The organism is Lacticaseibacillus suilingensis (assembly GCF_016861845.1).
GTDB lineage: Bacteria > Bacillota > Bacilli > Lactobacillales > Lactobacillaceae > Lacticaseibacillus > Lacticaseibacillus suilingensis.
The window spans coordinates 57,672-173,014 of sequence record NZ_BOLV01000004.1; the positions used below are offsets into that span (position 1 = coordinate 57,672).

Annotated in this window: 83 protein-coding genes (1 of these 83 only partly in view); 44 read left to right on the plus strand and 39 right to left on the minus strand. The window is 52.8% G+C overall.

The genetic code is table 11. The features are described 5' to 3' along the window. The 6 genes from JUF11_RS03575 to JUF11_RS03600 all read right to left on the minus strand — a co-directional run. Nucleotides 1-991, minus strand: the 5' portion of a protein-coding gene (locus JUF11_RS03575; RefSeq protein WP_204118362.1) for a glycosyltransferase-like membrane protein. It extends 944 nt beyond the left edge of the window; 991 of the gene's 1,935 nt are visible here — the first part of the coding sequence; it begins with the start codon at nucleotides 989-991; its stop codon lies beyond the left edge, outside the window. 8 nt (nucleotides 992-999) lie between these two features. Continuing rightward, nucleotides 1,000-1,947 carry a glycosyltransferase family 2 protein gene (locus JUF11_RS03580; protein WP_204118363.1) on the minus strand — a complete coding sequence of 316 codons (948 nt, stop codon included), beginning with the start codon at nucleotides 1,945-1,947 and terminating at the stop codon, nucleotides 1,000-1,002. Further along, nucleotides 1,929-2,600, minus strand: coding sequence for a phosphatase PAP2 family protein (locus JUF11_RS03585; RefSeq protein WP_204118364.1), 672 nt, complete (start codon nucleotides 2,598-2,600; stop codon nucleotides 1,929-1,931). The genes JUF11_RS03580 and JUF11_RS03585 overlap by 19 nt, the downstream gene beginning before the upstream one ends. Further along, nucleotides 2,590-3,240, minus strand: coding sequence for a VTT domain-containing protein (locus tag JUF11_RS03590; RefSeq protein WP_204118365.1), 651 nt, complete (start codon nucleotides 3,238-3,240; stop codon nucleotides 2,590-2,592). The genes JUF11_RS03585 and JUF11_RS03590 overlap by 11 nt, the downstream gene beginning before the upstream one ends. 216 nt (nucleotides 3,241-3,456) lie before the next feature. Next, entirely contained in the window at nucleotides 3,457-4,815 is a 1,359-nt protein-coding gene (locus JUF11_RS03595; protein WP_204118366.1) for a sensor histidine kinase, read from the minus strand. Between the two features lie 9 nt (nucleotides 4,816-4,824). Further along, on the minus strand, nucleotides 4,825-5,520 hold the full coding sequence (locus JUF11_RS03600) for a response regulator transcription factor (protein WP_204118367.1): 696 nt from the start codon (nucleotides 5,518-5,520) through the stop codon (nucleotides 4,825-4,827). Nucleotides 5,521-5,763: 243 nt separating this feature from the next. Here JUF11_RS03600 and JUF11_RS03605 point away from each other — a divergent pair, with 243 nt between their 5' ends. Beyond that, nucleotides 5,764-6,663 carry an aldo/keto reductase gene (locus JUF11_RS03605; protein WP_204118368.1) on the plus strand — a complete coding sequence of 300 codons (900 nt, stop codon included), beginning with the start codon at nucleotides 5,764-5,766 and terminating at the stop codon, nucleotides 6,661-6,663. Nucleotides 6,664-6,875: 212 nt separating this feature from the next. Here the strand turns inward: JUF11_RS03605 and JUF11_RS03610 are convergent, their stop codons facing one another. Further along, nucleotides 6,876-7,169 carry a Txe/YoeB family addiction module toxin gene (locus JUF11_RS03610; protein ID WP_204118369.1) on the minus strand — a complete coding sequence of 98 codons (294 nt, stop codon included), beginning with the start codon at nucleotides 7,167-7,169 and terminating at the stop codon, nucleotides 6,876-6,878. Continuing rightward, nucleotides 7,166-7,423, minus strand: a complete 258-nt coding sequence (locus JUF11_RS03615; protein ID WP_204118370.1) for a type II toxin-antitoxin system Phd/YefM family antitoxin — start codon at nucleotides 7,421-7,423, stop codon at nucleotides 7,166-7,168. The genes JUF11_RS03610 and JUF11_RS03615 overlap by 4 nt, the downstream gene beginning before the upstream one ends. Nucleotides 7,424-7,819: 396 nt before the next feature. Between JUF11_RS03615 and JUF11_RS03620 the strand changes: the two genes are divergently transcribed. From JUF11_RS03620 to JUF11_RS03665, 10 genes are all read left to right on the plus strand, one after another. Next, on the plus strand, nucleotides 7,820-8,629 hold the full coding sequence (locus tag JUF11_RS03620) for an aldo/keto reductase (protein ID WP_204118371.1): 810 nt from the start codon (nucleotides 7,820-7,822) through the stop codon (nucleotides 8,627-8,629). Between the two features lie 29 nt (nucleotides 8,630-8,658). Then, nucleotides 8,659-9,678, plus strand: coding sequence for an aldo/keto reductase (locus JUF11_RS03625; RefSeq protein WP_204118372.1), 1,020 nt, complete (start codon nucleotides 8,659-8,661; stop codon nucleotides 9,676-9,678). 240 nt (nucleotides 9,679-9,918) lie between these two features. Continuing rightward, nucleotides 9,919-10,668 (plus strand): aggregation-promoting factor, encoded by a 750-nt coding sequence (gene apf, locus JUF11_RS03630; RefSeq protein ID WP_236000408.1) that lies wholly within the window; start codon nucleotides 9,919-9,921, stop codon nucleotides 10,666-10,668. A gap of 177 nt (nucleotides 10,669-10,845) precedes the next feature. Beyond that, nucleotides 10,846-11,949: a DUF262 domain-containing protein gene (locus JUF11_RS03635; protein ID WP_204118373.1), complete on the plus strand. Its 1,104-nt coding sequence runs from the start codon at nucleotides 10,846-10,848 to the stop codon at nucleotides 11,947-11,949. Further along, nucleotides 11,864-12,694, plus strand: coding sequence for a hypothetical protein (locus JUF11_RS03640; RefSeq protein ID WP_204118374.1), 831 nt, complete (start codon nucleotides 11,864-11,866; stop codon nucleotides 12,692-12,694). The genes JUF11_RS03635 and JUF11_RS03640 overlap by 86 nt, the downstream gene beginning before the upstream one ends. 643 nt (nucleotides 12,695-13,337) lie before the next feature. Beyond that, the gene (gene apf / locus JUF11_RS03645) at nucleotides 13,338-14,078 is read left to right on the plus strand and encodes an aggregation-promoting factor (protein ID WP_204118375.1); all 741 of its coding nucleotides are present in this window, start codon (nucleotides 13,338-13,340) and stop codon (nucleotides 14,076-14,078) included. 214 nt (nucleotides 14,079-14,292) lie between these two features. Continuing rightward, the gene (locus tag JUF11_RS03650; protein ID WP_204118376.1) at nucleotides 14,293-14,847 is read left to right on the plus strand and encodes a restriction endonuclease subunit S domain-containing protein; all 555 of its coding nucleotides are present in this window, start codon (nucleotides 14,293-14,295) and stop codon (nucleotides 14,845-14,847) included. Beyond that, entirely contained in the window at nucleotides 14,840-17,905 is a 3,066-nt protein-coding gene (locus tag JUF11_RS03655) for a type I restriction endonuclease subunit R (protein ID WP_204118377.1), read from the plus strand. Before JUF11_RS03650 ends, JUF11_RS03655 begins: the two co-directional genes overlap by 8 nt. 12 nt (nucleotides 17,906-17,917) lie before the next feature. Continuing rightward, entirely contained in the window at nucleotides 17,918-19,528 is a 1,611-nt protein-coding gene (locus tag JUF11_RS03660) for a type I restriction-modification system subunit M (protein ID WP_204118378.1), read from the plus strand. Further along, a complete protein-coding gene (locus JUF11_RS03665) occupies nucleotides 19,518-20,735 on the plus strand; it encodes a restriction endonuclease subunit S (protein ID WP_204118379.1) in 1,218 nt (405 codons plus the stop codon). Before JUF11_RS03660 ends, JUF11_RS03665 begins: the two co-directional genes overlap by 11 nt. A gap of 60 nt (nucleotides 20,736-20,795) precedes the next feature. On the opposite strand, the gene JUF11_RS03670 is transcribed toward JUF11_RS03665, so the two are convergent. Both JUF11_RS03670 and JUF11_RS03675 read right to left on the minus strand, forming a co-directional pair. Then, entirely contained in the window at nucleotides 20,796-21,725 is a 930-nt protein-coding gene (locus JUF11_RS03670) for a site-specific integrase (protein ID WP_204118380.1), read from the minus strand. Nucleotides 21,726-21,813: 88 nt separating this feature from the next. Beyond that, nucleotides 21,814-22,347 carry a restriction endonuclease subunit S gene (locus tag JUF11_RS03675; RefSeq protein ID WP_204118381.1) on the minus strand — a complete coding sequence of 178 codons (534 nt, stop codon included), beginning with the start codon at nucleotides 22,345-22,347 and terminating at the stop codon, nucleotides 21,814-21,816. Nucleotides 22,348-22,732: 385 nt separating this feature from the next. On the opposite strand from JUF11_RS03675, the gene JUF11_RS03680 reads away from it, so the two are divergent. From JUF11_RS03680 to JUF11_RS03710, 7 genes are all read left to right on the plus strand, one after another. Then, entirely contained in the window at nucleotides 22,733-23,680 is a 948-nt protein-coding gene (locus tag JUF11_RS03680) for a restriction endonuclease (protein ID WP_204118382.1), read from the plus strand. A gap of 56 nt (nucleotides 23,681-23,736) precedes the next feature. Beyond that, nucleotides 23,737-24,759, plus strand: a complete 1,023-nt coding sequence (locus tag JUF11_RS03685) for a DUF262 domain-containing protein (RefSeq protein WP_204118383.1) — start codon at nucleotides 23,737-23,739, stop codon at nucleotides 24,757-24,759. 118 nt (nucleotides 24,760-24,877) lie between these two features. Continuing rightward, on the plus strand, nucleotides 24,878-26,287 hold the full coding sequence (locus JUF11_RS03690) for an HNH endonuclease family protein (protein ID WP_204118384.1): 1,410 nt from the start codon (nucleotides 24,878-24,880) through the stop codon (nucleotides 26,285-26,287). A 469-nt stretch (nucleotides 26,288-26,756) separates the two neighbouring features. Beyond that, entirely contained in the window at nucleotides 26,757-28,565 is a 1,809-nt protein-coding gene (locus JUF11_RS03695; protein WP_204118385.1) for a hypothetical protein, read from the plus strand. Between the two features lie 13 nt (nucleotides 28,566-28,578). Beyond that, nucleotides 28,579-30,282: a DUF262 domain-containing protein gene (locus tag JUF11_RS03700; RefSeq protein ID WP_204118386.1), complete on the plus strand. Its 1,704-nt coding sequence runs from the start codon at nucleotides 28,579-28,581 to the stop codon at nucleotides 30,280-30,282. Nucleotides 30,283-30,807: 525 nt separating this feature from the next. Further along, complete coding sequence (locus tag JUF11_RS03705) at nucleotides 30,808-36,516, plus strand: S8 family serine peptidase (RefSeq protein ID WP_204118387.1); 5,709 nt, start codon at nucleotides 30,808-30,810, stop codon at nucleotides 36,514-36,516. After that, nucleotides 36,503-40,957 carry a leucine-rich repeat domain-containing protein gene (locus tag JUF11_RS03710; protein WP_204118388.1) on the plus strand — a complete coding sequence of 1,485 codons (4,455 nt, stop codon included), beginning with the start codon at nucleotides 36,503-36,505 and terminating at the stop codon, nucleotides 40,955-40,957. Before JUF11_RS03705 ends, JUF11_RS03710 begins: the two co-directional genes overlap by 14 nt. An 87-nt stretch (nucleotides 40,958-41,044) precedes the next feature. Here the strand turns inward: JUF11_RS03710 and JUF11_RS03715 are convergent, their stop codons facing one another. After that, complete coding sequence (locus tag JUF11_RS03715; protein WP_204118389.1) at nucleotides 41,045-41,260, minus strand: DUF3955 domain-containing protein; 216 nt, start codon at nucleotides 41,258-41,260, stop codon at nucleotides 41,045-41,047. A 351-nt stretch (nucleotides 41,261-41,611) separates the two neighbouring features. On the opposite strand from JUF11_RS03715, the gene JUF11_RS03720 reads away from it, so the two are divergent. From JUF11_RS03720 to JUF11_RS03735, 4 genes are all read left to right on the plus strand, one after another. Next, a complete protein-coding gene (locus JUF11_RS03720) occupies nucleotides 41,612-42,871 on the plus strand; it encodes a substrate-binding domain-containing protein (protein WP_204118390.1) in 1,260 nt (419 codons plus the stop codon). Nucleotides 42,872-43,000: 129 nt separating this feature from the next. Further along, entirely contained in the window at nucleotides 43,001-44,539 is a 1,539-nt protein-coding gene (locus JUF11_RS03725; RefSeq protein WP_204118391.1) for a sugar ABC transporter ATP-binding protein, read from the plus strand. Between the two features lie 16 nt (nucleotides 44,540-44,555). Further along, nucleotides 44,556-46,208, plus strand: a complete 1,653-nt coding sequence (locus JUF11_RS03730; protein ID WP_204118392.1) for a galactose/methyl galactoside ABC transporter permease MglC — start codon at nucleotides 44,556-44,558, stop codon at nucleotides 46,206-46,208. A gap of 610 nt (nucleotides 46,209-46,818) precedes the next feature. Beyond that, nucleotides 46,819-48,426: a response regulator transcription factor gene (locus JUF11_RS03735; protein ID WP_204118393.1), complete on the plus strand. Its 1,608-nt coding sequence runs from the start codon at nucleotides 46,819-46,821 to the stop codon at nucleotides 48,424-48,426. Between the two features lie 43 nt (nucleotides 48,427-48,469). On the opposite strand, the gene JUF11_RS03740 is transcribed toward JUF11_RS03735, so the two are convergent. Beyond that, nucleotides 48,470-49,507, minus strand: a complete 1,038-nt coding sequence (locus JUF11_RS03740) for a zinc-binding dehydrogenase (protein WP_204118394.1) — start codon at nucleotides 49,505-49,507, stop codon at nucleotides 48,470-48,472. A 280-nt stretch (nucleotides 49,508-49,787) separates the two neighbouring features. Here JUF11_RS03740 and JUF11_RS03745 point away from each other — a divergent pair, with 280 nt between their 5' ends. Further along, on the plus strand, nucleotides 49,788-50,798 hold the full coding sequence (locus JUF11_RS03745; RefSeq protein WP_204118395.1) for a hypothetical protein: 1,011 nt from the start codon (nucleotides 49,788-49,790) through the stop codon (nucleotides 50,796-50,798). 49 nt (nucleotides 50,799-50,847) lie between these two features. On the opposite strand, the gene JUF11_RS03750 is transcribed toward JUF11_RS03745, so the two are convergent. Next, nucleotides 50,848-52,011: an MFS transporter gene (locus JUF11_RS03750; RefSeq protein ID WP_204118396.1), complete on the minus strand. Its 1,164-nt coding sequence runs from the start codon at nucleotides 52,009-52,011 to the stop codon at nucleotides 50,848-50,850. A 205-nt stretch (nucleotides 52,012-52,216) separates the two neighbouring features. Between JUF11_RS03750 and JUF11_RS03755 the strand changes: the two genes are divergently transcribed. The 5 genes from JUF11_RS03755 (at nucleotide 52,217) to JUF11_RS03775 (ending at nucleotide 65,787) form a co-directional block, all read left to right on the plus strand. Further along, a complete protein-coding gene (locus JUF11_RS03755) occupies nucleotides 52,217-54,001 on the plus strand; it encodes an AlwI family type II restriction endonuclease (RefSeq protein ID WP_204118397.1) in 1,785 nt (594 codons plus the stop codon). Nucleotides 54,002-54,076: 75 nt separating this feature from the next. Beyond that, on the plus strand, nucleotides 54,077-55,246 hold the full coding sequence (locus JUF11_RS03760) for a DNA adenine methylase (RefSeq protein ID WP_204118398.1): 1,170 nt from the start codon (nucleotides 54,077-54,079) through the stop codon (nucleotides 55,244-55,246). A gap of 165 nt (nucleotides 55,247-55,411) precedes the next feature. Continuing rightward, complete coding sequence (locus tag JUF11_RS03765) at nucleotides 55,412-56,845, plus strand: amino acid permease (RefSeq protein WP_204118399.1); 1,434 nt, start codon at nucleotides 55,412-55,414, stop codon at nucleotides 56,843-56,845. A gap of 442 nt (nucleotides 56,846-57,287) precedes the next feature. Beyond that, nucleotides 57,288-59,531: a family 20 glycosylhydrolase gene (locus JUF11_RS03770; RefSeq protein ID WP_204118400.1), complete on the plus strand. Its 2,244-nt coding sequence runs from the start codon at nucleotides 57,288-57,290 to the stop codon at nucleotides 59,529-59,531. Nucleotides 59,532-60,165: 634 nt separating this feature from the next. Beyond that, entirely contained in the window at nucleotides 60,166-65,787 is a 5,622-nt protein-coding gene (locus JUF11_RS03775) for a TIM-barrel domain-containing protein (protein ID WP_204118401.1), read from the plus strand. A gap of 77 nt (nucleotides 65,788-65,864) precedes the next feature. On the opposite strand, the gene JUF11_RS03780 is transcribed toward JUF11_RS03775, so the two are convergent. Next, nucleotides 65,865-66,794 carry a peptidylprolyl isomerase gene (locus JUF11_RS03780; protein WP_204118402.1) on the minus strand — a complete coding sequence of 310 codons (930 nt, stop codon included), beginning with the start codon at nucleotides 66,792-66,794 and terminating at the stop codon, nucleotides 65,865-65,867. A 316-nt stretch (nucleotides 66,795-67,110) separates the two neighbouring features. Between JUF11_RS03780 and JUF11_RS13350 the strand changes: the two genes are divergently transcribed. The 7 genes from JUF11_RS13350 (at nucleotide 67,111) to JUF11_RS03815 (ending at nucleotide 78,838) form a co-directional block, all read left to right on the plus strand. Beyond that, complete coding sequence (locus JUF11_RS13350; protein ID WP_204118403.1) at nucleotides 67,111-72,954, plus strand: S8 family serine peptidase; 5,844 nt, start codon at nucleotides 67,111-67,113, stop codon at nucleotides 72,952-72,954. A 254-nt stretch (nucleotides 72,955-73,208) separates the two neighbouring features. Next, the gene (locus tag JUF11_RS03790; RefSeq protein WP_204118404.1) at nucleotides 73,209-73,592 is read left to right on the plus strand and encodes a hypothetical protein; all 384 of its coding nucleotides are present in this window, start codon (nucleotides 73,209-73,211) and stop codon (nucleotides 73,590-73,592) included. A gap of 203 nt (nucleotides 73,593-73,795) precedes the next feature. Continuing rightward, nucleotides 73,796-74,710, plus strand: a complete 915-nt coding sequence (locus JUF11_RS03795) for an ABC transporter ATP-binding protein (protein WP_204118405.1) — start codon at nucleotides 73,796-73,798, stop codon at nucleotides 74,708-74,710. Then, entirely contained in the window at nucleotides 74,691-76,310 is a 1,620-nt protein-coding gene (locus JUF11_RS03800) for an ABC transporter permease (RefSeq protein WP_204118406.1), read from the plus strand. Before JUF11_RS03795 ends, JUF11_RS03800 begins: the two co-directional genes overlap by 20 nt. Before the next feature lie 10 nt (nucleotides 76,311-76,320). Beyond that, nucleotides 76,321-76,968 (plus strand): TetR/AcrR family transcriptional regulator, encoded by a 648-nt coding sequence (locus JUF11_RS03805; protein ID WP_204118407.1) that lies wholly within the window; start codon nucleotides 76,321-76,323, stop codon nucleotides 76,966-76,968. A 119-nt stretch (nucleotides 76,969-77,087) separates the two neighbouring features. After that, nucleotides 77,088-77,975 (plus strand): NAD(P)-dependent oxidoreductase, encoded by an 888-nt coding sequence (locus tag JUF11_RS03810; RefSeq protein WP_204118408.1) that lies wholly within the window; start codon nucleotides 77,088-77,090, stop codon nucleotides 77,973-77,975. Nucleotides 77,976-77,977: 2 nt separating this feature from the next. Further along, nucleotides 77,978-78,838, plus strand: coding sequence for an aldo/keto reductase (locus JUF11_RS03815; RefSeq protein ID WP_204118409.1), 861 nt, complete (start codon nucleotides 77,978-77,980; stop codon nucleotides 78,836-78,838). A gap of 82 nt (nucleotides 78,839-78,920) precedes the next feature. On the opposite strand, the gene JUF11_RS03820 is transcribed toward JUF11_RS03815, so the two are convergent. From JUF11_RS03820 to JUF11_RS03865, 10 genes are all read right to left on the minus strand, one after another. Next, nucleotides 78,921-80,264, minus strand: coding sequence for a metallophosphoesterase (locus tag JUF11_RS03820; protein ID WP_204118410.1), 1,344 nt, complete (start codon nucleotides 80,262-80,264; stop codon nucleotides 78,921-78,923). Nucleotides 80,265-80,435: 171 nt separating this feature from the next. Then, on the minus strand, nucleotides 80,436-81,236 hold the full coding sequence (gene phnE / locus JUF11_RS03825) for a phosphonate ABC transporter, permease protein PhnE (protein ID WP_125581925.1): 801 nt from the start codon (nucleotides 81,234-81,236) through the stop codon (nucleotides 80,436-80,438). Next, the gene (gene phnE / locus JUF11_RS03830) at nucleotides 81,233-82,012 is read right to left on the minus strand and encodes a phosphonate ABC transporter, permease protein PhnE (RefSeq protein ID WP_236000410.1); all 780 of its coding nucleotides are present in this window, start codon (nucleotides 82,010-82,012) and stop codon (nucleotides 81,233-81,235) included. Before phnE (JUF11_RS03830) ends, phnE (JUF11_RS03825) begins: the two co-directional genes overlap by 4 nt. A gap of 1 nt (nucleotide 82,013) precedes the next feature. Beyond that, nucleotides 82,014-82,784: a phosphonate ABC transporter ATP-binding protein gene (phnC, locus tag JUF11_RS03835; protein ID WP_204118412.1), complete on the minus strand. Its 771-nt coding sequence runs from the start codon at nucleotides 82,782-82,784 to the stop codon at nucleotides 82,014-82,016. Nucleotides 82,785-82,857: 73 nt separating this feature from the next. Beyond that, the gene (locus JUF11_RS03840) at nucleotides 82,858-83,799 is read right to left on the minus strand and encodes a phosphate/phosphite/phosphonate ABC transporter substrate-binding protein (RefSeq protein WP_204118413.1); all 942 of its coding nucleotides are present in this window, start codon (nucleotides 83,797-83,799) and stop codon (nucleotides 82,858-82,860) included. A 343-nt stretch (nucleotides 83,800-84,142) separates the two neighbouring features. After that, a complete protein-coding gene (locus JUF11_RS03845) occupies nucleotides 84,143-84,772 on the minus strand; it encodes a TetR/AcrR family transcriptional regulator (protein ID WP_204118414.1) in 630 nt (209 codons plus the stop codon). Nucleotides 84,773-84,806: 34 nt separating this feature from the next. Further along, the gene (locus JUF11_RS03850) at nucleotides 84,807-85,658 is read right to left on the minus strand and encodes a lysophospholipid acyltransferase family protein (RefSeq protein ID WP_204118415.1); all 852 of its coding nucleotides are present in this window, start codon (nucleotides 85,656-85,658) and stop codon (nucleotides 84,807-84,809) included. Then, nucleotides 85,655-86,602: a glycosyltransferase family 8 protein gene (locus JUF11_RS03855; protein WP_204118416.1), complete on the minus strand. Its 948-nt coding sequence runs from the start codon at nucleotides 86,600-86,602 to the stop codon at nucleotides 85,655-85,657. Before JUF11_RS03855 ends, JUF11_RS03850 begins: the two co-directional genes overlap by 4 nt. A gap of 5 nt (nucleotides 86,603-86,607) precedes the next feature. Continuing rightward, entirely contained in the window at nucleotides 86,608-87,429 is an 822-nt protein-coding gene (locus tag JUF11_RS03860; protein ID WP_204118417.1) for a glycosyltransferase, read from the minus strand. Continuing rightward, a complete protein-coding gene (locus JUF11_RS03865) occupies nucleotides 87,426-88,151 on the minus strand; it encodes a lysophospholipid acyltransferase family protein (RefSeq protein ID WP_204118418.1) in 726 nt (241 codons plus the stop codon). Before JUF11_RS03865 ends, JUF11_RS03860 begins: the two co-directional genes overlap by 4 nt. Nucleotides 88,152-88,407: 256 nt before the next feature. On the opposite strand from JUF11_RS03865, the gene JUF11_RS03870 reads away from it, so the two are divergent. Beyond that, nucleotides 88,408-89,217, plus strand: a complete 810-nt coding sequence (locus tag JUF11_RS03870) for an HAD family hydrolase (RefSeq protein WP_204118419.1) — start codon at nucleotides 88,408-88,410, stop codon at nucleotides 89,215-89,217. Nucleotides 89,218-89,275: 58 nt separating this feature from the next. Here the strand turns inward: JUF11_RS03870 and JUF11_RS03875 are convergent, their stop codons facing one another. The 8 genes from JUF11_RS03875 to JUF11_RS03910 form a co-directional block, all read right to left on the minus strand. After that, the gene (locus JUF11_RS03875; protein ID WP_204118442.1) at nucleotides 89,276-91,207 is read right to left on the minus strand and encodes an acyltransferase family protein; all 1,932 of its coding nucleotides are present in this window, start codon (nucleotides 91,205-91,207) and stop codon (nucleotides 89,276-89,278) included. Beyond that, entirely contained in the window at nucleotides 91,203-91,589 is a 387-nt protein-coding gene (locus JUF11_RS03880) for an MORN repeat-containing protein (RefSeq protein WP_236000414.1), read from the minus strand. The genes JUF11_RS03875 and JUF11_RS03880 overlap by 5 nt, the downstream gene beginning before the upstream one ends. 263 nt (nucleotides 91,590-91,852) lie before the next feature. Then, nucleotides 91,853-92,305: a threonine/serine exporter family protein gene (locus tag JUF11_RS03885; protein ID WP_204118420.1), complete on the minus strand. Its 453-nt coding sequence runs from the start codon at nucleotides 92,303-92,305 to the stop codon at nucleotides 91,853-91,855. Beyond that, nucleotides 92,302-93,066, minus strand: coding sequence for a threonine/serine exporter family protein (locus JUF11_RS03890; RefSeq protein WP_204118421.1), 765 nt, complete (start codon nucleotides 93,064-93,066; stop codon nucleotides 92,302-92,304). The genes JUF11_RS03885 and JUF11_RS03890 overlap by 4 nt, the downstream gene beginning before the upstream one ends. Before the next feature lie 99 nt (nucleotides 93,067-93,165). Further along, entirely contained in the window at nucleotides 93,166-94,626 is a 1,461-nt protein-coding gene (locus JUF11_RS03895; protein WP_204118422.1) for a UDP-glucose--hexose-1-phosphate uridylyltransferase, read from the minus strand. Next, nucleotides 94,623-95,618, minus strand: a complete 996-nt coding sequence (galE, locus tag JUF11_RS03900; protein WP_204118423.1) for a UDP-glucose 4-epimerase GalE — start codon at nucleotides 95,616-95,618, stop codon at nucleotides 94,623-94,625. Before galE ends, JUF11_RS03895 begins: the two co-directional genes overlap by 4 nt. Nucleotides 95,619-95,939: 321 nt before the next feature. Beyond that, entirely contained in the window at nucleotides 95,940-97,106 is a 1,167-nt protein-coding gene (locus JUF11_RS03905; RefSeq protein WP_204118424.1) for a galactokinase, read from the minus strand. Between the two features lie 29 nt (nucleotides 97,107-97,135). Beyond that, nucleotides 97,136-98,146, minus strand: a complete 1,011-nt coding sequence (locus JUF11_RS03910; protein ID WP_204118425.1) for a LacI family DNA-binding transcriptional regulator — start codon at nucleotides 98,144-98,146, stop codon at nucleotides 97,136-97,138. Between the two features lie 177 nt (nucleotides 98,147-98,323). On the opposite strand from JUF11_RS03910, the gene JUF11_RS03915 reads away from it, so the two are divergent. Further along, the gene (locus tag JUF11_RS03915) at nucleotides 98,324-100,345 is read left to right on the plus strand and encodes a hypothetical protein (protein ID WP_204118426.1); all 2,022 of its coding nucleotides are present in this window, start codon (nucleotides 98,324-98,326) and stop codon (nucleotides 100,343-100,345) included. Nucleotides 100,346-100,532: 187 nt separating this feature from the next. Here the strand turns inward: JUF11_RS03915 and JUF11_RS03920 are convergent, their stop codons facing one another. Together JUF11_RS03920 and JUF11_RS03925 are read right to left on the minus strand one after the other, a co-directional pair. Then, entirely contained in the window at nucleotides 100,533-100,826 is a 294-nt protein-coding gene (locus tag JUF11_RS03920; protein WP_204118427.1) for a hypothetical protein, read from the minus strand. 41 nt (nucleotides 100,827-100,867) lie between these two features. Then, nucleotides 100,868-101,281 carry a phage infection protein gene (locus tag JUF11_RS03925; protein ID WP_204118428.1) on the minus strand — a complete coding sequence of 138 codons (414 nt, stop codon included), beginning with the start codon at nucleotides 101,279-101,281 and terminating at the stop codon, nucleotides 100,868-100,870. Nucleotides 101,282-101,478: 197 nt separating this feature from the next. On the opposite strand from JUF11_RS03925, the gene JUF11_RS03930 reads away from it, so the two are divergent. Continuing rightward, entirely contained in the window at nucleotides 101,479-102,066 is a 588-nt protein-coding gene (locus JUF11_RS03930) for a hypothetical protein (RefSeq protein ID WP_204118429.1), read from the plus strand. 227 nt (nucleotides 102,067-102,293) lie between these two features. Here JUF11_RS03930 and JUF11_RS03935 read toward each other — a convergent pair whose 3' ends face one another. The 3 genes from JUF11_RS03935 to JUF11_RS03945 are packed head-to-tail and all read right to left on the minus strand — an operon-like array spanning nucleotide 102,294 to nucleotide 106,364. Next, on the minus strand, nucleotides 102,294-103,046 hold the full coding sequence (locus JUF11_RS03935; protein ID WP_204118430.1) for a flavodoxin family protein: 753 nt from the start codon (nucleotides 103,044-103,046) through the stop codon (nucleotides 102,294-102,296). Nucleotides 103,047-103,063: 17 nt separating this feature from the next. Beyond that, on the minus strand, nucleotides 103,064-103,843 hold the full coding sequence (locus JUF11_RS03940) for an alpha/beta hydrolase (RefSeq protein ID WP_204118431.1): 780 nt from the start codon (nucleotides 103,841-103,843) through the stop codon (nucleotides 103,064-103,066). A 58-nt stretch (nucleotides 103,844-103,901) separates the two neighbouring features. After that, a complete protein-coding gene (locus tag JUF11_RS03945) occupies nucleotides 103,902-106,364 on the minus strand; it encodes a glycoside hydrolase family 31 family protein (RefSeq protein ID WP_204118432.1) in 2,463 nt (820 codons plus the stop codon). A 365-nt stretch (nucleotides 106,365-106,729) separates the two neighbouring features. Between JUF11_RS03945 and JUF11_RS03950 the strand changes: the two genes are divergently transcribed. Beyond that, nucleotides 106,730-107,584 carry an RluA family pseudouridine synthase gene (locus tag JUF11_RS03950; RefSeq protein WP_204118433.1) on the plus strand — a complete coding sequence of 285 codons (855 nt, stop codon included), beginning with the start codon at nucleotides 106,730-106,732 and terminating at the stop codon, nucleotides 107,582-107,584. Between the two features lie 70 nt (nucleotides 107,585-107,654). On the opposite strand, the gene rpmG is transcribed toward JUF11_RS03950, so the two are convergent. Beyond that, nucleotides 107,655-107,807 (minus strand): 50S ribosomal protein L33, encoded by a 153-nt coding sequence (rpmG, locus tag JUF11_RS03955; protein WP_125581973.1) that lies wholly within the window; start codon nucleotides 107,805-107,807, stop codon nucleotides 107,655-107,657. A 122-nt stretch (nucleotides 107,808-107,929) separates the two neighbouring features. On the opposite strand from rpmG, the gene JUF11_RS03960 reads away from it, so the two are divergent. The 3 genes from JUF11_RS03960 (at nucleotide 107,930) to JUF11_RS03970 (ending at nucleotide 110,339) form a co-directional block, all read left to right on the plus strand. Then, the gene (locus JUF11_RS03960; protein ID WP_204118434.1) at nucleotides 107,930-108,463 is read left to right on the plus strand and encodes a GNAT family N-acetyltransferase; all 534 of its coding nucleotides are present in this window, start codon (nucleotides 107,930-107,932) and stop codon (nucleotides 108,461-108,463) included. 131 nt (nucleotides 108,464-108,594) lie between these two features. Further along, on the plus strand, nucleotides 108,595-109,143 hold the full coding sequence (locus JUF11_RS03965) for a hypothetical protein (protein WP_125581977.1): 549 nt from the start codon (nucleotides 108,595-108,597) through the stop codon (nucleotides 109,141-109,143). 413 nt (nucleotides 109,144-109,556) lie between these two features. Further along, nucleotides 109,557-110,339 (plus strand): hypothetical protein, encoded by a 783-nt coding sequence (locus JUF11_RS03970; RefSeq protein WP_204118435.1) that lies wholly within the window; start codon nucleotides 109,557-109,559, stop codon nucleotides 110,337-110,339. A gap of 58 nt (nucleotides 110,340-110,397) precedes the next feature. Here JUF11_RS03970 and JUF11_RS03975 read toward each other — a convergent pair whose 3' ends face one another. Continuing rightward, complete coding sequence (locus JUF11_RS03975) at nucleotides 110,398-111,909, minus strand: helix-turn-helix domain-containing protein (RefSeq protein ID WP_204118436.1); 1,512 nt, start codon at nucleotides 111,907-111,909, stop codon at nucleotides 110,398-110,400. A gap of 200 nt (nucleotides 111,910-112,109) precedes the next feature. On the opposite strand from JUF11_RS03975, the gene JUF11_RS03980 reads away from it, so the two are divergent. Next, nucleotides 112,110-113,696, plus strand: coding sequence for a helix-turn-helix domain-containing protein (locus JUF11_RS03980; protein WP_204118437.1), 1,587 nt, complete (start codon nucleotides 112,110-112,112; stop codon nucleotides 113,694-113,696). A 275-nt stretch (nucleotides 113,697-113,971) separates the two neighbouring features. Beyond that, on the plus strand, nucleotides 113,972-115,252 hold the full coding sequence (gene serS, locus JUF11_RS03985; RefSeq protein ID WP_204118438.1) for a serine--tRNA ligase: 1,281 nt from the start codon (nucleotides 113,972-113,974) through the stop codon (nucleotides 115,250-115,252). Nucleotides 115,253-115,343 lie beyond the last annotated feature (91 nt).

Consider the following 115,343-nt stretch of genomic DNA (forward strand, 5'->3'; position numbering starts at 1 on the left):
GCTGCTTGATCGAACGGCCGACATCCTTGCCGGAGTAGCCGCCGTTGCTGTGCTGGTTGTAACCCATCAAGATCCAGTTGGTGGCCGGGAACGAAAAGGCGGTGCGCGGTTGATAATTGGCCGCCGCATCGATGACTTTGGTCGCCGGCAGACTCAGCCCGAAGCCCAGCACGATCAAGGCGATGGGCAGGGTCAGGTTGGCTTGCCGCCACAAGTGCTGGCGGGCCAAAATCAGTCCGACAATCAGCAGGGCTGGCAACAGGACCACCAGATTAGGCTTGAGCATCGCGCCGAGGGTGACGGCGACCACCAGTCCGCCACCGGCCAGCCAGCGCTGGCGCGGTGTTTTTTGCGGCCAGTTGAGCAGACTCCGCATGATGATGAGCAGCACCAGCATCGTTGGCAAGTCGGAGTAGAAGACTTGCAGGTAGTAGGTGTAGGCAAATGGGGTCAAAGCGAAAAACCCGAAGGCCGCGACTAGCAGGCTGGCGCGATGACTGAGCTGCCAAATCGTGTGTAGGGCTAGGGCAATAAAGCTGTCCAACACCAAAATACTCAGCAGATGCACCGATAGATTGGTGCTGAAGCCAAATAGTTGCGTGAGCCGCAGCCACAGCGAGAGCAGGTAAGCCAGCGGGACATTATTGGCGTAGCGCCAGAAGTAGGTGATATCCCAAGTCATGTGGCCGGCCGCAAGCTGATCGGCTTGCGACAGCACCCGATACGGATCGTGGTAGACCGTGTTGGGCATCACGTGCAACACGACGATTTGGGCGACCAGCATCGCCAGCAAGCCGAGGCCAATGCCCCAGCGCAGTTGCTTTGCGGTCAGGCGGTCAAGGCGCGGCGCCCCGCAGTAAAGCCCGGCGCCCAGGAGTATCGCCACCACCAGCGCCGGCACTCCGAGCACGCTGGTCAGGTTCCCAATGCTGCCAATGAGCAGACAGATGATTAAAATTGCTGGCAGAAAAGCGGGTTTGATTTTTTTCATACCCTCACCTAATCCAGAATCGTTTGCACCGTGTAGCGTGGACGATGTTTAACTTCAGTGGTGAGCTTACCGATGTATTCGCCAATCACGCCGAGGCTAATCATCTGCACGCCGCCAACAAACCACAGTGACACCATCAACGACGACCAGCCATGCACGGTCAGCCCCAACGTCTTCATCACAATGGCATAAATCACCATGCCCACCGCCAGCAGGCAAGAGAGGGTGCCCAGAATGAGAATGAGCCGCACCGGCGCAATTGTTAGGCTGGTAATCCCGTCCCAGGCAAAGGCCAGCATTTTTTTCAGCGGGTACTTGGATTCGCCCGCCATGCGCGGGGTGCGCTTGTAGAAGACTTCGGCAGTTTTGAAGCCGAGCTTAGGAATTAGGCCGCGAATGAAGATGTTGCGTTCTGGATACTGCAGGAAGGTTTCAACGGCGCGCTTGGACATCAGGCGAAAATCGGCGTGGTTCGGCACCAGCTCAACGCCCAGTAGCTTCAGCGTCTTGTAGTAGCCTTGGGCCGTGGTGCGCTTGAACCAACTGTCGGTTTCCCGGTTATTCCGGACGCCGTAGACGATGTCGGCGCCATCCGCGTAGGCATCCACCATGTCGACGATTTTGTCAGGATCATCTTGCAGGTCAGCATCGATGGTGACAATCATGTCTGCGGTTTTCACGGCTTCACTCATGCCGGCGATCAGCGCTGACTGGTGACCGAAGTTGCGAGAAAAGCGCAGCCCGCGCACGCGAGAATTCGTGGCGTGCAGGTTTTCGATGATTTCCCAGGTGTGATCCTTGGAGCCATCATCGACGATCAGGATGTCGGCACGCTGGCCCAGCATGGTTTGCGCGGCGATTTGGTCTTCAACGGCCAGTAATTTTTGCACCGAGGAGGTCAGCACCTCTTCTTCATTGTAGGCTGGAACGACAATCGTTAATTTTGATGTGGCCATGATTTCAACATCCTTTCCGGTAAAAACTGACGCATTTTAGTTTGAATAAAGGCTTGAGCGGGCGTGATGAGCAGCCACCAACCGCCAGCTAAGCACACGCTGGCGAGTACATCAGAGAGGTAGTGGTCGCGCAGATACACTCGCGAAATGGCCACCATGGCAATCCAGCCAATGCCAATCAATATGGTAATCAGCTGGCTTTCTTGATCTTGAATGTGTGGTAGGCATAGCGTCCACAAGGTGAACACGAGCAGCGCCGTGCAAAACGTGTGGCCGCTGGGGAAGCTAGCGCCGTGATCCAGCACCAGCTGATGGAGTGGGCGACTGCGGTCAATCAGCAACTTGAGGCCTTCGGTGATGGCGGAGCCGCCGAGCTGCAGGCCAGCGAACCACAGGCTGGTGACCGGCCCTTGTTTGAGCCACAACCACAGGCACAACAGCGCAGTGAGGCCGATGACGGTGGCGGGACTGCCGAGGGTCGCAACGACTTTAAAAATCGCGGTATTCGTCGGATCGATGGCGCGCGCGGCCAAAGTGCTGGCGGCGGCATCCAATTGCGTAAGCCAAGCGGCATGCGTGATAACCCCGAGGGCCAAGGCGGCAAAGGCCATCAAGCTGAGTCCGCCCACTAGCTGTTTCCACTTAGTCGGCATCGGCGGCACCTCCGCGATGGCGCAGCGCCATGAAGGCGGCCGGCGCCAAGGAAATGACAACGATGGCCAGCATAATCAGTTCGAAATGGGTTTTGACGATGGCGATATTGCCGAACAGGTACCCGGCGCCGAGGGCTACCGCCACCCAAGTCAGGCCGCCAAGCACGTTGTAGGCGGCAAAGTCCCGGTAGCGCATCTGGCTCACGCCAGCAGTGAAGGGGATGAAGGTGCGGATGATTGGCATGAAGCGGCCAAGGAAAATCGCGGCTTTCCCATGCCGGTCGAAGAAGCGCTGCGAACGTTCGAGGTAGGCCGGTTTGATGAAGCGGCTCAGCTTGGCGCTATGCGCGAGGCGCAGGCCGAAGTGTTCACCGATTTCAAAGTTAAGCGAATCCCCAAGCACCGCGGCCACGCTGAGCGAGCCGAACAGCACCCAGATGTTCAAGCTGTGGTTGGCCATCGCCGCCAGCGAGCCGCAGAGAAATAGGAGTGAGTCGCCAGGCAGAAAGGGCAGCACCACGACGCCGGTTTCAATGAAGATCATGGCGAACAAGCCAAGATAGATGAGTGAGCCGAATTGACTGATGAGCTGCGGTAATAATTGATTGAGGTTAGGCAGCAGCGTAATGAGTGCGGTCATGATGTGTTCCCCCTTGACTGAACTTTCAGGATGAACCCAGCATAACGGCATTCCCTCGGCGCTCCCACTCATGAAAACTAACGCGAAACTCAATAATCTTCAGCTTTCAGCGCGGCGGCGCCGGTATCAAGGGTAATTTAGCTGAAAAATATTCAGATTACTAATATTTGGCTCAAAAAAACCGCTCAAAAATATTTTTGAGCGGTGCGAAAATGGTTATTTGGTAGGGAATATCAGCGTAAAAATGGTGCCATGCGGCTGATTGTCCGCCACCGTCAACTCACTATTGCTAAGCTGGGCCAGTTGGGTGGCAATCGCCAGACCCAATCCGGTACCGGCCACGGTGCCGCGCACATCGGCGCTGCGGTAGAAGCGCTCGAAAATATGGCTCTTATCTTCAGCGCTGATGCCGCTACCTTGATCTTTCACTGCCAGTGCTGGCGCCTCATCCGCATGTTGCGAAAGCGTAACTGTGATTTGGCTATCAGCTGGCGAATACTTCGCAGCGTTGGTGACCAGGTTGACCAGAATTTGCTCAATCGCGCTTTCGTTGCCGGTGATGGTGATATTCGGCTGGATCTCGGTGGTGACGGTTTGCTCGAAGGTGCCAGCGATTTTTTGCATGATGGCAGCCACCGTGGCGCTGAGATCAAGCGTGGTCAGGTCAAGCGCCAGCCGGTCGGCGCGGGAGAGCTGCAAGAGTTCATCAATCAACTGCTGCATTTGCCGCGATTCTTCGGTGATGTAGCCCACCGACTTGGCGATAATCTCCGGGTGATTCTTACCGTGGCGCTCAATGAGCTGCGCGTGACTGCGAATGGTGGCAATCGGAGTGCGCAGCTCATGGGCGGCGTTCATCACGAACAATTTCTGTTGCTCCTGTCGTTCATTCAACAGGCTTAAGAGCTCGTTGAAATTACCGGCGAGTTCCGTGACTTCGGTGGGTTGTGCCGGTACTGGCAGCTGCATTGCGCCAGGTTCTTTGGCGCCGGCAATCATCTGGGTTGTGTGCGACAGGGTGGTCAACGGATCCGTCAGCCGCTTGGTCAGCCGGCGAATGTACAGCGGGGTGGCCAACAGCGTCACCGCCAGCAAGATGGCGGTGACTTCAATCACGCGCAGCAGCACGGCCAGCTGAGGATTCATGTTTTGCCACAACGTGTAGTAGATCCCGCGCGCGTGCACCATGCGATGATAAAGCAGCCCGATGCCTGGGCGATAATACACATTGGTTAAAAACGGCACCTTGGTCGGGGTCACCTTCAAGACTTTTTCCGCATGCGGCGAGAAGTATTGACTGACTTTGGCATCGGCGCGCTTGTTGTGGACATAAACATAAGTGGCGCTGGTGTCCAGGGTGCTGTTCTTGCGCCAGCTTTCCCAGTCATCGTCGCCATCAATGTCGGTTTGCTTGAGGCTGGCGCTGATATGGCTGGTGGTGGTGCGGACCTCTTCCAGGAGCTGATGGCCCACAGCGATGATGATGCCGGCCCCGAGCAGCAAGGTCACAATGATAATCAGGCGCATTAAGCTACGCAGCATAATCGCCGCGCTGGATTGTTTGTTTTTTTTCATATCAGTGCCTTATTCTGCGACGTGTTCGGACAGCATGTAGCCTATGCCGCGCACGGTGTGAATCAGCTTGGGTTGGCCCGTCGTGTCGATTTTGCTGCGGAGATTGCGAACGTAGACGTCCAAGATGTTCGGTTGGCCATCAAAATCAACGCCCCACACGGTGTCCAACAAATCCTCGCGTGAACAGGGCTCGTTTTGGTGGCTGATGAGCGCCACCAGCAGCTCGTATTCTCGCTGGGTGAGGGGGATGATGGTGCCGCCGCGGGTGACGCGTTTGGCCTCGGTATCCACGTTCAAATTGCCAGCGGTATACATGGCGGCGGTGGTGGCCGCCGGCTGCGAATGGCGCAGCGCCACTTCGACCCGCGCAATCAGTTCTTCCATCTCAAACGGCTTGGTCACGTAATCGTCGGCGCCGCCGGTCAGCCCGGCCACTTTATCGCCGATGTAGTCCCGCGCCGTCAGCATGATGATCGGCACCTGGCTGGTTTTGCGAATGCGGCGTAGCACACTGAAGCCGTCCAAGTGCGGCAGCATCCAGTCCAAAATAATCAAATCAATCTGGGCCTCATTCTGCCGGAACATGTCCAGCGCGACCAGGCCATCATTAGCCCAGAGCACGTTGAAGTTCTCGAGTTCGAATTCGGTTTTGAGTGAGTCGGCTAAGCCCGCCTCGTCTTCGACTAGTAAAATGGTAGATTTCAATGTTTTTCTCCCTATGTGAATCGTGCCTCATGGTTGTTGTCTTTAATATAAGACTTTTAGCGGCCAGTCGCTACTGACAGAAACTAAAGTGAATCTGAAGAAAATTAAGAATCGCCGGCAGCCCAGGTGATAGCGGGCCTCAGCGCCAGTGCTGATCCGTTCACCGGGTCAGCGGCGCTTTGAAAATGTGAAACTATCAGTTTACAATAAGTAAGTGAACATTAGCTTAAGCGGAGGTCAATCATGACAAACACAAAAACAACATTAGTACTACCCAAGCTCGGTCTTGGCACCAACAAGGTCGGCGGCCACAACCTTTTCCCGAATTTGAAGGATGAAGACGGCGAGGCCGTGGTCCGCCAGGCGCTGGACTCTGGCATCACGCTGCTGGACACCGCCTACATGTACGGGCTCGGCCAATCCGAGCGCATTATTGGCCAGGTGGTGAAGGATTACGATCGCAGTAAAATTCTGATTGCAACTAAGGCCGCCCAAGATCCAGCCAATGACTTGAAGCCCAACAACACGCCGGCTTTTTTGACCCAGGCGGTGGATGATGCGCTCAAGCGGCTACAAACCGATTACATCGACATCTTTTACATTCACTTCCCAGATGCCACCACGCCGAAGAACGAAGCCGTGGCCGCGCTGCAAAAGCTCAAGCAAGCCGGCAAAATTCGGGCGATTGGCGTGTCGAATTTTTCTTTGGCCCAAATCAAAGAGGCTAACTTGGATGGCTACGTGGATGTGGTGGAAGACCACTACAGCCTTGTCCATCGCGGGCTGGAACAGAGTGTCTGGCCATATCTGCAGCAGGCCCATATTGCCTTCGTGCCGTACTTCCCGCTGGCATCAGGCCTGTTGACTGGCAAATACAGCGAGGCGGATCAAGCGAAGTTCAAGCAATTCACACCGGCCCAGTATACGCAAATTATGACCGCGCTGGAACAAATCAAAGGCATCGCGGCAGGCTTGGATGCCACCGTGGCGCAAGTGATTTTGGCTTGGTACCTGCAAAATCCAGCGATTGCCACCGTGATTCCTGGGGCGCGCAAACCCGCGCAAGTGCTGGCCAATGCCAAGGCGCTGACAGTAACCCTGACGCCGGCCCAGTACCAGCAGATTGACCAGTTGTTCGCGTAATGTCCCTTCAATTATGACAGTATCCATTGGAAATAAGCCTTTGGTGTGATACTCCATGCGAATTGGATGATTTTGGGGTGGACCTCGCTGGTAAGCATGCGATAACGGAAAAATCAGAAATAGAGACCAGATCCACTGGCGTCTGAATCGGTAAGATTTAGCCTAAATCTAAAATGCCTCAGAACCGCGTTCTGAGGCATTAGATATAGAAGCTATTTATGAGGTGTGCGGTTCTCGTAGTGTGACCATGCCGACCAAATCTTAACGATGTGATTGACCTTGTCAATCGTGTAGATAACACGATGCTGAACGTTGATTCGCTTTGAGTAGATGTGCCTTGATTTTGGGTTCAGGATCTCTTGATTGTGATCACGACTGTACGGATTGATCTTTAGCGTATTAATGATCTCCATGAATGAGTCGTACAAGTTTGCCGCTTTGAGCAGGGGAACGTCCTTGTTTTTCACGGAACGATGGGGGATTACCTTCCAAGGTTGAGTACTCAATATGCGTCGTCCTCGTTAAAATCACCTGGCTGCTCGGCTTCCATACGCTTCATTACCACCTCAAGCGTGCCGGTGCGTTCCAAAAAGTCTAATTCTTCAAGTTGAGCGTAACGTTCCTTGCTAATCAGGATTACCCCCTTGTTTGGACCATCTGGTTGCTGAATGGTGATTTCCATTTCCTCGTCTTTGTTAGCAACGCGACTGAGGAGGTCAAACAAGTGCTTCCGAAGATTTGTTGGTGTGTAAGTTTGCATTTTATTCACCTTCCAAGTATGGAACTTTATTACGTACGCTATAATGTACGCTTATTATATGCACATTATAGCGTACGCCTGACGAAGCGTCAATCACTCGCGGTAAAATGGCAATTCACCACCGCAGATGCGTGAACATAACGGCATTTGATGTATCCAGAGATTGAGGAGTGGATAATGCTTATTTTGATGGCTACTAGCACCGGTATAGAGCGCTTGGCTTCCGGAGGCCTGGCGCTTTTTGGCTGTAGTGTGGTGCCACTCAATGGCTATGCCTGCAAGTTATAACGGTGACTTGCACTAAGCATGTTACCGCCTTCACGCATTGCGCTATACTTAAGTTAGTGTTGGCCGGGCTGATTGGCAGTCTGGCCGCTGCCGCAAAGGAGGATTATCATGTCAAAACTAACTGATACTTATACCTTGAGCAATGGCGTCAAAATTCCGCAACTCGGATTCGGAACCTGGCAGGTGCCAGCCTCAATCGCCCAGCGCGCCGTCGCCGACGCCCTGAAAGCGGGCTACCGCCATATCGATACCGCCAAGGCGTATCACAATGAACGTGAAGTCGGCTTGGCGATCAAAGCTTCCGGCCTAGCCCGGTCTGACGTATTCGTCACCACCAAGTTGCCGGCGGAAACCAAGACTTATGAAGGCGCGCTGAAGGATTTTGAATCCAGCATGCAAGCCTTGGACTTGGACTATGTCGACTTGTACTTGGTCCACGCCCCATGGCCTTGGGCTAAAGCAGGTACCAACTACGATCAGGAAAACCGTGAAGTGTGGCGCGCGATGGAAGAGATTTACCAATCCGGCAAGGCCAAGGCGATTGGGATTTCCAACTTCGGCGTTCATGAAATGGAAAATGTGTTTGCCGACGCCACGGTTAAGCCGATGGTTAACCAGATCCGTTACTTCATCGGCAACACCGAACCGGCTGTGACCAAATTCGCGCAAGACGCCGGCTTGTTGGTTGAAGCTTATTCCCCGCTGGCCACCGGCCGGTTGATTGGCAACGACCGCATTCAGGCGATTGCTGATCAGTACGGTGTTACCACCGCCCAGCTGGCGATTCGTTTCTGCCTGCAAAATGGCGTGCTGCCGCTGCCGAAAGCCTCACACCTTGAGCACGCGCAGAATAATGCGGATGTGGACGGCTTCGTGATTTCCGATGCCGATATGGCGCTGCTGAACTCGTGGCAATAATCGCACCACTTAAAGGGGAGGAAAACGCGATGGAATACACGACACTCGGTCATACTGATATCAAAGTGTCCAAGCTTTGCGTGGGCGCGATGAGTTTTGGCAAAGCCGGTACCATGCACGATTGGACCTTGGATCCGGCCCAAAGCAAGCAAGTGATCGGTGATGCGTTGGCTTTAGGCCTGAACTTTTTCGATACCGCCAATACTTATTCGGCCGGGACCTCTGAGGAATACCTTGGCGCCGCGCTGAAGGAGCTGACCACCCGCGACAAGGTGGTCATTGCCTCGAAGGTTTATTTCAATCCCGGCCGGCTGTCCAAGGAAGCCATCAACCGTGAAATCGATGGCACCTTGAAGCGGCTGGGCACGGACTATTTGGATCTGTACATCATCCACCGCTTCGACTATGACACCCCGATTGAAGAAACCATGGCCGCACTGGATGGTTTGGTGAAAGCCGGCAAGGTGCGGGCGCTTGGCGCCTCGGCGATGTACGCCTACCAGTTCTGCAATATGCAACTGGCCGCGCGTGACAACGGCTGGACGCCATTTTCCACGATGGAAAATCATTACAACCTGTTGTACCGCGAAGATGAACGGGAAATGATTCCGCTTTGCAAGCAGATGGGGGTCTCGCTGATGCCATACAGTCCGTTAGCCGCTGGGCGGCTGGCGCGGCCGAGCTGGAGCACTGATACCTTGCGCAGTCGCACCGACCGCGTGGCCAGCGGCAAGTACGACCATACGAAGCAATACGATTTGGAAATCACGAAACGTGTGCATGAGCTGGCCGAGAAGCATGACGCCACCATGGCCCAGATTAGTATCGCCTGGGAGTGGGCGAAAGGTGTGGCCGCGCCAATCATCGGCGCCACCAAGTCCAAGTACCTCGATGATGCCGCTGATGCCTTCAAGGTGAAGCTGACGTCGGAGGACATTGCCTATCTGGAAGAGCCATATGTGCCGCACAAAGTGATGGGCGCGATTGACCATAATCCGGCGCAAGGTGTGACGCTGTTAGACGCGGATGCACCTAAACCCACGAAGTAAAGAAGTGAAAGCATGGCCTAAATGCTTCGGGCCATGCTTTTTTTGCGCTTATTTAACGTGATAGGCAATCAATCGACTGCGAATGCGACAATTTGATGACAATAAGACAAGATTGATGAAAAATGTAATCTTCCTGTGTCATGGCTGTGACCTCCAGCCGTTAACATGGTGGTTGTGAATTAGTTAACAGAACACCCATAGGAGTGAATAATCATCAATAAATCGAGTGTAGCATGGCTCTTGTCCACCGCCGCGGCTTTAAGTGCCGCCGCCGTCGTGGGTCAAACCAAAACCGTCGACGCTGCCGACGCCAATAATTACTCAGTGAAATTCGATGACGGGTTAACGGCCATTGCGGCTGCCAATCAAACCAACGTCGTGAAATTGGCGACGAGCACCAAACTGGCTGATCAAAACCAGCAGGCGACGGTCAAGCCTTTGGCCGAGAAGACCGAGACGGCTGCTAAGCCAGCGGCGCCGACGACCTACACGGTTAAGTCCGGCGATACCATTTCTGGCATCGCTGAAAGTACTGGGGTGAGCCAAGCTAACCTGGTTGCGTTTAACAACTTGAAAGATGCCAATTTCATTTCGGTCGGGCAGGTTCTGAAACTCACCGGTACAGCCGCAACCGCCTCAAGCACCAGTGCACCAGCGGCGGCCGCTCAAAAGACCACCACGCAGCCGGTAGCCGTGAAGCAAACGGTGGCCACGACCACCACGACCGCCAAGGTGACGGCGACGGCGTACCACAGCAGTGCCACAGGCAACGAAGCCTGGGCCAAGGCTACCATCGCCAAGCGCGAATCTGGCGGTTCCTACACGGCGCGTAATGGTAAGTACTATGGTAAATACCAACTGAGCGTTTCTTACCTGAATGGCGACTTGTCTGCCGCCAACCAGGAACGTGTGGCTGATCAGTATGTATCTGGCCGTTACGGCAGCTGGACGAAGGCACTGGCCCATTCCAATGCTTACGGCTGGTACTAATCGCTTAATCTAAATAAAGCAAAGTGAGCGCGTTGTGGGCAACCATGACGCGCTTTTTGATTTACTAGATGCTCTCCAGAAGTGATTCACTTCTAATCACTGAGTAGTAGATCTATCATCTACAAAGTATTTGTGATCTAATATAGACATCAACATATTCATATTGGAGGGATGTTTATGGATAGGGTTAGCGGTGAGGGTGGGACCCCAAAATACAGTACAAAGGAATTCTCGTTCAATGATTTGAACAAAAATGGCATTACCGTTCCGAAATTTCAACGTGGACTGGTGTGGTCAGAATCTGCCAAGAAAGCATTTATTCAAACAATTGCGAACGGGTTTCCGTTCGGCTCGATTCTTCTTTACGAAACAACACCGAAACACTACTCCATTATTGATGGTCTTCAGCGATTTTCAGCATTGAAAAGCTTTCAGAAGAACCCGGGCTCATATTGGTCTGGAGACAACAAAAAAATATGGCTTCCGAAACTATGTAGCGTATTCGAACAGCATAATGTGCAGTTGGACGAGGCAGATATCAAATCTACTTTTGATGAGCTTGTCGAATCTCCTAATAGAAATGGTGATTCTATTTCGATTCTTACAAGGCATACGCCGCTTGACAAGACTTTTGATGCTGTAATTGACTATCAAAAGTTTGTTAAGGAGCTGGACCAGGCCATTAACTCTTTCATCAATTTGGATCTAGTGAAAATCCCAGCGATTATTTTTACGGGTACCGCAGATGAACTTGCCACCGTTTTTGAAAACCTCAACAAAACTGGGACAAAGCTCACGAAATATCAAGTCTTTTCAGCCTCATGGCAAGATCAGATGTTGCACCTTGATAATTCAGAATATTCAAAAGCAGTTTTAGAGATCCTGTCTAGGCGTTACCAAGATCTTCAATCCTCGGATGTTGGCAGGGGACTAGAGATCGACGGATACGACACTGACACTTTCAAAAAGGACGCTCAAATTAATCTTGCTGAATTTGCGTATGCACTTGGGGCACTAATTCTCAATAAGGTGCCATCCCTTTATAGGTCTGGCGATGACGCCCCACGGGATACGATTGGGTTCTATGCTTTGGCAATTGCAACTAAGACGGATAATCGGCACTTGGAAGATGCAATTAAGCAAATTGATTATGTTCAGGCCAACCATCAGGAGATCCTTTCAAGAATGAGCTCCATTGCAGAGAACATTAATCGGACTTTTGAACAGTATCTCCGCAAGCCCACTTATTCCAGCTCAAAAAAAATCAGCAAAAGCCTATGAAAATGGTATGAATTCAGATCTTAAGTTTCTTTCTTACGTGGCAGCGATGTGGTCAAGCGGGCAGGATCAAAGCGAGCAAAGATTGACTATGCGCAATTTACCAGCCTATTTTATTTCGGATGACTTAAAAAATTTATGGAGTGGGTCAGGCGATTCGAGACTTTCGACATTTTATGAGAATAGTTCAAATGAAGGCAAAGCTATCGCCAACTATTTGACAGCACTCACAAAAGAACAACTCGACAAAACCTTCTTGAATTGGGTGGAGGAAGACGCACAGTCTCCTAGCATTAGTTTTTCACGCCGTGTCAAATGCTTGGCGACCATTCATGCTAATTGCACCTATGGTAGTTTCATTTTGCCAGGTAGCAAACCGGATTTCGAACATATTATTGCGAAAAAGCTGCTGGGTCGCCACCTGAGTAACGGAAAAATGCTTTATGCGGAAGAGGGACTTTGTGGCGGGGCAATCGGGAATATTATGTTATTGAACGATGCGAATAATCGAGAAAAGCAAACTAGCAATCTTTGGGAAGATGCGTTAAGTAATTCTAAGTCTCATGAGGCTTCCGCCGCAATCGTGAATAATCCGAAATATATTCAGGCGTTGTCGTACCCTGACCAGGCGACTCTTGCGAAAGCGCAAGAAGGCCTAAAAATTGGAGATGTCGAGACTGCTAAAGCAGTGATTGTGAGCCGAGGTCGGGCAGTAATGATGGCCATTGCGGAGCGACTTGGAAAGTAAATTAGCCTGCGCTAACCAATTCGCTCTGAAAATTAATATATGTATACAATCTTATTGAATAAGAGCATTTCGATGACCGGATACCTTGAGAGAAATCCCTTCACAATAGCACTTGGTGTGTTCAAGTAGATTCGTACCCGCTACCGCCGACCTGATTGACAAAGATATCGACACCTTGGAGTAGGATGGCAGACATGAAATCTATCGTAACCGCTAGGATAGAAAAACTACTAGAGGATCTGCACACGGCCCGTTGGAAGAAGCCGGTTTTCATTATGGGGCAGAAACCAATTCGGGGATGTTGAAGGTGAGTTCAAAACAATCGTCGTGTGCACACACAATCGTGTGGGATACGACGATTTTAGATTTCTGTCAGGTCGAGGTGATGCCAGTCCCTAAGTTTGCTCGAATCTGGGCAGTGTGACGGATTGTTGCGAAATTACGACTGATATTACGACGATTTAATTACGACAATTCGATGACAATAAGACAAGATTGACGAGAATCGTAATGCTGCTGTGGTGTGGCTGTGACCTCTGCCCGTTAACATGGGTGGTGTTGATCAGTAACAAGCAAACACGCATAGGAGTGAACGATTATTATTAAATCACGTTTAGCATGGCTCTTTTCTACCGCAGCGGCTTTGAGCACCGCAGTTGTCTTAGGTCAAGCCAATCCCGTTAGCGCCGCTACAACTGGCAGCTACACGGTTAAATCCGGTGACACCCTGTCTGCCATCGCCGCCGCTAACCACACCAGTGTCGCGAAGTTGGCCACCAGCAACAAACTCTCAAATCAAAACTTATTGTCTGTCGGCCAAACCCTGACGCTTACTGATGAAGCGACTGCCACGACCGCTTCAACTTACACGGTTAAAGCAGGCGATACCCTGTCTGGCATCGCCTCAAGCACCGGCGTCAGTCAGGCCACGTTGGTTTCATTAAACAACTTGAACAATGCTGACTTAATTACCATGGGTCAGATCTTGAAGCTGGCTAATACGGTCACCGCCCAGTCCAGCACGGCAACGACAACCGCTGCCAAGACGACTGCCAGCCAGTATGTGGCCCCTAAGCAGACTACGACGGCCAAGACCTACACGACCACCAAGGCGACCACGACGACCCAGTCGAGCTCGTCATATCAAAGCACCGCTACGGGTAACGAAGCCTGGGCCAAGTCGGTCATCGCTTCCCGCGAATCCGGTGGTTCTTACACCGCCCGCAATGGCCAGTACTATGGTAAATACCAACTTACGGTTTCTTACCTAAATGGTGACTTGTCCGCCGCTAACCAGGAAAAGGTTGCGGATCAGTATGTGACAAGCCGGTACGGGAGCTGGAGTAAGGCGCTAGCGCACTCTAACGCTTATGGGTGGTACTAAAATTTAAAAGTGAATAGCCTTTATGGCGAGCGCGTTATGGGAAACCATGACGCGCTTTTCTTTCGCACTCAGAGCACATTTCTCAGAGTGAGGGAAAGAAGTATGTTAGTATTTAATGATTCCGACGATTGTTCTTTTTAAAAATTACGCTTGATTTCAAACGATTACCGTGGCATACTTTCGTTGTAATAATGAATACGAACGGAGGCGTGTCATGAATCTTGGCCGTTTAGTTGAATTTACATCGGGTGAATTGATTTCCAGACTCCAAGATCACGGCAATATTGATTCTGAAGCAGGGGAATATGAGCTATTCTCAGTCGATCAGACCTCAAGACGATTTCTGCACTCGCGGGAACGTTTGGAAGTTATTCAAAGTGGACAATTGATCTTGGGCCTAGCTCAGCAACATATATATGTGCCACAGCAATCGGTACCACCGTTGATTCTAACCGCTAATTTCGCGGCGATTACCGTGTCATCCAAAATTAACGCAATGTTTTTGAGTTGGTGGTTCAACGAAAGTAGTGAGGCCCAGCGGCAAAAGTTTCAGATTGCGCAAAGTGCAAGTGCTGTATTGACGCGCCTAACACTGCAGGACGTCAAAAAGATGAGCATCTCACTCCCTACGAGCATTGTGCAGCAACGGATTGGGGAAATTTACGCCAATCGGATTCGTGAGATGGCACTATTAGCAAAGAAAAGTAAACTTGTCGATCAAAGGGCCAGTGCTTTGATCGATCAGATTTGGAGGAGAACGAATGCTTAGTGAGTTAGGCTTTGAGAACGAGCTGATTGATCATTTGACCAAGATTGGTGGCTCAAAACAATGGGAATACTTACCGAACATCAAGACGACTGCGGGACTCTGGACAAATTTTAAACGGATTTTGGAACAGAACAATACCCAGCTTGATGCTCCACTGTCAGAAACCGAATTTGCTCAAGTTCGTAAGAATATCACTGATTTACATACACCTTATGAGGCTGGACAATTTATCTATGGGCTGAACGGCGTCACTCAGGTTGAAGTGGATCTTGATAATGGCCAACATGTCTATTTGACCGTTTTCGACCAAGATGAAGTGGGGGCAGGCAATACCCGTTATCAGATTGTTAATCAGATATGCCGGCCGGCTGTGATTCCCGGTAGACAGGCAAGACGGTTTGATACGACATTACTAATTAATGGCTTGCCAATTATCCAAATTGAAGAAAAACGCGCTGGGAGAGATGGCCGTGAGGCTTTAAACCAGATGAAGCAGTACATTGATGAACAGCAGTATTCGGACATTTTTGCGACACTTCAAATTTTGATTGGTATGACGCCAAACAGTATTCGTTACATGGCGAATACCTCTGCCGAAATGTTTAATACGGCCTTTGCTTTTCAATGGCAACGCGAGGCTGACAGCAGCAATGTTCGCGACTGGCGGGAATTCAGCAATCTGATGCTAAGCATTCCAATGGCGCATCAGATGGCAACGTCTTACATGATTCTCGATGGTACACATAACAAACAATCAATTAAGGTGATGCGTCCGTATCAGGTATACGCCACCCGGCGGATTATCGAAAAGATTCGGCATTTTCAGTTCGGTGTTGATGAACAGGAAGGGGGTTATATTTGGCACACTACCGGTTCAGGAAAGACGATCTCTTCATTCAAAGCAGCATGGTTGGCGTCTCGTCTGCCGAACGTTGATAAAGTCGTCTTCATGGTCGACCGTATTGCGCTGACGAGGCAAACTGCCAACAACTATGCGGCTTACGATCCAGACTCGAATGATGACAATAAAGATGGCGTGGTCTCTGACACGGCTAATATTAGAGCTCTGCATCAGGCCTTGAAACATTCAACCGGCATTATCGTGACTTCGATTCAAAAGATGGATAGACTGACTCAACGCCGTTCATTCAAAGGGCCAGATAAGAATATCGTTTTCATTGTAGATGAAGCGCACCGCTCAACTGCTGGCGAGATGATGCAGCGCATAAAAAAGAGTTTTCCCAAGTCAGTTTGGTTCGGCTATACCGGGACCCCGACCTTTGAAGGCATCACGACTCAACAACTGTTTGGCGATCTGCTTCATGCATACACGATCAGGGAAGCAATCGCCGATCACAATGTTTTGGGCTTCAAAGTTGACTTCAATACCACGCTCTCGGATCAGGTGTTGAAAGAGCAGTATCTACCTGATTTCTACCGCCAAGCATTTCCAAAGTGGACAGATGCAGAGATCAAAAACAAAATTGCACATATGTCTCCTGAAGACATGGATGATGCCGTTTCGCCTTCCGTTTATGACATGAATGATCAACATATTGAATTAGTCGTTCAGGACGTGCTCAGCAAGTGGCGGAATCGTTCGGATGATTATCGCTACAGTGCTCTATTCACCACCCACGTTGGTGGCAATACGGCCTCAACTCCCATGGCAATGAAGTATTACAAGGAGTTCAAGAGACAAAATGCCGATCTCAAGCGCCCTCTGAAAATCGCCGTTACGTTCTCTCAAGCAACTAACAACGGCGACAATCAATTGGACAACAATAAGCTGCTACGTTCGGCTATAGAAGATTACTCTCAGGCTTTCGGCGAGCACTTTGATGACACGACGGTCAAAGAATATACCGAGAATGTCATTTCGCGATTGAACCGGACGATTGATGATGGCCAGTATCTTGATTTAGTCATTGTGGTGGACCAACTACTGACCGGTTTTGATGCGCCGCAAATGAACACACTTTACATCGACCGCACCCTTAAAGGCGCGGGGCTAATCCAAGCCTATTCTCGAACCAATCGGATTGAGAATATGGATCATAAGCCCTTTGGTCGCATTGTGAACTATCGCTGGCCGGCCCATACCGAAAAGTTGATGAACGATGCGCTACGCGTCTATGCCAATCGAGCCTCTGCTAATGTTCAGGGTGAATTGATCGATGGTACGGGTGGTGTTATCGCTAAAGACTTCGGTGAGCTGTTAGAAGAGGCACGTGCCGTTGTTCAGACCTTGTCCGATTTGACGGCAGGTTTCAGTGATTTGCCGAAAAGCGAGGCGAAGCAAGAAGAAATGTATGATGTTTTGCGCAAGTACAATGGGTTGATCAGTAAGTTAAAGCAGGATGACAATTATGACTATGATCAACCGAATACCTTGCTGAAGAAGATTGGTTTATCCGAAGACCAAGAAACAATGCTGACGGGTTCTTTGGCTAATGAATTAAAAGAGCATATTGCAAAAAAACGTCATATTGATTATGCGGATCTGACTTTAGAAATGATGCACGTCAACGAAATTGAAGTTAATTACGATTATTTGGATGAGTTAATTGCCCAATTGGCCAATCAGCTGCATGAAGGCCAATCGAGCGCTGCTCAGTCGACATTTGCAGAAGTCACTAAATTGGCTGATCAATTGGAAGATCGAAAATATGGGAAACAGGTCAAACGGACTGCTACGGCAATGTTTAATGGTGAAGTCACCGCACCTTATTATCCGATGAAACCCAATCAATCACAGGATTTCGTTTCAGATCACACCCAGACCTCGCGCCGCGCAGAAATATCGAAGTTCCGCACGCAATGGGGACTACTGGACATTGATTTACCAGCAATGGATCAAATGCTGAGAAGGCATGCGAAAAATGCGGATGATCTCGATAGCGATGGTACCTTAACCAAGTTGTTGTCCCAAGGTCAAGCGCATTACAAGGATGACGCCAGCGATTCAGAGGTAACTGGTTTAAGTCGCATCAAATATCGTAATCAGTTGAGGGATGCATTAGAAAAATTGGCCGATCAACTTGTGGACAACTATTAGGAGGATAAAAACATGGAAAAACTAAATACCGCCAAGGACATTACAAGCCAATTGTGGGCAATGGCCAACGAACTGCGAGGTAACATGGATGCTTCAGAATTCAGAAACTATATTCTTGGTTTCATGTTTTATCGGTATCTTTCAGAACACCAGGAGCAGTATCTTTTGAACCAGAAAGTGGTAGAACCGGCCGCTGGGCAATCACTTAACGATGCCTACCGTAGCGAGGCTGTCGGTGATGACCTCAAAGATTATCAAGAGGATATCAGTAAAGCTCTTGGTTATGCTATCGATCCTGAATATACCTGGGATTCGATTCGCGATAAAGTCAACAATGACGAAATTCGGCCGTCAGACTACCAAGAAATGTTTGATGCATTCAACCGCAATGCAGCAATTAATCCCAATGCCAGCAGCGATTTTCGTGAAGTGTTTGCGGACGTTAACTTAGGCAACACACGACTAGGGGCGTCAACCACTGCCCGAGCGAAAGCCCTGAATGGCGTTGTTAAACTGATCGATCAGTTCGACTACAATGATGCCAGCGGGCACGACATCATCGGGGACGTGTATGAATATCTGATCGCTGAATTTGCAGGTAATTCGGGTAAAAAGGCAGGCGAATTCTACACCCCACACGAAGTTTCGGTGGTGTTGTCCCGGCTTGCAACGCTGGGTGCTGCAGAAAGTGGCCAATTCACCGTTTATGATCCGACTATGGGATCTGGCTCCTTGCTCCTGACCGTACAGAATGAGTTGAAAAATGGCCATCAGCGTGGCCGGGTTAAATTCCATGGTCAAGAATTGAATACGACCACATACAACCTAGCACGGATGAACTTGATGATGCATGGTGTCGACTACCAGAACATGGATTTGAGGAATGCCGATACGCTTGAGGGAGATTGGCCGGACGGGGAAGTTAATGGAGTTGATCACCCACGTAGTTTTGATGCGGTGGTCGCCAATCCTCCATACTCAGCGAATTGGGACAATAACGACAACAAAATGAAGGATCCCCGGTTCAAGGGCTATAAAAAGTTAGCGCCAAAGTCGAAGGCGGATTACGCTTTTGTCCTGCATGGTCTCTATCACTTAAACGCAACTGGTAGGATGGCGATCGTCTTGCCTCATGGTGTCCTGTTCCGCGGGGCGGCTGAGGGCATGATTCGGCAAGCCATTATTGAGAATAACTACCTTGACGCCGTGATCGGCATGCCTGCAAGTTTGTTCTATTCGACTTCGATTCCGACTGTTATTCTGGTCTTTAAGAAGAATAGGAAAACCAAAGACATTCTGTTTATCGATGCCTCAAACGACTTCGAAAAAGGTAAAAAGCAGAATCGACTGCGTGAGCAGGATATCGAGAAGATTATCTCAACGTATCAGGCGCGCAAGAACGTAGATAAGTATGCACATGTCGCAAGCTTGGACGAAATCAAAGAGAACGACTATAACCTCAATATTCCGCGTTACGTGGATACCTTCGAAGAGGAAGCACCCATTGATATCGCCGATGTGAAGAGGCAAATTAGCGATATTGATCAACAGTTGGCTGAGGTAGAAATGCAGTTCGCCGCGATGGAGTCCGAACTGGTGGAGACAGAGCAAAATGATAAATAAGAAAAGGGTAGTTCCGCAACTACGTTTTCGTGGATTCACTGACGATTGGGAACAGCGTAAGCTTGGGGAGATTGCCATAAGAGTCCGTGGAAATGATGGACGGATGAATCTTCCAACCCTAACAATTTCAGCAGGAAACGGTTGGATGGATCAAAGAGACCGTTTCTCTCAGAACATAGCGGGTAAAGAACAGAAGAACTATACGCTCTTAAGGCAAGGTGAATTATCGTATAACCACGGTAATTCAAAGCTGGCTCAATTTGGCGCAGTGTTTGAACTCGAGAGTTACAACGAGGCACTTGTGCCACGTGTCTACCACAGTTTCTCGGTTACAGCTGATGCTCAGCCTAAATTTATTGAGCAGATGTTTGCAACGCATCGCCCAGATCGAGAACTGCGAAAATTAGTGTCCTCAGGTGCGCGCATGGACGGATTGTTAAACATCAATTATGACGATTTTATGGGCATCAAAGTTTGGCTCCCTTCTATGGCTGAGCAACAGGCTATTGCAGGGCTTCTCGTGAAGTTAGACAACACTATCGCTCTTCATCAGCGTAAGCATGAGTTACTTCTGAAGCTGAAGCAGGCTTATCTTCAAAAATTGTTTCCTAAATATGGAAATAAGATTCCGGAGCTTCGCTTCGCTGGTTTTACAGATGATTGGGAACAGCGTAAGGCCTCGAACATATTTAAAAGCGTCTCAACCAAGGGATATTCGCAATTGCCAGTCCTTTCCGCTTCACAGGAAGATGGTATGGTTCTTCGCGATAATATCGGCATAGATATCAAGTACGACCAGAAAAGCCTCGCAGGTTACAAGCTGGTTCGTCCTGGGCAGTTTGTCATCCATTTGAGATCATTCCAGGGAGGATTTGCCTACTCCACGATTGAAGGCATTACTTCGCCTGCCTATACAATTATCGATTTTCTGGACAAAAGCCAAAACATTCCTGAATTTTGGAAGGAACTGTTGAAGAGTACTTCATTCATTGCGAGTTTGGTCACTGTCACCTATGGGATAAGAGACGGGAGGAGTATCAGTTTTTCCGATTTTGGGAATCTGAAACTGAATTATCCCTCGGCAAAGGAACAGAAAAGAATAGCCGAATTCTTACAAATACTTGAACGCGCTATCGCTCTTCATCAGGAACGGTTGGACCAGCTGAAGCAACTTAAAAAGGCATATCTACAAAAGCTGTTCGTCTAAGCAATACGAAAGGACGCCTCGCAGCGTCCTTTTTTATGCTGTCGATGTGCATGCGTGTGACTAGCCCAAACCCGCAAGGTATCGCATCACTTTGTCGTTATCCTGGTTTTCTAATTCTTGAATAATGTGCAGGTACGTCTGTTGAGTCGTTGTCATGTTGGAATGACCAAGTCGCCGTGCAACACTTGCGATTGATACGCCAGCAAATAGAAGCAGGGAGGCATGGGTATGCCGCAGACCGTGGATTGAGATGACTGGAACTTTTACATTTTCACAATGCTTTTGGAGCCGGTAATTGACAGTTGAGTTGAATACACGGCCATCAACAAAGATTGGTTCATCTTTCGGCATATCTTTAACTAGCTGAGAAAACTGCATTATGGTCTGCCAGTCGATCTGGACGTTCCGTTTCGATGAACGATTCTTCGTAGGCTGAAATCCCCCTGAAGAAGTCTTGTAATTCCATGTTTTATTGATCGAAAGCGTCTGGTGTGTAAAGTCAAAATCTTTCGGTGTAATAGCTAGCGCTTCTGCAAACCGTAAACCCGTTTTGGCAATTAGGAGAATTAACCAATCCCAGTTTGGAGTGGTCTCTAAATCCAGGTCGTTTAATACTGCATGAAGCTCAAATTGATTTAGATATTTAGGCTTTTTGGGAGCAGGGGTCTTACCTTTAATCACCACTTTATGTGTTGGATCCCGTTGCAAAAGTCCCTCGTCGATTGCGTCTATGAGAGCACCTTTGAGTTGATGGTGAAAATCGAGGGTTGTCTGTCTTTCATGTGTTAGCGCGTATTTGTTGAGTAACTCCTGATAGGACTTACGGTCGATTTGATTGAGTGAGAGCGTTGGTGCTAGTTCAATTAGTTGATGATAACTGATCCGATATTTCTGCAAAGTGACCTCACGTACAGCACCTAATTTGTAAAGCTCATACCATTCCCTAAAATACCGGTAGAAAAGTATGGTCGAACTTCTATGGTTTTCCATTGTGGTACCTCCTATTGAAAAGATTGATGATTTTGCATCATCAATGATTACTTTATCTGAGAAGGACACAACACACGATAAATACAGGTTAACTTTTCGGGGGTGATGCCTTTTGTTGATGAAGAGCAATAGCATCATCCAACAATGTCAGAGAGCGGGCGATCTGTTTTTGCTCAGCTTTAGTTGGAACGAACAATTTCCATTTTTTTACTTCTGACATTGGTACTAAATTCGTGATTGCTGACCCTGGGTTTGCTCCAGTCAGCCTCCGTTGCATCTGCGGAGATCTAATTAGCTGTAGAAAATACTCGGCGTCCATTTTGTTGTCGTCAATCTTAAATCTTATTAGGGCCTGGTTAAACACACCAGTCTTAATGCCCTCTGGGACTCTCGAGATACGTCCGATAGTCCCGGCTCCACTCATGATAAAGTCACCTGGGCGGATTTCGAATTTGGAGAGTTCGTGGAATGTCTTTTCGGAGATATTGTAGCGAGTGTCATATCTGTCGTAGATTGCATTCTGCTGTTCATAGACCGCATAGGGGCTTTCGGGAACGAATAAGGATTTTTTTAATGCACTTCCAAATGGCCCACGTCGGATTCCATCATCGACGTCGAGCATCCAGCTAAACTTACGCTGTTCCCAGACATAATTAAAAAACGACCCCACTCATGAATTACTGAATAAATCTGACTTTGTGTAGAATAGGACGCGAAAAGCGGCAATAATACCATGTAAATAACTATGTGGATTAATTGTTTCATTTCATTTTAGATGTTGTTGACCATTTTCAGTAACTATTCGGAAGCGTGAAAGATGAGTAATGCATGCTCGTAAACAGCCTAGGAGAACAAGAAGATTAGTTTAGACTATTAGGACATAATGCTGCTCGCTAGGTTAGAATAGCAGTAATGGACTTCGAGAAACTTTGGTGAGGTTTGTGGGTCGCCAGTACATTGGAATAAGCATCTGGGCCCACGAAGCAAGAATTGGGGGAGTACGTATCATGTACAATTATAAGCAGTTGAAATTAGGGAAGCACGGGCTGCCAACATGGGATGGATTGATACCAGTAGTCATGCAATTGGCTGGTGAGCAGGAAGCATGGCGGGGTCAAGAATTGATTAAAGAAACCGCCAACGCTATCGCTTTGCCTCCTAACCTGCGAAATCAAACATACGAAAAGTATCCAGATAATAATATCATTGAAGATCGTGTCACCTGGGCGTTATCGGATCTTGCTATATCTGGCCTCTTGGTTCGGCCTAGAAGAGGAACATACCGCATTACCGAGTTGGGTAAGAGACTAATCAGCCAGTATGGTGTTAATCTGAGTGCTAAGGAGATTCATGCACAAGAGGCGTATAAAGCTCATCAGCGAGAGCTTAAGCAGAGAAAAGTGAAGTCTTCAGATGAATCCCGCCATGAAGACGATGCGCCAGTAACATATAAAATTGATGAAATTCAACGTCAAATCGAGAACTATAACTCAGAGATCGCTGCCGATCTCCTAGAACGAATTCGCGAAGCGGAACCAGGCTTTTTCGAAAATCTAGTAGCAGATTTGCTAAGTCGAATGGGTTATCAGGGGCCTGAGGGTAAAACAATGGTCACGCCACAATCAAGAGATGGCGGCATCGATGGCATTATTAACCAGGACCCTCTGGGCACGAGCACGGTGTACTTCCAGGCGAAACGTTACGCTGCCGACAATATTGTCCAAAGGCCAGCAATTCAGGGCTTCTATGGGGCTTTATCAAGTGTCCACGCAGACCGTGGTGTGTTCATTTCTACATCAAGCTTTAGCGAAGGCGCCAAGGAACAAGCTAAGAGCTTTTCGATTGTGTTGATTGATGGCATTCGGCTCACCCAGTTGCTACTGCATTATCACGTCGGGGTGCAAGCGAAGAAAAACTATGATCTGTTTCAAATTGATGAAGATTACTTCAGTTAACAGTAGTTGGCTATCTATTTTGACCAGGCGGTAAGTCATTCATGGAGGAGTAAACGTTGGACGGAAAAGCAAAGGCAATTGTCGCGGAAGTGCTAAACTCGCCAAGCCTAGTCGTGCCAGTCTATCAGCGCAGGTACAGCTGGGGGAACGCACAAGTTGATCGAATGATGACCGATATTGAAAGTGCGATTCGAGCATCAAGAGCCAGTTATTTTCTTGGTTCAGTGATACTAGACAGTTCTCAAGGGGACTTCCGTGAGGTCGCGGTGATTGATGGCCAGCAGCGTTTGACGACAATTTCGCTACTGCTGATGGTGCTCCGCGACGAGTTAGCCGACAAGGATTCCACAACCGCGGAAAAAATCGACCATGTTTATCTGATTGATCCCTATAAGCGCGATGGTTCGAGCAGGAATCACCTGCATCCCGTTGCCGAGGACGAAGAACAATACCTAGATGTGTATGCTCATGGCGAGGCTGCCGCGCATTCCCTTTTTCGAGAGAATTATCTTCAAATGCGAAGCTACCTGCGGCAAAGTAAACTGACTCCAGCCGAGTGGTTCGATTACCTCGAGGGTCGGGTCACGGTGATGGCAATCACCGTGCAAGCCGGAGACGATCCACAGTTAATCTTTGAAAGCCTGAATTCAACGGGCTTGGATTTAACCGAAGCAGATAAGATTCGTAATTACTTGCTAATGAGTTTACCGCCGGCGCATCAAGCATCCGCTTTTAAAGTCTGGCAGAAGAACGAAGCAATTGTTCACAGTGAACAGATGTCGGCATTTTATCGCCATTACATGAGTTCAATGGAGAAAACCGCTAAGCCAATCCGTGAATCTGATGTGTATGAGCAGTATCGTCGCCTTTTGGGGATGGCGAGTAATTTTGATCGCGAACAGCAATTGACCTTGGAAAGCACCATCGCACACCGCTATGCCGAGGTTGCTTACCCAGCAGAAACCGAGGGGATGGACTTTCGGCTGAGAGCTCTGCTAATCCGATTGTCACATCTTAATACAGACGTCTATATGCCTTTTGCCTTAACACTTCTGAAAAGGTTGACGAGGCGGCCATAAGCCTCGATGAATTGATTGGGAGTCTGCGGCTGTTGTTAAGCTATCTGGGCCGGCGGTTGGCATTGCCACTGCAGGACTGAACAACTTCTTCGTGATCTTGAATCGTCAAGTCGAGCATGTGGCGGATCATTTTGATCATTATGATCAAGCTTTGGCCTATGTTCTCGTTCATAATGGCCAGTCAAATAAAGTCTTCCCATCCGATGAACAGTTGCAGACGGCATTTAAGACCCGCGATTATTATCAACATGCCAAGCCGGCTTTATGGTTTATTCTTGATGAGCTCAATCGTGCGCGTGGAGAGGACCAAGATATATACAGTAAGGCTGCAGACGGGCAGTTTTCAATTGAACACATCATGCCCCAGACCATGAGCAAGGCCTGGCAGCAAGCACTTGGCGATCAGGCTTCTGAAATCCATGATCATTGGGTTGACCGGCTCCCCAACTTAACTTTGACCGGCTTCAACTCCAAAATGAGTAATCGTTCTTTCACTGAGAAGCGTGATATGAAAGACGGTTATCGCGATACTGCCATCAAGCTTAACCAGTGGTTGACTCAGTACGATCAATGGAATGAAGTAACGCTGAAGGAGCGCGAGGAAGATTTATACTCGCGGGCTTTGCAGGTATGGCCAATGCCGGATGTTATGGATGTGGATGTTGAAACGCAACACAACGATGACATTGAACTGGGCGACGATATGGACGTGACGGGGTGGAAAATCGATTCGTATTCATTTTTGGACGTGGTCGATGAATCGGTTAGTTCTTGGAGTCAGCTGACGGAACGTATTGTGGACCAACTCTGGGCGCAGGACTCATCACGTTTCTATCAGGCGGCTAGCGATCCGAATGAGACATTGGTAACTTATACCAAAGAAGGCGACTCACGGGATCAGTATGAACCACTGCCCGACCCGGAAATTCAGATTCTGACCCGCCGCATTAACAATCAACGGAGATTGGGTTTACTAGGTCGTTTGATAGCTCTTTATCAGTACTCACTATCTGATATCAAGGTCCATCAAACCAATGGCGATCGGTTACTATTCACAAAGGCGCAGCGTGAATTAATCGCGAGGGACTTAATAATTGGCCTGAACAGCTTGAAGAGTGGGTATCCGATTACATTGGTTTCGAATGTCGGCGGCAGTACCTATGTCCGTTTTCGCACGCAAAATATCGATCACTATTTCGATCAGGTTTTCTCATTTGATGATAAGGACCTTCGAGCTTGGAGCAATGGCAGTCCATACTATTGGGAGTTTCAACTCAAAAACAGTAAGGGTGTGATTCTAAGGTTAGTGACGCACCTGACTGATGATGACTCGGCGTTGCATGGCGCCATCGATCGTTTGCTGGACGACTACGACACGCCCAGAACGCAAGGCAAGGGCTGGCGGACGGTTAAAGAAAGTTGGCAACTACCGCTTCAGGCAGCTGACCTTGATTTGGGGGACCCTGAGCATAATCAAATTTTGATCACGCAACAGCTGAAAGAACTGATAACTGAAATAACGCAATAGGTGATAATCGTCGTATGCCACACATCGTGGTGTACGGCGATTTTGTATGACCTCGATTTGAAAATGAAGTTGTCCCGGACAAAAAAAGTCTTATCTCAGATCGATATTTAATAACATCACCCTAGATGTCAAAGACGGTCTTGAATGTGGCTCCTACAATTTGTGACTGACATTGACAGTAGATTGATAGATAGCCATACGGAGGCATTTTTATTTGAAAACCCACGAGTCTTTTGTTTTCCGAGGATTTCTTCGATCGAACTATCGAGAAGCATTACTGTGGAATGAACGAAGACATGTCATGATAGATCAAAATGGCATGTTCGGGTTAAGGTACTTGTGATATGCTTGAAACAGTTTTTGACAAGAAAATGAAAAGGCATCCAGTACGCTCTAAAATATGGCTTTTTTCATATTACAAGACTAAATAACTTGAATAATATTTCAATCAGGGGCTGGGGGAATTACAGTGAGCGAACTTAGGCTTAATTGGGAAGAATTACACCATTTAAATCCAAACTTAAAAGGAAAGGTATATCAAACTGGCATTACGAGGGTTGCAGATGAGGCCTCAGACGTAAATCTTAAAGCGAGATGGATGAAAATCGGGGAGGAAACAATCGCTGCCAATCTGAAGCTCTACTGCCTTCAAAATATCCACGTGAGTTTAGAGGGGTATCAGGCAGTCAAAGATGCGTCGCTTGAAGGCATATATGCAGCCCTGTATCAGCGGTTAATTACCCATGTTAGAGGAACTAATACCGCCAACAAGTCCTTAAGAAGAGAGCGGGTTGATCGCGTCGTGGGTTTCTTGGCATCAGAGGTCGATCCCCTTGCAGTTGGACAATGGTTGACACCAGAGATTTTAACCAGCTCGGTCCGCCAGTTGTTGCCAGCTGATGAAGCCTTGAGAGAATATGCGAAAAAGAACGCTGGTAGATTAGATCGAACGGTGACCCCCACCCCAAGGGGGATTCATGTTCGACTTGAATATCGCTTTAAAGTTGCGGTAGGTGAAGGGGATACCCTGGGAGAGGCTGAGTCCATTGCCAAGGAGAAACTGGCCGACTTGCTTTTCGATGGTGATTTTCCGACGGTTCAGGATTCTTATCCCCAAAAATCTCGACAGCTACACACGCCGACCAGCTTCATGGTGTCCTGGGCACGTTTGTTTAATATTTCGGATGATTTGACCGCGCGTATCTTATTTTTTGATGCTAAGAATGCTTCAATGGACAATTTGATCGAATCAATTGGGGAGAGCCTTTGCCGGATTTATTGTTTCGCGAACCTATCTATGAATGAGAATGAGCCTTCCGAAACCATCCGAGATTTCATCGGTAAGCTGGCCAAGCTCGCGGCAATTCATCATGCACCATACAGTTTGGATCAATCTCGAACGAAGGAGATCGTTATCGACAGAGTGATCTACCGACTTTTTTATTATCTTAAGCCACTTGGCAAAGTAGCTGATCCCCAATTTGAGGAGATCCTTTCCTCAGTTTCGATGAAAACCGTACAAGCAGAGCCGGCCGTTGAAGTGGATAAAATCTTACCAAGACCACATGCCGATTCGGTGGCTGCAAGCACGCAAACGCGGCTAGTCACTAGTGTTTACCAAACGACGGTTAAACACCCGGCAGAATTGAAAAAACAGCAGCCGACAGTTGTACCCTTCGTGTGGACGCAGATGGACGATGCAATGGCAATCCGTCAGTGGCTCGACCGCTATCAAGTGCCTTACACCGCGATATTGCCTCAAGAAAAGGCGCCTCTGCCTTTTTTGACTCAATTTTTGGTTAAAAAACCAGGTTTAAAATTACTGGTGGCATTGTCACAACTTGACCGGGAAGAATTGCACGAGTTAGCACCGTTAATTCAGCAAGTTTTGGATCAGTCGGGTGGGGAGGTAGACTTGCTAGCGGGAAATCTCGATCAGGTCTTTACTGAGGCAAATCAAGTTAACGGTATCTCGGCGAGTGCTCTACTAGGGTTAATGAATCGAGGCGTAAAATTTGGTGACTTGGCAGATGATCAAGTGGGCGGCTTTATTGAACTCCGTGAGCCAGAGTTGACAATTGATTTGTTCTTGGCAACACCATTATCGAACAAATCATCACACGGAACGGTCCGTTTGTGTCAATATACGGTTTCAAAGACCGGCATTGGCCCGTTCACGCAGTTGGGGGTTGATTTTAGAACCATTCGCCAGCCAATTTTGCGTTCAAGACTAGAGAAAATCATGTTTGATGACGAGCTGACCGACTTAGGTTTTTAAGGAGCGATAATTCATGAGTTTAGTAGACATCCCAGAACCATCACGTTTTAGAATCGGCAATCTGTTTCAGGATAATAATTTCATTGTCCCGCAGTATCAGCGTAATTTTGCTTGGGAAGACAACGAGATCGATGATTTTTGGAATGATTTGGTGGAATTGGCAGACGGTCGGCGCAACAGCCATTTCTTTGGTCAGATTGTGACCTTCAAAAATCCCGATGGCAATCAAGAGTTGATCGATGGCCAACAGCGTTTGACTTCCAGCTCAATTTTGCTGGCGGTAATGCGAGATATTGCTTCTGAGGCCTACAAGCACAATCGTGATGATATGTCCCCAGATTCTGGGGATGTGTTGCGTGATGTACAACGCGATGTCCGTAAATTTTTGCGGGGAGAAGAAGACAGTCAACCTTCCCTTATGCTGCAACGTGGCAACCAGGATAAAGAAGGCAGGGATGCTAACGCGTTCTTTGCCACGCTGATTCATGGCGGCCCTGATCATGCGTACACGGAACCAACCAAAAATATGGTTGCAGCGTACAAATATTTCCAGAGGCATATTACAAGTTCTATTAATACCTCTAAGACTTGGGCGGGGCGCGTAGATCGGCTGAGTCAGTTGTTTAAAGCCTTCGTTGACAATTTCTATGTAGTGATGATTTCAGCACCGTCGCAGCGCGATGCCTTTATCATCTTTGAAACGCTGAACAGCCGGGGTAAAGATCTAAAGGCCTCAGATATCATCAAAAATCATCTGATGTATCTTTCCGGAGGCGAAATCGAAGAAGCTAATCAAAAATGGAACGCAGTCTCCCATGAGCTGAAAGATGATAGTGATCGCATTACGCACTTCATCCGAACTTATTGGGCGGCGCGGCAGCGACTGGTGGTTGAATCGCATCTCTATCGTTCATTGAGTCAAGAACTGACCAATGGGGCTAAAGGCAATGAATTTCTAGATGATTTAGAACAGCTTGTGGACCTTTATACGATGCTAGAAGGGGCCCCGCTGAACAAACTACAAAACTTTTTCCAAAACGAGGCCTTGGCTGAGCAAATTGATATCCTGTCACGACTGCGCGTCAAGTTGTTTTACCCCATTGTTCTTGCCTTGGCAAAACGTGGCTTTTCACGGTCTGACATGGTCATTGTTATGCAGAAAGTGATTTCCATTTTCATTCGCCATCGTACGATTATGAATGATGGTACTAACAGCCTTGAGACTGGTTTTGCCGTGATTGCCGAAGATATTTGGAATGGGAAGCTCAATTCCGTCAGCGCCATTAATGAGGCTATGACTGAGCGGCTAATGAAGCCAGATGCCCAAGTGAAGGGTGCATTCCTAAACCTGACCAAAGATGGTGGCCTGCGGGGACCAAAGAAGTGGACCTTGGTTTACCTGTTGGTTCAACTGTATGATGAAGAATTAGAAGAAAAAGCTTTTACGGATGATGACTTCCAACTGGTTCATGTCGGTGAAACGTCAGTCAGCCCGACCATGCTTAACTATATCGGCAATTGGACGCTACTTGAAAAGGGCCTAGTGTCTGATTATGAGAAGGCCGTGGGGGATAACCTAACGCGGTCGCGGTTGTTGAATCGGTCATTTATCACGGTTAACCATGAACTCGCCAATGACGTCGAGCAAGGCTGGAATGATCAAAAACTGGCAGCACGTCAGGCCGCATTTGCGTCAGAGTCTCTTGTGATTTGGTAGTTTTTTGAAATGGCAGTGTATAACACCGATCGTCGTCTTCTACTGACATGTAGAAGGCGATTTTTTTGTTTTCAGTCTGCCGCTTCGATATTTTTCGAAGAAACCCAGCCGGGCAATATCACCCAGATGGAGTTAATGGCCTTCTTTTCTGACAATTGAAATATTTTTGAAATATTTCCTTTCCCGTTATAAATGCCGCTTTTTCCCATTTTTGAAAGCTTTAAATGAAAACAAGCCGTTCCCCACTTTTCCCGAAAAAGTACAATTTAGATTAGAATAATATGAGAAATATCGTTATATAAACGAGTTATATTAAAAATATACCCATATTGTACTCATCAAATTCACAGTATATAATCCCTGACATGTATTATCCGAGGCATCCCTTGGGTAAGAATGAATGATTTTGCACAACGTATTTGGTTGAGAGGAGATGGCACTGCCAAAGCTACGCCAACAGAATTGGGGTACAGGAGCATGACGCGGCCGTGGGGGCCCGTCAATGGAAACTAGGGGGTTATTTATTTGAATCAAAGCAAACGCAAACATAAGGTCGAGCACCTGCTGCTGCTGTCGACGCTGATCTTGGGGTTCAGCGCGCAGGCAGTGGCGGATGCCCAGGCCGTTCAGGCGGCCATCACCGCTAGTGCACCGCAAACGACGGTGACGCAAGCCAGCAACCTGAAGACGCCAACCAAAGATGACCATGGCGTCTTCAAGATCAATAGTCAGCAGACTTTGGCCGACGCCGTGCGCGCCGAAAGCAAAGCCGCCGCTGACGCCGGCAATGCGCTGGTGTGGACCAAGATCAAGGCCCAGCTGGAAGCCAAGGGCATCGACACCAGCGATTTGAAGCTCGGCGATACCAAAAACGAAACCGTCCGGGTCGTAGTGAACACCACCGGGAAGGCCGGGGTGGACACGGTCAAAAGCGATGACCCGACCTACCAGGAAGCCGACGCCGCCGAAGATAAGGCGCTCGCCGCGCAGGCCGATACCACCAAGGCGGCCGAAAAGCTGACTGGCAACAAGGTCGAGGAAGAATTCGGCTACCTGGTCAAAGGCTTCTCCATTGATGCCAAGGTGTCTGACCTCAGCAAGCTGGAAGCCCTCGATGGCGTGAAGTCCATCGAAGTCAGCTCCGTGCAAACGCCGCAAGACATCTCTGCTGATAAAACCGTGCATGCGGTCCAAGCCTGGGAGCAGCAGAACGTCAAAGGCGAAGGCATGGCCGTGGCCATCATTGATAGTGGGATGGATCCGACCCATAAGGACTTCCGCCTGAGCGATGATTCCACCGCTAAGATTTCGAAGGCAGACGCGGAAGCAAAAATCGCCGACTTCGGTTATGGGAAATATGAAAGCGCCAAGGTGCCTTTTGCCCATAACTACGCGGATGGCAACGACGAGGAAGTCTACGATACCACCGGCGAAATGCACGGCCAGCACGTGGCCGGGATTGTCGGCGCGAATGGTGAAAATCCGGACAACGTGACCTCGGTCGTCGGCGTCGCCCCAGAAGCGCAGCTGCTAGATATGAAGGTCTTCAACAACATGGGCACCGGTGTGTTCTCTGACGTCATCGTGCAAGCCATTGAAGACTCGGTCAAGCTGGGCGCCGATGTCATGAACATGTCCTTCGGCTCTGACAACGCGAATGCCAACATCAGCGATGTCGAAAATGATGCGATTGCCTCTGCCGCCGATGAAGGGGTGGTGGCGGTCATCGCCGCTGGGAACTCAGGGAACTCCACTGGCCGCGCGGCAGGACCCATCGCGAACTTCAACGCCTTGGATGATGGGTTGATGTCCACGCCTGGGATTTCCGAAGATGCCATTACTGTGGCGTCCTCTGATAACACGACCTGGACGTCATACGGCACCAGCATCACCCATGCCAGCGATGGCAGCAATCCTTTTGGCAAAGCCATCAGCGTGGAACCGAACAGTGATCTGGTATCAGCGACTGAGACGCTTGGCCATTTTCCCACCGCGCAGATGGTCGCGGTGCCGAATGAAAGCGGCTATGAGGACGTGGTGGCTGGCTTAGGGGCCGGCGCCGATGCCGATTATAAGAACGTTAACGTGGAAGGCAAAATTGCCGTCGTTTCGCGGGGCGGGAATAGTGAAGTCAACTTTGCCGCCAAGAAAACCGCGGCGGCCGCGCATGGCGCCGTGGGGTTGATCGTCATCAACAACTCCGGCGTAGGGGACGGCGAAGCGGGACTGGCCACCGGGCTGCCAACGATTTTCACTAACATGGCTGATGGGCAGAAGTTGGTTGAGGACTTGAAGGCGCACCCGAATGAGTTCTACAAGTTCAGTACCTTCGCGCCGACCATCGCTACCAAAGCAACCGGCAACCAAATGTCCTACTTCACCACCTGGGGTCCGAACACGGACCTGGCGTTGAAGCCGGATATCACCGCGCCTGGGGGCCATTTGTGGTCAACGGCCAACGATAATGGCTACCAGGATATGTCTGGGACCTCAATGGCCACACCAGTCACCGCCGGCTCCACCGCGCTGGTGATGCAAGGGCAAAAGGCGAACGGGGTATCAGTCGACAAACGCGATCGCGTCACCGCGGCGAAACTGGCGATGATGAATACCTCGGTGCCGATTTTGGATCAGGCGCACAACAACACACCTTACTCACCGCGGCGCCAAGGTTCTGGCTTGGTACAAATCAGCGAGGCCTTGAAGTCCACGGTCAGCATGACGGTGAAAGGCAAAGGCGCCGCTTCGCTGAAGGAAATCGATAACAAGGCAACCTTCACCATTAAACTGAAAAACAACGGCCAATCGGATGTCGCTTATAACTTCAACGATTTCGGTGGCGTCTACACCAAGGCCACCGATGACGATAAGAACATCTACGACAAGCATGTGGCCGGCTCAACCTTAACCGCCGATCAGGACGAATTCGTGCTGCAAGCCGGCGACACCAAGGAAATCAAAGTCACCTTAACGCTGCCAACGGGCTTCCATAAGTCCCAGTGGGCGGAAGGCTTTGTGGGCTTCAAGAGCAACACTGCCGGCAGTCCGGATCTGTCCATGGCTTTCTTGGGCTTCTATGGCAACTGGGACAGCGCGCAGAAGATTTTTGATGGCATTCAGAACACGCGTAAGTCGATTTATCCGCTCGAGACGGCTTACACCATGGAGCATGGCAACATGCTCCTGGACAACAATAAGTCAATTCTTGGCTGGGTTTGGGACAGTGCGATCGACGAAAAGAGCTCGAGTCTAGAGGGTAATTCGTGGTACGACCCGAATTATGTGGCCATTTCACCGAACGGGGATGGCACGCAAAATACCGCCACGCCGTATGTTTCCTTGAACCGCAATGCGAAGAAGGTTGAAGGCACCATTTTGGATGCAGAGGGCAATGTGGTGCAAACCGTGGGGGCGGCGCTGAATGGCTCGAAGAGTTACATCTCTGGCCACGGCGATCACATCACCACCAGCTTGTACTTGAACGATGATCATCTGATTTTCACTGGGAAAACTTACGACCCAACTACCGGTCAGGAAGAAACCCTCCCAGATGGGCAGTACACCTACCGGCTGACCGCCAATCTCGATTCCGATGACGGCGATACCGAATCGCAAAGTATCGACCTGCCGATTAAGGTGGATACCACTGCGCCTGAGTTCAGCAATGTGCAGTTGGTCAAAAACGCTGATGGTAAGTGGCATGTGACCGGGACAGTGACCGACGCCACCGCCGGCCTCTCGCCGCTGTCACCGATTGCGGTTTCGATTAACGGTTTTGCGATTACGGCCAAGTTGGACACCAGCATCTCCGCAGCCAAGGACTTCAATACGGTTGAAGACTTCAACCGGGCCGTTCAAAACACTTACCAGTTTGATACGGACATCAGCGACATCGCCGACTATATCAAGAACGGGACCAACAATGTTCAGGTTGCGGCCATCGATAATGCCGGGAATGCCGGCACTGGCGAAACCAAAGCCACGGTTGATGTGGCAACGAACTCCAACAGTTTGGTGCTGTTCAACGTCTACGACGGCGAAACCACGGATGACACGGATAGTTACTACAACAAAGACGACAAGACCTACACTATTTACGGGAATTACAAGAACGATTTCTACATCAATGGTGAGGCCGTCAAAGTCGATGACGAGGGCAATTTTGAAGCGCATGTAACGATGCATGATGCGCTTGACAAGCTGGTCTTCAGCCAGGATGCCAAGCAGAACATTGTGATCAAAACCATGAAGTTCGGCTTCGCCCAGCAACCAGTCGTCACGCTGGATCAACCAGCTGGCGGCTCTTGGTACGACTTGGTGGATGGTACCCAAATCTGGGGCGTGAACAATACCGCAGCGACTTTCAACATGACTGGGAGCATTTCCGGTAGCCCAACTGACGTGGTGGCTTACGGACAAAACGTTGACGGTTCCACTTATGACGCCACTAGCTACAACTTGGATCAAGTGACCAAAAAGTTTGTGGCCACTTTTGCGATGATTAGCGGCAGTCATGCGCATGAAGGGGAAAATGTCCTGAGTGCCCAGGCCTACACGTCTATCGATGGCGTCGGTGAAGTCGATGGGCCGCAAGCCTTGATGCTCGTGCTGCAAACCGATCAAACTTACCTCTCGTTTGACAATGTGTTCCAAGGCTCGACGATTAATATTTCCAAGGATAACGAGAAAGAAATCAACTACGACGAAGCGACCCAAACCCTAACGATTACCGGGGTGGCAGGGAACCAATACACCGCGGTGGAAGATTTCAAGATTTTGGGCCATTCGATGGATCCTGACGATCCGGAAAACCAGGTCACCGTTGATCCAACGACTCACAAGTTCAGCTACAAGGTCAAAGTCAGTGCTGATCAAGTGCGTTACATCACGTATCAGTTCAAGACGCGCGATTTGCAGACTGCTGGCGCCAAGACGTCAGATGATTGGGAACGCGGCTCCTTTGGGGTCGGGGTTGATACGACCTTCCCAACGCTGGACTTTGATACCGGTGATCACTGGCAAGCTTCCGCTTCCGATGACTACGACTACGAGGTATACACCAATAAGGATAGCCTAGAACTCAAAGGTAAGTTTGGGGATAACTTGACCGGCTATACGGTCAAAATTGGTAGTGATGAAGTCTATCAAGGTGCTTGGAATCAGACCCTGTCTGCGGACTATCTCAAACGGTACCCGCAGGACAGCTACCAGGACCAGACCTTTGACAAAGAGCTGCCATTGACCGCCACCGATGATAGCGATGATTTGGTTGCTGGTAATGGTGCCTCGGATAACGTCTTTGTCATGACGGTCACCGATAACTACGGCAACAAGACCGAACGCAAGATACTGGTACACCAGAAAAAAGCTGATTTGGATGCGCCAGTGGTGACTCCAAGCACCACTGCTCTGACTAACGGCGGCGTTGATCTCACCGCGACTCAGGCTCAGGATGCCGACATTCAGTATAGTCTGGACAATGGCCAAACTTGGCATGCTTACAATGGTGCCGTTGCCAAGGCGATTGCCGGCGATATTCAGTTCAAAGCCAGCGATGAGTATGGCAATGAATCACCAGTAACGACCTACACCGTTAAAAACATCGTCAATCAGATTGCCGCTCAGCCAACCGCACAGTTAAGTGACTTCAGCGCCGACACCAAGGCGGTGACGGTCACGCTTGGGTACGACAAGGACCTGACCGAGGCGCAAAAGGCCTATACCCATCTGCGTTACAGTCTGGATGATGGGGCGACCTGGCTTGATTACACGGCACCATTTGCCGTTGATCAAACGACCAAGGTGCTGGTTCAAAGCTATGATGATGCCGGCAATGAATCCGATGAGATTACGGCGACCGTTGTAATTCCTGAGGCCCAACCGGAGGATGAACAAACGCAGACTAAGGACGATGACGCTGACCAAACCAAGAACGACACCGGTAACACCGCCGGGGTCGATCAGGACGCCGATGACCAAAGCAATAACCAGGGTCAGGGCCAAGACAATGGCCTTGGCCAAGCGGGCAAACGTAAGGCGCGCACCCACCGGGGTAGTGGGGTGACGAGTAGTACCACCAGCACCAAGCAGCAGGCCCGCGGGAGCCGGAAGGGCACATTGCCTAGCACCGGTGAACAAGTGGCCAACAACACATTGACAGGGCTCCTCATCACTTTGCTGAGTGGACTCGGATTGATTTATGTTGGGGGTAAAAAACGCAATGAAGAAAAATAAACGATTAAGGGTCTTACTTTATAGCACGGCACTGCTGGCGAGTTTTTCGCTGGCGACTTTCACCCAGCCCCAGGCACCAGTGTTCGCAGACGGCGTCACCGAAGGCAATGGGCTCTATTCGACGGACACTTATACGAACTATGAGCCGGTTGATTTTACGAAAGCCAATTTTCCTGACCAAGGGCTGCGGGATTTTCTAACCACGCTGGCTTACAAAACCGACCCTGATTGGGATGGCAAGCAACTGACGTCCGATATGTTAAACGCCGCCCAGTCCATCACGGCGCTCGATCCTAGTGATCCGATCAAGGACCTCACCGGGCTCGAATTATTGCCGAATTTGTACAATCTGTCTTTGGGGGCGGGGTCAGAAGTGACCGACTTCAGCCTGTTGCCGAAGCTGACCACGTTGAAATTACTTAACTTGAAAGGCATTAAATTGGATCACATTGGACCCAATGACTTGCATTCTGATTCAGTGATTTCCTTGAGCCTGGGTGATGACACGTACACCAATGCCAAAACCACGCTGCAATCCGTCGAGCTGGATGGCAACTTCCCGAACCTTGAAAAGCTGAGCGTCAAAGATAGCGATACAGTCACCAAGGTTTCAGTGAAGAATCTGCCAGCTTTGGAAGAATTTCGGCCGACCAACCTGCCGAATCTCACCGAGGCTACCGTGGCTAATTTGCCGGCGTTGACCACGCTGAGTTACTACAAAGACAGCTCGTTGGCCCAGCTGAACGCCAGTGGCGTCGACAATCTGAATTATTTGGCGGTTGACTATGCCGCGTTCAAAACCTTTGATTTGACGCCGTTTCCAAATCTTCGCGATTTCAGTGCTGGCCATAACCAGCTGAGCACGCTCGATCTTACTGGGCATAACTTGGCCACGCTGGATCTGTCATATAACCAATTCTCGGGCATCGACTTGGCTGGTCAGACCAACCTATCGACGTTGTATTTGAATGACAACGCGTTGACCGACATTGACTTGGCGGACAAGCCGCTGCTCAATACCGTCGATTTGTCGCGGAACCAATTAACCAGCTTTAGTGCGCCTGATTCCATTGGGGATGATGTTCACTTTGACGACCTGGACGAAGATGCTGTTTACACCAAAGGCCTGAGTGGGCTGCTGCTAAGTGGCAATCAGCTCACCAGCTTCGATGCGTCGGTCTATCCGCAGCTGACCCAGCTCGACTTGTCAGATAATAAGCTGACCAGCTTCACGCCGAATAGCAACCTCGCGACGCTTAATCTCACCAACAACAAGTTGGGCGGGGTGTTGAACATCGATGGCGCCAGCTATCTGGTCAGTCTGTCGGCTAGCGGCAATGCGTTCACCTACATTTCTAATTCAGTGCCTGATTTGTCCATCATCTCCGACTATGTGTGGCAGTATGATGCCAAGGAGCATGTGCGCGCCAACACCTATGAAGTGGATGGCCACTGGTACGTGAACGTGCGCGCCTTAATTGGTGACGCTGATGCCACCGATGAAAAGGCGCAAGATGACTTAGCCTATGTGCATGTGGACACCAAGCATTGGTTGCTGCGTGACGATGGCACGGCAATTTATACCGGCGAGGGGCGGCCAACTGCCTTTGACTATGATGGGATGGTTTCCCACATGGCCTGGACCACCGCTTCGGCGACGCAGTTCAAAGCGGATTACCATGTATCGGCGGCGTTGACGCCGGCCTCGGATATTCCCGTCAATGTGACCTTTAAAACTGCTGATAGCGATGAAGGCACCGTGGCCGCAACCGTGAAGGCCAAAGCGGGCCAGTTGCTTGATCCCAGTCAGGTGCCAACGCCGGAAGCCAAGGCGGGCTACAAGTTCGATCACTGGCAGGATCAAGACAATAATGTGATTGATTTTGACCTGTACCGCCCAACCGGGAACGGAACGGTTTACGCCATTTTCACTGAAGATGATGGTCAAACCGCGACGCCAGTGAAGTTGACCTTCACTTCCGCGGATGAAACCCAAGGTACCGTGGCGAAAACGGTGACTGCCAACGCTGGCCAAGCCTTCAACGCCGCGAAAGTGCCAACACCGACACCGGCGGAAGGGTTTGCCTTCGATCACTGGGAAGATGCTGCCGGCCAGCCGGTTGACTTCAGCACCTTCACGCCAAGCGGTGACGCGACCTTTAAGGCGGTCTTCGTTGCTCGCGATGCAGATGCCGTAGCTGGGGAAAAGGCCGGGGCCGCTGATGGCACCGCCGGCAAGGACGCCACTGACAATGCCGCGCAATCTGATGCCTACCAGGCCGCATACACGGCGGCTTACACTAAGGCGAAGGCGGCCTATGATGCCGATTTTGCCACCGGTGAAGCCATTGGCGCTGCTGATGCCGGCGACAACTTAGATGCCGCCGATGTGACCAGCCAAGGCGCCGCCTACCAAGCCGGCTATGCCCAAGGCTATGCCGAAACCAAGCGTGGGGCCAATCGCGGCTATAATGGCAATCAAAGCTTTTCGGTCAAATTCGAATCCGCGGAGCCAGAGGCCTCTAATCTGGATATTACCTTGCTCGTAAAACAGGGGAGTTTGCTGACTGGTTCGTATGATAATTACCGTTATTCCCAGGTGAACAAAGGCTATACCTTCGATCACTGGGAAGATGATCAAGGCAACGTCATTGAGTTGGCCACTTATCAAGTGACCCGCAGCCAGACCATCTACGCCTTTTATCAGTCGGTCGATTTATCTGGCGAAGAAGGCACGGCGGCTGGTAAAGCCGACGGTGAAGCCGGCAAGCCGCAAGCGGACAACAGCAAGGAGTCGCCGGAGTACCGCGCCGCTTATGCCACCGCTTATGCGGCTGGGCATGCGGTTTACCAAGCGGCTTACGATCAAGGCGAAGCCGATGGCCTTGCCGATGGGGTCGGTAATTACGACTATGCCGATACGACGATGGAATCTGATCCTTACCAAAAGGGTTACACCTACGGCTACGATCAAGGCGAGGCGCAGCGGCTTGGCATCACCAGTGCTGAAGACGCCGGCACCGCCGCCGGGAAAGCAGATGCTGCGGCTGGCAACGAGGCTGCGGATAATAGCGACCAATCGGAAACTTACCAAGATTATTACACTGCCGCCTATAATGCTGGCAAGGAGGTCTTTGATCAGGATGTGGCTGCTGGTAAATCCGATGGAACTTACGATGCGACCTGGAACCAGTTCACCCGTGATTTAACCGGCAAAACAGTCGGTTATCAGCAAGGCTACACGGCAGCCTATGAAGGGTTAATGGCAGAGTATGATGCCGGCGTAGAGGCAGCGAAGGCTGATATTGCCGCTGGCAATCAACCAGCTGATAACAAGAGCCAGTCGAAGCTTTATCAAACTGGCTATGATGTCACCTACGAATTCCCAGCTGATTCGACTCTGCCGGCGAATATCCAGGAAGCACAGCAGACAGGGTTTGATGATGGTCTCAACGGACGCGGCTCATATGCTGGGGATGACGCCACCGCAGAAGAAAAAGCGGCTTACAAGCAGGCGTATGCCCTGGGCAATGCGCGCTACGAAGCACAGCGCAGCATTGGCCAACAAGATGCGAGTGAAGATGCCGCTGATGGCATGGTGGCCATGGACCTCACCGGGACTTCGGCTGGCTACGCGGCTGGCTATCAGGACCTGTATAGTAGCTCCTTTAACGCCGAACGTGGCGACCTGCTGGCTGCAGCCTCACGGGCGGTTGCAGATCGTGATAACGGGAAGTCACACGCTGACAACAGCGACGATAGCGCGTTCTATCAGCAGTTGTACGATTACTTCTATAACAGTGAAGAAAATGATGACGACTATACCGACGAGCAGCTTTTGGCCATAGTCGGCTTCCCAATTGCGAATGATGGCTCGAATTACTCCGGACCAGCACTGACGACGACAGAGCCAACGGAGAATACAGAGCAAACGAACACGCCAGTAACAACGGATCCAAGTAATCCAAGCGAATCCAGTTCCTCGAGTTCTTCAAGTTCATCGAGTTCATCGAGTTCATCAAGTTCTTCAAGTTCGTCAAGCTCATCGAGTTCATCAAGTCCAGCGAGTGCTTCAAGTGCATCAAGTGCTTCGAGTGACCCGAGTGTCGCCAGCGAGCCAAGCGAACCAGCGGAATCAACTAATCCCATCACTGCCGGGGATCCAGCTATCACGGCCGACAGTGACAACAATGACCAGGCTGACGCAACTGGCACTGATAGTCAGCCAGCGGCAATGGACGAGGACACTGACAGTTCAGATCCTGCGGCCGATGATGCCACCACCGATCAAAGTAGTGATGGCAAGCAGACGGTTTCGACCGACAACTTGCCTGAAACCGGGGAACAGCGCGCACAAGGCGTGGTTGCTGCCGGGTTGGCAATGCTCGCGGCCATCGCCGGGTTCTTCGGCTTCGATCTCCTGCGCAAGCGGCAACACTAGCACCATGCTTCATTGAATAACGAACTCCCTAGTTCAAACTAATCCAAAAATCCGTTCATCACGCGATTGTGATGGACGGATTTTTCGTTAGGCGTGATGGCGGGTGCCGAATGAAATCAAAAGACTGACGGCGCCGCTAAAGAGTCCGGCATAGCCGAGGATGACCAGATAAAACGGCTCGTGGAGCATGCCACTGGCATCGAGGTAGGCTGGGTTGAAAACCCGAGCCACAAAGCAGACCAGGCCAGCAAAGATCAGCAAGAGTCCCAGGCGCAGGCTCCAGCGATGAACAGTTGTTTTCATCTTCATGACCTCCTTGTTTCGCCAGTATAGCAGGGCTGGCGGCAAATGACGTGGTGGTTAACCTAATTTTAGGTTTTACTAACGCGCGCGGCCGCCTTAAATAGTTGGCGGTCAGCGGCGCCAAACACTGTGATGACGGGCTGCAAACCACGGCGTCACCAAGCTTTCAGCAGGTTGGCAGGGGACGTTGAGCGAGAAGCGGTCATTTGCCTATCAGGCAATATAAACTTTTTTAGTAAAAAATTTTCAATGTTAACCCAATAATATTCTATGGTGTGAACTAACCCACCACGGTAAACTGAACTCAAGTAAGCGCATTCATTGTTGCTAGTGTAAGGGAGGACTTATACCATGAAGAAACAGAAGTTGTTAGGTACTTTGGGATTAGTTTTGGGGGCAACATTGCTGCTGGCAGCCTGCGGATCCAAATCCAGCGATGGCGGCAAGACTGTGGCCAACAAAGACAAACCAGTCGTTTGGTACAACCGCCAGCCTTCTAACAGTACGAACGGGAAGCTGGACATGAACGCCTTGAAGTTCAACAAAGATACTTACTATGTTGGGTTTGACGCCAACCAAGGGGCCAAAGTTCAAGGGGAAATGATCAAGACTTACATCGAAAAGAACATCGCCACCATCGACCGCAACCATGACGGCGTGATCGGCTACGTGCTGGCCATCGGGGACGTTGGCCATAACGACTCCATCGCCCGGACGCGTGGGGTCCGGACCGCTTTGGGTACCGGCGTGAAGAAAGGCGACGCGGTTAACTCCGCCCCAGCCGGCATGAACTCAGACGGCAAGTCCAAGATTGTTCAGGACAGCAAGCTGACCATTGGCGGTAAGGAATACACCATCCGCGAATTGGCTTCCCAAGAAATGAAGAACAACTCAGGCGCAACCTGGGATGCTGCGACTGCCGGGAACGCAATCGGCACCTGGTCTTCAAGCCTCGGCAACCAAATCGATGTCATCGCTTCAAACAACGACGGCATGGGCATGGCGATGTTCAGTGCTTGGTCCAAGGAAAACAAAGTACCAACCTTCGGCTACGATGCTAACTCTGATGCCGTTGCGGCGATTGCAGAAGGCTACGGCGGCACGGTTAGCCAGCACGCTGACGTGCAAGCTTACCTGACCCTGCGCGTTCTGCGCAACGCTTTGGACGGCGCAAAGAAAGGCGCCGGGATCGACACCAAAGACAGCGCCGGCAACGTTTTGGCCAAGGACACGTATGTTTACAAAGCAAGCGATCGTTCTTACTACGCGATGAACGTTTCCGTTACTGCTGAAAACTACAAGGACTTCACCGACTCCACCAAGCTTTACGAAGGGGCTTCGCATCAACTCAGCAAGTCCAAGGCGCCTGAAAAGAAGGTATGGCTGGATATCTACAACTCCTCCGATAACTTCCTGGGCTCCACTTACCAACCACTGCTGAAGAAGTATGCCAAGCTGATGAACTTGAAGGTTGAATTCATCGGCGGCGACGGCCAAACCGAATCCAACATCACCAACCGTTTGGGCAACCCAAGCGAATACGATGCATTTGCCATCAACATGGTAAAGACGGACAACGGGTCCTCGTACACCTCGATCCTCAGCCGCTAATTAACCGCCTCGTTTGAACGCAGCTCCAGAGATAAGGGATCGCCGAAAATGTCTTCTCGAGTTTCGGAGTCGTCTCTTACCGCTGGAGTTGCTTTTTAAAAAGCGAAGGCGCTGGAAGGAAGCGATAGCATGCAGGAAGCTACAGCAACAAAACCAACTAAAGAAACGCAGGCGCCAGATGTCGTGCTCTCGATTCGCGGGCTGAGCAAGTCATTTGGCCGCAACCGGGTGCTTGATCACATTGATATGGATGTGAAGCGCGGGTCGGTCATGGGCCTCATGGGCGAAAATGGCGCCGGCAAATCGACGATGATGAAATGCCTCTTTGGGATCAAAACCAAAGACGAAGGCGAATTCTTCCTGGATGGGAAGGAAGTGGCCTTTAGCGGGCCGAAAGATGCCTTGGAAAATGGGATTGCCATGGTGCACCAGGAATTGAACCAGGCGCTGGATCGTAGCGTCGTGGATAACCTGTTCCTTGGCCGCTACCCGGTGAATTCCTTAGGCGTGGTGAATGAAGCACAAATGCGCCGTGAAGCCTCGGAACTGTTCCGGCGCTTGGGGATGACGCCGAACCTGACCCAACCGATGCGCAAAATGTCTGTATCCCAGCGGCAAATGTGCGAAATTGCCAAGGCGATTTCGTACAACGCCAAAGTGATTGTGCTGGATGAGCCGACCAGTTCGCTGATGGCGCAAGAAGTGGACAAGCTCTTTGAAATGGTGCGCATGTTGCGGGATCAGGGCATTTCCTTGATTTTCATTTCCCACAAAATGGATGAAGTCTTTGAAATCTGTGATGAGGTTTCGGTGCTGCGCGATGGCCACTTGGTGATGACCAAGCCGACCAAAGACACGAACATGAACGAGCTGATCACCGCCATGGTTGGCCGGCCGCTGGACAACCGCTTCCCACCGGTGGATAACACCGTCGGCAAAACAACGCTGTCTGTGCGCCACTTGTCCACCAAGTTCGAACCGCACTTGCAGGACATCACCTTCGATGTTGGCAAAGGCGAAATCTTCGGCTTGTATGGCCTAGTCGGCGCCGGCCGAACCGAATTGCTGGAAACGATTTTCGGCGTGCGGACTCGGGCTGCTGGGCGCGTTTACTTCAACGACAAGCTCAGCAACTTCAACTCACCGAAAGAAGCGATGGAACATGGCTTTGCGCTGATTACGGAAGAGCGGAAGGCGAACGGGCTGTTTTTGAAAGGCAGTTTGACCTTTAACACCACCATCACCAACCTGCCATCGTACCGGCGCGGGGTGGCGCTGTCCAATCCGAAGATGCACAAGGCCACGATGAAAGAAATCAAGGTCATGAATACCAAGACCATGGGCCCAGATGAGCTGATTGCCAGCCTGTCTGGGGGGAACCAGCAAAAGGTCATCATTGGGAAATGGCTCGAACGGGCGCCACAATTATTCATGATGGATGAACCGACTCGGGGGATTGACGTCGGGGCGAAGTATGAAATCTATGAATTGATCATCAAAATGGCCAAGCAAGGCGCCACCATCATCGTGGTGTCTTCGGAAATGCCCGAAATCTTGGGGATTACCAATCGCATCGGCGTCATGTCCAATGGCCGCCTGAGTGGGATTGTGGAAACCAAGAAGACGAACCAAGAAGAGCTGCTGCGACTCAGCGCCAAATATCTATAGTGAAGGGGAGAACATTATGGCAGACAAAAACGAGATCTTATCCGCTGAGGCCGAAGCAAAACTGAGGCAACCAATCGACGAACACATTGGCGCCATTCAGCAGCAAATCAACGCGCTGCGCAAAGATGGGACTGACCAAGTGATCGCCCTGAACAGCCACATCGATGCGGTCAAGCGCGATAAGAGTTTGACCAAAGGCGAGCGCGACAGCTTGATTCAAGCCGACCGCACTCGCTTAGTGAAAGCCAAGGAAGTGGAAGGCAAGAACAAAGCCCAAGTGAGCGAACTGATTGGCCAGGCCGAAGCTTACCTGAAGGAACATTTCGACAAGGACTACTACCAGCCGGTTGTCGCCAGTTGCGCCGCCGAAAAAGTCGCGGCTAAGCAGGAATACGACCAGCAATTAGCAACCTTGGATCAAGAGCACAAAGCCACCGTGGCCAAGCTTTCCGACCACGCCGAAATCAAAGAAGAGAACTACATCCACAAGAACAAGCTGTTTGATGCCAAGATGACCTACCAAGTGCGCCAGCGGGCGATCAAAGACCGCAAGCACGCGGCGTTTGTTTATCAGTATCACATGCTGGACTTGCTGCGGATGTCCAAGTTCTCCTTCCAAGAAAACCTCAGCCAGCGCTGGGAAAATTACAAGTATACCTTTAACCGCCGCGATTTCTTGCTGCGCAACGGGCTGTATTTTGCCATTGTCTTTGTCTTCATCATTCTGTGTATCATTACCCCAATCATCAAAGGCACCTCGCTGTTGACCTACAACAACGTCTTGAACATTCTGCAACAAGCTTCCCCGCAGATGTTCCTAGCCCTTGGGGTGGCAGGGCTGATCTTGCTGACTGGGACTGACTTGTCCATCGGGCGTATGGTCGGGATGGGCATGACTGCCGCCACCATCATCATGCACCAAGGCATCAACACTGGCTCGGTGTTCGGCCATGTCTTCGACTTTTCGAAGATGGGCCTCTGGCCGCGGGTCATCCTGGCTTTGGTAGTCTGCATCGTGCTTTGTACCGTGTTCACCACGATTGCCGGGTTCTTTACCGCCAAGTTCATGATGCACCCCTTCATTTCCACCATGGCTAACACGCTGATTATCTTCGGGTTGGTCACCTACGCGACGAAAGGGGTATCCTTCGGGGCCATCGATCCTGCCATTCCTAGCATGATCATTCCTAACGTCGGCGGGTTCCCATCCATCATTTTGTGGGCGATTGTCGCCATCATCGTGACCTGGTTCGTTTGGAACAAGACGCGCTTTGGGAAGAACTTGTACGCCGTTGGTGGCAACCCTGAAGCCGCTTCGGTTTCTGGGATTTCCGTCTTCGCGGTTACCCTGGGCGCCTTCGTCTTTGCCGGTATTCTCTACGGTTTCGGCGCTTGGCTGGAATGTGCCCGCATGGTCGGGTCAGGTTCCGCCGCTTATGGCCAAGGCTGGGAAATGAACGCCATCGCAGCCTGCGTGGTCGGCGGGGTTTCCTTCACCGGTGGGATTGGTAAGATCTCCGGCGTGGTTGTCGGGGTTACGATCTTCACCGCGTTGACCTACGCCTTGACCATCCTGGGGATTGATACCAACTTGCAGTTCGTCTTCTCAGGGATCATCATCCTCGTCGCGGTTACCCTCGACTCCTTGAAGTACATGCAAAAGAAATAGGTTACCGCGTCCCTGCATCCGCCTCTAACCAGCTCCAACCGCCGCCTGACCGTTATTCGGTCGGGCGGTTTTTGGTTTGGCTGGGGAGGACGCGGGCCCGGCTGGGGCGGCGACGGGGCGTGGCGGTCCGGTTGCGGGGGACGGCTGGAGCCGAAAAGCGGTCTCCAGCCTCAAATGCGAGCCAGCATCGCGCTGCGCGCTCAACGCTGTCTCGCATTTGCCCCCAGTTAGCCCAGGAGCAGCCTGCTGCGCAGTCTCCTCGTGGGCTAACTGTTTCGCGGCTGGACCACCACGCCCCTCTGCCGCCCCAACCGGGCCCGCTCGCTAACAGTCACAATCTCGGTGGGGTGCCGATAGGGGCCATGTGCTGAGGCGCAAAGTGGCAACAAAAGCCTCTCGAGGTCAAAAAAGTTCACGGGTAAACTTCCTGCGTTTTAGTGTTCAAACGCGGCAACTGCGTGATACGAATCGCGTTAAGTTGGGCTTTCAGCCTCGTAGGCCAACCGCAAGGGCTCGCTCTTGTACTGAAGCGCTTACATGGTATACTAAAACTAGTTAATATGTAGGCCACTTTTACTAAAACATAGGCAAAAAGCGGGGAGTCGGACTCATGGGGAAGTACAGTGTACTGTTTGTCGAAAACGCGACTGAAATCGCGGCGATGCAGGACATGGTTGACTGGGAGCAATTAGGGTTTACCGTTTTAGGCGGGACCGATGATTGTAAGGCGGCGCAAGAGCAGGCCGTGCTTCATCGGCCGGATGTGGTGGTCACCGAGCTAACTTTAGGCGGCATGAGTGGGCTGACTTTGATTCAGAAAATGAAAGCGTTGCTGCCTGAGGCCAAATTTGTGATTTTAACGGATACGGCGGCGCTGGCCAGTGCCAAGGCGGCGATGCCACTTGGGGTCAGTGCTTATCTGGAGAAACCGATCAGCGCGGCTGAGTTGGGCCACACGTTTGCCCTGCTGCGGAAGCAACTCGATGCCGAAGCGGCGGCTAGTGCGAATATGCAGTCGCTGCGCCAGTATTATCAGACCTCGCTGCCGGTGATGCAGGCTAATTTTTATGCGGCCTTGATCAACGGCCGGGTGGCGGCGGAGGATTTGCCGCGGTACTTAAGCGATTATCAAATTCCGCTAAGCGGCCCCTGTTTTGCCTGCTTGCTGCTTCATACTTCGAGCACGCTGGGGCCGAGCGGGGTGGATCCGGTGCTGTTGCGGACCAGTGTGCTGCATCAGGCCAAAGCGTTTTTCGGCGCTAACTGGCAGGTGGCGATTTTTTCCTATTTGGCCAATACAGTGATTATCGTGCAGCTGTGCCGGGCGGAGGACGCACCCGGGCTGACGGATGAAGCCGACCGCTTCTGCAAAGAAGTGCGGACGACGCTCGGGGCGGTGGTGACCATCGGCGTCGGCGATGTCACGGCTGATTTACTGGACTTGCCGCAGGCGTACAAGGAAGCGCGGACGGCGGTTTCATATCGCAGTATCTACGGGGCTTCGCGGGTCATCAACCTGCAAGAAGTGGAGCCGACCACGGAAATGACGTTCTCGTCTTCCAGTGATGGCGGGTTGTCTGATTTGTTCAAGGCGATTCATGTCGGGCCAGAGGCGGCGATTGAGACCGCGGTGGATACTTACCTAGCGCGCATGAATGAAACCGCCACGAGCATTCCTGAACATACGGTAGTCACCGCCGAGATGATCGGCAGTTTGTACCGCTTTGCGGTGAATAACCATTTGCAGGTCAGCGCCTTGACTGATAATCTCAAGGGCCTGTACCTGCGGCTGCCAGAATTGTCGCCTGAGTCGCTGCGCCAGTGGCTGATGACCGTGGCGCCGGCGATGCATGAACAATTGAAGGCCGCGCGGGAAAACAGTTCCACTGCTTTGATACAAAACGCCAAGGAATACGTGCGGGTGAACTACAGCGATGAAACACTGTCGCTCAATGATGTGTGCCAGGCGTTAAGCGTGTCGAATTCGTATTTTTCTACCTTGTTCAAGCGTGAAGAAGGCCTGTCATTCATCACGTATCTGACCAATTTCCGGCTGGAGCGCGCGGCGCGGCTGCTGCTAGAAACCAATGAAAAGAGTCAGGTGATTGGGCATCTGTGCGGGTACGCCGATCCGAACTACTTCAGCTCGACGTTTAAGAAACACTTTGGCGAGTCCCCTAAGCAATATCGCAGCGGGCTGGTGGCTAATGAATCCTAAGCGAATCAAAAAGTCGTCTCAGTAGAGACGGCTTTTCTGATTCCTAGAGGATGATGTAGGACTTAATGGCTTTGCGTTGATCCATCGCTTGGTAGGCGGCGTCGATGTCGTCTAAGCTAAAGCTTTGGGTAAAGACTTTGCCAGGATGGATTTCGCCTTTGAGCACGGCATCCAACAAGACTTGTTTGTCGTAGGTCGTGACCGAAGCGGGGCCGCCGGCGATGGCGGTGTTGCGGAAGAACACTGGGGTCAGATCCATTTCAGGGTTGTGCGGCACACCGACTCGGCCCACCGTGGCGCCTGGGCGCCCGGCTTTCACGGCAGTGGCGACGGATTGTTCGGTGCCGACACATTCCAAGACGGCATCCGCGCCTTCGCCATCCGTCAGCTGCATGACATGGTCGATGCCGGCTTGGTCGCGTTCCGGCACGATGTCGGTGGCGCCGAACTCAAGGGCCAAGCGTTGGCGGTCTTCATGGCGACTCATGGCAATGATGCGCTTGGCGCCGCGCATTTTGGCGGCAATGACGCCGCACAAGCCGACCGCGCCGTCACCCACGACGACGACTGTGTCACCGGCGCCGACATGCGCGACCCGGGCGGCGTGATAGCCGGTGGCCATGACATCCGCTAAGGTGAGCAGCGACTTGAGCATTTCTTCGCTGTAGTCTGCCGGTTGGCCGGGGATTTTCACCAGGGACCATTCAGCGTGTTGGTAGCGCATGTATTCGCCTTGTGCACCACGACTGAAGTTATCCTCATGGTTGAGGCAACCACCTTCATAGCCGGCGCGGCAGGCGGCACAGTGGCCGCAGCCGTGGGTGAAGGGCGCAATGACAAAATCGCCAGGCATCAGCGTGGTGATAGCACTGCCGACGGAATCGACAATGGCCAAGGCTTCATGGCCGCCGTTTTCAGAGTGCGCAGCCGCGTCGTCAATGCCGCGGTATTCCCACAAGTCGGAGCCGCACACACAGGTCCGAACGATGCGCAAAATTACATCGTCGTCTGCCTGCAAGGTGGGCATGGGCACGTCTTCAATGGCCACTTGGCCGGGTTTAATAAAGCGGGTATCTTTCATATTTGATGACCTCCATTTTTGAGTTTGCTCGTCGCGTTTATTATGACCATTTATGAACCAAAACGCGAATGCTTATTACCCAGGTGGCGCTATGCTTTTCAGTTATGGCTGGCCGCTTGTAGGCGGATGACTGCGGCCCAAGGCACTGCTTATGCCGCTATCGGCTCGGTCTGCAGTCTGATTGACAGCTTTTTGCTCGACCTTGTATACTTGACGCATGAAAGGGCTGTCATGGCCTGAAACGTGTGGCACAGGGGGTTCTTGGGAAGAGGCGAGCAGGGTGAAAAAACTGATTGCTTTGGTGTGCGTGGTGCTCGGCATCGCTGTGGGCGGTGGCGTGTTTTGGCAGCGCCAGCTCCACGTGGAAGCGGCCACGGCGGCGCTACGGACGTTAAACACCAGCGCTAAAGTTTTGGCGTCCGATGATTTTATCAGTGATCCCAGCAGTAATTTGGCGACTGCGCAGCTCAACCATGTCGCCTATGCTAAACAGCAAATGCGGCAGTATTTATCCGTGCTCTCGAATAAGCAGCGGGCTCAGTACCAAGCCGCCGAGCAGCAGCTCACTGCGGCCAAGGTCTACACCGCGATTTTTGAGGAAACGCATAATGTCTTAGGCACTGACGAGGTCATCATGGACCAAGCTTATAACAACACCACGCTAATGCAGGCGTACGCGCGGCTGAAGCAAAACGGGCCCCGCTATGCGAAACATATCGCCCGAAAAGTCCAGCTGGTTGAGCAGCAAGTGACCGCGCTGCGAAAGGTGCAGCAGGTGCAGACGGAGCCGTCTTCAGCGCAGATTGAAGCGGCGCGCAGTGCAGTGACCGCGGTGGCGAGTCCGGCTTTTCAGCAGACTTACCTGCCGATTGTTGACGAAGTGGCCAGTCAGCAGCCAGCCGTTAAGGCCAATACCGCTAACACCTCCCCATCAGCGACCCCGGCCGCCGGTGAAGCGGCGGAAGCTAAGCCTAACCACGACGAGCAGACGCCAACCACCCCAGCGCAAACGCCTGCCACGACCAGCGGCGAAGGCTATCAGCAGCCTGTCGACGATTCGGTTAGCACTGCCACGCCAGCGGCTTCGCCTGACGAAAATGACGACAGTGACGAGGCTGCTGAGGAGGCAGTGATCGGCGCAGGCGGCTTGTTTGATACCATGGCCGAAGCGTCCGCCGCGCTTAAACTAGCGCAGGCGGGCAGCCCCAACCGCCCAGCGACGGCCTACTCAGTGGTGCTAGCTGATGGGTCTAAACACTACACCTGGGATTGGTTACCCAGCGGCAACTAAAAGCCATTGCTTCCCGGCCGGCGGGAAACAATGGCTTATTTGCATACGCTTAATGCCGCTGCGCCGTTAAGTGGACGGTGTAAGTGAGGCCAAAACTGATGGCAAGGAAAAATACCACAACGGCGTAAGGAATATGGTAATTCCAGTCTAGTAAGGCGCTGGCAATTAGCGGCCCGGCAATGTTGCCTACTGAAGTTAGCGACATGTTCAGGCCATTGATGACACCTTGATTGCTGGCACTGGCCTTGGTCAGCAGCGTGGTGATGGCAGGGCGCAGGAGATCGAAGGCGGTAAAGGCGACCAAGGTCATGACCATGACAATGACTTTGCTGTGAGTGAACATCAGCCAAAAGACGCCAAGCGCCGAGGCGGCAAAAGCCACTCTGATCAGGCCAATTTCGGAAATGGCCTGGACAATGCGATCGAAGAAGACGACTTGGGCAATCAGAGAAATGATGCCGTTAAGGGTCAACACCAGCGCAATATCTTTCAAAGTAAAGCCGAAGACCTCATTGACGAAAATACTATAGATACTTTCAAAACTTTGCAGCCCAAAACTGGAGACCAAAATCAGCACAAACAGCATCAGCATCGGCCCAGTTAGTACTGCCCGCCAGTCGCCTTTGGCCGCGGCATTGGTGGTGGTTTCCTGGCGCGGTTCATCCTTCGGCAGGAGGAAAAGCGTGGCAATCAGGCCGATGAGGCCCAGAACTGCCGCGGTCCAGAACGGCGTTTTATAACCGTGTTGGGCCAGTAGCCCGCCCAGACCAGGTCCGAGAATGAGGCCGCCGGAGAAAGCCGCGGACAGCCAGCCGATGACTTTCGCGCGGTGCTTGAGATCTGTCACATCTGCCGCCAAAGCCTGCGCGGTGGGGACAAACATGCCGGCGGATAAGCCGCCGATGATGCGAGACAGATCAAACATATAGAGATGATTGGTCAAAGCAAACAGCACTTCCGATAGGGCGAACAACCCGAGGCCACCCAATAGCAACGGCTTGCGGCCAATGCGGTCCGACAGGCGGCCAATCAAAGGTGAAGCGATGGACTGCATCAAGGCATAGAGTGAGGACATGATGCCCATATCAGTGGCGGTAAAATGCAGCTCATTTTTGATGAAAGGCATCACTGGGAAAATCAGGCTCATGCCAAGGCAAATCAAAAATTCGCTGAAAATAAGGATGGTGATGGTGCGTTTGGTGCGGTTTGACATGGGTTAATTCCTTTCTTCGCTTAACGATTCACCACTTGGAAGCCAGGCGATAGCACGCGGTGATTGTGAAAACAGTTTAACGGAAATTGTAGCATATTTGCTCCCGAGAAAAACGAACGTTCAATGAGAGGCCAAAACTCCTGCGAGGCTGGCGGGTGGCGCATGTTAAACTATCACTATACGATTAAAAAGGGGGGCCACTGCCATGGCCGAAAAAACCAACTTCAACTGGCGCACGGCGCCGCGGTCCATCGCCAAACTAATGGCTTGGTTGCCATATTTTGCCCAATTTCAACAAGCGAATTATCAAGCCGCGGTGGCCAACCAAGAACCGAGTACCATGGCCAAGATTCCGGTGCTTTATCCGGTGCGGCGGGCGATTCGCTATGCCATCGAAAGCGATGCCGACGATCCGGATCCGCTGACACAACTGACGCTAGCTGATTTTGTGGCTGGCCAGCAACCCGCTGGTGATTTCAGTGATAAGGAATCCAAAGTCCGCCAAATCGTCACCACCGCTGAACAATATGGCTTGATGGACGCCAAAACGGCGCGCCTGACGCCGGTGGGGCAGCGCGCCGTGGCCGGCCAGTTAAGCGGGGAAGACTTTTTGGTCCAGCTGCTCAAGATGTACGTGATGGTCGACGAACAGCACGGCGTTTTTCCAATGCGAACGGTGCTGCAGCTGATGGCGCATTTCGGGGCGCTCAGTCGCAACGAGCTCACCTTTGTGTTCGGTACGTTGGATGATGCTGCGGTGCCAACCACCATTGAAGCGGTGCAGGCTTTCCGCACCGCGTATGCAAAGCTGCCGAGTCGGAACGATAACCGCGCCGTTGAAGCTTTGGTCATCAAAGTTTGGCACCAGTTTTATCCCGCCACCGCTGACCGCAAGATTATTTCGATTCAGCATGACTACACCGATGCCTTGCGCCGGGCGCTGGAATTCACCGAACTCTTTTACTCGCATGGTCGCGGCACGGCGATGAAGTTGCGGGTCTCGGCGCTGAATCAGCCGAAGCTGCAGCAGTTGGTGAACGATTTTGCCTTCGTGTTGCCGCCAAAACAGTCAGTTGATGGCCACCTGGTCCAAAAAAGTGCCCGTGAGACGCTGGCTTGGTTTGGCGCCGTGGGCAATTTGCCGCTGCCATGGGATCAGCCGGATGCGCGGCTGCAGTTGGTCGAGGACAAGCTGGACCATGCGGCGCGTTTATTCGCGGCCTTGCCCGATGCGCCTTATGCACCGGCTCAGGTGGCGGTGATCAAAGCCAATTTAGCCAGTGCATCGATTCAGCAGCTCAAAGACCTTGAGTCGGCGCTAGATCAGGCTGTGCTGGCGCAAACGGAACTGCTGTATGTCCAAAAAGAAGCACAGACGCCGGCCGCCCGCCGCGAAATTCTCGAGCGGTTTGACACGATTTTAACTGATAAAGACCAGGCGGCGTTGTGGCTGGAAGTCAACACCTGGCGGGCGTTTGTCGCGCTGAGCGGTCAGGACAAGGAAGTGATTCATCATTTCCAGATGAATCCCGATTTGACGCCGAAGTCCTTTGCCCCAGGCACCGGCAACACGCCGGATATGGAAGTGCACCTGGCCAGCAGCATTTTGGTGCCGGAAGTCTCCATGATGGCTGGCACGGTGCAGTGGGAACACGAGGCCTCATCGGTGATTGACCATGTGATCAAAATCAGCCAGGCCAGCCCGAAGCCGACGCTAGGCGTGTTTATCAGCGCGCGCATCAATCAGCGCACCTTGTGGCAGCTGTTTTTGCTGAATCGTGATTCTTGGCTGGGCCAGCCGGTGCCAGTAGTGCCCCTGACCATCAAACAGTTCAGCGCAATGATGCAGGTCGCCTATGCGACGGACGCGACTGCGCAGGAAGTGGCCACGCTGCTTGAGCAAATCAGTGCCGCGGCGCGCCAGCTAACCACTTACATTCAATGGCCTGCCACGATTGAAAGTGCCTTGGCCGCCTGGGCGCGCCGGTGAGCGTTGTATCACCGGTGGTCATTGGGTACACTAGAGACACCGAGAAAAAATAGTCGCGATGAAAGAGTAGAGAAAATGCTGACGCCTTTATTGAAATATCCTGGCGGTAAAACCAAGGAGCTGCCGCACATTTTGCCGGCTTTGCCGGCACAGATTCGCCATTATTATGAACCCTTCGTTGGCGGCGGCGCGGTGTACTTTGCAGTGGGCAGCCGCCGCAGTTCAACCATTGACGGGTATTACATCAATGATCGCTCTGATGAACTGATGCGGCTGTATCGCGCCGTGGCCACGGGGGATGAAAGCTTCTTTGCGGCGGTTGCGCGCATTGATGCCGCTTGGGTCGGCGCCGAAGCTTATGTCGATTTGATCAAGCCGGAGCTGGTGAAATTTTTCGCGGTGCAGGTGAAAGCGGTAGAACCACCGCGGCCGCAGACTCAGGCCTGGGTCGCGGCCCATCAAACCGCGATGACGACCGCCTTTGCCCCGGGGTTTGAAAATGGGCGGGGCTTCTTTGCCGATTTGCCGGTGGCGATGGCGCGCAAGGTGAACTTCCTGCGCAAGCAAGCGGCAGCTGGTGTCACCATTTCGCAGGCCGATTTTGAACAAATCATTTTGACCACCTTCAAATCCTCGCTGTATGTGTACTACCGTGACTTGTTCAATCGCATCCCTGAACTGGCTCTTACGCCAGGGGAGCAAGCAGCGCTGTATCTGTTCATTCGCCAGTATGCGTACTCCTCGATGTTTCGCTATTCCAAAACCGGCAAGTTCAACGTCCCGTACGGTGGTATGACATACAACCACAACACGTTGGCCAGTCGGGTGGCGGATTATCACAACCCGGAATTAACGGCACTGTTGGCGCGCACCACCCTAGGCAATCAGGACTTTGCTGATTTTATGGCGACCCATCCCCCAGTGGCAGGCGATTTCGTGTTCCTCGATCCGCCTTACGATACGGATTTTTCCACTTATGCCAACAACGAGTTTGGCCAATCTGACCAAGGCCGGCTGGCGCAGTATTTGATCCATGATACGGTCGCTAACTGGATGCTCGTAATCAAGAATACGCCGCTGATTGCGGCTTTGTATGAAGCGGGCACTGCCACGGCCAATGGTCAGCAGGTGTTCCTTCATGCTTTTGATAAATCGTACTTAGTGAACTTTAAGAACCGCAACGCCAAAGACGTTGAGCATCTGGTCATTACCAATTACCAGCTGCCGGAGCAGGAACTGCTTTAAGGATAAGCGTCGCCACCGAACTAGCCTCGGTGGCGTTTTTTTGCGTGGATGACTGGTGAGAGGAAAAGGAAATCGCCGTGAAAAGTTTCTCATGGACTTGACCTGAACTCTCAGGATGCCCTCACGCCGCTATGTTAGGCTTTTCAGCGAAGTGGAGGCAGGACGATGACAAGCAAACCTGAAAACACAGCGGTCAAACGGAATCTTCAAACGCGGCATTTGTCGATGATTGCCCTTGGTGGCAGTATCGGCACTGGTCTGTTTGTGACGAGTGGTTCCACCATTGCTAAAGCCGGTCCTGGCAGCGCCTTGATTGCCTATTTAGCCGTGGGCATCATGGTGTATTTTTTGATGACCAGTTTAGGCGAAATGGCAACTTACTTACCAGTGTCCGGCTCGTTTTCTGAGTATGCCACCAGATTTATCGATCCGGCCGTCGGGTTCGCGCTAGGGTGGAATTACTGGCTCAATTGGGCGATTACGCTGGCGGTGGATGTGTCCACTACCGCGATTGTGACGCATTATTGGCTGCCTCAGGTGCCGGGGTGGGCAATTAGCTTGTTTTTCTTAGCACTGATTGTGACGTTGAACTTGGTGTCGGTCAAAGCCTTTGGCGAAACCGAGTACTGGCTGGCGATGGTCAAAGTGATCACGGTCATCGTGTTTCTCGTGGTCGGGTTGCTTTCGATCGTGGGCATTCTTGGCGGCCCGGCGGTGGGGCTACGCAATTTTACCGTGGGGGATGCGCCGTTTCATGGCGGCTGGGTGTCGGGACTATCCGTCTTTCTGGTGGCGGGGTTCTCCTTTCAAGGCACCGAGCTGATTGGCATCACCGCTGGGGAATCGGCGACGCCGGAAACCAGTATTCCCAAGGCCATCAAGCAGGTGTTCTGGCGCATCATGATTTTTTACGTGCTGGCGATTGCCGTAATCGCGGCACTGATTCCGTATACGGATCCGAACTTGCTTGGCGCCAGTGAGGCGCGTGTGGCAATGTCGCCATTTACCTTGGTGTTTCAGCGCATTGGGCTAGCGGGGGCAGCTGGGGTGATGAACGCCGTGATTTTGACGTCGGTGTTGTCCTCGGCGAACTCCGGGCTGTACGCCTCCACCCGCATGCTCTGGGCCATGGGAAATACCGGCATGGCGCCGCGGATTTTTGGTCGCACGAACGATCGCGGCATTCCGGTGCCCGCACTACTTTTAACCACAGCGGTGGGCATGCTGACGTTCGCCGCCAGCATTGTCGGCACCGAGGTCTATCAGCTGTTGGTGGCGTCCTCGGGGCTCACCGGGTTCATCGCCTGGTTAGGCATTGCGTTTAGTCATCTCCGTTTCCGCCAGGCGTTTATGAAACAGGGTCATTCGGTGGATGAGTTGGTTTACCACGCGCGGTGGTTTCCTCTGGGGCCAATTGTGGCCGCGGTGATGGGGCTAGTGATTGTGTTCGGTCAGGATTTGCAGGCGGTGACGTCGGGGCAGTGGTATCGCCTGGCGATTAGCTACATGTCGCTGCCGGTGTTCTTGGGGATGTTTGCCTACTACAAGATTAGGTATCGCACGCATGTGATTCCGCTTGATCAGATTAAGTTGAAGTGAAGTAATAGCGCCGAGGCAATTGCCAAAGCGCTTTTTTGATAGCATCAGAGCGGCACTGGTTGTGGTTCGTAACCACGGGTAACAGGTGACCGAGGAACCAATTTTGAACTGACGTTAGTGGGAGGCGTCTGGTTAGGATAGATTGCGTACAATTCGGGAAAACGAGGGGCATTGTTTTTAAAGGTGGGGACTAATCCGTCATTTTCGCTGCTTTTCAGTACCAATTAAGGCGTATTTTCTCGAAAAATAGTTACCTGTTTTTAAATATTGACCGGCTCATGATACACCAACGTTTGCGTGGTCCTCTTTTGTGAAAACATTATCAATGCCGAAAGACCGGGGTTTACAGCCATCGGCGCAACATGGTTAGATAAGTTTGGCAATGGTGTATACCGATTCAGCCACTGTCATTTTTAGAAGGGCACATCAAAGGAGGAGCATCATGAAACAGAATTGGCATTATTTACTTTATAGTACGTTGATTTTGACCGGATTATCGCTGGGTTATGCCCCAGCTCATCAAGCGCACGCTGCAGTCGATGAGCCAGCGGTGGCTCAGACCCAAACTGCTTCGACTGACTCGACCAGTTCGGAAGCCAAAACGAACACAACAACAGACGATGAAACAGACAGTGCCTCAGACCAGAAAGCGGCGCCCAACGCCAACCAGCAGCCTGTAGCAGATACACAAACACAAGTATTGAAAGCAGCGGTGACTACGCCAACCCCAACCGGTGATGAAAATGAGGGCACTTTAGACGCTAAAGACACTGAAACGCCAGCCAAGGCTGAACCGACAACCGTGGCTAATGTCCAAATCGGTGAAGATATTGCGGATACGCAGCAGGTGGCCGTGACTAACGTTAAGGATTACAAAGTCACGAGTACGCAGGCCATCGACTGGAGTCAGTATCATTATGTAGCCGCTCCTGAATTAGATAAAGCGAGTCCGCTAGGCTATCAGGTAGACAAGTTTGCGACAAACTATCAGGCAGCGTCCGGCACGGAGTTGTCGGTACTTTCGCAAGGACAAAAGGTTAGTCAAGGTGTGATTAGCATCAACACCGCGGATCAGACTGTCACCAATGACCAAGGCTATCGCATCAATATCACGGCTGACAACATTGCAATCAGTGCTAGTTCGCAAGTGGGGGCCTTTTACGCCTTAACCACCTTGACCCAGTTGTTGCAAGCAAAAACCGCTTTGCCACTGGGCGTGATTGAGGATGCACCAGAAGTGTCCTTACGGGAGGTTTCCGTGGACTGCGGGCGTAAGTATTACAGCAAAGCCTGGTTCATGAACCTAATTGATGAAATGGCTGCCTCCAAAGCGAATGATTTGCTCATGCATTTTTCTGATAAGACCGGATTCATGCTTGAGTCCAAGTCACATCCAGAAGTGATGTCGTCGCAGTATTTGACCCAGGATGAAGTCAAAGAGATCATCGCTTATGCGAAGCAAAACTTCATTACGGTCACCCCAGAGTTTGATATGCCAGGCCATCTTGGTCAGGTGTTGTCACAGCATCCTGAGTTCCAACTGCCGGTGCAACAGGTAGTTAGTGGCCTGCGCGGTGGCAAGATGGTAACCATTCCGATTGGCAAGCCACTGAAAAATTCTGCTTATTTGGATATCACCAACCCCGATGCCGTAGCCTTTATGAAATCCTTGTTGGATGAATACATGGGGTTGTTTGGTGACAGTAGCCCGTATTTCTCCATTGGGGCCGATGAATACTTAGGTGATGATTGGACCGCGGCAGGTATGGCGCAATACCCAGCGTTGGTTAAAGCCGCTCAGGCCAAATACGGCGCGGATGCTACTGGCGTCGAAGCCTTCTATGATTTTCTGAATGAAATGGGTGACTATGTCAAAGCTCACGGTTATCAAGTTGAGATCTTCCATGACCGTATCGAACGGCGTGATGCCACCTCGAAAGTGGCGCTGAACAAAGACTTCATCGTGAAGTATTGGACACATTGCCGGACCAATATGCCGACTTTACAGACGATGATTGATGACGGCTACAAATTGATCAACTTCGATGACGGCTATTTGTACTATGTCCTGGGCCAAAATGCCGGTTATAAATACCCTAAGGCGGACAATATTTATAACGGGTGGGACAATGGCGTGTTCGCTAATGTTGCTGGTGATGGCAAAATTGATGGCAAGGAGATTGTCCAGAAACTAGATCACAGCCAACTGTCCGACCAGTTTTTAGGCTCGGCGATTTCAATTTGGAGTGACAATCACGATGCTCAGACCGAAGACGAGGTCGCCGCGCAGTTTGCTGCGCCACTGCGGGCGTTTGCTCAAAAGGCCTGGGGGATTGATGACGCAATCGACTACACCACTTTTGCTGCGGTTAGTGACAATCTGCCACTGGCTTTGGTTGATGATGAAGCCATGAGTACGGTGGTCTGGAATCCTGAATTACCCGCTGACCCAGAACCGGAAACAGAACAGAACGTTGAGTCACAGCCTAGTACGGAACCTACCAATGCCATCGGAGACGCCGGTAAGCAGCCGGTTAAGGCAGTCGCGTTGACCCATCAAGATCAGAAGACCAAAGCAGCAACTTTGCCAGCCACGGGCGAGACCCAGAATTCAGCACTGACATTTCTTGGAACTGCGCTTGTTGCCTTGCTGGGTCTTTTCGGTTTCCGCAAGCACCGCGCATAAAACAATGAATTGAATTCATGTAACGTCGACGTCCATGTCGGCGTTTTTTTATCTGACGGGAGGGTACCACCCAATCTAGTGACGGATGAAAATGATGACCACTTCGTTTATAGCAGAGCGCCGCTAATGTTAGCCGGCGGTAAAAGTGAAAATGCTGTGGGCGTATAGTGACGAATGGTTGCTGGACAAGCACTCATTTTTCACGAACGGGTATAAAAAAGCTAATAAGAAAATGTATTTTCTGAAAACACTTTATCTAATTTTATTCAATAAGTTGTTTTTCTTTCTACACAACAATATTAGCAGGCCAAAATCGGTTATATCATTAAATGTAAACGATATCCATTCAATTAATACCAATATTTATTTACTTATTTATGCTAAAATGTGCGTGAACTTTATAATTAGAAAGGGGGACTGTCATCAAATCTTATTTGTAATACGGATAACGTCATGATGTTTGAGTTAACACGATTACTGTCATCAACTGATTTTATCAGTCGCACCATAGGCGACGAAATGACTAGGGTAGTCCTTTCAGGAAACGCCGAGGGTACTTTCAATTCAGAATGGGGATTCTGATGACTCGGCGGCGCCAGACTGATTGATCTCGATCCGACAAGGAGGAGTATTCATGCGTGATTCAAAAAGCCGATTGACTCGACCAGTCAAGGCCTTGCTTTACAGTACCTCAGTATTATCAATGTTTGTGTTTTTCGGTGGCCGCATGCAGCAAGTGCATGCTGATACAAACCCGGATGGCACGGGCCAGACTCAAGCCGCTGCTAAAACTGAAGCAGCGCCGGTAACTGACCAAACCCAACCTGAGACGCCAGCTAGCGGCGACATTGCCGCTGAGGCCGAGGCCACTGATGATGCAGCGGTCGAAGCGTCACCGGCCGCGACGCCGAAAGCACCCCAGGGTGTTTCGACGACTGAAACTACGCCGGCGCAAGATGCTTCGACAGCCACGCCGGCAGCCGAAACGACCCCAAAAGCGACCACTGAAACTCCAGCCGCTGAGCCGGAGGACCCAGCGACTGATCCGGCGCAGGCGGCGGCTTTAATTACCAGTGTCGTCAAAAAAGATACTTATTACGAAGTTACTTATGCCAATGGCCTAGTGGCGCGGCTCTCGTTGCTTGAAGGCGACATCATGCGCTATTACGCCGACCCGACCAACACTTACGGCGACCCAGCGCAATCTGGGAAGAATCTGAATGCCAAGATTCTGACCAAGACCCCGGACGAGTATGGCCCTGATGCCTTCAATGCCTCGACTCTGACCGATAACGATACCGAAACCGTGATCGATACCGGCGTGGTCCAGATTCATTTTAATAAAATTGCCGGCACGATGAGCGTCACTAAAGGCGATAAGACGATTCTGGCAGAGACGCAGCCCATTGAACTGACCGCGAACAAGAGTACCGAATACCTCGCGCGCCACGACAACGAAAACTATTTCGGTGGCGGCACGCAAAATGGTGATTTCGCCTTGCTCGGTGAGAACGTCAAAATCGAAAAAGGCGGCTGGACCGATGGCGAATCCGCTTCACCGGTGCCGTTCTACTGGTCCACGGATGGCTATGGCGTGTTGCGTAATACTTTCACACCTGGCGCGTATAATTTCGATACCGCTAATGATGGTTCGATTAAACTTAGCCATAACGAAAACCGCTTCGATACCTTTTACGTTTTTGCCGATACCGCGCAAGGCCTGATCAAAGGCTACTACGAGCTGACCGGCGCGCCACTGATGATGCCGGAGTACGGCTTTTATGAAGCACATCTGAATGCCTTCAACCGCGATGTCTGGATTGAAGTCCCTGAAGGCACTCGTGGCGCCTACAAGTTCCCTGATGGTAAGTTTTACAAGGAATACAATCCGGAAAACATGCCCGAGAATTTGAAAGGCCAAGGGATTCTGGAGTCGCTGAACGGCGAAGGCACTAACGGGCAAGATAATTACCAATTCAGTGCGCGGCAAATGATTGATTTGTATGAAAAATACGACATGCCGCTGGGCTGGTTCTTGCCAAATGACGGGTATGGTGCGGGTTACGGTCAAACCGATACCTTGGCCGGCAACGTCGAAAACCTGAAACAATTCATCGAATACGCCAATGCGCATGGGATTGAAGTGGGCCTGTGGACCCAGCAAAATCTATCCCCGGTCGATCCCGATAATCCCACCAATAAGGACCGCGATTTTGCCGCTGAAGTCGCAGCCGGCGTGGTGGCATTGAAGACGGATGTGGCCTGGGTCGGCGCGGGCTATTCCTTTGGCCTCGATGGCATTCAAAAAGCCCTGGATATGATGGAATCTGTCGATGGCGATACCGTGCGGCCATTTGTGATTACGTTGCACGGCTGGGCCGGGACTCAGCGCATGTCTGGGATTTGGGACGGGGACCAAACCGGTGGTGAATGGGAATACATTCGCTTCCACATCCCAACGTACATCGGCGAAGGTCTGTCTGGCCAGCCGAACGTGGGCTCGGATACGGACGGTATTTACGGCGGGAATAATCCCATCATCAACGCCCGTGAATACGAGTGGAAAACCTTTACCCCGATTGAATTGAACATGGATGGCTGGGGCTCGCAGCAGAAGATGCCATGGGTCTACAGCGACGCCATCACCGCCATCAACCGCGCTTATCTGAAGCAGAAGACCATGCTGATGCCATACATCTACACGACTTCGGAGCAAGCCATCAGCGATGGCAATCCGATGGTGCGGGCGCTGCTCCTAGAATACCCAGATCTGCCAGAAACCTACACGGATTTGGTGCAGTATGAATACATGTGGGGCGACAACTTCCTGATTGCCCCAATCTATCAAAATACGGCCTCCGATGCGGATGGCAATGATATTCGCAATGGCATTTACCTGCCGGATCCTAATCAAATCTGGATCGATTACTACACGGGTAAGGAGTACCAAGGCGGTCAGGTGATCAATAACTTTGATGCCCCGCTGTGGAAATTACCAGTCTTTGTGAAGGCCGGCGCGATTATTCCGACCGCACCTGCCACGAACAATGCCACCGCATATGATGCCATCAAAGACCAGCGGCAGTTCCAAATTTATGCCAATGGCGATAGCAGCTACACGGTTTATGAAGATGACGGGCTATCTGCCAAGTACCAAAGCGGGGCCTCAGCAACCACCAAGGTGACGAGCAGCCTGAAGGGTACCGATTTGACCTTGACGGTGGCGCCGACGGTTGGCACTTATGCCGAGATGAAGACTAACCGCACCACCGAGTTTGATGTTCGCACCAAGACCACCCCGAGCACCGTGACGGCCACTATTGGCGGCCAAACGGTGACCTTGAAGCAGGTCCAAACGTTGGCAGAATTTGAAGCGGGGACAGATGTTTGGTTTGATGATACCAACTATCTCACCAACAGTTATCTGGACGGCGTTGGCACCGATTTGGCCCAGCACTTCCTGCGCCTGAAGTTGCATGCAGTGGATGTGACTAAAGACGGGATTGAGGGCAAAATCAGTGGTATTGACACCAGTGCCACGCCAGAAAATCCAATTTTGACGCCATCTGACGCGATTGCGACGCCGAATGCGCCAACCGCCGATCCGATGGCCATCACGACCACTGAAATTCCGGTGACCTGGAATGAAGTTGAAGGGGCAACCGGCTATAACCTCAAGGTCGATGGCGTGCTGTATCGCGATATGAAGGCGGCAAACTACACCATTGATCATGTTTTGCGCGGCACCAGTCACACCATTCAAGTCCAGACGGTCACGGCTGATGGGGTTTCCCAGTGGAGCGATGAGGCCACCTTTGAAACCAGCAATGATCCGCTGCGGGATGTGCTGAAAGTGGTCAAGGCTGAAGCGAAGGACGCCGATGGCAATGATGCCAAATGGCAGTCGAACACCGAGTTCAAGTATCTGTTCGACGGCGACACCACGACCATGGCCCATTCGGCTTGGAACCTGACGGATGCCACGCCAATGTCGATTTACGCTTACCTCGATGGTGACTATGCCCTGGATAGCATCGTTTACACTCCGCGGGACAACGGTGGCAATGGCAATTTGAAGAACATGAATGTTTACGTCAGTGACGATGGCATTACCTGGACCAAGGCGGGCAGCGCGCAAGGCTGGAAGCAAACCGCCATGCCGCGTAGCATCCAATTAGCTGAGGGCACCCATGGTTCGATTGTCCGCTTCGACATTCCGAAAGGTGCCGGCGTCAACAACAACGTTTCCGGTAACGAAATTCAGATTTTCAAAGTACCTGGCGCGTTGAAGCAAGTGCCTGGCGACATTTCCGGCGATGGGCAAATTTCTGACAATGACATTCAATCGCTGAAGCAATACTCCGGCTTGAATGACCAAGATGCGGCCTTTGACCAAAATGGTAAAAAAGGCGACATTGATGGGTCGGGCGTGGTTGATGCAGCCGATGCCAACTTTATTCTGGGTCAGCTCGGCGAAACGCCGGCTGGCACCGATGCCAAAACCCCGGCTGGGACGATTGCGTTGCAAGCGGATCGTACCACCTATCAGCCTGGTGATACGGTCACTTTGACGGTGACCGGCTATGGCTTGAGTAACGTCAATGCCTTGTCCGTTGCGTTACCAGTTGATCCAAGCGTCGGCACGGTTACCGGCATCACCGGCGGCAAGCTTACCGCGGGGATGGAAAATCTCTCCCGCGTCGCCACCCACACCGATGGCTCAGTCGAAGCTTATCTGATGTTTGCGAATAAAGGTGAGCAGCCGCGGCTGGCCAGCAGCGGTGAAATCGCGACCATCACGCTGAAGTTGAACGCCAACTTGACGGGGCCGTTGCAGCTAGCCTTGGTCAATGGCGAACTGGTCAACCAAAAGTCTCCAGTCGCCAAAGCCGATACCGGCACCGGCATCACCCTTGAGCAAGCAGCAGTTGATCTAACGGCCTTGGCGCAAAGCGTCAAGATCGCCGGAGCGCTGGATCCGGCTGACTACACCGCCGATTCTTTTGCGGCAGTGACGCAAGCCAAAGCCGCTGGCGAGGCGCTGATTGCGACGCCGGATACCGCCACCCAAGCGAACGTGGTGCAGGCGCAAGCTGATTTGGTCGCTGCGATTGAAGGGCTGACACCAGTAGTGCCAGTGGACACCACTGTGCTGGCGGGGTTAATTAAAACCGCCCAGGCACTGGATCCGGCGGTTTACACCCCTGAAACCAGTGCTGCGTTGAACGATGCACTGACCGCTGCTAAGGCAATCGGGGCTGACGCCACCCAAGCGGCAGTTGACCAGGCTAGTCTGGCCTTGGCCACTGCCTTGGCCGACTTGACGCCGCAAACCAGTCCGGCCGCCGTGGCGATGCTAAATCAGCTGGTTGAGGCCGCTGGCAAGGTCGATACTACGCCATTCACGGCGGCTTCTGCGCAAGCGTTAGCCGCAGCGTTGACTGCTGGCCAGCAGGTCGCTGCCAATCCTAAGGCGTCTGATGCTGATTTAACCAAGGCCGCCGCAGCATTGAGCGATGCTTTGGCCGGCCTGAAGCTTAAGGCGGTCGTCAACAAAGCCGCTTTGCAACTCACGGTGGCGAACGTGGCGGCGCTTGAGACCCAAAACTATCTGCCAAGCAGTTTTGCACCGGTGACGAAAGCACTGGCGGCAGCCAAGCAAGTACTAGCCGATTCAAAGGCAGATCAAGCCGCGGTGGATCAAAGCATCGTGGCCATCGTCAAAGCGTTAGCAACGCTTCAACCGGCTGCTAGCCGAACGGCTAAAGCTGACCTGCAGGCGTTGATTGATCAAACCAATCAGCTGGACGCGAATGCCTACACTGCTGCGAGCTATGCGCCAGCCTTGGATGCGGCTGCCGCTGCCGAAGCCCTGCTGACTGATGGCGAAGCAACGCCGGCACAAGTGGCCGCCGCTCAAGCTTCTTTGCAGGCAGCCTTGGCCGGTTTGACCGCGGTAAAAGCAACCACGGATGAAACCACACAGACGCCGACTAGTGAAGTAGACGACCGGAACCAGCAGCGCCAGTCTGTCGAGACGGGCCAGCAAAAGCCAGGTCAGGCAGCGAAGGCTACCGCGGTATCTAAGGCGACGAAAGCGACGAAAGCGACCAAAGCCGTCAAAGCGAATAAGCCGAACAAGGCGGCCGAGACCTTACCTGCAACCGGGAACACCCATGCTAGTTGGCTCACTGCGCTGGGCCTTTCCCTGATGTCATTGCTGGGTTTAGCTGGCATCAATCGTAAACGGCTTTAATCCCCTAAGGCCGACCACTTCAATTTCTCCCTGAATCAAAAGCACCGCTCCTCAGGCATGAGGGGCGGTGTTTTGCGTTACTTGGTGGTGGCAGTACCGGAAGTGGTGGTGCCTTTATAAGCGTTCAGCGCGGATTGGAGATCCTTGTCCTTGATTTTGACGTTTTCGTCTTTCAGCACTTGGCTGATGACATTCTTCATCACCGTGGTGCTGGCCTCCCATTTTTGATAAAGGGAGGCGGTTAACGCGGCTTTGCTGGCCTTGAAGGTGCCTTTGGCAGGGTGCTTGATCATTTGAATGACTTCATAGCCGCTGGTGGTTTTCACTGGGGTGGTGGTGAACTCGCCATCCTTCAGCTTGTACGCCGCGTCCTTGAAGGTGGAGTCCACGTTCTTGTCGGTGCTGTCAAAAGCCGCCATTTTGCCGCCGTTGCTGGCGGTGGTGTTATCTACTGAGTATTGTTGGGCTAGCTTGGCAAAGTCGGCGCCTTGCTGCAACTGGGCGATGACGGTTTTGGCCGTGTCTTCACTGGTCGTCAGGATATGTTGGACGGTAATTTTCGGTTGGTAAGTCTTCCAGGCGTCCTTGAGTTGGGCAGTGGTGGGCTTGATCTGGGCCTTCAAGGCGGCTTCGCTCAGGTAGTTCAGGCGCAAGGTTTGCTTGAAGGTCTTTTTGGTGTAGCCATTTTCTTCTAAGTAATCAGCAAATTGATCACCATACCGCGCTTGATAGGACTTGTAGGCAGCGGTGACTTTGGCTTCATCAATCTTCTTACCGTACGCATCTTTCATGGACCCGTAGATCAGGAGATTGGCCAAGACTTGTTTCGCACTCGGCTCGGCTTTTAACGCCTGATAAAAATCCTGCTGGGTAATTTTCTTTTTGGCATATTGCGCAACGACCGGCTGATTGGCCTGATCGGTTTGTGAAGCTTTGCCACAACCGGCCAACGTCAGCATGACCCCCAGGGCGACCAGCACCCGGGTTGGTTTCAAAATTGTCTTCATGAAAATACTCCTCCCCGAACATGTGCTTCTGATTGTACCGCCAGAGTTAATGAAGAGCAACGTTATTCCTAATATTTCTCTCATTTTTCTCGAAGAATCGCTAAATGCTGGCAATGGTTGGATACAAAACCGCCATCGGTTGGTGTTCCTAATGGAGAAACACATTCTTGAAAGCGAATAAAGTCATGATAAAATTTGAAGAATATTAGAACTTTCTTTGAGAAATAGGTTGCAAATTAGAATTTTCCACATATAATCATTCTTATCATCACTTAATCGAGTTGGTGAGGTTTGAGTCACTCTAGGGGGTAAATGAATGAATAGGACAAGCAAAACGATTGTGACGGCGCTTGCAAGTACTGCTGTTTTGGGGGCATTGGCACTGTCGCCAGTGTTCGAACTGCAGGCTAAAGCCAGTGTCGATAGTCAGTCTAAGGCAAAGACCAAGGCCAAGGCCGCGGCGACTCTAGCGACCCGCAGTAACGCCAAAGCCAAGGCGTTGGCCACCACGGAGGATACCACTGCCAAGGCGGTCGAAGCGCAGCTGGCGGCACGGGGGGTTAACTTCACGAAGTTGACCACGGCCCAGCAAAAAGACACTTATGTTGATGTCATTATTCAACTGGCTGCCGCTCCTGCCGCCGAAAATGGCAGCTTGAGCACCAACGCCAGCACTGCCGAAATTCAGGCGGCGACCGAAAAGGTCATTGCCGCGCAGGCTAGCACCAAAGCGGCGGTGGCGGCCATCACCGCCCAAGGTACCGGCGAAAGTTACGGTTATGTCATCAACGGCTTTACCACCAAAGTTCAGGTCAAAGATCTAACCAAGTTGGAACAAGTCGCCGGCGTTAAGTCGGTTTCCATTGCTAAGGTTTATTACGCGGCTGAATCTTCGGCGAACGATATGGCGAACGTTTCCACGGTTTGGTCGAACTATAAGTACAAAGGTGAAGGCACGGTGGTTTCCGTCATTGATACCGGGATTGATCCTAACCACAAGGACTTCCGGTTGAGCGATGCCAGCACCGCCAAGTTGAGTGAAAAAGATGTCAATGGCTTCATCAGCAAGACCGGCTATGGCCGCTACTACACGTCCAAGGTGCCTTATGGGCATAACTACGCCGATAACGATGAAATTATCACCGACGACAATCCGGAAGAGCAACACGGGATGCACGTCGCCGGGATTATCGGGGCAAACGGGACTGGTAGCGATCCGACCACGTCCGTTGTTGGGGTAGCGCCGGAAGCACAGCTCTTGGCGATGAAAGTCTTCTCGAACTCTGATACCGCGGCCACGACCGATTCTACTTCGGTGGTTGGCGCGATCGACGACTCCGCTAAGTTGGGTGCGGATGTCTTGAACATGTCACTGGGTTCTGCTTCAGGCAAACAAAGTGACGACGATCCAGAAGTCGCGGCGGTGGAAAATGCCATCAATGCTGGGACTGCCGCTGTGATTTCCGCCGGGAACGATGGGACCTCAGTGTCTGACCAAGATGGCACCAACGTTGACTACTTCGGCAATCCGGATATGGAAATGGTCGGCACCCCAGGCACGGCGCGCCATGCCACCACGGTTGCTTCCGCTGAAAACACCAAGGCCATCAACAATGCCATCACGATTTCCGCCGATGGCACCACGATTTTGGGCCCATCCATGACCGAAACCGGCACCGGCTTTGACCTGACCGCCTTTGATGGCAAACAGTTCTACGAAGTCAAGGATGCTGACGGTAACCTCGGCATTGGTACGGCTGATCAATTCACCGCTGATGTGAAAGGCAAAATTGCCATTGTGAAGCGCGGCGACATCAACTTTACTGAAAAGCAGGCCAACGCGAAGGCGGCTGGCGCGGCTGGCGTCTTGATCGTCAACAATGCTGGCGGCGACGAAGCACTCACGTCTGTGGCTTATGATGCTGGTTTTCCAACGGCTGGTTTGTCCACTAATGATGGGGACAAGTTGGTCGCTTATCTGGCGGCTAACCCTGATGCGACCTTCAATGTTGAAATCGGCCTGAAGCAAATGGACAACACCCTTACCGCGACGGATGCCATGTCCACCTTCAGTTCCTACGGGCCAACGTCTGACTTGTCCTTCAAGCCTGACATCACCGCGCCTGGTGGCAATATCTGGTCGACCCAGAACAACAACGGCTACACGAACTTGTCTGGGACGTCCATGGCTTCACCATTCATCGCTGGTTCCCAGGCGCTGTTGACGCAGGCCATGAATGACAAAAATGGTAAGTATTATGCCTTGTATCAAAGCATGACTGCCAGTGAACGGGCGGCCTTCATGAAGACCATCGAAATGAACACCGCCACTGAAATCACTGATGTCGACCGCGATGCTGTCATCGAATCGCCACGGCGTCAAGGCGCGGGGATGGTGGATGTGGACGCAGCCATTGATGCCATCAGCAAGAACCCATCCACGGTCACTGGTGCCAATGACTACCCAGGCGTTGAACTGAAAGACTTCGATGAGGCGACGCATCAGTTTACCTTGAAGTTCACCAACCGCACCGATCAGCCAATCACCTACACGCTGAAGGACAACGCGAAGCTGACAGCGGTTTATACCTCTGCCACCGACGCGCAAACCGCGACGTTGTATGACAAGGCGATTGCTGGGGCCAACATCAAGGCGGATTCCACGATTGCTGTACCAGCAGGGACCACCCAAGAATTTACCTTCACCTTGACCTTACCGAGCGATTTTGAAAAGGATCAATACGTTGAAGGCTTCCTGAATTTTGAAGGCTCCGATGACTCCAAGCTGAGCATCCCATACATGGGCTTCTATGGCAGCTGGGGCGATCCACAACTGTTCGATGACTTCAACGGCGTCACCTTCACGCCAACCACGACCGGTAACACCGGGACCATTGTCAATGGCGGGAATGATGAAGATGGGGCCATCAGCAACCCTGGCCTCACCACTGATGCCCAAGGCAATTACGTCATCGATACCAACAACATTGCCTTTTCCACGGCGCCAGGCGCTGACATTGCTTGGATTCAGCCTGAATACTGGATGTTCCGCAATGCCAATGATGTCCAGACTCAGCTGTTGGACGACCAAGGTAACCTGCTGACGACCTTCTCCACCTATAAGGCTGCTACCAAGAGCTACTGGTATGCGAATGGCCAGACCTACGAAAAGCTGGATGGCGCGGAATTCGACGGCACGTACTTCGATCCGCAAACTAACCAAACCGAAACCCTGCCTGATGGTACTTACACTTACCGCGTGGTCGGCACGCCAGACGGTACCGACAAGCAGCAAGTGCTTGATTTCAAGGTTAAAATCGATAGCGTTAAGCCAGAAGTGCGCAACCTGAAGCTGACCGCCGAAACCGACCAAGATGGCAACAAGCAGTACTACCTAACGGCTGAAGCCTTCGATAACTTCAGTGGCCTGGACGGCTCTGCCAACACGGCCGTTAACGGCGTGGAAAATGACGGCGACCAGGATCCAACCAGCTACGAAACCGAAGGCACCACTGCTGACGGCTACACCAAGATCAAGATTGCGCTGAGCGATGCGCAGGTCAAGGCTTTGGCCGCTGGCCGTAACAGTATCGCCATTGGGGTGTTTGACAATGCTTCGAACGCTGCCACGACTTCGGCGACTGCGCAGAAGCCAGGCGAAACCAACTGGGGCCTGGTCTTTGACCAAGGCAGTTTGCCAGACAAGATCACGACACAAACCAAGGGCCTCAACGATGATGGCACCGCGTTTGAGTTTGGTGGTAATTACCTGGTTGAACCAAGCTTCACTTACACCGATGCTGATGGCAACGAACATGACGGCACAGTTGATTTTGCCGATGATAATTCTGGTAACTTTACTGCCGATCTGCCAGTCAGCGATGATGATTACACCACCACGGTTAAGGTTTATACCGATGACAGTAAGCAAACCTTGCTGTACGAGAAGCAGATTCAGGTGGCGATGAAGACGCCTGAAATCGATGCCTTGGCCGTTGATGGTCAGGCCACTTACAAGCAAGGGGACCAAGCGGCCACGACGGCGCAGTCTTCCGAAACGCAAGTGACCCTGACTGGGACCGTCAGTGACGACACGCAAACCGTTCAGGTCGTTGTTGGTGACCAAACCATCGATGCCACGGTTAACGCCGATCACACCTTTACCGCCGATGTGCCAATCGCCGGTGGGGACAACACGGCTAAAGTGACCGCCACTGATGCTGATGGTAACCAAACGGAAGTCGATCAACCGATTACGTCCAGCAACTACGGCGTGGTTGCACCTTCCAACAAAGACGTGAGCTTCGATGATGGCATTGCCTTCGGGTACAACTACATCGCAGCGGATACCAAGAACTATGATCCGGCTACGGGCAAAATCACCATCACCGGGAAAGTTGCACGGCCAACCACGAATCTGACCATTGGTGATCAGAAGGTGAAAATCAACTCTGATGGCACCTTCAGTGTTACCTTGGATATCGGCACGCATCACGGCAATAACTTTGGCGTTTTGATTGGCGATGACACTTCCACCACGACGATTCAGGAACGGATTAGCCTGTACGTGGATGCTAACTTGCCAACGCTCACGGTGGATCAGGCCAAGGATACTGATGGCGATGGGGTCAATGACACCATTACCACCAGCGACCCGAACTTTACGTTGACCGGGAACGTTAAAGACGACAACACCTACGCCGACTTGTACATCAAAGATAGCAACGTTATGGCCGGCTATGGCGACGTGGACTTCAACGCAGACAAGGGCTACGACCAAGACTTCAGTCAGACTGAAACTTTGAAGCCAGGCAAGAACACATTCAATATCTACGCCCAGGACTACATTGGCAACAAGACCGCGGTTCAAACCATCGTGGTCAACTATGTGCCAGCCACGGCTGAAGACACGGCGGCGTTGAAGGACGCCAAGGCCGCACTGAAGGCCACGTTGACTAAGGCGCGTGAACTGGGTGCTACCGGCGACTACACGCACGAAACCGCAGCGGTGCTCGCCAGTGCTCGGCAACAGGCGCAAAAGGTCTTGAACGATAAGGATGCCACTTTGGCGGACGTTCAAGCCGCGCAAACCGCGTTGGATAATGCTATTGCTCAGCTGGTGAAAAAGGACGCTACCACGACCCCAACAGTTGATCCGAATGCGGATATCCTCGCCGCCATTCAGGAAGCTAAGCAAAGTCTCGGCACCACCACGGGTGAAACCCAAGATCCAGCCACGGGCCGGACTTACTACGGTGATTTGGACAACTTGACCGCTGAAGTCAAGGCAGGCACTGTGACCCCAGAAGAAGCGAAGAAGCAATTGAACGCCTTCTTGAACCAGGCCACGACGCTGGATGAAATCGCCGCCGCCAAGCAGCAAGTGGCTGCTGCCGGCTTGGGCGAAACCAAAGCCCCATCAGGTCGCACCTTCAATGGTGACTTCGATTACCTGTACAACCAAGCCAAGGCTGGCGCGTTGACGCCGGCACAGGCTACGGCCCAGCTGAATGCCTTGCTTGATGATGCACTGGACACTTTGGCCAATGAAATCAAGCAGGCGACCCCAGAGGCCACCGGCAATAGTACCGACGCTGCCACCGGCCGCAGCTGGTACGGCGATGTCGACAATGCCAAGAACACCGGCAAAGCCGCAACGACGCCTGATCAAAAACTGGCCCAGTTGACCGAACTGGCTAACTTCAAGCCACTGATTGCAGCGCAGGTTAAGGCCGATGCTGCCGCCGCTTACGCTCAGGCACTAGCGGCCAAGAACGCAGCAGCCGCCGCGAAGAACACTGCAGCCAACAATACCCGTTTTGGCGGGAGTGATGTTGAAGGCGCAGCGGCGAAAGCCAATGCAGCTGCTGCAGCGCAGGCGGCAAGGGAAGCGGCACAGGCCAAATTGCTTGCTCAGCAAGCCAAGGCCAAGGCCGCGGCTGATGCCCAGGCCAAAGCGGCCGCTGCGGCGCAACCAACAGCGCTTGCGACTACGGGTGCAGCCAAGGCGACCAAGCTCAGCGTCGCCACTGACACCAAGCAACAGGCGGCATTACCAGCCACCGGTGACCAAGCCCAAACTGGCTTGATGGCCCTCGGCGCCGCCATGATTGCCGGCGTGCTGGCCTTCTTCGGTAAGAAGAAAGCCGACGAGCGTTAATCATCCTTCTGTCATACTAGTACCACCGAAAGAGCCTCTGCGGAGGCTCTTTTTGCTGGCTTTTGGGCGCTAAATCTGCTATGGTTGAGTTAAAGAAAATCGTATGTATCAAGAGTGTTGGTAGTGGCTATGCACTGTGACCAACCGGCAACGTACCGCAAGGCAACGTGCCCCACCATAGACGGATGCAGATCACTTCGGGGGTCGTGCATTTGATGTACGACTTTTTTTAATCTTATTTTAGGAGTGATTGAATGATTACATTGATTGATGGCGCAGTCCACGACCTACCAGTGGGGGAAGCCGTGGTGCCAGCTTATATGCAGCAAATCGCAAGTGCGACTGTGGTGAACTGCATTGGCCTGGATGACTACCTGGCGGTGCGGGGCGTGGCTAGTCCAAGCCAGCGGCAGGCGTTAGATGACCTGGTGGCGGCCAAACTGGCCACCGCGGCGCAAGGACTACTAGACTCGCACGCCGCTTTGCCGAAGCAGCGAGACACCCGCAAGTGGCAGGCTAGTGATGTTCGACAATGGCAACACGCGCGAGCGGCTCAAATCACCCGCAACTGGTTGGCTGATTTTGCGGCTGATCCGGCAGTGCCGACGGCGGTGAGGCAGGCTGCTACTCTCGGCTAGTGACATAATTTCAGCTTGATTTGAACGAAGCGACGGCGCTGTTTAAGGTGCAGTCGCTTTTTCATTGACTCAGACCGACATGATGAGTCAATCTGTTGATAGCGCCGGTTTAGCGGGCCTCATTGGTTGACTCGATTCTCATTGACTCGCCAGTCGATGGCTTCTACACTGAGACCATCAAAGCATAAGAGGAGGAGATAGCGATGACAGAGGTCGTTGCAATCGATCATTTAACCAAGCGCTTTGGCAAGTTCCAAGCGCTGAAAAATATCACCTTTACCATTCACCCCGGGGAAGTGTTTGGCTTCATCGGGCCGAATGGGGCAGGGAAATCCACCACGATTCGGATTTTGCTGGGGAACCTCAAGGCCACCTCCGGCCAAGCGACCATTTTTGGCCAGTCGGTGTGGACCGACGCCGTGGCCATTCACAAGCGGATTGCCTATGTGCCAGGGGATGTTGACCTGTGGCCAAATCTGACTGGCGGCGAGATTGTGGATCTGCTGCTGAAGCTGAGCGGTCAAAAGCATACCGCCCGCACCGACGAGCTGATCAAGAAGTTCGACCTTGATGTGGCCAAAAAGGCGCGCACTTATTCCAAAGGGAACCGGCAAAAAGTCGCGTTGGTCGCCGCTTTTTCCACCGACGCCGAGCTGTATATTTTTGATGAACCGACCAGTGGCCTCGACCCGCTGATGGAAGAAGTATTCCAGCAAGAGGTGTTGGCGCTGAAGGCAGCCGGCAAGAGCATTCTGTTGTCCTCCCATATCTTGAGCGAAGTGGAGCGGATGTGTGATCGCATCGGTATCATTCGCCAAGGGGAAATCATCGAAGTCGGCAGTTTGGCCTCGATGCGCAAGCTCAGCCGCAGCACCATTCACGTGCAAACCAAGCAGCCGCTGACCGCCATTGCGGGTTTGCCTGCCGTGCATCAGTTCAAGGCTGAAAGTGACACCAAGGCGGAATTTGCCGTGGATAGTGAAGCCGTGGGCAGCGTGATGGAGCAACTGAGCAGCCTCGAAATCGTGCAGCTGCAAAGCACCCCACCGACGCTGGAAGATTTGTTCCTGCGCTACTACAACAAAGAAGGTGAAGCGGATGCCACACAGCACGTTTAATCGCACCGGCACCTTGCTTAAACTGGAGCTGCGGCATGACTGGCTGAAAATCGTGCTGTGGCTCACCGGCTTGGTGGGCTTAATGGCCGCCGCCGCGGCGAAGTTCGGCGGCATTTATGGCACCCAAAAGGAAATGGCCACCATTGCGACGACTTTGAAGACGCCAGCGATGGTCTCTTTGCTCGGGCCCTTCACCGCTAAACCGCCATACACGACGGCGCTGATCTACGGCGGGGAAATGATGGTGTTTATGGGGCTGTTCACCGTGATGATGAACATTCATTTGGCCGTTCATGCCACCCGCAGTCAAGAAGAGAGTGGCCTGACGGAACTAATGCTGGCGCGCAGTGTGGGCCGGCAGGCGCCACTGCTGGCAGCGATGTTGGAACTGGTGATTGTCAATGGCCTGGGCGGGGTGCTGGAGGCGCTCGGCCTGCAAGCAGCCCAAATGCCAGGCGCCAGCGCGAATGGCAACTGGTTGTTTGGCTTGGGCTTAGCCGCCTTTGGCCTGATGTTTGGCAGCTTTAGTTTGCTGTTTGCCCAGCTGGCTAGCACCAGCCGCGGCGCGCTGATGCTCAGCTACGGTTTTCTGGGGCTGGTGTTCATCGCCCGGATGGGCACCGATGTTCAGAATCCTGATTTGACCTGGTGGACGATTTTTGGCTGGATCGAAAAAATGGAGCTGTACACCAACAATAACTGGTGGCCGGTGCTGTTGATGCTGGTCGGCGCCGTGGTTGGCGGCGCCGGCGCCGTGGCTTTGGCCGCGCGGCGCGATTTAGGCGCCGGCCTGATCACGCCGAAGCCTGGCCGCAAGCGCGCCAGTGTCTTCCTGCAAGGACCGCTGTCCCTGCTGGCGCGGGTCAATCGCACCAGCACGATTGTTTGGTTGCTGGGCATGGCACTCCTGGGTGCCAGTTACGGTTCCATTTTCGGAACCGTCGGGGATTTGGTCAAAACCAATCCCGTGCTGGGCAAGGTGCTTGGCGGCGCTGCGGTCACGGCGGCCAATCGCGCCGTGGTGCTGGCCATGGCCAACAAGCTGGCGGTGATTTTCGTCGGTGTGGCGACGATTCCAGCAGTGATCATGATTTTGAGCTTGAACCGGGATGAGCAAAAAGGCCTGTTGACCTTAATGCAGGCCAAACCTATCGGCCGCTTGCGCCTAGCCTTAACCACCGCCGGCTATGGTTTGGTGGTGGGCTCAGCGACCTTCATCGCCGCAATTTGGGGCATGGCTGCGGCGGGTCAGCAAAGTATGACCATCACCATCACGCTGGCGCGGTTCATGCGCAGTTTTGTCGGTTACTGGCCAGCGCTACTGGTGGTGTGTGGTTTGGCCATGCTGCTGGCCGGCCTGCTGCCAAAATGGCAAACCGTGATCTGGATTGTGCCCATCTATGGCGTGATTTCGCTGTACTTGGGGCCGCTGATGGACCTGCCAAAATGGGCCCTGAAGCTGTCACCTTACGGCTGGGTCAACGACGTGCCAGTGGCCGCGATCAACTGGGGCACCTTTGGCTGGATGACGGCGCTCGGTGTCGTGCTGATGGCACTTGGCCTGTGGGCTTATCGGCGCCGTGATTTGTTAATGAATTGAGGTGAGCAAAATGACCCCAGCAACTATCGGCCAGCCGGTGGTCAAAGACCCGGCCAAAGTCGAACGCATTTTGCATGCGGCCCTGACCAATTTTGCTCAAATGGGTTATCGCAGCGCCAAAACCGACCTGATTGCCGCCGACGCCAAGGTGTCCAAGGGCTTGCTCTTTCACTACTTTGGCACCAAAGAGGCCTTGTACCTGGCCACGGCGCAGTGGGTGTTTCAGCGCCTGAATGAGGTGGCGGATTTCAGTGTCTGGCAGAATGCACCGGACTTGGAAACCATGATCACCCGGGCCCTGCGTTACAAGATTGCGCTCCAGGTGGACTATAAACCAGAATTTGCTTTTGCGATGACCTTGTATGGCGGCGGTTACCCCAAGGCCTTGGCGCCGGCAATTGGTCAGCTCATGGCCGGTGAAATGCAGCTGGTCAGCCAAGATCTCCTCGGTCCCGTGCTTGGGCGGATGAAGCTGAAGCCTGAGGTGACCCCGCAAATGGTGGGCGATTTGATTGCGGCGATGAATGACCTGATTGCCAGCAAAGCGCGGCCGTTTCTTGACGCCCATCCGGATGCCCAAGTGGCCGATCTCGAGTGGTTGGTCGACGAAGTGAAAAGCTACATGCGCATTTTGGAATACGGGTTTATCCAGCAATAAACAAGCGGCGCAGTCAGCGATGACTGCGCCGTTTTGATCTCTTCATAAGCTGCCGCCTTTCGATTCTACCGGAAAATGCGGTATACTTACTTTTAGCAAGTCTGAAATGAGGTGAGCATGTGAAAATCGGATTTATCGGCACCGGCATCATGGGGACCGGCATGATTAACAACCTCCTGCAAGCCGGCTACGAAGTCGTGGTGTTCAACCGTACCAAGGCGCACGCTGACAAGGTGTTAGCTGCTGGCGCTACTTGGGCCGATTCGCCTGAGCAAGTCGCCGCTGACGCAGACGCGGTGCTTTCGATTGTGGGCTTCCCGCAGGATGTCGAGGCCGTTTATTTCGGCGAACATGGCGTCCTGGCAGGCGCCAAAGCCGAACAGATTTTGGTGGATATGACGACCAGTGCCCCAGACCTCGCTAAGCGCATTGCGCAAGCAGCCGCTAAGCAAGGGGCAGTGGCGCTGGATGCACCGGTATCAGGCGGTGACATTGGCGCTAAAAACGGCACCCTCACCATCATGGTCGGCGGCGACCAAACGGCCTACGAGCAAATGAAGCAAGTCTTCGCCGCCATGGGCAGTACCATCAATTACTTTGGCCCGGCTGGCAGTGGTCAGCATACCAAAATGGCCAATCAGATTATGATCGCCGGCACCATGACCGGGCTCAGTGAAATGTTGGTGTACGCGAAAGCCGCGGGGCTGGACCTGGATAAGGTCCTGACCACGGTGGGCGGCGGTAGTGCCGCCAACTGGAGTCTAACCAATTATGGTCCCCGGATTTTGGCTGGAGACTATACGCCAGGCTTTTTCGTGAAGCATTTCGTCAAAGACCTGCGCATTGCCCTTGAGGCCGCCGACCAGATGCACCTGGACTTGCCTGCCACCAAACAGGCTAAGGCACTGTACCAGGCGATGGTGGACGCCGGCGAAGGGGACTTAGGCACGCAGGGTCTGATTACGCAGTATGCAAGTTGGCAAGCATCAGCACCAAGAAAGGATTAACCATGACAAAATTTAACAGTTTAGAGGATACTTACACGTTGAGCAATGGGGTTAAAATCCCAGTTTTGGGCTTTGGCACCTGGCAAACCCCAGATGGCGATGTCGCCAAGCAAAGCGTTGAGGCCGCCATCAAGGCCGGCTATCGGCATATTGATACCGCGGCGATGTATGGCAACGAGGAAACGGTCGGCGCCGGCATCAAAGCTAGTGGCATCAAACGCGATGACTTATTCGTCACCACGAAACTGAACAACGACGCGCACCGGTTTGACTTGGTGCAGGCCGGCATTGATGCGTCCTTGACCAAATTAGGCTTGGACTATGTTGATTTGTATCTCATCCACTGGCCAAATCCCGTTGGCTTCCGGGACAGTTACCCAGACAGCCTCGCTGACACTTGGCGGGGAATGGAAGCGGTACTGAAGGCTGGCAAAGCGCGCGCCATTGGGATTTCAAACTTCCGCCAGCAGCATATGGATGTTTTGATGAAAAATGCCACGGTCACGCCGATGGTCAACCAGATCTTCCTGAACCCAAGCGATTTGCAGCCTGAAGTGACGGCAATGAATGAAAAGTATCACATGCTGAGCGAAGCTTACAGCCCACTTGGCACCGGCAAGTTGCTGGGCAATGAGCAAGTCGCCACGATTGCCAAACACTATGGCAAGTCGGTGGCGCAAGTGCTGCTGCGCTGGTCCTTGCAGCACGGCTTCCTGCCGCTGGCCAAGTCGGTGCACGAAGCGCGGATCCAGGCGAACACCGAGCTATTTGACTTTGACCTGACCGCCGCTGACATGAAGGCGCTGGACGGCTTGCACGGCATTGCCGGGTTAGCCACTGATCCTGACACCACGAATTTCTAAAACGTACAGGCCGCTAACCGAAAAGGTTGGCGGCTTTTTGAATCGCAAAAAAACGGCGACTACTTGGCCACCGGTGTAATGGTTATTTGGTTTTAATGGTGAAATGCAAATCGTTCATATTGGTATCCTGAATAATCGTGTTGATGTAGCGTTTCAGCGAGGCGGTTTTGGCGTCCACCTGATAGCCGCGGGTTTGCTTAAGGGCGTTGACCTCAGTATCCGAGATGTGATCCTGCCCGGTGAAGAAGCGCCAGTTGAGCTCACCCATGAAGTGCATGCCAGCGTCTAAGTCAGCTTCGGTGATGCCAGGGCGGTTGTAGAGGCTTTGCACCGCGAGACCTTCACCGTTTTGCAGGAACAGCTTTTTCAAGTAGCGCTGATAGTGCGCCAGTTCCGGGTTCTGCTTTTGCTTTGCCGTCAAGACCGGCAACAGGTCGGCCTGCTTGCGGGTGTAAGTCAGGTCCTTGCTGGTGAGTTGCACCACGCCGTAGCCAGCCGGTGAGATTGAATAGGAGCCATTGACCACTTCGACCGGTTCGCCCTTTTTGCCAGCCATCACGTCTTGGGCGTGAATGTGACCAGAGAACAGTGCCGGCACCTGGTAACGGGTGAGCAGTTTGCGCAGCGCTTTGGCATTGTTCAAGACATAGCCGGTGGAGACGACATGATTATGTTGATAAAGGTTGTGGTGCATGAACACTAGGCTGGTGCGTCCCGCTTTTTTGCCCGCGGCCAGCTGGGTTTTCAGCCAGCTCATGGTGGCCGGTTTCAGTTCGCCGCCAGTGTTGGGATTGCGATTGGACGGCTGAATGGTATAGATATTGGAATCTAGCATAATCAACTGATAGTTGGCATTCAGCGCAATGGTGTAACTGAGCGAAGCGGAATCTTCAGCAATTTCGCTTTGATAGCCATCACTAAAAATGCGGCGCCACTCGGTGGGGCTGATTTGCGGCACTTTGTACTGGTTCTTTCCTTTGTACTTCCGGGCCCAGCCGTCGTAGATATCATGATTGCCGGGAATAGCCAGCACGTGAATGCCAGCGGCTTGCAGCGGCGCCAGGCGCTTGGCCAGGTCCTGCGCGCTGGCGCGTTCACCGTTAAAGGTGACATCCCCAGTCAAAATCACGGCGGTAGGCCGCGGCTTTGCAGTTAACGCCGCGTGCACCAGGGCCTTGATGGCAACGGGTTGATGCTGAATGTCTTTGCCCGCCGCTGACTGTTTGATTTCGGTGTAGGCCTCGCCTTGATCATGCAGCTGCGGGGTGATGAAATGCGAATCCGACAGCACCCAGAGCACCGGGATGGTACTGGTGGTGAGTTCATGGCTGGCGCCTTGTCGATGCGGCGCCGCCACGGTCAGGCCGGCAGCGATGACCGCGAGTAAGGCCAGAGCGGCAAGTACTTGTCCCAAGCGTTTTAACATCAAACTTCTCCTCTGAACTTGTGGTTAATCTAATTGTACACCAGCAAACGTCGGGTGTAATCAGGAGTTCAGGTTGGGGCTGAAGGCGTCAAGCAGGACGATGGGCAGTGGATTCAAAAAGCCTCAAGCATCGGTGGGAACACCGGTGCTTAAGGCAATCAACCCTAGGATTTAAACGAGCCGCTTCCGCAAGGCCCCTGAGAGCCAGTCGGTGGCGGTGACCAGCACGATGATGCCATACAAGATAATGGCGACTCGCGGCCACGACCGAGTTTGAATCGCGAAAATCAGCGGTGTCCCGACCCCGCCGGCCCCGACCATCCCTAAGATGGAAGCGGAACGGATGGCTAGTTCGAAGCGGTACAGGGTGTTCGAGACGAATTCCGGCAGGAGCTGTGGTAGGCTGGCGAGCATGGTGACATCGAGCGCACTGCCGCCGGCGGCAGTGACGGCTTCACCGGCGCCGCCGTTCATGTTTTCGATGGCTTCGGAGAACAGCTTGGCAAGCATGCCGATACTGTGGAAGCCGACAGCCAGCACACCAGCAAAGGAGCCGGGCCCCACGGCTTTGATGAACATCAAGGCAAGCACGATTTCAGGAAAAGTGCGAATGGCGGTTAAGACGAACTTCCCAGAGCGCGTCACCAGCCAGAACTTGTGCTTGGTGTGCGCCGCCCAAAAGGCAAACGGTAGGGAAATCACTGCGGAGATGAAGGTCCCAAGAATGGCAATGCCCAACGTTTCCAGCAGGGTGGAAGTCAGATCTTCGCCATCGCCAGTCCAGACATACGCCCAATCAGGATGAATTAGCCCATCGCCAATTGATTTGGTGACCATGACGGCGTTGGCTTTGATACTGAACGCCGGCATGCCAGTGAACGCCCAGATGACTAAGCCGATGAAAATCACGGCCGCAAGCACCTTGCCCCAGCGGCGCTGCGCCGGAGGATTAGGGAGTTTCAATTCTGTCATAGGAGCGCCTCCCTTGTTTTACCACTGACATAATCGATGGCTAACACCACCACGAAGATGACGAGGACAATCACGCCGACGCGGTCATAGCGGAACATGGACAGCGCCTGCTGCAGGTAAACCCCAATCCCACCGGCACCCATGTAACCCAGCACGGTGCTGGCCCGGACGTTGATTTCAAAGGCATACAGCACATAGCTGACAAAATAGTTGGCAATCTGGGGGAACACCGCGAAGCGGATGATTTCAATGCGGTTACCGCCAGCGGCGCGCAAGGCTTCAAGCGGCCCAGGATCGATGGTTTCAATCGCTTCATAAAACAGCTTGCTGACCATGCCGAAGGTGAAAATCGTTAAAGCGAAAATCCCGGCCACCGGCCCGATGCCGACCACCGCCACGAACAAGGCGGCGAGCATCAAGTCAGGGATGGTGCGGACAATGTTGAGAATGAAACGAAACACGCCCACGACCACTTTGTTGGTGACGATGTTGCGCGACACTAGCAGCGCGTAAGGAAAGGCCAGCGCCGATCCTAGCAGGGTGCCGATAATCGACATTTTAATGGTTTGCAGCATTGGCTCCAAGGTGTAGCCGGTGTAGGCCCAATCCACATGGGCCATTTCCACGAAGAGTTCAGTGAACTGACTGAAGTTGGTGAAAAACAAGCCGAGATGCGCATCGGTGATGAAGGCTGACCACACCAGCGCTACCAGCAGCACCGCGGTGAGCGCCCATTTGTGCCAGTTGAGTTTTTGTTTTGGCAACAAGTCTTCCATGTTAGCCCTCCGCTTCTGCGCCGTTGTAAATCTCATCGAAGACGGCGCTGGTGGCTTCACTGACCGGGCCATCAAAGACCTTTTCCCCGGCGCGAATACCGATGATGCGGCTGCCGTATGCCTGCGCCAAATCAACTTGGTGCAAGTTAACCAGCACCGTCATACCCAGTTCCTGGTTGATGCGCTTGAGGTCATCCATGACGCGGCGGGTGGTTTCTGGGTCCAGGCTGGCGATGGGCTCATCGGCCAAAATCAAGCTCGGGGCTTGGGTCAAGGCGCGGGCAATGGAAACGCGCTGCTGCTGACCACCAGAGAGCTGATCAGCGCGGGTGTAAACCTTGTCTGCGAGTTCCACGGTTTGCAGGGCCTGATAGGCGCGCTGCTTGTCTTCAGGGGAGAACAGGCCGAACACCATTTTCCAGGTCGGGTAATAGCCGACGCGGACAGTGAGCACGTTGCGCAGGACAGTGGCCCGGTTGATCAAATTGAAATTCTGAAAAATCATCCCGATTTTCCGGCGAATTTGCCGCAGCTTTTTGCCTTTGGCTTTGGTGATGGATTCGCCGTCAATACGAATATCACCTTCGCTGATGTCATGCAGCCGGTTCACGGCGCGCATCAGGGTACTTTTGCCGGCGCCGCTTAAGCCGACCACCACGACGAATTCGCCGGGCATGATGGTTAAATTGATGTCTTTGAGCCCAACCACGCCGTTCTCATAGATTTTGCTCACGTGATCGAATTCAATGACTGGGGTCGCTTCTTGTTTCATAACTAATTGCCTCCGTGGCCGTCCCACAAAAAAAGCTAGGCGAGCCTAGCTTCTTTGCAAACGCTTCGCATGCTTACTTGTTGTTGGTGATGCTGGCTGAAATTTTGTCGTACTTACGCACGATGTTGAAGTCGCTGTCCTTGGCGCTGACATAGCCTTCATGAGAATAGATTTCAGAGATGATTTGGTGGCCTTTCTTGCTCTTGGCCACGGCCTTGAAGGCTTTGGCTAATTTAGTGCGGAACGCTTTGCTCATATCGGAGCGCACCGAAATCGTATCGTTAGGAATCGGCTTCTTGGTAATGTAGATTGGCACCACTTTGTCCATGATGTCAGGGACATCTTTTTGCACAATCGTCCGAGCATCTTCAAAGACGAAGGCGGCATCGGTGTCGCCGTTCAAAACGGACATGACGCCTTGGTCGTGACCGGTGACGGTGGTGAGCTTGGCATCTTTAACCAGGTCGAGGCCTTTTTCTTTGATTTCAGCAATCGGCCAGATGTAGCCGGCAGAACTGGTGACATCTTGCACGGCGATGTTCTTGCCTTTCAAATCCTTCCAGGACTTGATGCTGCTGCCTTTCTTAACCAGGATCATGGAGTTATAGTAGTTGACCAGCTTGCCGGTGCTCTTGCCACCCGGCTGCTTGATGCCGTAACGTTCTGCCATGAGGAGTACGTCAGCGGCTTTTTGCTTGTGGGCTTGGACATAACCATCAGGTGGCAGGAAGCCGACATCCACTTGTTTTGACTTCATGGCTTCAACAATGGAATTGTAGTTGGTGGAAACAGAAACTTTAACGGGAATGCCCAATTGCTTCTTGAGCAGGCCTTCCAGCGGCTTGGCCTTGGCTTCCAAGGTGTTGGCGTTAGATGATGGCACGAATTGAATGTTCAAAGTCTTTGGTGTGTAGCTGTCGCTGTTTTTGGTAGCGGCTTTACTGCCACAAGCGGCCAAGGAAACGGCGGCAATGGCGGCGGTGCTCAACGCGGCAAGTGCTTTCCAGAACTTCATTATTAGTCCCCCACAAAAGTATTAGTGTCCGAGCAGCTCAGCAAGCAAAAACCGAACATTTGCCGAAAAAATCGGCGGCGCTGATCAGGCGTCGATGACCGGCCTTCGCTTTTCAAAATCAGTATAGGAGTCCAAATCGCTAATTTCAAGGATAATTTCGTAAAATATTCAAACAATGTTCGTGTCTTTATGAACAATGGCGAGTTTACGGCATTTTTTCATTAAAGCTTTCATTTTTGGCCAAAATCCGAACATTAACTTGGCTTGAGCAAGGCAGAAACAGTCCTTAGCCAACAAAAAAAGACGCTTGTTAGCGTCTTCAGGTCTGCAGTTTGACAGGGAGTTACGGCGTCAGCGCCTTGATGGCGGCTTCAACGGTGAGGGCAATGCTTTGGTCATCCAGTGGCTGCCCAAAATACAGGGCGCCGACTGCCGTACCGCCAACAATCGACCACAGGCATTTCATAATGGCGTGATTGTCCCATTGCACCAGCTGGCCGTGTGCTTTGAGCTGATCCAAGGTCTTGGTGAGTTGCACCCAGTAATCGTCGCTGAACCGTTGAATAATCAGCTCGCGAATCTGCTCCTGACTGAATAATTCGGTCACGAAGACTTTAACCACCGCCGTATTGTCTCGCAAGAGATGCAAGCGGCCGGTCACTAGCTCCCGGCAAAAATCGGCTAGGCTGGGGAAGGGAAGGTTGAGCTGATTTTGAATCATTTCCGCCATCGCGTTGGGGAAAATCTGATTGATAATCGGCTTGATCACCGCATTTAAGAGGCCCCGCTTGCTGCCGAAGCGGGCGAAGATGTTGCCTTCTGCGACCCCGGCGCGTTTGGCGATTTCATGGGTGCTGGCGCCGGCATAGCCTTTTTCGGCGAACACAGAGATCGCGGCGTCAAGAATTTGGCGCTGCTTTTGGGTATAGCCAGCGAGGACCTGTGCGGATTCAAATAAGGTTAAATTAGACATGAGCTCCTCTTTCTCGGCGATGAAGTGCCAAAGCTTACTGGCGCCAGCCGGCAATATCATCCGGGCTGAAGGTGTAGCTCAGGGGCCGGTGGTAGGCGCGTTCATAGGCGGCGCATTTTTGCTGATAATCTTGATTCATCATGGCAATGCTGTTCGCCCGCACACTTTGAGTTGGGTCCGGGTAAATCGGTTTGAGAATTTCAAGCTGATAGGAGACCGCATTGAACGCTGGGGAAACTTGGCGACTGCTGGTTTGCAAGGCCACGAAACACGAGATAATGGGCACATTGAATTGCGCCGCGTAGTAATAAGCCCCACGCTTCGGCGGCCGCGGCTTGCGGTAGTTGTACCACATTTCTTGCTCGGGATAGATGAGCACATCTCGGCCGGCGGCTAACACCTTTTCCAGCATCGCGGGGAACTCGTGGGCGAGGTAATTGACATCTGAAGCAATGGGCAAAATGTCGGCGTTGTTGAAGACATAGCCCAGCGTGCCGGGCATTTTGAGATTGGTGGTTTGGCTGACAATGTACAGCCGTGGCAAGCCCAGGCCTTTGCGCACCACGAGATTTTCCATGGGGCTGAAGTGGTTGCTGGTGACAATCGCGCCGCCGTGCACACCAGCCAAATTCGCTTGGCCTGTGATGGTGACGGTGCGGCCAAGCCAACGGGCGGTCAGGTTCATGCCAGTGCGCACAATCACATTGTTGACGCGGTGGCGCCAGGTGTGCTGCCGCCGCAAATAATTGGCGATGACATCCTTTTGCTCGCTGGCCGGCAAGTTCGGATCGTTCACCTCTACTTTATCATTGAAGCGGCCTTCTTGGACGGCTTGCTCGATATTTTTCACCACGGGTAAGTGCGGATCAACATTGGGCTCAATCATAGTTGTACCTGCTTTCCTGCCGCAGCCATGCGCGCGAAGGTCACGGGTTCTGCGTTGGTGGTCACGGCGAGTTGAATTAACTCGGCCTGGTGCTTTTGATCGGCCGCGATTTGCTTGGGTCCGAAGGCTTGCTGCGTGTGGCGCAAGGTTTGCGCCACGGCTGGCATTTGGTCTGCATACTGCCAGAAATACTGGTCGTTCGGAACCTTGGCATAATGCCACGGTTTATCAAAGAGGTTGTAGTGAATCACTTGCGGGTCGGCAAGCGGCCGCTCGCCTTGGACATTCCAGCTTTCGTCTAGGTGCAGCAGCCGGTCGCGGGCAATGGCGTTGATGTAGTCTTGGTCCGGCGCCAGGCTGTGGAAATGATAGGTATTCAGCAACGTCAAAAAGTGCTCAGCAAAATGGCGGGCGCGCAGCTGCTGCAGGTCCATCAGGAGCACCCCAGAGTTACAGTACGCAGCCACATCCACGCCCACGCTTTCCTTGGTGTACGCAGTGGTTTCGGGGTTGGCCGCCATGAAGGGGTCAATCACGGCGCCTAGCAAGGCCCCGTTGAGCGGCGTCGCAGTTAACTTGGCAATGTCCGCCAACACCACCGTATCGGCATCGAGATACACCGCGCGGTCGAGGTCAGGATACAGTTCCGCGATGAAAAGCCGGAAGTAGATGGTGAAGGTGAAATAGTCTGCCCGCAGCTTGTTGCCTTTATCGGTAATCTGGGCCTTCAGCCGAGCGACAATCGATTGAAAAGCGACACTGACGTTGGCCGTTGCCTGGGCGCTTAATTGCGCCTTGTGCGCCGGGGTCAGATGCTCGGTTAAGATAATGACCTGATATTGCTTGGCGGGGTCGGCATTTTGCACCAACGAGCGCAGCGAAACGGTCAGCGGGTCGACATAGTGGTCGTCGACGGCATAAAAAATGGTGATGGGTTGCGTCATGAAAATCATCCTTTTCTGGTAGCTAAAATCGCTTCATATTGGCGATAAAGCGCGGTCGGGGTGGCAGCGCCGAGTAACGTCTGGGCCGCTTCAACTTGCCAAGGCTTCACGGTGACCGGGTGGAACCACGGCCAAAACGACAGGCGGGTGGAGAAATGCATCATCACGGTATCGGCATGCGGGCCGTGCTGATCGTTAAACCGGCGCGGCGCTAGGCGTTTGCCCTGGGCCAGTTTGTTCAGCGCGCTTTGGTCAGGCATGAACATGCGCTGATCCGCGCAGCGCTGACGGCACGCGGCAAACAAGCCGGTTTGGCGAATCCGGCCCAGGTTCAATAAGAGCACCCCGGAGTTCATGTAGTCGCGGCCGAGGCGTTGATGGAAGAACCACTGGCCGTAATGATCCAGCACCCCCACACATTCGGTGGTGGTCAGCGGCTGTTCGTAGAAAGCCGTCACCGGCTTCAGGGCCAGCACGTCGGCATCGAGATAAAGCAACCGGTCCGGCAAGCCTGGCACTAGGTCGGCGTAGAGCCGCAGCATGCAGTAAGGCGTGAACCGCGTCTGCCAGTTAGCGGTTGGTGGCGCTTGTTCAACCAGAGTGGTGAGATCGAATAATTGCACGGTATTGCGTGGATCTGCCGCCTGCAAGGCAGTTTGTAGTTCGGCCGCAGCCGCCAGCGTTAACGGGGCCTTGCGCTCACCCTTGACCGTTAAGGCCGCCGTGAAGAGGTAGAGGTGTAGCGGGGCCTGGTGCTGGGCCAAAGAAAGCGCCGATAGCAGGACCCCATTTTGCACGCTGGCATCGCCGCAATAAAGAATATTCATGGGGTCTGCCTCCGATATTGAATATGCTGATAGGTACTGGCTTGGGCGCGCCGCTGCATGGCGGCTTGCACCTGATGGGCCAACTGTTCCCGCCGCGCCCGCAGCGGGAGGCTTTCGTCAGGGGCAAAGGGCCCATCGAGGTAAATGGTGACGTGATGGCGCTGATAAGTCGTGGTGAAGCTGAATACCGGCCGGTTGAATTGGACGGGGTAGTGAAAACTTCCTGGTTTAAACGGCCGAATACCAGTGTAATACGGCCAAACATGGGCTTCAGGATAAATCGCCACCGGCGTGCCGGCCCCTACCACCTTTTTGAGCTGCGTCATAAAGCGCCGCGTTTGGCTAGCCGTTTCTGGCAGCACCAAGGCGCCGGCATGCGGCAGCAGCGGCCCCAGCACTGGAACGGTTAAATTCGCCGCGGCGGCTAAAGTCGCCACCGGCCGCGGGCTTAGGACGGCTGGCAAGAAGGGGTCGCCAAAGGCTTGGGTGTGATTGCCGTACAGAAAGAAGCTACCGTCAACCGATTGCAGGAGGTTGAGGTTGACGAAGCGGGCATGGAGCTTGGCCTGCCAGTAACTCTTGCCGAGCTGTCGCAGCAGCCGATAGAGCACTGGCCTTTGGCGCTGGGCCCAATCGTAATCGGCTGGTAGCGGCTGGGCTTGACCCCGGGTTTGGACAAGATCCGCATCAAAGGCGGTGTAGGTTTGAATTTTCGGTTTCATCTCGCCCCTCCTCGGCTTTGAGTGAGCACTCACTTTACCTGCCTTAGTATAATGAAAACGGTTCTTAAGTCAAGCTTGATGCCTGGATGAAAGCACGATGCAGCGGCATTAATGGTGTTTGAAAGCGTCATTTTCTAGCTAACAGCGATGAAAGCGGTTTGTTATTTATGCGCGAACGGTTGACGCCTTGGCCTGAGCCCTTCACAATGGAAACCAGTAGCGGCGCAAGGCGCCAACCAGACAAGGAGTGGGCTAATTGATCAAATGGGTGTTTACTGATATGGACGGGACGTTGCTCGATGACGAAGGGCGGGTGACGCCGGCAAATGCGGCGTTGATTGCGCAAAGTCGGCTGCCGCTGACGCTCGTGTCGGCCCGTTCGCCGCGGGAAATGGTCGAGGCCATTGACGTGCTGCAGTTGACGGGACCGCAGATTGCTTTTAACGGCGGCATGATTTTTGAACCGACTGCCACCGGCAAACGCATTTTGACCGAAACGGCCATGGCCAGTGACACTGCGCAGGCGATTATTGGGGCGGTATTAGCAAAATTTCCATCAACGTCGGTAAGTTATTATGATGGCGAAGACTGGTACGCGGAGCGGATGGATGAAAACATCGAAGGCGAAATTCGCGTCAGCCGGCTGCACCCGACCATCCAGCCGTATCAAGAGGTTTTCGCCACCGGTGAGCGCCACATTCTCAAAATTATGCTGATTAACTTCGATGAAGCGGTCATGGCCAAGATGCTAGCCTTTTTCGCTGAGGCTGATTATCCTGGCGTCTCCGCGCAGCATTCCGGCTCGGCTTGGCTAGAAATCACCTCTCAGGACGCCAAAAAATCGCGCGGCATTGCCTATCTGATGGCGAAAGAAAACCTCAAGCGCGAAGAAACCGCAGCTTTTGGCGATGGGGGCAATGACCTGCCGATGCTGAACATGGTCGGGGTGCCGATTGTGATGGGCAACGCGGCGCCGGAAATCAAGCAAGTCGGCAAGTTCATTACCAAACCTAACACCGAAAACGGCGTGGGGTATGGCATGGTGACGTATCTGAATCAAAACTAGCACAAAAGAAGGCCCTTCGGATTCATGGTGAATCCGAAGGGCCTTACTGTTTCTAAGCTTATTTCTTGGCTGGTTTCTTAGCCGCTTCAATCAGACCATTATTGATGGTTTGGGCGAACAGGACATCGCCATCGTCATGGCCGCCGAAGTGCACGCCATCGGTGCCTTTGAAGACATGGGGATGTTGCGGGGCGATTTTGCCCCAGTCGGCAATGGTGATCCACTTATACTTGGCCGGCAGTTGGCGCTCCAGTTCTGCCAGTTTGCTGGAGTTCCAGCTTGGGCTGGCCTGGGCGTTGTACGGCGTCATGAAGACCAGCTTATGCCCGGGCTTGATGCCGGCAATGACCCGGTCTAACACCTGCGCGTAATCATCCAGCGCGTTGGTGCCAACGCTGAGGACAACGAACTCGCGCAACTGGCCGGCTTGCTGCATCTGCATCATCAAATCATAGGCCTCGTTCATCTTGCGATCCCCAGCCGCATTGACCTCGGAGTTGGCCACATGCGGGCCGAGGTAATGGGCCGTGCCCAGCGTCACTGAGTCGCCAATGATGGTGACGCCGGCAGGAATGCCGTACTTCGCGGCGGTGCTGTTTTGATTGACCGCGGCATAGCTGTCCGGATGCGCTTTGGCGGCCGCGGCGGCGTCTTTTTTCGCTTGGGCCATCAGATCAGCTTGGGCTGTTTTCTTGGGATCATGGGCCGCCATGATGATTTTTTCACTGGTGTTATATTGGGCAACGTCTTGCTGAATCCCACCGATCCACAAGCTTTGCTCCAAATGCGACAGCTCTGGCGCCGCTTGCACGCGTTGCACGGTGACGACGGTGAGGGCTAAAGCCGCGACGATGACTGGGGCGGCCACATAGCGACCAGGCAGCCGGAAGTGCAGGAACTTCCCTTGGCGGCCAGCAATCACGGGTTCGATGATGTAGTAGGACAACGCCGAGAACGCCCCGCCGACGAGGACGGTCAGGCCAGCGGCGAGCGTATTATCCATCCGGTGGGAGAAAATCACATACAACGGCCAATGATACAGGTACAAGCTGTAAGAAATATCCGCTAGAAAGGTAATCACTTTAGGTTCGGCAATGGTCGGGGTTTTTTCGTGCAAAATTCGCGCCGCCACAATCATCACCCCAGCCAGCAGGGTGGCGACCAGCAAGCCATAGTTGTAAGTGGCAATTTGGTCGAAATCAAGCCCAAAACCCAGCGCAATCAGCAGAGCTGCGGCGCCTGCCATCACTGCGGCAGGGACCCAAGCGTTGATGCGCTTGAAGCTCTGGGTGAACCAATTCGGCAGCACCGCCACGCCGGTCAAGGTGCCAATCATGGCGCCGACAAAGAACGGGAAGCTGTGGGTGAAACTGGAGAAGTAAACCGGCGAGAAGTCTTTCAGGCCTTGCGCTTGCACCACCATCAACAAGTAAGTAACGATGGCCAGGACGCCGGAAACGCCGAACATCGCCATGCGAAAATCGGTGCGTCGCGCTGTGGCGGTTTCCGGCCGCTTTTGGAAGACGCGGCTGAGCAGGTAAGCCACCACGCCCCAGATCAGGTAAAAGTGCATTTCAACTGCTAAGGACCAAGTGTGCACGAATAAGTGCGGAATAAAGTTGTTTTCGTAGGAACCACCAGTGGCGATTTCAAAGAAATTCGTCACAAAGCCCACCGCCGCGGCAATTTGCTGGCCAATGTTGGTGATAAAGTCGGTGCCCACGAGGAAGGTGAAGGGAATGACGACCAGCACCGCCAGGACTAACGGCGGCACGATGCGGTAGAACCGCCGCCGATAAAACGCCAGCAAACCAAAGGTATGAGTGCGAGCGAATTCATCAATCATCAGGCTGGTGATCAAAAAACCGGAAAAGGTGAAGAAGATATCAACGCCGATAAAACCGCCGGGGTATTCATTTTGGAAAAAATGATAGGTTAAGACCAACACCAGGCCGGTGACGCGGACAAGACTGAACCATTTGATTCTAATGTGTTTGTGCGTGGTACTGGCCATTTTTGAAGAACCCCCGATATGTCTTATTTTGTTTCGTGGTTAAGGTGCCACTGCCGGTGACCGCGCCGGCTTTAAAGGTGCCGGTATACCGCCAGCCTTCATGCGAGGTGAAGGTGCCTTGACCATTGAAGCGACCGTCTTTGAAATTGCCCTTGTAGCGGTCGCCGTTTTTCATCGTCAGCTGGCCTTGGCCGCTGAACTTATGTTTGAAGACCTGGCCATCATAAGTAATCTGACCAGAATTCAAGGTGTAATGCGCATGGTGCGGTGTTTGCGGCATGAGGGCGATGACCGCGAAAACCACGATCACCAGCACGGTTGCGAGCTCAAGCCCAGCTCTTAAGCGCGATGTTTTCAAAATGATACTCCTCCCTGGTACATACCTTACTATCTTAGAGGAAAGCCCACCGGTTTGAAAGTTGAAATGAACCAGTTTTCAAAGAAAATTGTTGCTGATTTCAAAAAGACGGGCTGTGCAAAAAGGCGGTTTTGGAGCCGACAGGTAGCCTAGCCATCCACCAAGTCCGACCTTTGGACTCGGTGGATGGCGTAGCTAGCTGCTCGGCTCCGGCCTTTTGGCACGTAACTCTGCTGGAAGTTCGGAGTGAATCCAAGGATGCGTTAGCGCCGCGCTTCAAACCAGTGGCGCAGCGGGCGGCGAATCGGTTTAAAAATCGCTTCTGCAATCACAAAGCCCACCGCCAGGCCAATGGCGATGCTCAAGGTTTTGACCAAGCCCGCTTGCGCCGCCGTTTCGCGGCCTAAGGTAAAGTTTTTCATACTCATATAGATAATGGCGCCTGGCACCAGCGACACGAGGCTGGGGATGTACATCACATTGACTGGGGCTTTCACCCAAATCGCGGCAACGTTGGCGAGCAGGCCAATGGTCGTTGCCGCCAGGAGATTCGGTAAAATCATGTTCGGCGTTTGGCCGGCGACCACCACATACACGACCCAGGCCAAGCTGCCGGTGATGCCGGCTGGCAATAAAGTGCGCTTGGGGATATTGGTGATGATGCCAAAGCCAATGGTGGAGGCAAAGGAGACCACGAGTTCAATCAGCAATCTCATAGCGCACCTCCTAACAGCAGCGAAACGCAGGCGCTGCCGACCACCACGCCGGCGCCAATTGCCCCGGCAACCATGATGGCATCCATCGCCCGCACCAAACCGGAAATGGTGTGGCGGGCAATCAGCTCACGTAAGGAATTGGTAATGGCCACGCCAGGCACTAAGGGCATTAAAGCTGAAATAATGATGTTATCGGCGCTGGTCGCCACGCCGAGGCGCTGGAGTAAGGTGGCAAGCAGGCCGATCACCATGCCGCCAAGGCCAATGCTGATGTAAGGGGTCGTTGTGCGCCGACCTAACCACTGCGAAGCAAGGTAGCCGCCAATGCCGACAAAAAAGGCGAGGCCGAGGTCGGCCCAGGTCGCTTGAAACACCAGCATCGGCGCCACTGACACTAAGCCGGCGCCGAGGATTTTTTGCGGCCAGGAATAGTCGCGGCGTGAGGATTCAATGGTGGTCAGGCGGCTTTCAAGGGTGGCATAATCAATGGTGCCGCTGGTAAACGCCCGGGATAACGAGTTGATGCGATCCACTTGCCGCAGATTGAAGTCCTTGGTGCGCACCTTAATCAAATGGGTCGCGGTATCGGTGTCGGCGTCGACAAAAATCGCGGTCATTTCGGCGTGACATGAAATTGGCACCCCAGCCGCGGCGCCGATATATTCGACCGTACTTTCCACGCGGCCGGTTTCGGCTCCATTTTCCAATAATATTTTCCCCACTCGGCCACATAAGGCAATGACCTGCTTTTCACTTGGCATCTTGCCACCTCCGACTGCTTTCAAGTTTACGCTGTTAATGAAACGTGAAGCAAGCAAAAACCGGACCGTCTGCACGGTCCGGTTCAATCAAAGTTTGGCTTAAAGCGCAGCGATAAACCGCCCGAAGGCAGCTTGGCCCGCTTCATCGCGTTTGAAGACGCCGGCGTCTTCAAGCACGCGGGCGAACACGCGGCCCACGGCTTCGTTTAGCTGCCCCGTGGCATTGGTTTCCGTCCAGGTGAACTGGTCCTGCAGCTGCTTGGCCCAAGGTAGATGAGAAGGCTCAATCTGGTTGGGCTGGCCCAGCAGGTACTTTTTGACCTCAGTGAGCTCATTTGCCAGCCGCGCTGGTAGGACGGCGAGGCCCATGACTTCAATCAAGCCGATGTTTTCGCGCTTGATGTGCTGAACATCTTGGTGCGGGTGGAAAATACCGTCAGGATATTCGGCCGAAGTCTGGTTGTCGCGCAGGACCAGGTCCAGTTGATAAGCATCACCGACGCGGCGGGCAATCGGGGTTACGGTGTGATGCGGCGTCCCATCCGTGAAGGCGCGCACTGACACGGCTTCATCGCTGTAGGCTGCCCAAGTGGCGCGAATGTGTTCCGCTGCTTCGGCCAGCTGTTCACGGTTGGCCGAGGTTAAGCGAATCACACTCATTGGCCAGCGCACAATGCCAGCTTCAACGGCATCGTAGTTAGGCAAATTGATGGCCTTTTCCACTGGGGCTTTGGCCATGGCGAAAGTGTGGTGGCCGCCTTGATAGTGTTCGTGGCTGAGCATCGAGCCGCCAACAATCGGCAGATCGGCATTCGAGCCGACGAAGTAGGTTGGTAGCATGTGGACGATCGCCAGCAGGTTCGTGAAAGTGGTGCGATTGATGTGCATCGGTTCATGCACGCTGTCGAGGAAAATGGCGTGTTCTGGGAAGTAGGCATATGGTGAATACTGGAAGCCCCAGGTTTGGCCATTGAGCTGAAAGCGCACAATGCGGTGGTTGCCCCGGGCCGGGTAGTCGGCGCGGCCGCGGTAGCCCTCATTTTCTAGGCACAGTTGACACAGGGGGTAACCCAACGCCTTCACCTTAGCAGCGGCGGCGATGTCTTTGGGATCCTTTTCCGGTTTGGACAAGTTAATGGTGATTTCGAGCTCACCATAAGGCGTCTGAGCCGGGAACTGGATATTTTTAGCAATGGCCCGAGTTTGAATGTAATTATTCGCCCGCGACAGCTGATAAAACCAATCGGTCGCTGTGCTGGGACTGGTGGCATAGGCGCCCCAGAATTGGCGGTTGACGGAGCTTGGCAGCGGGGTGGCAAGGGCCATCAACTCCGCCTCCAAAATCTGCTTGGCCGCGGTGGTGGCTTCGCACACGCCGTTTTGCACGGCGGCTTGGACGAGCAGGTCGAGGTTGTCCAGCCCGGCTTCCGCCCCGGCGAGACTTTGCGCTTCATCGCCGACCAAAGCCAAGGTCCGATTGGTCAAATAGACTTGATCCAGCGCGGTGTAATCGTGGTTCAGCTCCAGGCACCAGTTGACATGACGTTCAACGGCTTTCACTGGCGATCACCGAAGCCTTCCGGATGATTCTCATGCCAGTTCCAAGCATCGCCGATGATTTTTTCGACATCATCGAATTGCGGCTTCCAGCCCAGGACGCTGCGCGCTTTGTCAGAAGCAGCAATCAACGTGCTTGGGTCGCCAGGGCGGCGCGGACCGATTTTGGCAGGAATGGCCTGGCCGGTGACTTTGCGGGCGGCGTTGAGAATTTCCAAGTTAGAAAAGCCCGTGGCAGAACCGATGTTGAAGGCGTCACTGGCATTGCCCGCCCGCAGGTAGTTCAAGGCCAAAATGTGAGCGTCGGCGAGGTCAACGACATGGACATAGTCGCGGACGTTGGTGCCGTCTTTGGTTGGGTAATCATCGCCAAAGATTTGCAAATTGTCTCGCGTGCCAGCGGCGGCTTGCAAGATAATCGGAATCAGATGGGTTTCCGGATGGTGATCTTCCCCGATGCTGCCATCAGGCATGGCGCCTGCCACGTTGAAGTAGCGCAAGGCGACGAAGTGAATGCCATAAGCGACATCGGCCCACTTGATGATTTTTTCCATGGCCAGTTTGGATTCACCGTAAGGATTGGTTGGGACTTGCGGGTCAGATTCCTTAATCGGAATCTGTTTGGGTTCGCCGTAAGTCGCGGCAGTGGAGGAGAAGACAATCTTGTCGATGCCGAATTGCTTCATCGCTTCCAGCAGCGTGATCATGCCGCCGGTATTGTTGTCAAAATACTTCAGTGGATCCTGCATGGATTCTGGCACGATGGAGAAGGCAGCAAAGTGGATAATCGCGTCGATTTTTTCGGTGCTAAATACCTGACTCAAGAAATGGTAATCGCGAATGTCGCCCTGGTAAAAGCGCGCTTTTTTGTCAATGGCGCGTTCATGGCCGGTGATCAGGTTGTCCAAAACCACCACATCTTCGCCGGCTTTAACCAGTTGAGCGACGGTATGAGAGCCGATATAGCCGGCCCCGCCTAAAACTGCAATTGTCATATGATAAGATCTCCTTTTTGAGTGATGAAACCATGGAAAGTAAATGTTTCCGGCTCCGCAGCTTGTAGTTGCGCTCCGAGTGGCTAACGCCCGAGCAGCTAGCTACACCTGAGGTCTCGCCGGCAAAGTGCGCCAGCAATACCTCAGGCTAGGCTATCTGTCGGGCTAAGAACAGCCACTCTCCGCAGCCTGTAGTTGCGCTCCGGCGGGCAACGCGGGCGTGGCTAGCTACGCTCCGGTCCTTGCAGCCGAAGAACGGCTTTAATGCCCAGAGCTAGGCTATCCATCCCGCTAAATGCGCCCGCCTCCGCAGCCTGATTTTTAGTCAATCGCCTTAGGCCCATCGGCAATATTAGCGATATAGAAATCTGCGGCGTACCCAATGGTGTCTGCGTAAACATCGCCGACCGCTTTGGTGAAGGCTGGAACCTGGTCTTTGGCCACCAGAGCGATGGCGCAGCCGCCAAAGCCGGCGCCGGTCATGCGGGCGCCAAGGACGCCAGGCTGCTTAACGGCGGTTTGCACCAGGGTGTCCAGTTCCTTACCAGTCACTTCATAATCATACGCCAGCGACACGCCAGAGGCACTCATCAGCCGGCCAAACGCTGCCAGGTCGCCGGCTTTAAGCGCTGCTGCGGCCTTCAAGGTGCGCTGGTTTTCAAAGACGGCGTGACGTGCGCGGCGAATGAGGGTCGGGTCTTCAATCAGGTAGGTGTACTGGTCGAAAGTGTCGATATCCAGTTCGCCCAAGGTCTTGATGTCCAGCTTAGCTTGCAGGCGGGCCACGGCTTCTTCGCATTCAGAGCGGCGCTCGTTGTACTTGGAGTCGGCCAGTTCGCGGCGCTTGTTGGTGTTCATGATGACCACCACGTTGTCGCCCATGGCCAGTGGCAGGGACTCGTATTCGAGCGTGCTGGCATCCAGCAAGGTGGCGTGGTTGGCCCGGCCCATGCCGATGGCGAATTGGTCCATGATGCCGGAGTTCACGCCGATAAATTCGTTTTCGGTTTTCTGGCCCATTTTAATCAGGGTCAGCATGTCATGGCCTAAGTTGAAGGTGGTGTTCACAATGGTCCCAGTCAGCAGCTCCAGTGAGGCGGAAGAGGAAAGACCGGCGCCGTTTGGCAGGTCGCCTTTGATGTACAGATCCAAGCCCTGGTCAAAAGTGGCGCCAGCTTTGAGCAGCTGCTGGGCCATGCCTTTGAAGTAGTCGCTCCACTTGCCGTCTTTGGCGCCGGTGATTTCAGTCAGCGGCAAGTCAATGATGCCAATGTTTTCGAAGTTGGCGGAATAGAGCCGGAACTTGGCCTCATCATTCGGGCCAACCGCGGCGTAGGTGCCTAGACTAATGGCACAAGGGAAAACATGGCCGCCATTGTAGTCGGTGTGTTCACCGATCAGATTAATGCGGCCTGGCGCAAAATAGACATGGGCGGCGTCGTGCCCGAATACCTGCTTGAAGCCTTGCTTAAGTGCTGCTGTGTCCATGATGAAACCTCCAATATTTTATTTTGCCGTTAACGGCTACTATCGCGCAAAATCAGTTCGGAACTTAAGGTGATGCGAGTTGGCACCGTGAGCAAGCCTGAGAGCTGGTCTTGAATCAGCTTGGCCGCGTTGATGCCCATTTGCTGCGTGGCCACTTTGACGGTGGACAAGCTCGGGTTCAAAAAGCGTCCCACTGCCAGATCATTGAAGCCGACAATGCTGACGCGGTCTGGCACGGCGATGTGCTGCTCTTGGAGCGCTTTGATGGCGCCGATGGCCATGGCATCGCTGGCCACGAAGAAGGCATGCGGCAACTGGTCGCCGTATTGATTGATGAGCTCCGTCATCGTGGCATAGCCACCTTCAATGGTGAAAGGCGCATCGGCGATAATCGCATCTTCCAGCAGGCCTTGATCGCGCAGGGTGGCTTCAAAGGCCACCGTCCGCTGATCATCAATGGCTTGGCCGTCAGTGGTTTCTTCGCGGCCAGCAATCATGCCGAGGCGGTGATGGCCTTGCTGCCGGAAGTAGGCAATGATTTTGCCTACCGGCGCGGCGAAGCTAGTGGTGACACAGGAGATGCTTTGATCCAGCGTGTCCTGGTCGACAATCACCAGCGGCTTGTTAAGGGCCTTGAATTGGTTGAGCTGGCTTTCACTGTATTTACCAATGGCAATCAGGCCGGCCAAGTTGCCGGCATCGGCCAGGGTATCGTTAGAGAAGTAACGGGCGATGGCAAAGTCGGCGGCTTGCAGCTGGGTTTCAGCGCCCCAGCGAATCGCCCGGTAATAGAGATCGTTGTTTTCTTCCTGCTCGGAGTACCATTGGATGATGCCAATGGTGCCCGCAGCAGTTTGCGTTTTATGCTGATGCTTGGTGTAATTCAGCGCCTCTGCCGTGGCAAAAATGCGTTTGCGCGTGGCGGCGGAAACTTGCAGTGAGGTGTCCGCGTTCAGTACGCGGGAAACTGTGGCACTGGATACATGTGCGGCGTCAGCAATATCTTTTAAGGTGGCGATACCGGTCCCTCCTTTGCCCAAAATCAGAATTTTGTTATCGTCACGCCTATTTTACTAAAAGGTGGTAAAAAAGTGAACTAATATTTTACCTATTACCGTTTTTTTGCCAAGCTATGGTACACTAGGAGGCGAAATGTGACCGGTTGCTAACCCGAAATAGCAGCAATCGATTAAATTTAGTAAAACTAGGAGGCCGACATGTTTCATTATTCCTTACGCTACACCCTCGATCCTCGCACCAATACGCCGATTAAGGACGATAAGTTATTGGCTTTTTGCCAGAAGGCGCAAGTCGATAACGTCGCATTCTTTATTAATCCCGAAGAGTTGAACGCCAGTCATCTCACCGCCGCCCAAACCGACCAATGGCTTGATGCCATTCGGCCCGTGGCCAAGCGCCTCGCGGACCAAGGTATTACCACGAGCCTTAATCCTTGGACCACCATCATGCACAGCGACCGGGGCAAAACCATTGACCCGAGCATCGGCTTTGACACCTTGGTGGATATTAATGGCAAAAAAGCCACCTCAATGGGCTGCCCAGCCGATCCGAAGTGGCGCAATTATTTAGCTGACCGCTATGCGCAATACGCAACGCTCAAGCCTAAGCAGTTATGGCTGGAAGACGATTTCCGCCATTACAACCACACGCCGCTGAAGCTGGCTTGCTTCTGCGACCGGCACATGGCGATTTATCAGGAAAAACTGGGCCGGAAGATTAGCCGGGCCGATTTTGTCAAAGAAATGCTCCAGCCCGGCGAGCCGACGCCAGCGCGCCAGGTTTATCTGAGCGTGGCGCGGCAGGAAATGATCGACACCGTGCATCAAGTTGAGCAGCGCGTTCATGCCGTGTCACCGGACACGGATTTGGCCTTGATGACTTCCTTCCCGAACTGGCACGCCTTGGAAGGCCGTGATTGGCCAGGCTTGTTTGATGCTTTGCGCGGCGAAGGGCACCCGCGCGTGGCGCGCCCGCATTTGCCAGCTTACAACGAAATCGCACCGTTGAAATACAGCCGTGTGTTTGAGGACTACACCCGCACCACTGCCGCCTATCTGGGCGATGATGCCGAATTGTTCCCGGAACTGGAAAACTACATGTACTCGCCATTTGTGAAGTCGGTGGCGTTTACCCAATTTCAGATCGAAACCGCGGCGCTGGTTGGCGCCCGGGGCATCCTGCTCAATCTCTTTGATATGATTGGCAACGGCATCGACAACGATTACCATTACGCCGAGATGTTGGCCCAAAGCAAACCGTTCTTGGATCAAATCACGGAGCAGCGTCTGCAAATGAGCCAGACCCGCGGCATCAAAGTGCTGGTTGATCAGAATTCTTCCTTTACGCTGCACACCGCTAAAGGCGCCGACCCTGAAGAATTGCTGCCACACGAAACCAACTGGGCGGCGCTGCTCAGCACGTTTGGCTTTTCGACGACGATAACGCCGCTGGTCAAGGCTAGCCATTTTGAACATGAAATGCTGGCCATCAGCGGCCAACTGCTGCGCAACTTAAGTGATGATGCCATTACCCAGTTGCTCCATGACAACATCACGCTCCTCGACGGCGAGTCCGTGCAAGTGCTGCTTGACCGCGATTTGGGCGATTTGCTGCACATCACTGAAAGCTCATGGCATGGGGTGCGCACCGGCTATCAATCCTTTGAAGCCGCCGATGGCCACACGGTGGAAGGCATCATGGATCCACGCATCACCATGCTGCAGCATACTGGGGATTATTTGCAGCTGAGTTATGCTGATGATGCTGACGTGGCAATTTGGAGTCATGCTTACAATGAATACGATGAGCAGCTCGGTAATGTGATGGCCTTGATTAATCATCGCACCATTGTGATGCCGATGAATCAAGATCCGAAGTATGGCTGGGAGTCGCAATATGTCGGCTTCAAGCAAGGGCTGTATCAGGCGATGCTCAGTTCGATTTTTGACATTGACTACCTGATTGATATGCCAAACACCAAACTGATTGTGTCCACCCAAGCTGGCTTGACCTTGTGGCTGGCCAACTTTACGCTGGATGATTACCAGCAGATTTCCTGGCATCCGGCCGAGCCAATTATGGCCACGCATGCGACGGTGATTGCCCGCCATGGCGATCAGGTCATCAACAAGCGGGTGGCCTTGCAGCAAGTCGGCGACCGGGTGATTATCCCAATGCCACTGCCGCATTTGAGTATGATTCAAGTCCAAATCGATTAACCATGAAGCCGGGGCAACCCGGCTTTTTTGCTGGCAAAAGAACATCAGTTATCATGATGGCCGCACGCCGCCGCCAAAATCGAACGGTCAAAAATGCGCCGTCCTTGCCAGACAAAGCAAATGGCCTGCAAAACCCGAGCTTGGGTTTTACAGGCCATTTGGCTTATCCGCCGGGTTAAAATCAGCCTCAGTGGAAAATGACGTTATTAGCGCCGGTGACATTCAAAATATAAACGAACAGCATAATCGCATTGATGAGAAACGAAAAGACAATCACTGCGAACCGCACCGTAAACACATGACTCCAAGTGCTGAAGTTGAACCACCCAAAGCGCTTGCCTTGATAAGTAAAGAGCATGATGAGCAAGACCAGCGTCAAGCCACCTTGAATGATGGTGCCGAGCAAATAAAGACCTTGGCTTTGCTGCAACCAGAAGACCCCGGCAGCAATCACGTCGAGTAAAAGAGCAATCAGGGGCATGGTATCCTTCCTCTCTGATGTAAAGTACGCCCAGTATAGCATTAACTGTATGAAGGAGAAAATGGTACCAAAGTCACATGGCGAATTGCCGCAATGGGGACGGTGGCCTCACCAATCACGACCTCATCATCTTCGGTGTAGCCTTGCACCTTGCCGCCCAGTGGCGCCGCCAATTGGCCATCAATCGTGCTGGTTTGCAGCTGGACGTTGACGCTTTGCCCAGTGCGGTAAGCCGTCGCCAACTGCTGGCGAATCAGCTCGGTGCTTTGCTGCGAAAGCAGCGGCTGGTTTTGCAACTGCGTTTTGGCGGCGGCCTGCTGATTAAGCGCCGCCGTGTGATCGGATAAATAGTAGCCTTGCCACTTCACCATGCCGCGGTCGTGGTAATGATGGGCAAAAAAGTCCGCCACCAGCTTCTGGAAGGCTTCCTGGCCAATTTCATCTGCATAAGTCATCCTGATCACCTCTTCATCATTATACAAACACACGTTCGATAATGGAAAGGCTGCGCTTGAAAGTTGTCATTTTGTAACATAGCAAAGTTGTCTAGACCGGGGCATAACGAATTCTTAACTATTTTATGTGACGATTTTATTACAAAAAGATTTCAAGCCTGCTATACTGAATTTAACAAAGCAAGGGAGTGGTTGAGATGAAGAAATGGCTGTTAGTGAGTGTCTTGAGTTTAGGCCTGAGCGTTGGTGCATTGGGGCTGGCGTATACGAATGTTGATCAGGCCAGCACTGCGACGGTTCAAACCGCGGCTAAGTCGACGACCACGAAGTCTGCGAAGAAAACGACGGCCAAGGCTGAAACCAGCAGCACGACCGCAATTGCCAGCTCGACCAGCAGCAAGGCGACCCAGTCAAGTACCGCGGCAGCCACTTCGAGTACGAAACCAACGAGTGCGACCCAAGCGAGTCGTTCAACCACCGCTAGTCAAACCGTGCAGACGCCGGCTAAAGCGGCCAGCACCCAGAGCCAGCCAGTTTCTGGATTGGCCGCGTACTACGGCACTTGGCACAATGCCAATGTGACAGTCACCTTGACCGCCACCACCATGACCGTGGCTTCCGCTGGCCAAGCCGGCAAGACCGTGACCTACACCGCGGTGAAGAGCGGCGCTGGTTATGTCTTCAGCCCAACGACCGGGGATGCTGATGATTTGTACTTTGTCCTCGAAAATGGCCAGTTAAACTGGGTCACTGGGGCTAGTGAACCACTGGTTTTGACCCGTTAATGAGAATGTGAATCAAAAATGCGAAGGCGTTGGCCTTCGCATTTTTGATTCTTGTGATTGTAGTGATGCATCCGGCTAAAACCGGTGCGCTCCGCAGCCTACCCAGTCGCGCTCCGAGTGGCTAACGCCCGAGCATCTAGCTACGCCTGCGCCGTCGCCGTCAAAGTGCGACGGCAATGTCGCAGGCTAGGCTAGCTGTCGGGCTAAAACCAGCCACTCTCCGCAGCCTACCGATGTTTATGTCTTACAAACGTGGCGTAATGCAGAATTCCGGCGAGGAGGACGAAGAAGATGAGGACGAAGCTGGCGTAGCGGGTCCAGAAGTTCATGGTGGTGGCTGGAATCAGGAGCTGAATGCCCATGGTCGCCAGGGCCATGATGGCAATCATGCCGAATAAGAGCAAATAACGTTTCATGGTTTCGTTGTCCCTTCTGACTTTGGCGGGAAGTTTGGCGGCGAGGGCCTGAGCCTGGGCAATTTTGGTCTCGGGTATGGCATGAGCATTCCAGGTCCCTGGCAAAATGAGCTCGCCGGCTTTGCGTAGGCCGGCCGCGGCCATGGCTTTGTCCAGCATGGTCAAGCAGGCGTCGGTTTGGTGGGTAAAGGTGTTCTCTAAGCCGCTGGCAAAACACGAGGTGATGGTGAGGTAAACCTTGCCTTTGTATTTGCCAGGGAGAGTGTCACCTTGATGCGTCATCCGCGTTAGGCGCGGCCTTAAGCAGTCCAAGGCCTGCTTAAGCGTCCCGGCCACCGTGCCAAAGTAGGTAGGGCTGGCCAGCACCCAGACGTCGGCAGCAGCGAGTTTTTGTTCTAAAGCGTCTAGGGCCGGATTAGCTTCACCGCGGCGATCAGGCCGGAGCGTGAGCTGATTGAGGTCGATGAATTCATGGGTGCCTTCGCAGGCTTCCAGCAGGGCGTGGGTCAGTTTGGCAGTCAGGCCTTGCGGGTCTTGACCGCCGAACAGGGCAATGGTGTGCAAATGGGCTCACCTCTCAGTTAGTCGGTTACTTGCAGATGATAGTTGAAGAAAGCCAACGTCCCAGGCAGGGCAAAGGCGGTGTAATCGCGGGCATGGCCAGAGCCAGGCACCACATGCACCGCGATGTCGCGCTTAAAAGCGGCGGCTTGTTCCAGAAAGCGGAATACTCCTGGTAGCGGCGACAGCTCATCGGTCGCATTGTACATTAAAGTGGGACCCAGCGTGGTTGTGAGATGATTCATGGGATTGACGGCGGTCAGTTTCTCCGGCGTCAGGTCACCTAAGTAGGTTTGAATGAAGTACTTGTAAAAGGCATTGTGAATGGCGTGAATTTCGGTGAGACCAAGTTCTTCGCGCGCATCCAGCGCCGCTTTGACGGTGGGATGCTGCTGAACCCAGTTGGCAAAGTCAACGATTGCAGACCAGGACACCACCGGCTGGCCGGACTGCAGACTTTGCGTGATGGCCATGGTGCCACCGACGCTGGCTCCCAGGAGGCCGACACGCTGGCGGTCAAAAGTATAGTCAGACTGCTCAAACCAAGTCATGAAGCTGGCCAAATCATCCTGCGCCGCTGGGAACCGGTCAGCAGGGGCTAATCGGTAATTCGGCAGCGCCACTAAGTAGCCAGCGTTGGCAAAAGTTTCACCGATGTCGCTGTCTGCACTTTTATCCCCACGAATCCAGCCGCCGCCGTGGACAAAGACAATCGCGGCGCCATTTGGCGTGTCAGGGTAATAAAAATCGGCTTTTTGTAAGGCCCCTGGGCCATATGCCACATCTAAATCAGTTTTCATAGCTTCCTCCTTTGTTTCACTACTTTAACCTTAGTCAACTTAAGGCGGCGGTGCAAGCTTACCAGGTCAGGGTAAAGGTCAGTGGTTCGCGAATCGAATGCGCCGGCACACTGATGGTGACGCCGGTTTCAGTGCGGTTGAGGGGGTCGACCGAGCGCTGACCCTGTTGCATTTGTACGGCGATTGGCACCTCGCCGCTTTTCACTGTGACTTGACTAGGCGTTGGACCCGCCACAAAGAGCTGGACAGGTACGGTTGCCATTTGGCCAGCAAATTTGCCTTTAGTGGCGTTGATGGTGAGACTGGCAGTATTGCCGTTACGTTCAGCTGAGATTAAGGTGGTGGCTTGGTCACCTGTTTGATAAGCGAGTGTGGTCCCATCATCTTCCACCAGCGTAAAGGCACTGGCAGGGCCAGGCCAGTAATCAACCAAGCGCTCAGCCGACCGGGCCGCGGGATTTTGATGCGGCAAGGCTAAGGGGATGATGCTCCCAGCTTTGACGTAAATCGGCAGTTGATCCAGCGGCGCAGTGACATCGCTTAAGGTCTGATCGCCGGCAGTTTTGGCGCCGGTCCAAAAGTCGAACCAATCGCCGTGCGGCAAGTAAACACTGCCGCGGGTGGCTTGGCCGTCTGGTTGCAGGCGGTAAGGTCGCACGATTGGCGCCACCAGTAAACTAGCACCGACCATGAATTGATCCGCCAATTCGCCTGCTCCCAAGGCGGCAGCGTCAGCCCAGAAGGTTGGGCGCATAATGGGCGCAATTTGGGTCGCCAGGCTGTACAGATAAGGCACCAGCATGGTGTGATACTGCAAAAAAGCGCGATTGATGGCCGCAGTCGGCGCTTCCATGCCCATCAGCTTCGGTTGCGTGCCCCAACCGTCCATGGCAAAAAAACTTGGGGTGAAGGCTTTCCACTGCAGATCACGGGTTTGAATGATGGGGTCGCCGCCGCCATAAATACCATCCACATCGCTGGCAATGTGGGGCTGGCCGGATAACCCGGCCGCGAGATAGCTGCCGATATGGGTTTCCAGATTGCGCCAAGTGCCACCGGTTTGATCGCCGGTCCAGACCATTGCCGCGCGTTGCGTCCCGGCCCAGCCATCCAAGGTCACGGTCAGCGGCCGCAGCTGGCGGGCGGCGAAGGCGGCCTGAATTTTTGCGGTGGCATTGACGCCGAAGGTATAACCTTCGCCGATCCAAGCGACATCGGTTTTGACCGCGCGACTACCGGCCTCAATTTCTTGCTGCAAGTCGCGCTCGTTTTTCTGTGGGGTGGCGGTTTGCGGGCTCAGCTGGGCCTGCGTCCATAACCCGACCTGAATGCCTTGGGCGTTAGCGTATTGGATGAAATGCTTCAAGTTCGCTAAGTCCCCGGCAAAAGAATCGGTTTGCCCGTAGCCTGAGCCATAGCCATCATTGGGAATCATCCAGCCCAAGGGAAAGCCTGCTTCGGCATAGCGGTCAATTACTGCACGACCGGAAAACTGGGGATCGTGTTCGCCATTGAGTGATTCGTGAATCGCGGTTTTCGGCATGCCATTTTCATCGGCATCGGTGAAGCTGACGTGACCGTCGCCATAGACATTGGGCACTAGGGGCTGATCGTTGACAGTGATGGTGCCTGGCCGATAGCCAAGGTTGAACGTTGCTTTATTCAGCGGCGAATAGGCTTTGTACCACTGGCCATCCGCAAATTGCCGTGCTCCAGCCGAATCAGCCGTCACCGCCACCCAATAATTGCGATTGTAGGCATTGAAGTGGGCGGGGTAAAAGGCGAAGGCCGGCAGGCGCACCGGCTGGCCGGTGAGTTCATAGTAACCGCCGATGAGACTGGCCGGGGTTTGGCCCAAAATCAGATAGGCATCATACACACGGTCTTCGTGCGTGAGGTATGCGCCGTGCAGCGGGTCGCCGAAATCATATTCACCAGGCGTAAAGGTGTTGGCCAAAAAGCCGTAGCCACTGGTCGTCCAACAGAAAGGCACCGGACTGGAAACACTGCCTCGGGTCCAGCGATTTTCGTTTTTAATGGCGACCAGGCGGCCGGTTTGCTCAACTTGCCCGTTTTGAACGCCGCCACCAAAGTAGTGGGCGTTTAGGTCAGTTTTGATCCGAGTGGTCCAGGCCTGAGCGGTAAGTTGCGGCAGGGTTTGCGTCAAGAGTGGCTGCGCGCCTTGCTTAATGACCATCTGACCAGCCTGCAGGCTCACGGTGTAAGCACCAAGGGTGAACTGGCGGTCATGCAAATCTAGTGGTAGCTGGCCGGTGGCGTTGACAATCGGCGTTTGATACCGCTGGCCACTGCCACCAGTGGCGACGGTTTCGTCGGCATGTTTGGCGACTTCTGGTGCCTGGGGGATACTCGGGTGCTGGGGCCAAGTGCCCGCCGTCACGGTCAGCCGCAGCAAGTGATCATTTACGGCCAGCAGGCGTGCATGCCAGCCATGATAATCAAACAACACCGTGCCATTTGCGGTATGTAAATGCTGAAGCTGATTCGGGTTTTCTACCATATTAGACTGCCTCCGGTTTTCACCAGCATACCGCAACCACGTGAATTCGGGTATAATTTAAATCAGGCTGCGGAGTGAGGCCGGCTTTAGCCTGACGATTGGCCTAGCTTCGAGGCTTCCAGCGTAGCTAATCGCGCAGGCGTTGGCCTCACGGAGCGCAACTAAATCAGGCTGCGAACAACGCCGCACTTAGGCCACTGGCCAGCCGAGCTTGGGTCATTGCCGTGAAACGCGGCGATGGCGCAAGCGTAGCTGGGATTGGGGCCGTTGGCGTTGTGAGCGCAACTAGATCAGGCTGCGAACACCGCTATTTTGATCGGTGTTTCGCTTTGATTAAACCAGCACCACCCAATCAGGAGGCAAACATGAACTTTTCTTTCCAATATTCAGCTGAACGCGCGACTACGGTCAAGCGTGTCCTGGCCCGGGCCGGGGTGTCACATCGCCTACTGACGCGGCTCTTTAACGAGCAACTGGTCTGGCGCAACGGCGTGGTCACCACCAACCAAGAGGTGATTCACGGCGATAAAATACGCTTTGAACTGCCACCGAGTGATTTGGTGACCCCGAGTGACGGCCCGCTGCAGGTGGTGCTGGAGTTGCCCAACTGGCTGATTGTCGAAAAGCCGGCCGGTCTGGCCAGTGTTCCTGGCCCCAGCAACCGCGAAGATTCGCTGTTAAACCGCGCGGCGGGCTATTTGGCGGCGGCTGGCATTGACGGCCCGCAGCCGGCCATTATGACCCGCCTTGATCGCGACACGACTGGGCTGGTGCTGATTGCGAAGCATATTTTTGCGCAGGGTAAGCTTGATCAGCAGCAAGATGCTGGCTTGCAAAAACAGTACCGGGCAGTGGTTGCGGGGACACCAGCGCCAGCCAGTGGTCAGATTACGTTGCCGTTGGGCAAGGCCGAAGATGGTATTCATCGGGAAGTGAAACCTGACGGCCAGCCGGCCATCACCGATTATCAAGTGACGGCCAGCCAAAATGGGTTGAGCTTGGTCACCATTCAGCTGGAGACTGGCCGCACCCACCAAATTCGGGCGCACTTTGCCGCCATTGGCCATTCTGTCGTGGGCGACCCCCTGTATGGCCAGCCGGATGAGCATTATCCGCATCAGCTGCTCCAAGCCAGCCGGTTGCAGTTCACCGATCCGTTCACCGGTGAGCAGTATGATCAGCAGCTCCCGGTGCCAGCAAATTGGCCAACTTTTGCCTAAAAAAGGGCAAAAAAATAACCGTCCCGAAATCAGGACGGCGGTTGTCGCTACGGCCGTAAGCGACGACGAATTACTTGCGGACTTCAACGAAGTCAACCCGACGACGCAGTTTTGGAGAATACTTCTTCAAAGTGAGTCGGTCAGGCGTGTTGCGCTTGTTCTTGGAAGTCAAGTAGATCCGTTCGCCGGTTTCGGCGCAAGCAAGAAGAATGTGATCACGCATCTTACAGCACCTCTTTCATAATGATTGAACCTTAATAGCATACCGGAACCAGAAAAAAAGTCAAGGTTTGCTTGCAGGGATTGCATGGCGGTCGGGGGTTCACCGCGGAAAGGAACACAATAATGCACTTAAAAGGTGACCGCGTTTTGATTCGACCGTTCACGGCAGCCGACGCCCCGGCGTATTTGGCCTTGGCCCAAGACCCGCTAGTGGCGGGGCCAGCGGGGATGCGGCCAATTGCCAATCTGGAAGAAGCCAAGGCGCATGTGTTGAAAAATCAAACCACCGAGTTTGCCTTGGTGGTGAACGGCGAAGTGGTCGGTGAAGTGGGCATTTATCCCCGCACGGCCGATGCCGCCGCGCCAGAAGCCCGCACGCGGGAAATCGGCTACGCCTTGGCCCAGTCCTATTGGGGACAAGGTTTGATGCGAGAAGCTCTGCGGCTGGTGATACGCGAGCTCTTCACCCAGCGGATGACCGCGCTGTGGGCCGCCACTTTTCCCGATAATCAACGCTCGATTGCCTTGCTGGCGCGGCTGGGGTTCGAATATCGCTTCACGGTGCCGCTGCCAGCTGGCCTGCACAGCGATGGCCCGCAGTCGGAAGCTTATTTCGAATTAGTCAATCACATTTTGGCGCTTGAAGACGTTGATTGAGTGAAAATTGGCTCTAATAATACTTTTTCATGGTGTAAATTAGAGTTTTCATTTCAAATCTAAAAAGATTTCTCGTGGACTTGCGCACTTAATGGTATAATGAAACCGACAATTTTAATGGAGGTTTCACAATGAGTGTCCAAACTGATTATGATGAGATCTATGCCAAGCGCTTGGCCGCGATCGAAAAAGATCCTGCCTTAACGATTTTATCTAGTATGGATCAAGCCCGGCCGGAGGGCACAACGAAGGCGACGCAATACATCGTCTACACCGACTACAAAGCAAACAGCTCGCAAACCCGTTTCACCATCAGTGTGTACACGCCGTTTGAAAATGTGGACAAATACGGCCACTCGAAAGCTGACTTCCAATCCCAACTGCTGGTTGACGTTAATCGTTGGTCACAGCGGATGCACATCACCGTACTGGAAACACTTGGTTCCGAAAGCCGCTTAGCGTTTTACGATTTCCAGAACATGGGGCTCGCCCAGCTAGCCTTGAAGGCCTTCGTTAATTTGGCCCGCAAGTCCGAAGCGGGCATCTTGGACGGCAATATCAGTTCCTTTGATAAGGAGAATTTTGCCAAATTGCAACACATTTTTCCTAAGTTTGGCTTCACCTTCGACGTCCTCGACGCCGACCAGGGCCTGGCTAAGATCGAATTAAAACTTAAGTAGCACCATGTGAAGGAGGCTAAGGCTTCCTTTTTTGATTCTAAGGAATATCTGTCCAGATACGTGGATAGAGACTAAGACTGATTCTAGGGGCTATGGGTGACGCGAGGTATTTGAGTTAACTGCAACAGTAGGGTCGGCCAGGTGGAGCAGAAAAGGGCTCAGTGGTGAAATTGTTCTTAGCCAGCGGTTTTGGCTGGCTTAGAACAAGCCGCGACTTCGAGACTCGCAAAGCGAGGCTCAAAGCGCTGGCCACCACGTTCCAGCCCTTTTCTGCGGAGCCTGGCCGGCCCGGCAGCACAACCAGCTACCTGTCGGGCTAAAAGCGGCCGACTTTCGCTGCCTTTCGATAAAAATTTGACAGCGTTTTCAAATCCGCCTAACATACTCCTATGTGGGGAAATGGGGGAAAGTCCATGTTATCACCAGGCGTTAAGGTATTCATGTATATGCTGACCATGTCTGGCTCACCGGAGACGGTTAACGATCCGGTGTGGCATGATCGTTATCGGTTGGAGCCGCTGCGACTGATTCCACAGCTGCTTAATCGCAGTTTGATTGAGCCGGTGCCGGCCAAGGCGGGGCAGGCGTTTGAGCTGACGCCCAAGGGCCAAGCCGCCTTGGCGGATATCGACAACTGGCTCTGGGTGCATGAGTACTACCTTGCAGACGTAATCGATTTTGCCCATGTCCGTGACCACTGGTGGTCACACCCAAAAGTGGACTATGGCGTACTCGAACGCTTGCTGCAAGATGCCAAGGTGCAATATGGCGACGATCCTGCCTACATGGCTATTCTCTTGCGCCATCAGTTGCGGCTTGAGTATGATACGCATCACAATGATGCGGCCGCGCACACTTTGATGGCCTTGATCGATCAAGACCTCGACCCGCAGCCAGATGGCACGGTGCTGGATTATGATACGACTTGGGCCAAAATCACCGAGTTTGAGAAAACGACCTTGAAGACGTTGCTCAGCCGCTTAAATTGGACCTTGACCGATTTTGAAATGGCTTTTTCCAATTGGCTGGACACTCAGCCGCGGCATCTGCGCTTATTCACCCGGTTTGAACTGATGACCATCGTGATGTACGAGATTGGCAATGATAAAATGAAACTGCGCGCGCTTTATGCGCAGGCTTCCACGCGCACGAACTGCCCGCCGCCTGTGGTTGGCGACAGTGTGCTCAATGGCTGAATCAAAACGACCTCGTCACCGCAATGCGGTTGGCGGGGTCGTTTTGGTTTGCAACAGGTCATGCAGGCGTGGCCTGACGCGTTAGCTTGGCGCGATACAACGCCGCGATTTGTTCGAACAAGGCGCGGTAATCGCTGGTTGTCGCATCTAAGTACCAGTTGAAAATGGCCATTTTGCCGGCATCAGACGTTAACTGATCGCGATCGATGAAATCGTCCAAAGAGGTGACCAGCAAATCCGCTTTGCTCAGCGGCGCATTATCAGGCAGAAGCTCGACGACATTGAGGTTTTGCAGGAAGTTGATGATGTTGCGGTACACAATATCCGTGGTTTCCATCACCAGTTTGACCTTGATGGTATTGTCCCACTTGAACCGGCGCAGGTATGGTACCAGCAAGTAGAACAGTACCCGCATGAAAGCCTCGGCTGATTCATGATAAGGCTGGTAAGCCGGCTCATCCGGGAGGTCAGCGATAAACTTGGCGAGCTCAGTTTGCAACTGGGTCTGCTGGTAAGTAATGGCGTCAGGCGGGAAGAGGTCCGGTTGCTTGACGTAGTTGCCGCCCATCAGTGCAAACGCGGCGGTCATCCGGAGCAGGTTCATTTGCAACGTCTCGTCGTTTTGTAAGACGGGATCCGCTGGGTCGCGCAAGTTCTGCTGCAGCATCGTCATCAAGTCCCTGACCAGTGGCCAAATGGGAGTGTCCGCGTGTTTGATGAAGGCGACGGCCGGTTTCATGTCGGCACTCGGCGGGGTGAAGCGAATCGTCTTCTGTTGAAAGAAGTAGAAAAAGGCATTTTCTTCCGTCAAAATATGTTTTGTTAGCCCTGGGAAGGCCTTTTCTTGATAAAAATTGATGGTCGGGAACGGGTAATGGCGGAAGGTGCGGGCAAAAGTGGTATCCAGCTTGATGTAGTGGCCATGGAGTAGGCGCGTGCGACAAATGGCCCAGAACACGCGCTCTTGGGCGGCCACAATCGGATCAGGATCCGCAGACGGCAGCTCGCGGTACTGGGCGCGCAACTGGCGATAGGAAATCGCTTGAAACGGCCATTCGGTGCCGTGGTAACTCAACCAGTAGAACTGTTGCAGGAAAAGCCGCACTTGTTTCTCATCGCCGACAAAAGCCGTTTTGGTCAGTGAGAGTTTCAGGTGGAAGTCAGCTAGGAAGTTGCGGACCGGAATGGTTTTGCGCATCAGCGTCGAGCGGCTGATGTAGCGCTCGGCGCAGAAGCGATCCAGCGATGGCCGGTTGCCTTGCACCAGATAGTCAATGAACTGAAAGGCAATGGCGTCTTGCAAAAGGTAAGTCCGGTAGTCATCGAGGCTGATCTTCAGCGGGGTGGTACCATTTAAGGCCTTTTTGCACACGGCGCGGGTGTCATCGGTCAAGTCGACGAGATCGCGCAGCAGTTCTTGAAAAATGTTGTAGCTTTGCTGGTACGACAAGTGCAACTTGGTAGCCAGATCGCTGATGGACAAGCCATCGCTATGATGCACCGTCAACGTCCGAAACATCTCGAACTTTTGCAGATCACTTTTTTCGAAGAAGATTGCTTCATAGCTCATGCTGACCACCCCTTTCTCGGCGTTATATCTCCAGCGAGTATACCAAAAATAGCGCGTGAACGCACCAAAAAGCCCGCTCTTGCTCGATTTTTTAGCGGTTGGTACAGAAATATTGAAAACTTTTTTCATAAATAAGAGTTTGTTGTTATAATTAGTAGGCTTAATAGGTTTTTAGTTTTTGGGGGAAAAGGAGAATAGTTATGCGTGGACGAGAAGATTTCTTCCTGTCGCAGTCGCGAATCGAGGAGCTGAGTTTATTCCGGCGAATCGTGAATGCGCGGGCATCGCAAACGCCTGTTGCGGAACGGCTCGCAATTGAGCGCACTGGGGAGCCATTGGTGACAGAGGTCAATTTGAAGCAGATTGCGGCTTTGACCAAACGGAACTATGGCGCGGTTTATAATACTTATAATAGTTTGGTCGCTACTTTGGCAACGGTTTTGGACGTTAAAACCAATGCTGTTCGCAAGCTTTTTAATGTGTCTTCCAGCACTTTACGCTGGGCTTTGGTGCGGGAGGGTCATCCCTACCATTTTTTAAAGACGCTTTTATACCATGATTATCCTGACTTTGACACGTTTTTGGCCGCTGAGCAGACGTCCAAAGCCACCATGCTGCGGCACCTAAAGCCGCTGCGTGAATTTGCCCGGGAGTTTGGCGTCCGTTTTTCTTATGAGACGCTGACGCTGCAAGGTGATGAAAAGTGCATCCGGCTGTTTTTGACCATGATCTACTGGATGGCCACTGACGGTTCCGCTTGGCCGTTTGACGATTTGCCGCGGGATATTCTGGGTGAAGTGATTGATGGGTCCGTGAAATTGTTCGATATTGGCCAGCCGAATTACGTCACCCGTGAAATTTTGATGTACTACATTGCCATTTCGCAGCGACGCGCGAATGAAGGCCAGCGCGTGCCATATGTGCCTGCGGACACCGTATTAAAGTATCCCGTGGCCAATATGTTCGACGAATTGAGCGCCCTGAATAGCGACCGGTTCCACTTCCCGGTGCTCAGTACGGATGAGCAAATGGGTGAAAGCACGGCGTTCTACTTTACGTTCCACTTCTTGCCGTTTTACACCTCAACCAGTACCCGGCTGCAGGCCAAAACTTTCGATCGGTTCAAACGCTATAATCCCAGCATCTATACCTTGGTGACCGATTTTCTTGAAAAGCTGCCAGTCAGCTTCTTGGTGGAAGGTCAGTTGCCCAAAGCGGCTTTCAACATGTTGCGCGCGAATTTGCTGGCGAATACTGTCAGCACCTTGCAGTTCCGCGGCGACTTGTCGCAAACCATTGCCTACGCCATGAATCAGCGCATTGCCCAAATGCCAGACAGCCCAGTGCTGGAGCGTAAGGTGCGGCAGACCTTGGAACATGTGGTGTACACGCGGCACCTGGAGATTTTGGAGCCGGTGATGGATCAACTCGTACATTCTTACTATACGAATGTGCAGCAGGTGGCGATGCAGTTTGCGCCGCTGGTGAAAGTCAAAGTGGCGCCAGTGATCGAGCAAACGGTCCTGGGTTATATTGATCTGGTGGGCTTTTTGATGGCGCAGCCGTTCGTTGAAGTCTTGTCGCCGGCCGATGATTTGAAAGCGGCAGACTTGATCATTGAAAGTGCCGAACTGCCGGATTCGCACCAGTTCCGGGCCGGCCAGTTGACTTATAAGTGGGCGGCCAGTGTCTCCAATGATTGGTACGGCGAGCTTTATAGTGAACTGCGCCAGCTCTGGGATGAGAAGAGCGCCATCGCCATCAATAGCACAGACTTTGACTACTAGTTGCAGCCAAACGTAAAATGCAGTATTCTTGCCTTAACAAAACAACACGTGATTAGGCGCTTATCCAGAAAGCAACAGAGACGTAGCGGGCGGTGCGAGCTACGAGCTTTCTTATTCCAGCGCGACAGTGGGCGGCGTCGAACCGCACGGCTGCTGGCCGTTATCAGCGAATTAAGGGTGGCCTTCGGGTCAAACTTGGGTGGCACCGCGGAAAAGCCTTTCGTCCCAATGAGATGAAGGGCTTTTTGTGTGCAATCACGTCATAGGAGGATATTATGTTAGATATTAAAGTGATCCGGGACAACCCGGAATGGGCCAAGACCAAGCTCGCCGCCCGCAATGTTAAAGGGGAAGAAATCGATGACTTGTTGGCCGAAGATGTCCAGCGGCGGACTTTGATTGCGAAGACTGAGGAACTTAAGGCTCAGCGCAACAAGGTTTCCGATGAGATCTCACAGAAAAAGCGCAACAAAGAAAACGCTGATACTGAGATTCAGGCCATGCGTGAAGTGGGTAAGCAAATCGGGGCCTTGGACAAGGAACTGGCCGCGGTCCAAGAGAAGATGAACTACACGCTGGTGCGCCTGCCTAACTTCCCAGCTGATGATGTGCCAATGTCTCTGAACGAAGACGATTCGCGAGAGGAATACAAAGTCGGCACCATCCGGCAGTTTGACTTCACGCCGAAAGCCCACTTTGAAATCGGCGAAGCCCTCGGCATTTTGGACTTTGAACGTGCCGCTAAAGTCGCCGGCAGTCGCTTTGTTTACTACAAAGGCGCTGGCGCTCGCCTGGAACGCGCGGTTTACAACTTCTTCCTAGATGAACACTACAAGGAAGGCTATGAAGAAATTATTCCGCCATACCTGGTAAACAATGACTCGATGTTCGGCACCGGCCAATTTCCCAAGTTTGGTCAAGATGTTTACACCATCATGAATGAAGAAGATCCGCTGACACTGATTCCGACGGCGGAAGTGCCCTTGGTCAACTACTATCGCAGCGAAATCATCGACGCGGAGAAATTGCCGATTTCTGTTACCGCGTTGACGCCAGCCTTTCGCTCAGAAGCCGGGAGCGCCGGCCGGGATACCCGCGGTTTGATTCGGATGCACCAGTTCAACAAGGTCGAAATGGTGAAGTTCTGCAAGCCTGAGGATTCCTGGAATGAATTGAAAAAGCTGATTCACGATGCTGGCGATTTGCTGGAGAAACTGGGCTTACCTTACCATGTTATTACGTTGGCTTCGAATGATGCCAGTTTCACCTCAGCCAAGACCAATGACCTCGAAGTCTGGCTGCCAGCTCAGGATCGGTACCGTGAAATTTCCAGCTGCTCGAACTGCACGGACTTCCAAGCACGCCGCGCACAAATCCGTTACCGCGACGAGAACGGCAAACCGCAGTATGTGCACACGCTGAATGGCTCCGGCCTCGCCGTTGGCCGGACCGTCGCTGCAATTTTGGAAAACTATCAAAATGCCGATGGCTCAGTGACTATTCCTGATGTCTTGGTCCCATACATGGCCGGGCAAACCGTTATTACCGGTGAATAAAGTCATGAGTTCTAGAACAGCCTCAAGTTGGAGGCTGTTTTTTTATGTGCAACTGTAAGCGCTGCTAAAGTTTGTGAAATTTCTAAATGTC

What these genes read in the sequence shown, in the direction of transcription:
- JUF11_RS03770 (WP_204118400.1), top strand. Translation starts at nt 57,288, where the DNA reads ATGAAACAGAATTGGCATTATTTACTTTATAGTACGTTGATTTTGACC.
- JUF11_RS03655 (WP_204118377.1), top strand. Translation starts at nt 14,840, where the DNA reads ATGCTTAGTGAGTTAGGCTTTGAGAACGAGCTGATTGATCATTTGACC.
- JUF11_RS03850 (WP_204118415.1), bottom strand. Translation starts at nt 85,658, where the DNA reads ATGATTGAGCCCAATGTTGATCCGCACTTACCCGTGGTGAAAAATATC.
- JUF11_RS03700 (WP_204118386.1), top strand. Translation starts at nt 28,579, where the DNA reads ATGAGTTTAGTAGACATCCCAGAACCATCACGTTTTAGAATCGGCAAT.
- serS (WP_204118438.1), top strand. Translation starts at nt 113,972, where the DNA reads ATGTTAGATATTAAAGTGATCCGGGACAACCCGGAATGGGCCAAGACC.
- JUF11_RS03800 (WP_204118406.1), top strand. Translation starts at nt 74,691, where the DNA reads ATGCCACACAGCACGTTTAATCGCACCGGCACCTTGCTTAAACTGGAG.
- JUF11_RS03820 (WP_204118410.1), bottom strand. Translation starts at nt 80,264, where the DNA reads ATGTTAAAACGCTTGGGACAAGTACTTGCCGCTCTGGCCTTACTCGCG.
- JUF11_RS03775 (WP_204118401.1), top strand. Translation starts at nt 60,166, where the DNA reads ATGCGTGATTCAAAAAGCCGATTGACTCGACCAGTCAAGGCCTTGCTT.
- JUF11_RS03710 (WP_204118388.1), top strand. Translation starts at nt 36,503, where the DNA reads ATGAAGAAAAATAAACGATTAAGGGTCTTACTTTATAGCACGGCACTG.
- JUF11_RS03760 (WP_204118398.1), top strand. Translation starts at nt 54,077, where the DNA reads ATGCTGACGCCTTTATTGAAATATCCTGGCGGTAAAACCAAGGAGCTG.
- JUF11_RS03635 (WP_204118373.1), top strand. Translation starts at nt 10,846, where the DNA reads ATGGATAGGGTTAGCGGTGAGGGTGGGACCCCAAAATACAGTACAAAG.
- JUF11_RS03720 (WP_204118390.1), top strand. Translation starts at nt 41,612, where the DNA reads ATGAAGAAACAGAAGTTGTTAGGTACTTTGGGATTAGTTTTGGGGGCA.
- JUF11_RS03660 (WP_204118378.1), top strand. Translation starts at nt 17,918, where the DNA reads ATGGAAAAACTAAATACCGCCAAGGACATTACAAGCCAATTGTGGGCA.
- JUF11_RS03715 (WP_204118389.1), bottom strand. Translation starts at nt 41,260, where the DNA reads ATGAAAACAACTGTTCATCGCTGGAGCCTGCGCCTGGGACTCTTGCTG.
- JUF11_RS03590 (WP_204118365.1), bottom strand. Translation starts at nt 3,240, where the DNA reads ATGACCGCACTCATTACGCTGCTGCCTAACCTCAATCAATTATTACCG.
- JUF11_RS03860 (WP_204118417.1), bottom strand. Translation starts at nt 87,429, where the DNA reads ATGAATATTCTTTATTGCGGCGATGCCAGCGTGCAAAATGGGGTCCTG.
- JUF11_RS03925 (WP_204118428.1), bottom strand. Translation starts at nt 101,281, where the DNA reads ATGACTTATGCAGATGAAATTGGCCAGGAAGCCTTCCAGAAGCTGGTG.
- JUF11_RS03795 (WP_204118405.1), top strand. Translation starts at nt 73,796, where the DNA reads ATGACAGAGGTCGTTGCAATCGATCATTTAACCAAGCGCTTTGGCAAG.
- JUF11_RS03905 (WP_204118424.1), bottom strand. Translation starts at nt 97,106, where the DNA reads ATGGACACAGCAGCACTTAAGCAAGGCTTCAAGCAGGTATTCGGGCAC.
- JUF11_RS03665 (WP_204118379.1), top strand. Translation starts at nt 19,518, where the DNA reads ATGATAAATAAGAAAAGGGTAGTTCCGCAACTACGTTTTCGTGGATTC.
- JUF11_RS03855 (WP_204118416.1), bottom strand. Translation starts at nt 86,602, where the DNA reads ATGACGCAACCCATCACCATTTTTTATGCCGTCGACGACCACTATGTC.
- JUF11_RS03980 (WP_204118437.1), top strand. Translation starts at nt 112,110, where the DNA reads ATGCGTGGACGAGAAGATTTCTTCCTGTCGCAGTCGCGAATCGAGGAG.
- JUF11_RS13350 (WP_204118403.1), top strand. Translation starts at nt 67,111, where the DNA reads ATGAATAGGACAAGCAAAACGATTGTGACGGCGCTTGCAAGTACTGCT.
- JUF11_RS03915 (WP_204118426.1), top strand. Translation starts at nt 98,324, where the DNA reads ATGTTTCATTATTCCTTACGCTACACCCTCGATCCTCGCACCAATACG.
- JUF11_RS03740 (WP_204118394.1), bottom strand. Translation starts at nt 49,507, where the DNA reads ATGAAAGATACCCGCTTTATTAAACCCGGCCAAGTGGCCATTGAAGAC.
- JUF11_RS03970 (WP_204118435.1), top strand. Translation starts at nt 109,557, where the DNA reads ATGTTATCACCAGGCGTTAAGGTATTCATGTATATGCTGACCATGTCT.
- JUF11_RS03725 (WP_204118391.1), top strand. Translation starts at nt 43,001, where the DNA reads ATGCAGGAAGCTACAGCAACAAAACCAACTAAAGAAACGCAGGCGCCA.
- JUF11_RS03755 (WP_204118397.1), top strand. Translation starts at nt 52,217, where the DNA reads ATGGCCGAAAAAACCAACTTCAACTGGCGCACGGCGCCGCGGTCCATC.
- JUF11_RS03805 (WP_204118407.1), top strand. Translation starts at nt 76,321, where the DNA reads ATGACCCCAGCAACTATCGGCCAGCCGGTGGTCAAAGACCCGGCCAAA.
- JUF11_RS03595 (WP_204118366.1), bottom strand. Translation starts at nt 4,815, where the DNA reads ATGAAAAAAAACAAACAATCCAGCGCGGCGATTATGCTGCGTAGCTTA.
- JUF11_RS03890 (WP_204118421.1), bottom strand. Translation starts at nt 93,066, where the DNA reads ATGCCAAGTGAAAAGCAGGTCATTGCCTTATGTGGCCGAGTGGGGAAA.
- JUF11_RS03650 (WP_204118376.1), top strand. Translation starts at nt 14,293, where the DNA reads ATGAATCTTGGCCGTTTAGTTGAATTTACATCGGGTGAATTGATTTCC.
- JUF11_RS03730 (WP_204118392.1), top strand. Translation starts at nt 44,556, where the DNA reads ATGGCAGACAAAAACGAGATCTTATCCGCTGAGGCCGAAGCAAAACTG.
- JUF11_RS03920 (WP_204118427.1), bottom strand. Translation starts at nt 100,826, where the DNA reads ATGCCCCTGATTGCTCTTTTACTCGACGTGATTGCTGCCGGGGTCTTC.
- JUF11_RS03840 (WP_204118413.1), bottom strand. Translation starts at nt 83,799, where the DNA reads ATGAAGTTCTGGAAAGCACTTGCCGCGTTGAGCACCGCCGCCATTGCC.
- JUF11_RS03965 (WP_125581977.1), top strand. Translation starts at nt 108,595, where the DNA reads ATGAGTGTCCAAACTGATTATGATGAGATCTATGCCAAGCGCTTGGCC.
- phnE (WP_236000410.1), bottom strand. Translation starts at nt 82,012, where the DNA reads ATGGAAGACTTGTTGCCAAAACAAAAACTCAACTGGCACAAATGGGCG.
- rpmG (WP_125581973.1), bottom strand. Translation starts at nt 107,807, where the DNA reads ATGCGTGATCACATTCTTCTTGCTTGCGCCGAAACCGGCGAACGGATC.
- JUF11_RS03765 (WP_204118399.1), top strand. Translation starts at nt 55,412, where the DNA reads ATGACAAGCAAACCTGAAAACACAGCGGTCAAACGGAATCTTCAAACG.
- phnC (WP_204118412.1), bottom strand. Translation starts at nt 82,784, where the DNA reads ATGAAACAAGAAGCGACCCCAGTCATTGAATTCGATCACGTGAGCAAA.
- JUF11_RS03615 (WP_204118370.1), bottom strand. Translation starts at nt 7,423, where the DNA reads ATGCAAACTTACACACCAACAAATCTTCGGAAGCACTTGTTTGACCTC.
- JUF11_RS03605 (WP_204118368.1), top strand. Translation starts at nt 5,764, where the DNA reads ATGACAAACACAAAAACAACATTAGTACTACCCAAGCTCGGTCTTGGC.
- JUF11_RS03675 (WP_204118381.1), bottom strand. Translation starts at nt 22,347, where the DNA reads ATGCTCGACGTCGATGATGGAATCCGACGTGGGCCATTTGGAAGTGCA.
- JUF11_RS03790 (WP_204118404.1), top strand. Translation starts at nt 73,209, where the DNA reads ATGATTACATTGATTGATGGCGCAGTCCACGACCTACCAGTGGGGGAA.
- JUF11_RS03585 (WP_204118364.1), bottom strand. Translation starts at nt 2,600, where the DNA reads ATGCCGACTAAGTGGAAACAGCTAGTGGGCGGACTCAGCTTGATGGCC.
- galE (WP_204118423.1), bottom strand. Translation starts at nt 95,618, where the DNA reads ATGACAATTGCAGTTTTAGGCGGGGCCGGCTATATCGGCTCTCATACC.
- JUF11_RS03620 (WP_204118371.1), top strand. Translation starts at nt 7,820, where the DNA reads ATGTCAAAACTAACTGATACTTATACCTTGAGCAATGGCGTCAAAATT.
- JUF11_RS03960 (WP_204118434.1), top strand. Translation starts at nt 107,930, where the DNA reads ATGCACTTAAAAGGTGACCGCGTTTTGATTCGACCGTTCACGGCAGCC.
- JUF11_RS03865 (WP_204118418.1), bottom strand. Translation starts at nt 88,151, where the DNA reads ATGAAACCGAAAATTCAAACCTACACCGCCTTTGATGCGGATCTTGTC.
- JUF11_RS03680 (WP_204118382.1), top strand. Translation starts at nt 22,733, where the DNA reads ATGTACAATTATAAGCAGTTGAAATTAGGGAAGCACGGGCTGCCAACA.
- JUF11_RS03950 (WP_204118433.1), top strand. Translation starts at nt 106,730, where the DNA reads ATGAACTTTTCTTTCCAATATTCAGCTGAACGCGCGACTACGGTCAAG.
- JUF11_RS03940 (WP_204118431.1), bottom strand. Translation starts at nt 103,843, where the DNA reads ATGAAAACTGATTTAGATGTGGCATATGGCCCAGGGGCCTTACAAAAA.
- JUF11_RS03815 (WP_204118409.1), top strand. Translation starts at nt 77,978, where the DNA reads ATGACAAAATTTAACAGTTTAGAGGATACTTACACGTTGAGCAATGGG.
- JUF11_RS03580 (WP_204118363.1), bottom strand. Translation starts at nt 1,947, where the DNA reads ATGGCCACATCAAAATTAACGATTGTCGTTCCAGCCTACAATGAAGAA.
- JUF11_RS03975 (WP_204118436.1), bottom strand. Translation starts at nt 111,909, where the DNA reads ATGAGCTATGAAGCAATCTTCTTCGAAAAAAGTGATCTGCAAAAGTTC.
- JUF11_RS03945 (WP_204118432.1), bottom strand. Translation starts at nt 106,364, where the DNA reads ATGGTAGAAAACCCGAATCAGCTTCAGCATTTACATACCGCAAATGGC.
- JUF11_RS03780 (WP_204118402.1), bottom strand. Translation starts at nt 66,794, where the DNA reads ATGAAGACAATTTTGAAACCAACCCGGGTGCTGGTCGCCCTGGGGGTC.
- phnE (WP_125581925.1), bottom strand. Translation starts at nt 81,236, where the DNA reads ATGACAGAATTGAAACTCCCTAATCCTCCGGCGCAGCGCCGCTGGGGC.
- JUF11_RS03735 (WP_204118393.1), top strand. Translation starts at nt 46,819, where the DNA reads ATGGGGAAGTACAGTGTACTGTTTGTCGAAAACGCGACTGAAATCGCG.
- JUF11_RS03885 (WP_204118420.1), bottom strand. Translation starts at nt 92,305, where the DNA reads ATGAGATTGCTGATTGAACTCGTGGTCTCCTTTGCCTCCACCATTGGC.
- JUF11_RS03750 (WP_204118396.1), bottom strand. Translation starts at nt 52,011, where the DNA reads ATGTCAAACCGCACCAAACGCACCATCACCATCCTTATTTTCAGCGAA.
- JUF11_RS03625 (WP_204118372.1), top strand. Translation starts at nt 8,659, where the DNA reads ATGGAATACACGACACTCGGTCATACTGATATCAAAGTGTCCAAGCTT.
- JUF11_RS03670 (WP_204118380.1), bottom strand. Translation starts at nt 21,725, where the DNA reads ATGGAAAACCATAGAAGTTCGACCATACTTTTCTACCGGTATTTTAGG.
- JUF11_RS03930 (WP_204118429.1), top strand. Translation starts at nt 101,479, where the DNA reads ATGAAGAAATGGCTGTTAGTGAGTGTCTTGAGTTTAGGCCTGAGCGTT.
- JUF11_RS03845 (WP_204118414.1), bottom strand. Translation starts at nt 84,772, where the DNA reads ATGTCTAATTTAACCTTATTTGAATCCGCACAGGTCCTCGCTGGCTAT.